The sequence below is a fragment of the Achromobacter marplatensis genome (genome assembly GCF_049060505.1).
GTDB classification, from domain to species: Bacteria; Pseudomonadota; Gammaproteobacteria; order Burkholderiales; family Burkholderiaceae_B; genus Achromobacter; species Achromobacter marplatensis_A.
Window position 1 is genome coordinate 56845 of record NZ_JBMGRB010000003.1, and the last position, 111550, is coordinate 168394.

The window sequence follows — 111550 nt, forward strand, 5'->3', positions numbered from 1 at the left end:
TGACAATCAACGATTCTGGAGACACGCCATGGCTACGCCTGCAACGAAGCCCATCCCCGACGGCATGCACACGCTAACTTCGCACATCGTGTGCGAAGGCGCCTCGGACGCCATCGCTTTCTATAAAAAAGCCTTCAACGCCGAAGAGCTTGCGCGCTTGCCGGGGCCCAACGGAAAGATCATGCATGCCGCCATTCGCATCGGGGATTCCGTGCTGATGCTGATGGACGATTTTCCGGAGTGGGGAAGCCTGGGCCCCAAGGCGCTGAAAGGCACACCGGTAACGCTGCACCTGTACATGAACGACGTAGACGCCGCGATGAAGCAGGCCGTGGCCGCCGGCGCCACCGTGGCGATGCCCGTCGCGGACATGTTCTGGGGCGACCGCTACGGCCAGGTCGTGGATCCGTTCGGGCACCGCTGGTCCATCGCCACGCACAAGTTCGATTATTCGCCCGAGGAAATCCAGCAGAACATGGCCAAGATGGGCGACATGACCGGCTGCGGCGATACGGCGGCAGCCGCGGCCGCTAAGCCCTGAACCAAGCGCCTCGGCGCATGGCAATGTAAAAGCCCGCGGCAGCCGGACCCTCTTGGGCCGGCTGCCGCGGGCTTTTTCGTCTATCCCAGACTTACTGCGGATACGGCCCCAGGAAATCCAGCTTGCCGATTTTCACGCCCGCGTTGCGCAAAATCCCATAGGCGGTCGTGATGTGGAAATAGAAGTTGGGCAGCGCGAACGTCAGCAGATAACCATCGCCCTGGAATTCGGGCTTGAAGTCGCCGAAATTCACGACGATATCGCGGCTTTCGGCGCCTTCCACCTGTTCAGGGGTCACGCTTTGCAAATAGGCGATGGTGTCGGCGATGCGTTGCTGCAACTGCGCGAAGGTCGTTTCCTCGTCCGGAAACTTCGGGGCTTGCCCCTGGGACAGGCGCTGCACCGCGAACTTCGCGGCGTCGCTGGCGCGCTGGACCTGACCAGACAGCGGGTACATGTCGGGCGCCAGGCGCGCATTGACGAGCGCGGCGGGGTCGAGCCCTTCGGCCTGGGCATGGGCGGCCGCCTTTTCAAGCAAATCGGCCAGCACGGTCATGCCGCGAATGAAGACAGGCACGGACGCCTGGTAGATAGAGAGGGACATGGCTAAGATTTCCAAAAAAGGCAGCCTGGGCGAAGCATGCGTTTCGCCAGCATCAGGAATGCGGCGATCTTACCGCCGCGCCGCACGGTTTCCCCGGTAGCCGGCTTCGACAACTGCATTCCCGATTCCCGAACAATCGCGCCTGCGCGACGACGCCTAGGGCTCCGGCTGGCCCGCGCCCGTCCGGCGCAAGCCCTGGAAAAACCGCCATACCAGCGCCGACGCGTCGGGGCCGCCGCGCGCATGGTATTTCACCGACGCGTCGCCGCCGCTCCAGGCATGCTCCAGCCGTGTGATTTCGCACAGCCGTAATATCGTTTTGCGCCCGCGCAACAGGTCCACGCGGCGGTATGCCTTGTCCGTGCCCAACCCCAGCACGCGCTCGACCGGAACGTCTTCTGGACGCAGAGCATTCAAGGCGCGGAACTGTTCGAACAGCTGCTTGGCGTTGCGGGGAGCCACGGCCGGATCCAGTTGCCCTTGCAGGATCAATGCGGGCATACCCAGGCGGAACACGGCGGGGTCCGCCACGCCTTCCAGCAACGGCAGCAACGGCTTGAGGCTGCCGCGCCGCATCGTGCCGATACCGCTGGCGGCGCTATGCGCATCGCCCACGACCGGGCCGGAGTGCATGGCCACGGCGGCGATCAGTGAAGGGTGCCGCAACGCCACCAGCGCCGCCATGCCCGCGCCCGCGGACAACCCCGCGATGTAGACCCGTTCCGGGTCGAGGCCGTGCCGCGCGATTTCCGACCGGATCAGCGCCGCGATCAGATCGGCTTCCGCGCCGCCGTGCAGCGCGTCGGGCTGGAACCAGCGCCAGCATCGCTGCACTTGGCGCGTCATGGACTGCTGCGGATACAGCACCATGAAGCCGCCGGCATCCGCCCATTGGTTCATGCGCGTGCCGCGCGCAAACGCCAGCGACGTCTGCCGGCAACCGTGCAGCATCACAACCACCGGCATGCCGGCGCGTGGCCCGGGCGCCGGCGTATACCGCGCGAAAGTCAATTGGCGCCCTGCGCCATCGGAGAACTGCCGCGACGATTCCCAACGCCCGGTGCCCAAGGACGGCGCAGGCGCCTGACGCGGCGCGGCGGCCGGCGCCGCAAGCTTGGCTGCCGTCTTTCGCGCCGGCGCAGCGCGCTTCTTCGCGGTTGTTGGGGCCGCCATGCGCAACGCCGCGCGCTGGAGCTTGCTTAGTTTCTTTGCGGCTTTGAAAAACAGACTGGTAAAACTGCGCGCCATTGCTGGGCCTCGGCCTGTGAACCTTCTTGACATCGCGCCGGCGCCTTGGCACCGCGGGGCCGCTCGCTGCGGCACGCCGGCCATCGCGCCCGCACGGTCACGGACGCCTGGAATTCAGAATCTGGCTGCCGGACCGGCTCCGCCCGTCAACAATTGCAAACAGGACATCAACGCCACGGCGATCGTCAGCACGGATAACACCCTGACCACTTTACTGGAGTCGGGACGCGTCAACATGGCGGTCATCCGCGTGACGATGTATGCGCCCACCATAAGGCCAATTGCCGGAATCATTGGTGCCTCCCCTAAGAGTATCTGTTGTGCGGACGTGCATGCGCAGCCGCAGATGCGAGCCTGGGAAATTGAATGTGCGCCGCCTCTCCGGGCAGATCTATTCGTGCGTGAAATGTATCACAGAGTAACTTCTTGGCCGCGTCTTTCGTCGCAACCCGCATGGGCCGGATTTGCACAAAATCAAGTCGGGCCGCATCCGTCCCGCCGACGATGCGAGGCCCCTTGAACCCGCAGCGCTAAGCGCCTATGGTGTAAGCCTCGCACCAACAAGACGCATTCATGTTTCCCAACGACAGACCCCAGACGCTGGGCGAAGAAATCGCCAACACCATCAGCCATGGCGTAGGCGCGGCAGGCGCCATGGCCGCCGCCCCCTTCCTGATCATCGCCGCCGTCCGCCAGGGCGACGCGGCCTTCATCGCGGGCGCGGCGGTATTCGCCGCCTCGATGTGCCTGCTGTATCTGGCGTCCACCATTTATCACGCGCTGCCGCTTTGCCGTGCCAAGCAGATCTTCAACGTACTGGACCATTCGGCCATCTACCTGCTGATCGCCGGCACTTATACGCCGTTTGCGCTGGGCGCATTGCGCGGCCCATGGGGCTGGACCCTGTTCGGGCTGGTGTGGGGGATGGCGCTGCTGGGCGTCGGCCTGAAGGCGAGCAAGCGCCTGAACCGCCCGGCCCTCTCCACCGGGTTGTACCTGGCGATGGGCTGGCTGGTCATCATCGCGGTGAATCCACTGATCGAACGCGTCCCGACCGGCGGATTGTGGTGGCTGGTGGCGGGCGGCCTGGCCTACACGGGCGGCGTGGTGTTCTTCGTGTTCGACAACCGCTGGCGCTACAGTCATTTCGTGTGGCACCTGTTCGTGCTTGGCGGCACCGTTTGCCATTTCTTCGCGGTGCTGTGGTATGCCGCCTGACGGCAAGTACTAGTCCCGCCGCAGGTACTCCGTGGGCGGCCGGCCCAGCACCCGGCGGAACATCGTGGAGAACGCCGCGGGGCTTTGATAGCCGAAGTCCAGCGCGATGGCCGTCACGGGTTGCCCGGCGGCCAGTCGGGCCAGCGCCTGCACGACACAAGCGCGCTGCCGCCATGCGGAAAACGGCATGCCCGTCTGCAAGCGAAAATGGCGGCTGAAAGTCCGCAGGCTCATGTGCAGACGGGTGGCCCACGCCTGCGGCGGCACGCGCGCGTCCGGCGCGGCAATGAACGCCCGGCATAACGGCAACAACCGCTTGTCCTGCGGCAAGGGAATATGCAGCGGCAGGACCGGCGCACGATCCACCTCATGCAACAGCAGGGCCGCCAGCGCCCCGTCGCGGCCGGCCGGTGCGTACACGGCGGGCATGTCGACGGCTTCCAGCAGCAGGTGCCGCAGCAACGGCGACACCTCGACCACTTCGCAAACAATGCGGTCCGCCCGCACGGCCCCGGGCTCGATGTAGGCGCTACGCGTGCTGACATCCAGCATGCGCACCCGATGCGTTACGCCGGCGGGGATCCACACGGCGCGCTGCGGCGGCACCACCCAGTTGCCATCGCGCGTCTCTACCTGCATGACGCCCGTGGCGCCGTACAGCAATTGCGCGCGCCGATGCGCGTGAGCGGGCAGCAACTGGCCCGACGGATAGTCGTTGCCAATGGCGACCACGGCGCGGTCGAGGGAGTCGTAGCGGTCGATATGGGTATTGCGCATGAAGAGATGATGCCGTTTTGGGGCCGGTTTGGCTGAAACACGAACATTATTGTCCAATCCTATAAAGCAGGCCAATCCGTCCCGCCGTATCTTGGCGTCTTTGCGGCGTAAGGAGGGACGGCATGCTGTATCTGATATTGGCCTTGTTCGGTGGTGCAAGCGGCGTCACCACGGTTCTGTTCGGTTTTGGCGGCGGCTTTGTCGTGGTGCCGGTGCTGTACGGCGTTCTGACGGCCACCCATGGCGCGGGGGACGCCATTGGCCAATCCGCCATGCACATCGCGGTGGCGACCTCGACTTGCGTCATGATCGTGAATTCGATCGCCGCGACGCGAAAACACCAGCGCACGGGCAATATCGTGCGTGCCTACGTGTGGCCGCTGGCCGCCTTTATCGGGGTGGGCGCACTGCTTGGCGCGTGGGCCGCCACCCGCGCCAGCGGCGACATGGTGCGCTGGGCCTTCATCGCCTATCTGGGCGTGACGATCCTGGACTGCCTGCTGCGGCGGGGCTTCCTGGCGCAGCAAGACGCGCAAGCGCCGCGCCCCTTGGGGGCAGGTGTCGCGGTGGGCGGCGGCGTGGCCATCGGCGCCGTCGCGACCTTCCTGGGCGTCGGCGGCAGCGTGATGACCGTGCCCTTGCTGCGCCGGCGCGGCCTGCCCATGGCCAAGGCCGCGGCGATGGCCAACCCGCTGACGCTGCCGGTCGCCATCGCGGGCACGCTGGGCTACATGGCGGCGGCGAGCGGGCTTCCCGCCAAGCTGGCGCCCTGGATCATCGGTTATGTCGACCTGCTGGCCTTCGGCGCGCTTGCCCTGGGATCGCTGGCGGGGATCCGCCTGGCCGCCCCGTTCATCCCCCGAATCCCCGACCGCCTGCATGCCCGGGTTTACCTCCTGCTGCTTGCGCTGGTGATGCTGAGCATGCTGTTGATCTAAGCGCGCAGCGCGCACCCGGCGCCGCCGCCCGCACACCTAAGGACACATCGCGGCCAGCAGCGACTACGAAACCGCGCAAAACGTTTCCGACGCCCGCCCTGGGACCGCCCTGCCGCAGGCAACCCGGATCCCGTGGCCTGCCGACACAGGAAAACACATCGCGAAACTTGTCCCGCAAGGGGTCCCGTCGTCATCATGGTCGGACTCTTAACCGGAACAAGGAGGTTTCATGCAGCGTTCCACTTACGCATTCCTATCCGCCGCCATTTTGACGACGGCGCTGTCCGGTGCCCCCGCCCTGGCGCAGAACGCCAGCCAGCCGCCGGCTCAACCGCAAATGGCCCCGGCCATCACGCAGCCCACCGACCAGCAACTGCAACGCTTCGCCTCGGCATCGCAGAAGGTTTCCGGCGTGGTCGACGAATACCGTCCCAAGGTCGACGCCGCGAAGTCGGACGACGCCAAGCAGAAGGTCGTCCAGGAAGCGGACGCCAAGATGGTGCAGCTGGTGCGTGCGGACGGACTGACCGTCGAAGAATTCAATGGCATCGGCCAGGCCGTGCAGCAGGACCCGAAGTTGAAGCAGCGGGTCATGAACATGAGCCAGGGCGCGCCGAAGTAACCCAAGGCCGGACCGGGGATTGTCCGGCCTGCGCCACGCGTCCTTCGGGCGCGTGGCGCTTTTTCTTGCGCGCCTGGACGCGGGGAAAGCGTTATCCTGACTGCCGTCCTCTTCCACAGGCATGCCCAAGGAGCACGGTATCTTGAACCCGGATCTGACTCTCTATGACCTGGCCGGCGCCGACGCGTCGCTACGCTTTAGCCCCCACTGCTGGAAAACGCACATGGCGCTGGCCCACAAGGGCCTGGCCGCCAAGACCGTGCCCTGGCGCTTCACCGACAAAGAAGAAATCGGCTTTTCCGGCCAGAAACTGGTGCCGGTGCTGGTGCATGACGCGCATGTCGTCAGTGATTCATGGCAGATCGCCTGCTACCTGGAAGATACCTTTCCCGACCGGCCGTCGCTGTTCGGCGGCCCGGGCGGCCGCGCCGCCACGCTGTTCATAAACGCCTGGGCCGATACGACCTTGGTGCCGGTGCTGGCACGCCTATTGCTGCCCGCCATCCACGGCCTCATCCACGAGAAAGACCAGGACTACTTCCGCGCCTCGCGCGAAAAGCGCTTTGGCAAACTGGAAGACCTGCCCGCAGGCTACGCCGACCAGATCGCCGCGCTGCGGGCGGCATTGCTGCCGCTGCGCCTGACGCTAGGCAAACAGCCCTTCCTGGGGGGCAGCCAACACGGCTATGCCGACTACGCCGTGTTCGGCATGTTCATGTGGGCTCGCTGCACGAGCCCACTGGAGCTGCTGGCCGAAGACGACCCCGTCCACGCCTGGCGCGAACGGTTGCTGGACGCCTTCGACGGGCTGGCGCGCCGCGCGCCCACCGCCGCCGCCTGATCAGGTCTTCAGGCGGTAGCCCGTCTTGAAAATCCAGCGCACGCCGATCAGGCACGCCACGAGGAACACCAGCGTCATGCCGACGCTGACGCCCACGCTGACATCCGACACGCCGTAGAACGCCCACCGAAAGCCGCTGACCAGATAGACCACCGGGTTGAACAAGGTGGCGGTCTGCCAGAACGGGGGCAGCATCTTGATGGAATAGAAGGTGCCGCCCAGGAAGGTCAGCGGCGTGATGATCATCAGGGGGATGATCTGCAGCTTCTCGAAGCCGTCGGCCCAGACGCCGATGATGAAACCGAAAAGGCTGAACGTGACGGCCGTAAGTACCAGGAAGCCCAGCATCCAGACCGGATGCGCGATTTCGAACGACACGAACAGGCGCGCCGTGGCCAGCATGATCAGCCCCAGGATGATGGACTTGCTGGCCGCCGCCCCCACGTAGCCCATGACGATCTCCACATACGAGATGGGCGCCGAGTGGATTTCGTAGATGGTGCCCGAGAACCGTGGCATGTAGATGCCGAAGGACGCGTTGGCGATGCTTTGGGTAAGAAGCGACAGCATGATCATGCCGGGCACGATGAACGCGCCGTAGCTGACTCCGTCGATCTCGACCATGTGCGAACCGATGGCCGAGCCGAACACCACGAAGTACAGCGACGTGGAAATGACCGGCGACAACACGCTTTGCATCAGCGTGCGCCAGGCGCGGGCCATTTCAAACAGGTAGATAGCGCGGATGGCGTAGAAGTTCATGATTGACCGTGTACCAGGCTGACAAAGATATCCTCAAGCGAGCTTTCCGATGAATTCAGGTCCGTGAATTCGATCTCGAGCCGGCTAAGGTCGTGCAGCAGCTGGGACATCTGCCCGCCACCCTGGTTGTCATAGGTATAGACCAGCTTGTAGCCGTCGGCGGACAAGTCCAGCTGATAGGCGTCCAGCGCGGTGGGAATGCCCGGCAATGGCGCTTTCAAGGTCAGGCTCAGCTGGCGTTTTCCCAGCTTGGCCATCAGCGCGTCCTTTTTTTCGACCAGGATGATCTCGCCCTTGCGGATCACCCCAATGCGGTCGGCCATTTCCTGGGCTTCTTCGATGTAGTGCGTGGTCAGGATGATGGTGACGCCGCTTTCACGCAGGCGCCGCACCATTTCCCACATGCCGCGGCGCAGCTCCACGTCCACGCCGGCCGTGGGCTCGTCCAGGAACAGGATGGCAGGCTCGTGCGACAACGCCTTGGCGATCATGACGCGGCGCTTCATGCCCCCCGACAGCGCCATGATGCGGCTGTCCTTCTTGTCCCACAACGACAGGTCGCGCAGCACCTTTTCGATATAGGCGGGATTGGCAGGCTTGCCGAAGAGGCCGCGGCTGAACGTCACGGTGTTCCACACGCTTTCGAACGCGTCCGTGGAAATCTCTTGCGGCACCAGGCCGATCTTGGACCGCGCGGCACGGAAATCCGACACGATATCGTGCCCGTCGGCCAGCACCCGGCCATCGCTGGGATTGACGATGCCGCAGATGATGCTGATCAGCGTCGTCTTGCCCGCGCCGTTCGGCCCGAGCAGGGCGAAGATCTCGCCACGCTGGATTTCCAGGTTGACACGCTTTAGCGCCTGGAACCCCGACGCGTACCGCTTGGATAAATCCTGAACTGATATGACCGGCTGCACTCGAGCCCCCGACGTGATCGACAGCTGGAGATTTTACCTGCCGCGCCGTTACCGCTTATTCGGCGTGGCGGAACGCAGTGTTCAGGGTTTGGCGACTAACGGCCCCAGCGCAGCACCAGGGGATCGAGCCGGCGGGCGGTTTCCAGCAGGCCCTGGCGGACCTCCGGGCGCATCGGCGGGAACGGATGGCGGGGCGCCTCGCAGTCAATCACGCCACCGGCTTTCATCAACGCCTTCGCCGTCAGGATGCCGCCCTGGCGGTTTTCGTAGTTGATCAGGGGAAGCCAGCGCTCGTACAGGCGGTAGGCCTCGTCGCGCCGCCCGGCGCGGTGCGCCTCGATGATGGGGCGGATGCCGTCGGCAAAGCCGCCCCCCGTCATCGAACCGGTGGCGCCGGCATCCAGGTCGGGCAGCAGGGTAATGGCCTCCTCGCCATCCCAGGGCCCTTCCACCGCGGCGCCGCCCAGTGCGATCAGGTCGCGCAGCTTGGAGGCCGCGCCCGCCGTCTCGATCTTGAAATACGACACCTGGGCAATCTCGCGCGCCATCTTTGCCAGCAGCGTGGCCGGCAACGGCGTGCCGGCCACCGGCGCGTCCTGGATCATGATGGGGATGTCCACCGCGTCGGACACCTGCTGGAAAAAGGCCTCGACCTGCGCTTCCGGCACGCGGATCGTCGCCCCATGGTACGGCGGCATGATCATCAGCATGGCCGCGCCCTGCTCCTGCGCCTGCCGGCTGCGCGCCGCGCAGACCCGGGTGCTGAAGTGCGTGGTCGTCACGATGACCGGCACGCGGCCTGCCACGTGTTCCAGGATGGTCCGCGTCAGCACCTCGCGTTCCTCGTCCGACAACACGAATTGTTCGGAGAAGTTCGCCAGGATGCACAGGCCGTCCACGCCGGAGTCGATCATGAAATCCACTGCTCGCTTCTGGCTGGGCAGGTCCAATTCGCCCAACTCGGTGAACGCGGTGGGCACCACCGGGAAGATGCCGCGATAGCGCGGCGCCGGGGTCGTCGGGGTCGGGGTAAAAGTGGAGGTCAAGGTCATTGCGGGCCTATTCGATGATGTTGAAGTCGTTCAGATATTCGGTCTTCAGCGTCAGGCCCAGCCCTGGCTTGTCATCGTCCAGGTCGATGAAACCCCCTTTCGCTACCGGCTCGCCGTCAAAGATGTAGTAGAACAGCTCGTTGCCGACTTCAACGTCGAACATCGGGAAATACTCGCTCATGGGCGAGGCCAGCGTGCTCATCGTCAGATGATAGTTGTGCATCTGCCCGGCATGCGGAATGACCGGCACGCTGTAGGCTTCGCATAGCGCGTTGATCTTGTGCGCCGCCGTGATGCCGCCCACGCGGTTCGTGTCGTACTGCACCACCGACACCGCCTTCTTGTCCAGCAGCTGCTTGAATCCGTACAGCGAAAATTCGTGCTCGCCCCCCGAGATCGGGATGGACGTCAGCTGGTTCAGTTCCGCATAGCCGTCGATATCATCGGCGATGACGGGCTCTTCCAGCCAACGAGGTTCGAATTTCTCCAGCTTGGGCAGGATGCGCTTGGCGTATTCCAGGTTCCAGCCCATATAGCACTCCAGCATCAAGTCGGTGTCGTAACCGATGACTTCGCGCACGGCCTCGACCGACTTCAGGTTTTCTACCACCCCCTTCTGCAGGTGCGCCGGCCCGTAGCCGAAGCGCATTTTGAACGCGGTGAACCCCTGGTCCAGGTAGGTCTGCGCCTCTTCCTGCATGGCCTTCAAATCGGTGCGGTACAGCTTGGAATAGTAGACGGGGATCTTTTCCTTGGTGCGGCCGCCCAGCAGCTTGAAAACGGGTTTGCCCACCGACTTTCCCAGGATGTCCCAAATGGCCAGGTCCACGCCCGATATCGCCGCCATCGTCACACCCTTTCGGCCCCAGGCGTGCGTGGCGCGGTACATGCGCTGCCACAGGTATTCGTAGTCCCAGGGGTCGTGGCCCACGACCAGCGGCGCAAGGTATTGGTCGATGATGGCCTTGGCCACTCGCGGGGCCAGCGCCACATTGCCCAGGCCCACGATGCCGTCGTCCGTTTCCACTTCCACCACGGTCCAGCCGTGGAAGCGGAACGTGCTCATGGTTTCTTGCTTGGAATACAGCAAGTCCATGGCGTTGGAGCAAAAGTTGCCTTGCGGCGGAACGGTCTTGCCAGTCCATTCAAACACGCGAGCGCGGACGGATTTGATCTTCATGTCGGGTTCCTACTTGGAAGACGGGAAACGGTGCGAGACGCCCATGCGGCAGGCGATCCTGAAGGCTTGCCAGGTCGCCTCCACATTGGCGCGGCCCTGGCCGGCGATGTCGTAGGCGGTGCCGTGCGCGGGCGTGGTGATGGGGATGGGCAAACCGCCCTGCACCGTCACGCCGCGCGAAAAGCCCAGCAGCTTGATCGCGATCTGCCCCTGGTCGTGGTACATGGTGACGATCGCCTGGAACTCGCCGGCCTGCGCCCTCAGAAAGATGGTGTCCGCCGGAAACGGCCCCTGCACGGCCAGCCCTTCCTCGTTCAGCTGGCGCACGGCCGGCGCGATGATGTCGACCTCTTCGCGACCGCACGTGCCGCCATCGCCGCCATGCGGGTTGAAGGCGGCAACCGCCACGCGCGGCGCCGCGATACCGTTGGCCTGCAGCGACCGATAGATCAACCGCGTCGCCGCCTTGATGCCGTCGACGCTGAGCGCCGCCGCCGCGTCCTTCAGCGGAATGTGCGAAGACACGCGCGACGTCCACAAATCACCCAGCGTATTGAATTCGCAGAAATAGCCGGTGACGCCCAGGTATTGCGCGAAATGATGCAATTCGTCGTCGTGGGCAAGCCCGCCCAGCTTCATGGCGAACTTGTTCAGCGGCGCAAAGCAGATGGCATCCACATGACCGTCGCGCGCGGCGTCCATGCAAGCGTCCAGCACGCGCAGCACCGAAGCGCCGCCCGCCGCCTGGGGCTGGCCCACCGTCACCTGGTCGGGCCGGATCGTGTCCATTTCCAACCACGCGGGCAGGCGGGTGTCCGGCCGGCCGCGCACCGCCTCGATGCGGTCCACCGGCTGGGTGGCCACCTGCACACCCGCCACGCGTTGGCCCTCGCGCCAGAGCCAGGCGTCGCCCACCAGCACGATGTTGGCCATCTGGCAGGCCTCGGGCTTGGCGAGCAGACGGGCGATCAGTTCGGCGCCGATGCCGGCGGGGTCGCCCAGGGTCAGGGCAATAACGGGTATTGGCTGCGAGTTCATGCTGGAGTCATTCCACGGAAATGTTGTTTTTCTTGATGATGCCGGCGTAGCGCTGGTTCTCGGCGTTGTGGAACTGCGCAAACTGTTCCTGGCTCATCGGGGTGATATCGGCGCCAATCGCTTGCAGGCGGGCCTGCGTGTCGGGCAGCGCCAGGATTCGGTTGACGTCGTCATGGATGCGTTTCTGGATGGCGGCAGTCGTGGCGCTGGGCATGTAGATGCCATACCAGGCGCTCATTTCAACCCCCGGCACGCCGGCTTCGGCCATCGTCGGCACCTCAGGCAGCTGGGCGTTTCGGCGGGCGCTTAATACCGCCAGCGCGCGCACCTTGCCGCTTTTGATATGCGGGATGACGGACGACGCGGTTTCAAAGGCGATCTGCACCTGCCCGCCCATCAGGTCGACCATGGCCGGGCCGCTGCCGCGGTAAGGAATATGCGTTATCTGCACCCCGGTCGCGTCTTTGAAGAGTTCCGCCGCAATGTGCTGGGTGCTGCCCGAGCCGCTGCTGGCGAAGTTGTATTCGCCCGGCTTGCGCTTAAGCAGGGCGACCAGTTCCTGCACCGATTTCGCGGGCACCTCGTTGTTCACGACCAGGATGTTCGGCACCGCCCCCACGAACACCACGGGCGTCAGGTCACGGTCGTTGTCATAGCTTAGTTTCAGCAGGTGGGGCGCAATCGCATGGGCCGTCGATACGCCCATCACCATGGTGTGGCCATCCGCCGACTTCGCGGCCAGGTCGGCGGCCAGCGTGTTCGATGCGCCGGGTTTGTTCTCGACCACGACCGTCTGCTTGAGCATCGGCCCGAGTTTGTCCGCCACGGCACGCGCCATGGCGTCGGTGCCGCCGCCGGGCGCGGATCCCACCAACAGGCGCAGCGGTTTGGCCGGCCAGTCGGCGGCTTGCGCCTGAGCCTGCGCCGCCAGGGGGAACAGCGTGGAAAGGCACACGGCGCCCGCCGCCAACGCGGCCAATACGCGGATCTTCATGGTTGTCTCCTTGATGAGTTCTTTGCCGTTCAGGGGCAATTTGTTGTGAAGCCATCTTATGAAGAAGATCCGTTTCCGTAAAATGAAACTTTTGCGCCAACCGTTCACCCCAGGCGATCAATCATGGAACGCAATCTGAACATCCCGGGCTTGCTGGCCCGGCTGCGCATGCGCCAAGTGGTGCTGCTGCTTGCCATCGACGACCGCGGCACGCTGCGCGCCGCCGCGCAGCAGTTAAACATCACGCAGTCCGCTGCCAGCAAGATGCTGCACGAACTGGAATCGGCGCTAGGGCAAGCGCTGTTTGAACGGGTAGGCCGAGGGCTGGCGTTGACGCCCGCCGGCGAGTGCGTCATGGGGCATTTTCGTGGCATGCGCGGCACGGTGTCGTCGCTAGCGCGCGAGCTGGATGAACTGCGGCTGGGCAGCGCCGGCAAGCTCTTTATCGGCAGCATCATGGCGGCTTCGCCCAGCCACCTGACCGACGCCCTGCTGCGCCTGAAGCAGACCTATCCCCTGCTGGCCGTTGAGATTTCCACCGGCACCAGCGACCTGCTGATCGCGCAGTTGAATGCGGGCAAGCTGGATGTGGTGATTGGCCGCATGCTGACCCTGTCTGACCGCAACTACGTGTTCCGCCCCATCGGCGACGAGGCCCTGTCGGTCATCGCGGCGGTGGACCATCCGCTGGCCCGCAAGCGGCGCATTGGCTTCGAGGCCATGCAGGCATATCCCTGGATCCTGCAGCCGCAGGGCAGCCCGATGCGCGAGGTGATCGAACACGAGTTCCGCTCGCACAATACGGCGCTGCCGCCGGGGCTGATCGAATCCTCGTCCATCCTGACCACCACCAACCTGGCGATGAAGTCGCACATGCTGGGGGTGATCCCGGAATCGGTCGCCAGCCGGTACGCCCGGCATGGCTTGTTGGCGATCCTGCCTTATCAAATCCAGCAGTCGCTGGCGGCGTTCGGCAGCATCGTGCCGCGCGATCGGCCCTTAAGCGCCGCTGGTCAGCGCTTTGTCGACTTACTGCATGAAAATGCGTGAAGATGGATGCACGTTCCGGAAAAAATGGCATATCGAACAGTACAATCGTGCATTGCGCGATTCGCGCGTTTCACCCGAGGTTTCCCCGTGAGTGCATTGCCCGCCTGTCCAAAATGCCAGTCCGAATTCACCTACGAAGATGGCGGCGGCTACGTTTGTCCGGAATGCGCGCATGAATGGTCGGCGCAAGATGCCGCGCCGCCAGACGACGATGCCCGCGTCTACCGCGATTCGGCCGGCAACGTCCTGCAGGACGGCGACACCATCACCGTCATCAAAGACCTGAAGCTCAAGGGGTCGGGCGGGGTGATCAAGATGGGCACGAAGGTCAAGAGCATCCGCCTGGTCGACAGCGACCACGACATCGATTGCAAGATCGACGGCTTCGGCCAGATGAGCCTGAAGTCGGAGTTCGTCAAAAAAGTCTGACGCGATGCCCGCCATCTTGGCGGGCCCTTCCCTATCGCATGGCAACGCGGTGGGTTACAGCGGGTCTTCCTCTGCCGCTTTCGGCATCAGGTATGCCGTCAGCGTGCTGGACAGGCCGGCCATGATCCACAACACGAAGAACGACACCGTGTAAAAGCCCGTGCGCCCGGTCGGAACATGCCCGAATATCGCCACGTCCAACGGGTCGATCAGGGCGAATATCAAAGCGCTTCCCGCCGCGGCCGCCAGGAACGATGGCCACAATATCCACATCAATGAACGTAAGCCCATCTGTGTCCTCCCGTCAGGGGTTGGCGCGCACGGCGCCAGCGCCTTCGCCCGCTTTCGGCGCGGCCTGTTCAATCACCAGGCCGCGTTTGATCACGCCTTCCACGATAGGTTCGTGGGTGAAGTTGGTATAGGCGAAGTAGATCGTGATGAAGCAACCGACCATGGCCGCGAACGGTCCGGCCATGAGAATCCAGGGCCAGGGTTCGTAGTACCAGGGTTTGGATGCCGGAGCGGTTTGTGCAAGGGTCATGAGGTTTGTCCTTTACGTAGTCAATCAGGCACGTAGAAGCTGGCGGGTTCGTCGGTTTCGATCGGCCGGTTTTCACCATCTTGGCCGCGCGCGCGCAACGTGATGGCGTGCGCGCCGGGTTCGACGCCGGCAGGCGCCCGGATCACCATGGGAACCAGCTTGTTGGCAGCCGGTTCCACGTCAACCACGTCGGATCCCTGCCGGCCCATCATCACGGTCAGCCCGGGCATGCCGTCGGCCGACAGGCGCAGGCGCATGGCCGTGTCCGAGGTGTTGATGATCTGCAGCCGGTAGACGTTTTCGATCTGGCCCCCCGCGACTTCCCGGCCCAACGCCCCGCGGTCGCGGATGACGTCCACCCGCAGCGGGTTGCGCATTGCCAGCGACGCCACGAACGCCACCGCCATGATCAGGATCAGCGTGCCGTAGATCAGTACGCGCGGGCGCAGCAGGTGCGAACGCGCGCTTTTTGCCGACAGGCCATCCTGCATGGCGCGGTCCGACGTGTAGCGGATCAGGCCGGGTTCGTATTGCATCTTGTCCATGACCTGCTCGCAGGCGTCGATACAGGCGCCGCACCCGATGCACATGTATTGCAGGCCTTCCCGGATGTCGATGCCGGTGGGACAGACTTGCACGCACAGGCTGCAATCCACGCAATCGCCCAGGCCGGCTGCTTTGTGGTCGACCTTGCGCGAACGGCCGCCGCGCGGATCGCCGCGACGCTTGTCATAGGTGACCACGAAGGTGTCAGGGTCGACCATCACACTCTGGAAACGAGCGTAGGGGCACATGTACTTGCAAACGGATTCGCGCATGAAGCCCGCGTTGCCCCACGTGGCAAAGCCGTAGAACAGCATCCAGAACCATTGCCATGGCCCCAGCTGCAGCGTGAACAGCTCATGGCCCAATTCGCGGATTGGCGCGAAATAGCCGATAAACGTAGACCCCGTCCACCAGGCCAGCGCGATCCACAGAAAATGCTTGGTGATTTTCAGGCGTGCCTTGCGCCACGTCCAGGGAGACTCATCCAGGCGGATGCGCGCAATGCGGTCGCCTTCGACCTTGCGCTCGATCCACATGAAGATCTCGGTGTAGACCGTTTGCGGACAGGCATAGCCGCAGAACAGCCGGCCTGCCACGGCGGTGAACAAGAACAGCGCCAGCGCCGAAATCACCAACAGCACGGCCAGATAGACGACGTCTTGCGGCCACAGCACCAGCCCGAACAGGTAGAACTTGCGCGCGCCCAGGTCGAACAGCACGGCCTGCCGGCCGTTCCATTGCAACCAAGGCAGCCCGTAGAAAATCAGCTGGGTGATAAAGACGAAGGCGATGCGCCAGCGGGCAAAGATGCCGCTGACGGACCGCGGATAGATCTTGCTGCGTACACCCGCCAGGGTCTGCTCCAGCGTTTCCTGCCCGGGACGCGGCGGCCGCGTGTGCGGCCGCCAGGGCGGCGGGTCGCCGTCAGGCGGCTTGCCGACGCTTGCGGTTGACCCATCTTCCATTTGCTGCTCCGTCCTGTAAGTCCAATGATGTGGGGGCCGCGTGACGCGCCCCCCACTTAAGCACTGCTTGCCGCTTTACTGGGCGACGGCATTCACTGCCGCGCTGGCGGCCACATTCGCCGTCGGGTTGGCGACAGCTGGCGCCACGGTATTGGCGGCAACCGGCGTCGTCGTTGCCGCAGCGCCCTGCGCAGCCGCCCCCGGCTTGTTCGACAGGCCCCACACCCAGGCCGTCAGCACTTTGATCTGCTCGGGGTTCAGGATGTGTTCGTGCGCCGGCATGCGGTTGTCGCGGCCGTCCAGAATCGTCTTCACGATCGTGGCTTCCGAACTGCCGTACAGCCACACGTCGTCCGTCAGGTTGGGCGCGCCCAGCAAGGGGTTGCCCTTGCCATCCACACCGTGACAGGCCACGCAATAGTTGGCGAACTCGCGCTTGCCGCGGAAGACACGGATGTCGTCCGAAGTCAGGCCGGACAGCGAACGCACGTACTGGGCGATATCGCCGGCCGTCTTGGCGTCGATGGCCGCCTTCCAGGGCGGCATCACGCCGTGGCGACCCTTGGTGATGGTTTCCATGATGGTTTCGGGTGATCCGCCGTAAAGCCAATCGCCGTCGGTCAGGTTGGGAAAGCTGGGCCCGCCCTTTGCGTCCGAACCGTGGCACTGCGCGCACGTATTCAAGAACAGGCGCTGCCCCATATCCAGGGCGGCCTGGTCCTGCGCCACCTGCGGCACCGTCATGGTTTCGAAGCGCGCGTAGATCGGGCGCACGGCCTCGGCCATCTTGGCCTGGTGCCGCGCGACTTCCTCGGTGCTGCTGTAGCCCAGTTGGCCCTTGTATGAACCCAGGCCCGGCATGAAGAACAGGTAGCCCAGGGCGAACAAGCACGCCAGCAGATACATCCAGGTCCACCAGGTGGGAACCGGATTGTTAAGCTCGGTCAGATCGCCGTCCCAGACATGGCCGGTGTCTTCGACCTGGCCGCTGGCGGGCTTGGTGCTGAGCCAACGGCGCTGCGTATACAGCAGCCACACGCACCAGACCACGCCGCCCACGGCGACGACCGAGATGAAATACCCCCAGAAGCCATTTACGAAATCGCTCATGACCGATTCGCTCCATCTTGTTGTTCCTGGCCGAACTCGTCGGGCAGGGCGAACGGCAGCATGGCCGATTCGCGGTTGGCACCCTGGCGACCGCGCGAGCAGGCCCACCAGACGATGCCGAAAAAGGTTGCCATGGATATGGCGGTGACGATCGCGCTCAGGTAGCCCACCATGATCAGCCTCCCGTTGCCGCTTGCGCGGCGGGTTGCGCCGCCGACTGCGCGGTCGGCTGAGCGGCTTTCTTGGCGTCTTCGGCCTTCTTGGCGTCTTCGGCCAACTTGGCTTGGGCCTTGCGCACGCCTACGCCCAGCGCTTGCAGGTAGGCAACCAGCGCGTCCTCTTCCGTCTTGCCTTCGATGGCCTTGGGTGCGGCCTCGATGTCGGCATCGGTGTAGGGGACGCCCAAGGCGCGCAGCGCCCGCATGCGCTCGGCCACGTTCTGGCCGGTGATGACGGTTTTTTCCAGCCAGGGATAGGCGGGCATGTTCGACTCTGGCACCACCTTGCGCGGATCGCGCAAGTGGATACGGTGCCAGTCGTCGGAGTAGCGCTCTCCGACGCGGGCCAGATCCGGGCCGGTGCGCTTGGAGCCCCACAGGAACGGATGATCGAAGACCGATTCCGCCGCCGTCGAGTACGAGCCGTAGCGCTGCACTTCCGCCGCCAGCACGCGCACCTGCTGCGAGTGGCAGCCGACGCAGCCTTCACGGATGTAGACGTCGCGGCCCATCAGCCGCAAGGGGCTGTAGGGTTCCACGCCGGCGACGGGCTGGGTCGTGCTGTGCTGGAAGAACAGCGGAACGATCTGAACCAAGCCCGCGAAGGACACCACCAGAATGCTGGCGATGATCATCCAGCCGATGTTCTTCTCAAGCGTCTGGTGAGAAAAGAAGCCAGGTTTCTTGTTGGCCATGATGTCCTCGTCAAACAGTAGCCGGCACGGCGGTCGCAGCGACCGACGGGCGAGCGGCATGGGGATCGTCTTGCGGAATGGCGGGGTTGACCGGTTGCGCGCCGCGCACCGTCATCCACACGTTCCAGGCCATGACGAACACGCCGGACAGGAACAACGTGCCACCCAGCAATCGGATCAGGTAGTACGGGACGCGCGTCTTCAGTTCTTCGACGAAGCTGTAGACCAGCGTGCCGTCGGAAGCCGTGTCGCGCCACATCAAGCCCTGCTGCACCCCGGCGATCCACATGGCGGCGATGTACAGCACCACGCCAATGGTCGCGATCCAGAAGTGCAGTTCGATCGCCTTCACGCTGTGCATCTTTTCGCGGCCATACAGGCGCGGGATCAGGTAGTACAGGGAACCGAACGAAATCATGGCAACCCAGCCCAGCGCGCCCGAGTGCACGTGGCCGATAGTCCAGTCCGTGTAGTGCGACAGCGCGTTGACCGTGCGGATCGACATCATCGAGCCTTCGAACGTCGACATGCCGTAGAACGACAGCGCGGTGACCATGAACTTCAGGATCGGATCGGTGCGCAGCTTGTACCAGGCGCCCTGCAGGGTCATGATGCCGTTGATCATGCCGCCCCAGGAAGGCGCCAGCAGAATCAGCGAGAACGTCATGCCCAGCGACTGGGTCCAGTCCGGCAGCGACGTGTACAGCAAGTGGTGCGGGCCCGCCCACATGTACGTGAAGGCCAACGCCCAGAAGTGAACGATGGACAGGCGGTACGAATAGATCGGGCGGCCGGCCTGCTTGGGCACGAAGTAATACATCATGCCCAGGAAGCTGGTGGTCAGGAAGAACCCCACCGCGTTATGGCCGTACCACCACTGGACCATGGCGTCCTGCACGCCGGCGTATGCCGAGTACGATTTCCACAGCGACACCGGCATTTCGATGTTGTTGAAGATGTGCAGGATGGCGATGGTCAGGATGTACGAGCCGAAGAACCAGTTGGCCACGTAGATGTGCTTGGACCGGCGCTTGATGATGGTGCCGAAGAACACGATGGCGTAGGCCACCCAGACCAGCGTGATCAGGATGTCGATCGGCCATTCGAGTTCGGCGTATTCCTTGCTGCTGGTGAATCCCATCGGCAGCGTGATTGCCGCGGCGACGATGACGATCTGCCAGCCCCAGAACGTGAACGCGGCCAAGGGGCCACAGAACAGGCGTGCCTGACAGGTGCGCTGGACGACATAGTACGAAGTCGTGAATAGCGCGCTGCCGCCGAAGGCGAAGATCACCGCGTTGGTGTGCAGCGGGCGCAGGCGGCCGTAGCTCAGCCATGCGATATCAAAGTTCAACTGAGGCCAAATCAGCTGCGCGGCGATAAAAACGCCCACAGCCATGCCGACAATGCCCCAAACCACCGTCATGAGCGCGAACTGCCTCACGATCTTGTAGTTGAAGGTATCGGCCTTGCTTGCGATTGCGGCGCAATCGTTCATCACCCTTCCCCTAAAGTAACAAATAGCTCCAGGCTCAGATGATGGGACTAGTCACACAAGTCGGCGTTGATATGGATCAAGCGCCAGCTGGCCGGGCGGGGAACGCGGCGTGGGCACAACGGAACAGCAACGTTATCAATGAATGTTGCAGACGAAGCGACGCAAAAACGGGCGATGGCCCGTTTATTGGCGCGGCAGCGCGCTGGCGCTTAGCTGCGGCCGGCGGGACCGCTGTCGTCGTCGCGCAGGATGGCCGTTCCGGCATTGTCGGTGTCGTCGTATTGACCGTTGAACACGGCCCACCATAGCGATATGCCGATGGCCAGCACGAATAGCAGGGACAGCGGCAGCAACAGGTACAGGATGGTCATTGCGCGGCTTCCAGCATGCCCGAATGGGCGGCGGCGCCGGACCAGTCGCGGCGGCACAGGCGCCAGGAGTTGTAGGCCACCGCCAGCGACGAGACCAGCATGGTGATCGCGGCCAGCCATGGGGTGACCCACCCTACCAGCGCCAGCGGCGTCATGAGCAGGTGCCAGACCAACGACCCGTACAGGTTCTGGCGGGCCTTGTGGCGCGCCTGCTGCAAAAGCGCGTCCAGCGCGGCATCGGACATGGCGGGATGCGCGGCCAACGCCGAATGCGCCGACGCCATGGCCGTGGGCACTGCCATCGACATGGCGCAGGGGCAGCTCATGACGAGCAGCGCCACCATCACGGGGATGCTATGCGCCGCATCGATATAGGCCCAGCCCGCGGCCGCGGCCAGCGCCAGCGCTACCTGGGCCATGACAAAGCGGGATGCCAGCCGGTCGGCGCGAACGCCCAGGTCCAGGCGCTGCGCCTCGACCCGTTCGTGCCTTCGGCCGCCCGCGGCGCCGCCAAAGGATTGGCGGGCGCAGAGTTCCAAATAGCGCGCAGTCAGCAGGAAAGCCACGAACATCGTGACGGAATCGAAGTAGACCTCGCCGCGGCCCGTCCAGGTGGCGTGGACGCTGGGGATGAAGGCGGCGACGATGCCAAGCGCCACCGGCACGTCCATGCCGGCGCGGCCGTGGCGCAGGTTGTCGCCGGCATGACGCCAGATGGGCCAGGCCGAATACAGCACCACGGGGAGGGTCAGCGCGAAGCTGGCCCAGTTCATCAGGACGATGGCCCAGTCCAGCGTTTCGAGGGCGTCGGCAGGCATGCTGTCGTGCCGCAAGTAGCCGGGCCACGCGAACATCATGACCTGCATCATCGCCAGCCAGGCCAGCGACAGGCGCACCAGCGCGTGACGGCGCTGCTGGCGGTCGGCATCGGACAGGCACGCAGGGACGGCGAAGATCGATTTTGCTCGCATGCGCCGATGGTACCCAGCGCGTCGGAGGGACGCCTTGATCTGGATCAAGGCGCTTTGCGCCCGTGCAAGGGAGCAAAGCGTCGGCCGCGTCAGGGGCGCTGCTGGCGCAGCACGTCCACCACGGCGCGCGTCAAGACGGCCAGGTCGTCGTCGGCGATGGTCAATGCCGGCGTCAGGTAGACCACGTTGCCGAACGGGCGCACCCAGACACCGGCCTCGACCAGCCGGCGCTTCAGGGCCTCGCGGTCGGCGATGCCGTCCAGTTCCACCACGCCAATCGCGCCCAGCACGCGCACGTCGCGCACCCAGGGCAGATCGCGGCAAGGCGCCAGGCCGGCCGCCAGCGCCGTCGACAGCCCCTGCGCCTGCGCCAGTCGGGGTTCCGACTCGAACAGGTCCAGCGATGCGTTGGCCGCCGCGCAGGCCAGCGCATTGCCCATGAACGTGGGGCCGTGCATCAGCGCGTGCGCCGGATCGTCGGACCAGAATGCGTCGAACACCCGGTTGCTGGCCACCGTGGCGGCCAAGGGCAGCGTGCCGCCCGTCAACGCCTTGGATAAGGTGATGATGTCGGGCCGGATGCCGGCCTGTTCGAACGCGAACATCGTGCCCGTGCGCCCGAATCCCGTGAAGATCTCGTCGAAAATCAGCAACAGCCCGTGGCGGTCCGCCAGCCGGCGCAGGCGGCGCAGTACTTCCGGGTCGTGCAGCAACATGCCGCCCGCGCCCTGCACCAGGGGTTCGACCAGAATGCCGGCCAGTTGCGGCGCGCGCGTTTCCAGGAATTGGTCCAACGCCGCCGTGGCGGCCTCGTCCCGGGGCAGGTCAACGATGTCGTGTTCAGCCAGCATGCCGCGGTACAGGCTGTGCATGCCGTCTTCGGGGTCGCACACCGCCATGGTGCCGAACGTGTCGCCGTGGTAGCCGCCGCGAAACGCCAGGAAGCGGCTACGGCCGCGTTCGCCCTGGTTCAGCCAGAACTGCACCGCCATCTTCATGGCGACTTCCACCGCCACCGAGCCGGAATCGGTATAGAAGACGCGGTCCAGCCCCCGCCCCAGCAAGCCGGCCAGCCGGCGCGCCAGCTTCAGGGCGGGTTCGTGGGTGAGCCCGCCGAACATCACGTGCGGCATGGCGTCCAGCTGCGCCCGCACCGCCTGGGCGATGTGGGGATGGTTGTAGCCGTGGCAGGCCGTCCACCAGGATGCCACGCCGTCGATCAGGCTGCGCCCATCGGCCAGTTCCAGCCGGCTGCCGTGGCTACGCACAACCGGCAACGGCGGCGTGGCCGTCTTCATTTGGGCATAGGGAAGCCAGATATGGGGTTGGCCCTGGGCCACCCAGTCGGGCGTGTGCATGATGGGACTCCACAAAAAAAACGGCGGCGGGCCAAGGGTTTCCAAAAGGGGGTACCCCCTGGAAACCGGTGCGCGCGCCTCCACTACAATGGCCCGCATTCTACGGCCTGGTGCGGGCGTCCCCCCTGCCCGGCCGCTGCCGGATCGATTGATGTCAAAGCTGGATTCCCTGTTTTCCTCCGAGTTGGCCGCCGCCGACGACCGCCGCGTGCGCCGCCGCCTGCGCACCGCCTCGGCCGCGCCGCCGGGCCGAATCGTGCTGAACGGCGCCCCCGTGCTGAATTTCTCAAGCAACGACTATCTGGGCCTGTCCAAGCACCCGCTGCTGGTCGAACGCGCCCGGGAATGGGCCGCGCGGCATGGCGCCGGGGCTCAGGCCTCGCGTCTGGTCTGCGGCAACCTGGATCTGCACGAGCAGGTGGAAGCCAAGCTGGCCCGCCTGAAGGGCACCGAGGCCGCGTTGCTGCTGGCTTCGGGCTGGCAGGCCAACGCCGCCGTGCTGCCCGCGCTGCTGCGCGCGGCCGCCGCCCGGGGCGAGGTCGAGTTGTATGCCGACAAGCTGAACCACGCCAGCCTGCACCATGGCTGCCAGGCGGCCGGCGTGAAGCAGATCCGCTTCCGGCACAACGACCTGGGCCACCTGGAGCGCCTGCTGGCGGCTAGAGCCGAAACGGGGTCGGATAAGCCTCCCGTTACCCGATTCATCGTCACGGAAAGCGTGTTCAGCATGGATGGGGACCGGACCGATGTCGCCCGGCTGGCCGCTTTGGCCGACCGTTATCAGGCCTTCGTCTATCTGGACGAGGCCCACGCGACCGGCGTGCTCGGGCCTGGCGGCATGGGGCTGGCCGGGTTGGCGCCTGGCCGCATTGACCTGGCCATGGGCACGTTCAGCAAGGCGCTGGGCGGATTCGGCGCCTATGTGGCGGGATCCCGTGCGCTGTGCGACTACCTGATCAATACGTGCTCGGGGTTCATCTACACCACGGCGTTGCCGCCCGCCGTCCTGGGCGCGATGGATGCCGCGCTGGACCTGGTGCCCACGCTGGACGCCGAGCGCGCGCGGCTGGAGGCGGCGGGCGCCCACTTGCGCGCCGCGCTCCAGGGCCTGGGGTTGGACACTGGCGGGTCGTCCACGCAGATCGTGCCCGCCATCGTGGGTGACGCGGGCCGCGCGTTGGCGATGGCGGCCGATTTGGAGCGCCGGGGCTTGCTGGCCGTGGCGATCCGTCCGCCCACCGTGCCCGCCGGCACCAGCCGGCTGCGGGTCACGCTCAGCGCCGCCCACCGCGACACCGATGTGGAGCAATTGATCGCCGGCTTCGCGGCGGCACTCGCATGACCAAGACCCGCGCCGTACCCGCGGCGCGCCCCACGCTGCTGTTCGTCCACGGTTGGGCCTTCGACGCCTCGGTCTGGGCGCCGCTACGCGCCGAACTGCGCGATTGGCCTCATATAGCCGTCGACGCCGGCTACTTCGGGTCGGCTTCCTTCGCAAAGATCGATGGCCCGGTCATCGCCATCGGGCATTCGATGGGCGTGCTTCGATTGCTGCGGGCGCTGCCCACGGGCTGCATCGGGCTGGTCTCGATCAACGGCTTCCCGCGCTTCAGCGCCGGGCCGGACTTTGACGCCGGCGTGCCGTGCCGCATGCTGGACCGCATGATGAAGCGGTTGTCGGCCGATCCCGCCGCCGTCTTGCAAGAGTTCCGCCAACGCTGCGGCGACGCCTCTGCCTTTGGCGAACCCCAATTGGCGCCCCTGGCACAAGACCTGCAGGCGTTGCGCGACGAAGACCAGCGCGACGCGCTGGCGGCCCTGCCCGCCCCGCTGCTGATCCTGACGGGACAGAATGACCCGATCGTCCCCGCCACGATGACGCAGGCGGCGTTTGCGGCCCGCCCGGACGGCGAGCGGCACGAGCGGGAACAAGGCGGCCATCTGCTGCCGGTGTCGGATGCGCCGTGGTGCGCGCGTCATATCGCCGGATTCATCCGCCGAGTGACCCGGGCGCCACGCGGCCCGCAAATCGCCGCGCGCTTCGGCGCGGCCGCGCCGGGCTATGAAGACCATGCGCCCATCCAGCGTGTCACGGCGGAACGGCTGGCCGCCGATATCGCCCGGCTGCGCCTGCCCCCGCGCCCTCGCATTCTGGAGATCGGCTGCGGCACCGGGCTGCTGACCCGGGCGCTGGCGCGCCGCCTGGGACCGGCCGACTGGACGGTCACCGACATCTCGCCCGCCATGCTGGACACGGTGCGGCGCGGGCCGGGGTTGCCCGGCACGGCCCGTTACCAGGTACTGGACGGCGAACACCCCCATGGGCTGGCGGGCCCGTATGACCTGATCTGCTCCAGCCTGGCCGTGCAGTGGTTCACAGACCTGAACGCGGGCTTGGGCCGCCTGGCCGCGCTACTGGCGCCGGGCGGCCATCTGGCCGTGGCGACCCTGGCCGACGGCACCTTCGACGAATGGCGAGCCGCGCACCACGCCGCGGGCCTCGTGGCCGCCACGCCACGCTATCCCGCCCGCGCCGCCATCCGTCCGGCCATGGGCAATCTGGCCGGTGGCGTGCGTGGCGAACGGCTGATACAAAATCATCCTGACGGCCTGACTTTCCTGAAGGGCCTGAAAGGCATCGGCGCCACCACGCCCGCCCCCGGTCGCGCGCCGCTTGGCCCGACCGCGCTGCGCCGCGTGCTGGCGGCATTTGACGAACAAGGAGCCACGGTGACGTATCACCTGGCCTACGGTATGTGGAAAAAAACGACGCAACGCCCCACGGGGGTTTTCGTGACCGGCACGGACACCGGCATCGGCAAGACGCTGGTGTCAGCGATCCTTGCGCGCGCCTGGAACGCCGACTACTGGAAGCCGGTGCAAACCGGCGTGTCCGAAGAACCCGGCGACACCGACACCGTCGCGCAATTGGCCCGGCTGCCGCCCGAACGCCTGCACCTTCCCGCCTACGTGCTGCAGGCGCCGCTTTCGCCCTGGGCCGCCGCCACGCTGGAAGACACGGTGGTTGACGCCACCACCATCGTGCCGCCGGCGACCCGCGCCCCGTTGATCGTGGAAGGCGCGGGCGGCCTGTACGTACCGATCGACGACACGCACATGATGATCGACCTGATCGCCCGCCTGGACATGCCGGTGGTGCTGGCCGCGCGCAGCGGACTGGGCACGATCAACCACACGCTTTTAAGCCTGGAGGCGCTTAAGCGCCGCGGCATCCCCGTGCTGGGCGTCATCATGAGCGGCCCGCTGTCGGCCGGCAACAAGGAAGCCATCGAACGCTTCGGCGACGTGCGCGTGCTGGCCGAGATTCCGCCGCTGGCCAACGTGGACGCCGCCGCCGTCGACGCGCTGGCGCGCGACATTCCCCCGCTGCAGGAATGCCTGGCGGCATTGGGCGCGGCGCCGGCCGTGGCGGAGTAACCCTGGCGCTTTATCCCAGCGCGCCGCGGTCCCGCAGGGCCGCCACGCGTTCTGGCGATATTCCCGCTTCCGTCAGCACCGCTTCGCTATGTTCCCCGAAGGCGGGCGCGGCGCGCGGGCTGTCGGGCTGACTGCGGCCGAACTTGATGGCCTGGGCGAATCCCCGGTAGCTGCCCACCACGGGATGCGCGAACGTCGCCACCATGTGTTCGGCCTGCACCTGCGGGAAGTCGAACATGTCCTCCACGCCGCGCGCGGCGGCGCAGGGGACTTCTTCGCCGAACCAGGCCTCCCATTCCAGCGCGGTGCGCGCGCGCAGCGCCGCATGCAGGCGCGGCACGATCTCGTCGCGGTGTTCGGCGCGCTTGCGCACCGAATCGTAGCGCTCGTTGGCGGCAAGCTCCGACAGCCCAGTCTTGGCGCACAGCGCCTGCCAGAAATGCGGCGTATTGGCCGAGATGTACAGGTAGCCTTCACCCGTGGGATGGATGCCCGTGATGCCACCCGACCGCATGTCGCGGCCGATCTCGCGCGGTTCGCCTTCGGCCCAGATCAGCCTTGCCGATTGCAGGGCCAGCGCGCTGCGCAACAGCGACACGCCCACGAACTGGCCGCGGCCGCTGCGTTCGCGTTCATAGAGCGCCGACGCCACGCCGGCGGCCACCATGGACGAGGCGTAGTAGTCCACCACCGATCCGTACAGGATTTCGGGCGGACCCTCGGCTTTGCCCTGCAGGGCGCACATACCGGTCATCGTCTGCAGCACCTGGTCGTAGCCCGCCTTATCCTTCAACGGACCCGTTTCGCCATAGCCCGTGACGGCGCAATAGATCAGCCTTGGGTTGATCTGGGCCAGTTGCTCGTATGCGATGCCCAGGCGCGCCGGCACGCTGGGCCGGAAGTTGTGCACCAGTACGTCGGCCTGGCGCGCCAATTCATGCAGCACCGCCAGCGCATCCGAGTTTTTCAGATCTAGGACCAGTCCGCGCTTGCCGCGGTTCACGCCCAGGAAGGCGCGGCTTTCGGCCTCCAGCGTGGACGGGTACTTGCGCAGGTTGTCACCGCTGGGAGGCTCGACCTTGATAACGTCCGCCCCCTGATCCGCCAGCAGCGTGCAGCCATACGGCCCGGCGATATAGGCGCTTAAGTCCAGGACGCGCACGCCTGCCAGCGGACCGCCCGTCGCTTGCATGGCGGGGGCCGTCATTGGGCCTCCGCCGCGTTGGCGGTATTTGAAGGGTCCGTGAGGCCCAGCCCGGCGGCCGCCCGCAACACCGCTTCGGCGCGGCGCAGAAATGGGCCGTCGATCATCCGCCCGTCCACCACGAACGCCGCCGTGCCTTTGGCAGAGGCTTCCCGCGCGGCCTGCACCACCCTGCCCGCATGCGCGATCTCTTCATCGGTAGGACGGAATGCCGCGTTGGCCAGCGGCACCTGACGCGGATGGATGCAGCTTTTGCCGATATAGCCCAGGCTACGGGCCAGTTCCGCCTCGGCGCGGTAGCCGGCTTCGTCTTCGATATTGGCGAAGGCGGAGTCGTAGGCGAACACACCCGCCTCGGCGGCCGCCATGCGCAGCGCGAACATCGCCTGCTGCACCGCCGCCGGTTCGCGGCGGGCGATGCCGGCCGGTTCGAACAGGTCGCCCAGCCCCAGTTGCAGGCCCGCCACGCTGGGATGCGCCGCCGCCAGACTGGCCGCCCGGCGCAATGCGCGCGGCGACTCGATATTCAGCAGCAACCCCACCGGCCCGTCCACGCCATTGGCGCGGCACGCTTGTTCGACCGCGCTGGCTGCCGCCACCACGTCGGCCTCGCGCTCTGCCTTGGGCAGGTTCACCAGATGCAGCCCCGGCCGCACGATGGCCTGCACGTCGGCATGGAACTGCCCGGAATCCAGCGCGTTGACGCGAACGATCAGCGTCTTGCCGGATGCGGCGGCTTCCGGCGCCGCCAGCAAGCGGGCCAGATGAGCGCGCGCTTCATCCTTGCGCGAGGGCGCCACCGCATCCTCCAGGTCGAACGACAAGGCGTCGGCGGCGCCCGCCAGCGCTTTGGCGAACAACTCAGGGCGCGATCCGGGTACGAACAGTTTGCTTCTCATGCTTGGCACTCAGGAAATCAAGGGTTGATGCGAAGAGTTCTACTGGATGGAAATGTTGCGGTCGCGGGCCACCTGCTTCCACTTGGCGGCATCGGCCTTTACCAGCTCGGCGAATTGCGGCACGGTCAGTTCGGCCGGCACGGCGCTTTCTTCCGCGAACATGGCGCGCATCTTCTGGTCGTTGACGATGGCGCGGATCTCGGCGTTCAGCTTGTCCACCAAAGACGCGGGCGTGCCCGCCGGCGCCAGCACGCCCCACCACAGTTCCACCGAATAGCCGGGCTGGCCTTCGCCGATCGTTGGCAGCGCCGGATAGAACTGCGACCGCTCGGGCGAGGTCACGGCCAGCACGCGCAGTTTGCCGCCCTTGAGCAGCGATGCGGTCGACGCGAAGCTGCCGATCACGAAGTCGACCCGGCCGCCGGCCAGATCGTTCAACGCGTGCGACATGCCCTTGTAAGGCACGTGCGTAAACGAGGTCTTTTCGCCGCCGGCCAGGATTTCGCTGGCCATCTGGTTAACCGACCCGAGCCCGGCGCTGCCATACGTCAGCTTGCCGGGCTCCTTGCGGCCCGCCGCCAGCAGGTCGGCCATGGACTGGTAGGGCGAGTCCTTGCCCACCACCAGCGCCATCGGGCTGCGCGCCAGCATCGCCACGGGCGCAAAGCTGCGCACCACGTCGTACTTCAAATTGGTCTGCACCGCGGCATTGGTCGTCAGCGTGGAAGACGAGAGCATCAGCACGGAACCGTCCTTGGGCGCGCGGGCCACATACTCGGCGCCGATCGCGCCGCCCGCGCCCGGCCGGTTTTCCACGATGACGGTGGTCGACAGGCGGGCCCCCAGCTTTTCCGCCAGCACGCGGGCGAATACATCGTTGCTGCCCCCCGGCGGGAACGGCACGACCATCGTGATGGTCGCGGGAACGGCGGGCGCAGCCTGTGCCGCGGCCACGCCCGGCGCGCTCAGCGCCAGGGTTAGCGCCAGCGCGGGCAATAAGGCGGCACGCAGGCCGGCAAGGGTCTTGGTCATGGAAGTCTCCTCGGTTGCAGTCTGTCCGCAGGGCGTCGTCCGCCAGCGTTCCAGCCGCTTGTCGTTTTGTCTGAAACGAATACTAGGACGCCCGCCTGGTGATATAAAGCGAGGATTCTTAAAACACTACGTGAGGATTTCTGATGAAGATCGAGTCTTTCCGTACCCTGAACGCCGTGCTGCGGGGCGGCAGCTTCGCGGCGGGCGCGGCGGACATGAGCCTGTCGCCCAGCGCGGTCAGCCTGCAGATGAAGCAGATGGAGGCGTATTTCGGACAGCCTCTGTTCGATCGGTCGGCGTTGCAAGTGCGGCCCAACGCCTTTGCGGCAGAAGTCGATGCGGTGCTGCAGGACGCGCTGGCGCGGCTGGACGAACTGCGGCGGCGCAGCACGCCTGCCGTGGAAGGCCGGGTCCGCCTGGGCACGATCGAACCGTTGCAAGTGACGCTGTTGCCGCCGTTGCTGCGCACATTGCGCGAACGCTATCCGTTGCTGGACGTGCGGCTGGTGCGGGGACGCGCCACGGAGCTTACCGAGAAGCTGAAAAAAGGCGAGATCGACGCCGCCATCATCACGCAACCCGAAACGGGTGGCTCCAGCCGCCTGGCCTGGACCCCGCTGTTCCGCGAGACGCTGGTCCTGATCGCGCCGCCCGATTCGCACGGCACGCGCATCGCCGAGTTATTCCAACAGTACGAATGGATCCGTTTCGACAAGACCACGATCGGCGGCCGGCTTGCCGCACGCTACGTCGCGCAGCATGCGCCGCATGCGCGCTGCCGCATCGAGATGCAATCGCTGGCGGCGTTGACGGCTTTGGTGTCGGCCGGCCTGGGGGTGTGCGTGTTGCCCGAGCCCGGCCCGAACCTGCTGAACGTGCATCCGGTACGCGTGCTGCCGCTGGGCAAACAGGCGCCCTACCGCCAGATTTCGTTCGTGTGCCGCCTGACGGACCAAGACAACCGGCTGGTGCAGGCCCTGTTGGAAGGCGCGCGGCCACGTCCGTAGCCCATCCCACCCGTAGCCTCCCGCAGCGCCGGCTGAAAGCACGGCGGTACTCAGGCGCCGCCTTCCCGCTTGGCCATGTCGATGAACGCCCGCAACGCCGACGATACCCGCCGCTGCCGTGGGTAATACAGCATGAAACCCCGTATCGGCGGGCACCAGTCCTCCAGCAGCCGCACCAGGCGGCCCGTTGCCAGCAGATCGTTCACGTAGTATTCCGGCACGGCGCCAATGCCGATGCCGTCGACGGCGGCGCGCACCTCGGCATGCACGTCGCTTAACGAGATGCGGCCGGGCACGTCCACTTCCAGCGCCACGCCGTCTTTCTCGAATTCCCATTTGTAGTAGCGGCCGCTGTTAAAGCGGTAGCGCACACACTCATGCCGCATCAAGTCGTTGGGATGCAAGGGAATCTCGCGGCCTGCCAGATAGGCGGGCGACGCGACGACCGCCACGCGCAGGCTGGGGCCGATCGGCACGGCGACCATGTCTTCAGGCACGGCCTCCAGCAGACGCACGCCCGCATCGAAACCGGACCCGACGATATCGACAAAGCTGTCGTCTTCCGCGATATCCAGCCGGATATCCGGGTAGGCCGCCAGGAAGCGCGCGGCAAAGGGCATCAGCAGCATGTAGGAAGCCGCGCGCGACGTGTTGATGCGCAATGTGCCGGAGGCCGCCCCGCGGAAGTGGTTCATTTCCTCGAGCGCGTCGCCCAGATCGTGCAGCACCGGCAGCAGGCGCTCGGCCAGCCGCTGGCCTGCGTCGGTCAGCGCCACGCTGCGCGTGGTCCGGTTGAACAGGTTTACCCCCAGCCTTTCTTCCAGGTTGCGGATGGCATAGCTGACCGCCGACGTGGACAGGCTGAGCTCTTCTCCGGCGCGGCGAAAGCTGCTGTGTCGGGCTACCGCTGAAAAAGCGGCCAGGTGGGACAGGTTATCGGGCAGCATGATTATGCAAATTCTTTGAATAAAACATGCGGAAATTCTTGCTTGATACCCGGAGCGCCCCAGGAATATTGTGAACGCCTGCTTAACAACATTCCTTTGAAGCCATCATGATCCAAGCCCGAGGCTACGCCGTCCACAGTACCGACACCCCGCTGGTCCCGTTCAGTTTCACCCGACGCGACCCCGGCGACGACGACGTGCTGATCGAGATTATGTACAGCGGCATCTGCCACTCCGATCTGCACCAGGCACGCGGTGATTGGGGCAATTCCGTCTACCCGATGGTGCCGGGCCACGAAATCGTGGGCCGCGTCACCCAGGTCGGCAAGAACGTCACCAAGTTCAAGGCGGGCGATTACGCCGGCGTGGGCTGCATGGTGGATTCCTGCCTGCACTGCAAGGCCTGCCGCCTGAACCTGGAGCAATACTGCGAGGAAGGCGCCACGCTGACCTATAACGACCGCGAGCGTGGCAGCGACCAGCTGACCTTTGGCGGCTATTCCGACCGCATCGTCGTGCGTGAGCACTTCGTCGTGAAAGTGTCCGACACGCTTGACCTGAAGGCCGTCGCGCCGCTGCTGTGCGCCGGTATCACCACCTATTCCCCGCTGCGCCACTGGAAAGTCGGCCCCGGCCAGAAAGTGGGCGTCATCGGCCTGGGCGGACTGGGTCACATGGGGGTGAAGTTCGCCCGCGCGCTGGGCGCGCATGTGGTGATGATCACGACGTCGGCCGATAAAGGGCGCGACGCCAAGCGTCTGGGGGCCGACGAAGTCCTGGTCTCACGCGATCCCGAAGCGATGGCGGCCCATGCCGGCACGTTCGACTTCCTGCTGAATACGGTGCCCGTCAGCCATGATGTGAACCCGTACATGGCGCTGCTGGGCTTGAACGGCACCATGGCGCTGGTGGGCGCGCTGACGCCGCTGGACCCGATCCCGGGCGCGAACTTGATCCTGGGCCGCAAGACGCTGGCAGGATCCGCCATCGGCGGCATGGAAGAAACCCAGGAGATGATGGATTTCTGCGCCAAGCATGGCATTGTCAGCGACGTGGAAATCGTGCCGATCCAATCGGTCAACGAGGCCTACGAACGCCTGTCGAACAACGACGTGAAGTACCGCTTCGTGATCGACATGGCATCGCTGGCGACGGAACCGGCCGCCGCGTAGCACGCGACCGCTAGGGGGGATATGAAAAAAAAGGGTGCCCGAAGGCACCCTGAATCCACCCTACAACAGCACCTACAACTGCAACTTCAACTGCGTAATTCCCTACAGGCGATCAGGCCACCTTCTGCGCCTTGCCGTGTTCGAACTGGGCCTCTTCCGTCGAGCCGGTCAGCGCGGTCGTCGACGACTGGCCGCCTTCGATCGTCTGCGTGACCGCGTCGAAATAACCGGTGCCCACTTCGCGCTGGTGCTTCACGGCAGTGAAGCCCATTTCGGCGGCGGCGAATTCCTTTTGCTGCAGTTCCACGAACGCGCTCATCTGGCGGCGGGCGTAGCCATGGGCCAGCTCGAACATGCCGTAGTTCAGCGAATGGAAGCCGGCCAGCGTGATGAACTGGAACTTGTAGCCCATGGCGCCCAATTCACGCTGGAACTTGGCGATCGTGCCGTCGTCCAGGTTCTTCTTCCAGTTGAACGACGGCGAGCAGTTGTACGCCAACAGCTTGCCCGGGAATTGGCGATGGATGGCGTCCGCGAACTTGCGGGCGTATTCCAGGTTGGGCGTGGACGTCTCGCACCAGATCAGATCCGCATAAGGCGCATAGGCCAAACCGCGCGAAATCGCCTGGTCGATGCCGGCCTTGGTGCGGAAGAAGCCTTCCACCGTGCGTTCGCCGGTGATGAACGGGCGGTCGTTGTCGTCCACATCGCTGGTCACCAAGTCCGCCGCATCGGCGTCGGTGCGGGCCAGCAGCAGCGTGGGCGTACCCATCGTGTCTGCCGCCAGACGGGCCGACACCAGCTTGGCCACGGCCTCGCGGGTGGGCACCAACACCTTGCCGCCCATGTGGCCGCACTTCTTCACCGATGCCAGCTGGTCTTCAAAGTGGACGCCCGACGCGCCGGCGTCGATCATCGCCTTCATCAGTTCAAAGGCATTCAGCACGCCGCCGAAGCCGGCTTCGGCATCCGCCACGATGGGGGCGAAATAGTCGATGTAGCCTTCGTCGCCGGGGTTCTTGCCTTCCATCCACTGAATCTGGTCGCAGCGGGCAAGCGAATTATTGATGCGGCGAACCACCTGCGGCACCGAGTTGGCGGGGTACAGCGACTGGTCGGGGTACATTTCGCCGGCCAGGTTCGCGTCGCCGGCAACCTGCCAGCCCGACAGGTAGATCGCCTTCAGGCCGGCCTTGACCTGCTGCATGGCCTGGTTGCCGGTCAAGGCGCCCAGCGAATTCACGAAAGGCTCGCTATGCAGTTGTTCCCACAGACGGGTGGCGCCGCGTTGGGCCAGCGTGTGCTGCACGCTGATCGATCCGCGCAGGCGGATGACGTCCTCGGCGCTGTAGTCGCGCTTGATGCCCTGCCAGCGGGGGTTCTCGGCCCAGTCTTTCTGCAAATTGCGGATTTCGGTTTCGCGAGTGGTCATAGTGATGCTCCTGGTCAGTGATGGGAAGACTTCAAAAGATTCGCGTCTTGCATTGCGTGAATCGTTGGACAAAGTCTATGCCTCTGCTGCGGAGCAATGCGGGCTTATGTCTTATAGAAGATGAAAAATGTTTTTCTATAAAATCAATGGCTTATAAACGACGTTTCGCATTATGGAACGATATCGCCATCTGTGAAATGCGCGCTCGTTGCAGAGCAGCAGGGACTTTCACATGACGAGACTTACATTTCACAATATGAAAAAACGCCCCTTTTCTGACCGCCTACAATGCCTCCATTACCGCTGATTCCTTGATTCCGCCATGACCTTGTCTCACGGCCCGTTGGGCCAAAGCGTCGCCTACGCCTCGCAATACGACCCTTCGCTGCTTTTTCCTATCGCGCGTTCGCACAACCGCGCGGCGCTGAACCTTACCGCCGGCAACCTGCCCTTCACGGGCGTGGACTTGTGGAACGCCTACGAGCTCTCGTGGCTGGATGCCAAAGGCAAGCCGCGCGTGGCCATGGCCACGTTTTCCGTGCCGGCCGACAGCCCCAACATCATCGAATCCAAGTCATTCAAGCTGTACCTGAATTCGTTCAACCAGACACGGCTGGTCAATTCGGCCGCCTTGCGCGGCCGCCTGGAACGCGACCTTAGCGCCGCCGCCGGCGCGCCGGTGGGCCTGGACTTCTTCCTGCCGCAGCGCTTTTCCGAATTGCGCATGGGCGAAATGGACGGCATCTATATCGACAAGCTGGATATCGAGATCGATACCTACGAGCCCGCGCCCGAGGTGCTGCGCACGCGGCCCGGCGATGTCGTTGAAGAAACGCTGGCCTCGCGCCTATTGAAATCGAACTGCCCGGTCACCGGCCAGCCCGATTGGGCCAGCGTGCAGATCCGCTACCGCGGCGCCCCCATCGACCGCGAATCGCTGCTGCGCTATGTCGTGTCGTTCCGCCAGCACGCGGAATTCCACGAACACTGCGTCGAACGCATCTTCAGCGACATCATGCAGGCCTGCGCCCCTGAGCGATTGACGGTCTACGCGCGCTACACACGCCGCGGCGGGCTGGACATCAACCCGTGGCGCAGCAATGTGGAAACCGCGCCCCCGGCGGACATGCGCACCGTCCGCCAGTAAAATCGCCCTGCCCGTCCTATTTCGGGAAGGGCTCGGGCCGCGGCGTGCCGTCTTCGGACGGCGGCAGCACCGGGTACTGAATCACCGGCTGGTCCCCCGTCAGCGTCTTCAGGAACGCGACGATGTCCGCGTTCTCTTGCGGCGTGAATTTGCGGCCCAATTGCAGGCGGCCCATCACGTCCACGGCTTGGGTCAGCGTGGCGGCCTCGCCGTCATGGAAGTACGGATAGGTCAGTGCCACGTTGCGCAACGTCGGCACCTTGAAATTGAACCGATCGGCGTCCTTGCCCGTCACTGCGGCTCGGCCTTCGGCCTTGTTATCGGTTTTATAGGGCTCGACCAACCCCATCTTCTGGAACGAATTGCCGCCCACGGCCACGCCGTTATGGCAGGCGACACAGCCGCTGTTCTTGAACAGCGTGTAGCCTGCCAATTCCTTCACGGTCAACGCGCGGTCGTCGCCTTTCAGCCATTGGTCGAAACGCGAATTCGGTGTCACCAGCGTTTCCTCGAAGGCGGCCAGCGCGCCCGTCACTTCGTCGATCGTGATGCCGTCCTTGCCGAAAACCTGCTTGAATTCCGCACGATAGCCCGGGATGGAGTTCAACACCTGCACCGCAAGCTCGTGCGAAGACGCCATCTCCATCGGGTTGGCGATGGGGCCACCCGCCTGCTCGCGCAGATCCTTCGCGCGGCCATCCCAGAACTGCGCAATGTTCAAGCTTGAATTCAACACGGTGGGCGAATTGATCGAGCCTTGCTGCCACTTGTGGCCGATGGAGGCCTTCAGGTTGTCGGACCCGCCCATGGCCAGGTTGTGACAGGAATTGCAGGAAATCGCGCCCGAGCGCGACAGGCGCGGGTCAAAGAACAGCTTCTTGCCCAGTTCGGCCTTGGCCGGGTCCTTGACCGCCGCCGCTTCGATGGGCTGGATCGGTTCCTGCCTGGGGTTGCCCGCGGCGTGACCCCCCCATAGCCCAAGGATGACGCCTGCCGCCAGCAACGCATGCTGCTTTCTCATGTGCTCTCTCCTGTTGAATAACCACCAAATATTTATGGTTATTACATCGGGAGGGATTGAGCACGACCTTGCGACGCGTCAATCCGCGCCGCAGCCCCGCGATGGACTCCACGTCGGTTTGATATGCCGCAACAGGCGGATCAGCGGGCGATCAGGACCGGGCGGCCACGCCGCCCGCGATGGCGGGATCGGCACGGCGTGCCTGCACCGCGATCCATTGCGCCAGCAACGCTGCCACGGCGAAGGCCACGCCAGCGCCCACCCAGGGGCCTTGGCGCAATCCTGCGTCCAGCAGCAGGCCGAAGGCCAACGGCCCCAGCGCCGATCCGACGTCCATGCCGGAATACACCAGGCCGTAGACCGATCCCGTCGAGCCCTTCGGCGTCACGCGGCGGATGAGCATGTCGCGCGACGGCGCGGCCACGCCCGAGCAGAAGCCGGCCAGCCCGACCACGGGCGCCGCCAGCGCGGCAGGCACCAGGCCCAGCGCCAGCACGACCAGCGTCAGGCCTGCCAGCAGTAGCGCCACCATCACCGTGCGCTCGGTGCGCGGATTGGCAGAGACCAGGAAGCCGCCGGCGGCCATCCCTACCGCGGAGGCCACCATGTAGCCCGACAGCGCCGAGCTGGCCAGCACTTCGGACAGGCCGTACAACTGGTCCAGCAACGGGATCGTGTAGTTCTGCACCGAGGACAGCGCCACGGACGTGCAGGCGAAAAACAGGAACGCGCCCCACAGCGCCGGCTTGGACAGCAGCGTCGCCAGCGTGGTCAGCACGCTTTCTTGCGGCCTGGCTGCCGGCTTGGCGGCCTTCGCGTCGCCCAGGCTATCCGTTTCCAGGCCGGTGGGGCCGCCCAGCAGATCGCGGCCCAGGATGGTCAGCAACAGCACGGCGGCCACCAGGCCGGCGGCGCTATACGCCGCCACGCGCCAGTCGGACAGCAAGGTGATCGTGGTCATGAAGACCGGCGTCAACGCCCAGCCCAGGTTGCCCGTCAGCCCGTGCGCCGAGAACGCGTGGCCCAGTCGGGATGCCGTGATGCGATGGTTGATGATGGAGTAGTCGGCCGGGTGGAATACCGAATTGCCAATGCCGCCCACGACCGCCGCCGCCATCAACATGGGGTAGCCGTTGGCCGAGCCGATCAGCAGGCCGGACAGGACGAAGCACGCCAAGCCGAACCAGAGCACGGGGCGCGCGCCGATGCGATCGACGACGAAGCCCGACGATGCCTGGCCAATGCCCGAGACCACGTAGAACGTCGCCACCAGCGCGCCGACCCGGGCGAAATCCAGCCCGAACGCGTTGGCAAGCGACACGTTCAGCAAGGGCAGCACCAGTTGGAAAAAGTGCGAGGCGGCGTGCGCAACGCCGATCAGCAGGATGGTCTTCCAATCGCGCCGGCGGACATCGGCGTCCGAGGGCAAGGTATTCGCAGCGGTGTTCATTGCAAAAGGCCGCGGCAGCGGCAAGTAGCGCGCGCCATGGGGCGGCGCGCGGGTTGTCTCCGGCAACGTCCAGGCGGCCCGGGCGTTGTGTTCTTGGCGAATGCGGCGGTCAAGCCGGGCCGGATCGTGCCGGCCATCGCTCTTGGACTGTCACGGCGGCCGCCTTTTGCGCGAGCCGCGCCGCCGTGTGGAAATCAGGGTGGCGCCAGACGCCTTACAGCGCCTTTTCGCGGATGGCGGGCCAGGCGCGCTGCAGGTAGTACAGCATCGACCAGACCGTCAGCACCGCCGCGACGATGATCAGCACGTCGCCCAGCAGCTTGGTGCTGACGCCATAGACGGGCTGGTTATACAGCAGGCAGGGAATCGCCACCATCTGGGCCGCCGTCTTGAACTTGCCCAGGCGGTGCACGGCCACGCTGGCGCTGGCGCCGATCTTGGCCATCCATTCGCGCAACGCCGAAATGGTGATTTCACGGCCAATGATGATTAGCGAAATGAACGCATCGACGCGGCTCAAGTCCAGCAGGACGATCAGCGCGGCGCAGACCATCAGCTTGTCGGCCACGGGATCCAGGAACGCACCGAAAGCCGACGTCTGGTTCCAGCGGCGGGCCAGCCATCCGTCGAACCAGTCGGTTAGCGCCGCAATGATGAACGCCCACGCGGCGAACGTGTCGCGCGTGGGGACCGACATCCAGCTTTCGGGCAGGTAGAACAGCCCGACCACCAGCGGAATCATGGCGATGCGCAGCCATGTCAGGATAATGGGAACGTTAATTGGCATAGTGTCCGTATGCTACATCAGCCGGATGACGCTGGCTGTATCGGCGCGCCGCGGCGGCCGGGCGCCGGCCGTCGCCCGGCAAAGATATGGGCCGGGCTGGGGGTTATCCACGCAAGGCCTCATAGATGCGTTCCGCCAGATCCTGGGAAATGCCGTCCACCGACGCCAGATCTTCGATGCTGGCCGAAGCCACTCCCGAAAACCCGCCAAACCGGGCCAGCAGCCGCTGGCGCCGCCGGGCGCCCACGCCCTCGATCTCTTCCAGCCGCGACACGTTGCGCGTCTTGGCGCGCCGGGCGCGCATGCCGGTGATGGCGAAACGGTGCGCTTCGTCGCGCACCTGGGCAATCAGCATCAGCGCGGCGGACTCGCCCCCCAGCGCGACGGGCGGCCGTTCGTCGGCGAACACCAGCGTTTCCAGGCCGACCTTGCGCCCTTCTCCTTTGGCCACGCCCACCAGCGTCTGGATATCCAGGCCCAATTCCGCGAACACCTTGCGGGCAACTTCCACTTGCCCCTTGCCGCCGTCGATCAGCACCAGGCCGGGCATTTGCGCGTCGCCGTCCGCCACCTTGGCAAAGCGGCGCGTCAGCACCTGACGCATCGCGGCGTAATCGTCGCCCGGCGTGATGCCCGCGATGTTGTAACGGCGGTACAGCGATGGCTGCATGTCATGATGCTCGAACACCACGCAGGACGCCTGGGTCGCTTCGCCGGCGGTATGGCTGATGTCGAAGCACTCGATGCGCAGCGCGTCCAGGGCGGCTTCGTCCGTGTCCAGGTCCAGCGCTTCGGCCAGCGCCAGGGTACGGCCCGCGCGGGCGCCCGATTCGGTCAACGCCCTGGCCAGCGCCATCTCGGCGTTTTTCAGGGCTTGCTCCAGCCACGAACGGCGGGCGCCCTGCGGACGCGTCAGCATCCTGGACGGCCGACCGCCCGCCTGCTCGACCAGCAGGCCGATCAGGTCCGGGTCGGGCAAGGCGTGGGAACCGACCAGCACGGGCGGCATCGCGTTGTCGGTGTAGTGCTGGGCGACGAACGCTTCCAGCACCTGGGGCGCGGCTTCGCCTTCGGCGTGCGACGGGAAGAACGGCTTGTCACCCAAGTGGCGGCCGCCACGCACCATCGCCAGGTTCACACAGACCTTGCCGCCAGCCACGGCCACCGCAATGATGTCGGTATCTTCGCCGCTGGTGTTCTCCATGGTCTGCTGGTGCAACACGCGCGCCAGCGAGCCCATCTGGTCGCGCAGCGCCGCGGCTTCCTCGAAGCGCAGTTCGCCCGCCGCCTGCTGCATGCGGGCCTCGATCTCGCCCATCACGTCCTTGGCTTCGCCGTTCAGGAAGCGCACCGCGCGCTGCACGTCGCGTTCGTACTCCGAGGCCTCGATCGCGCCCACACAGGGAGCCGAACAACGCCCGATCTGGTGCAGCAGACAGGGCCGCGAGCGATTGGCGAAAACCGTGTCTTCACAGGTCCGCAGGCGGAAGACCTTTTGCAGGATCTGGATGGTCTCGCGCACGGCCCAGGCATTCGGGAACGGTCCGAAATACTGGCCGCGCTTGTTCGTCGCGCCACGGTAGTAGGCGATGCGCGGCCATTGATGGCCCGTGATCAGCAGGTAAGGATAAGACTTGTCGTCGCGGAACAGGATGTTGTAGCGCGGCTTCAGGCTCTTGATGAGGTTGTTTTCCAGGATCAGCGCTTCGGCTTCCGAACGCGTGACCGTAACCTCAAGCCGGGCCACCTTCGACACCATCTGGGCGATGCGGGGGCTGGCGAGGTTCTTCTGGAAATACGACGAGACGCGCTTCTTCAGGTCGCGCGCCTTGCCGACATACATGACTTCCCCCGCTGCATCCAGGTGCCGGTAGACACCCGGAAGATGCGGCAGGTCAGCCAGGAACGATTTGAGATTGAAGTCGTCGGGCATTCTGATAACGGCGTTCTGCCTGCAAGGTATCCCAGTCGGGCGCATCGAAACGCGGCATCAGGCGGCGGATGCGTTCGACCGATTCGGGCGCGTGGTCGAACTTCAGGCGCGACAGCAGTTCGTCGGCCAGATCCGGCCGGTTGCATACCAGCACCATGTCGCAGCCGGCGCGCAACGCGGCGTTGGCCCGATCCAGGATGTCGCCGGCCACCGACGCGCCTTCCATCGTCAGGTCGTCCGAGAACACCACGCCGTCATAGCCCAGGCGTTTGCGCAGGATGTCCTGCACCCAGCGCTTGGAAAAACCGGCCGGATGCTTGTCGACCTTGGGGTAGATCACGTGCGCAGGCATCACGGAAGGCAGCACGGCATCACCCAGCCAGGCGTAAGGCGCAGCGTCGTCCTTGAGGATCTCGTCCAGCCCGCGCGGGTCCACGGGGATCTCGTGGTGGGAATCCGCGCCCACGAATCCATGGCCCGGGAAGTGCTTGCCGCAGGCCGACATGCCGGCCAGGGCCAGCCCCTGGACCAGCGCGCGCGACAGCATGGCCACGACGCGGGGATCGGCATGGAAGGCGCGGTTGCCGATCACCTTGCTGACGCCGTAATCCAGGTCCAGCACCGGCGTGAAGCTCATGTCCACACCGCAAGCGCGCAGCTCGGCAGCCAGCACATAGCCGGCTTCCGTCGCCAGCCGCATGGCCTGGAGGGGGTCGCGGTCCCATAGCGTGCCCAAATCCCGCATGGCGGGCAAGGCGGTGAAACCGTCTTCGCGGAAGCGCTGCACGCGGCCGCCTTCGTGGTCCACCAGGATCAGCAACGGCTCCTTGCGGGCCTTGTGGATCTGGCGCGTCAGCTTGGTCAGCTGCTTGCGGCTTTCGAAATTACGGGCGAAGAGAATCACGCCGCCCACCAGCGGGTGGCGCAGGCGGACCTTTTCTTCCTTGGTCAGCGCGTATCCCGCCACATCGACCATCACGGGGCCGGGGGGCAGGACCGCCTTGGATTTTTTCTTGGCCATGGGGCTGTCCTTGTGTCTAAGTCAGGCAAGCCTGCGCCGGGAGTCCCTCAACCGGGGCCCGCGCTCAGGGCTTGCGTTCGACCACCACGTATGCGGCGGCCATGTCGGATTCGTCGGTGATGGAAACATGCGCGGCGCCGAAGCGCTGGCCGTACCAGTCCAGGAGCTCGGGGGCAATCACCAGCACCGGCCGCCCGCCAGGGGCATTCAGGGTCTGGACGCGCCGCCACGTCATGGGCATGCGCATGCCCAGGCCGATGGCTTTGGAGAACGCTTCCTTGGCGGCAAAGCGGGTGGCCAGAAAACGCACGCCACGCACTGGATCCCGCGCCCGACGGGCATGGAACTTCTGCAATTCTTCCACGCCCAGGATCTTTTCCGCAAAGCGGTCGCCGTGGCGCGCCAGCGCGCGCTCGATACGGTCGATGCGCAGCAGGTCCATGCCAATGCCGGCGATGGCGCCTGCGGGCGAGGGAGTCTTGGGCGTGTCAGACATGGGTATCTTGCCCCAACGGCATCATCACCGGCCGCGCAGCGCTTGCAGACGGGCCTGCACCATCAGCGCCTTCATGTCGCGCACCGCCTTTTCCCAGCCGTCGAACACGGCTTGCGCCACGATGGCGTGACCGATGTTCAGTTCGGAAATGCCGTCGATGGCGGCCACCGACGACACGTTGCCCACATGCAGGCCATGCCCCGCATTCACGCGCAGGCCATGCCGCAGGCCTTCGGTGACGGCCAAACGGATGCGCTGCAGTTCCGCCTGGGCGGCGTCGCCCTCGGCTTCGGCATACGCGCCCGTATGCAGTTCAATGACCGTCGCGCCGGCCTTGGCCGCCGCGGCGATCTGCACCGGGTCCGGATCGATGAACAACGACACGCGGATGCCGGCTTCGGCCAGCAACCCCACGGCGTCCGACACCGGTCCCATCGCGCCGGCGACTTCCAGTCCGCCTTCGGTCGTGAGTTCGGTGCGCTTTTCGGGCACCAGGCAGACATCGCTGGGCTTGACCGCGCACGCGATCTCCAGCATTTCGGCGGTGATCGCGCATTCCAGGTTCATGCGCGTGCGCAGCAGCGGGCGGATGGCATAGACATCCGCATCCTGGATGTGACGCCGGTCTTCACGCAGATGCAGGGTGATCAAATCGGCCCCGGCGTCTTCCGCACGCAACGCGGCAGCCACCGGATCCGGGTACGCCGTATGGCGCTGTTGCCGAAGCGTGGCAACGTGATCGATATTTACACCAAGTTCTATCATTGGACAGTCGTCGTGACTTTGGTCGGTTCTTTCGTGGTTTCTTCCCAGCCGCCGCCCAACGCCTTGTAGAGCTCCACACGGTTGATCAGCGCGGCCAGGCCCGTTTGCACCAGCGAAAGCTGGGCGTTGAAGAAGTCCACCTGCGCGGTCTGCACCTGCAGATAACTGTCGATGCCATTGGTATAACGCAGGTTCGAGAGTTCCAGCGTGCGGGCGGACGACTCCTGCAACGCGCGTTGGGCATCAAGCTGCGCGCCATACGTGGCTTCGCCCGCCAACGCGTCCGACACTTCCCGGAACGCCTGCTGAATGGACTGCTCGTACTGCGCCACGGCGATGTTGTCGCGCGCCTTTGCCAGGTTCAGCCCTTCGCGGATGCTGCCGCCGGCAAACAGCGGGGTCGTGATTGACGGCGAGAAACTCCAGTAGCCCTGCCCCCCCTTGAACAGGTCGCCCAACGACGGGCTGGCCACGCCCAGCAGGCCGGTCAGCGAAATGGTCGGGAAGAACGCCGCGCGCGCCGCGCCGATGTTGGCGTTGGCTGCCTTCAACTGGTTCTCGGCCGCGACGATGTCGGGGCGGCGCTCCAGCAGGTCGGACGGCAGGCCCGACGGCACCGTGGCCAGCAATTGGTCTCGGCCAAACGTAGCCGGCGCCGGCAAGTCTTCGGGCAGCGGCGCGCCCACCAGCAGCACCAGCGCGTTCAACGCTTGCGCGCGGGCACGGGCCAGTTGCGCCAGGTCGGATGATGCCGTATCCAGCAAGGTCTTGGACTGGTTCAGGTCCAGTTCGGACGCCACGCCACCGTCGAAACGGCGCTTGACCAGGTTGTACGATTCCTGGCGCGAGGCCAGCGTGCGCTGCGTCAGCTCTAGTTGGACTTCCGCGGCGCGCAGGTTGAAGTACGACTGCGCCACCGAACCGACCAACGTGATCTGCACGCTTTTCTGCGCCTGCTCGGTCGACAAATACTGCTGGTACGCCGCCTCGGACAGGTTGCGCAACCGGCCGAACAGATCGATCTCGAACGTGGTCAAGCCAATGCCGGCCTGGTAGGAACTGCTGATCGAGCTGGAATCAGGGCCGCCCGCGCGCATGTTGGCCGGCAAGTGCTGACGCTGGCCCTGGATGCCGGCGCCGATGCTGGGCCACTGCGCGCCGCGCTGCACGCCGTACTGGGCGCGCGCTTCTTCGACGCGCTGCACGGCCACGCGCAGGTCGCGGTTATTGACCAGCGACAGCGAGATCAGGCTTTGCAAGCGCGGATCGCGGAAGAACTCGCGCCAGCCCAGGTCGGCGGCGGGCGTGCCTTCCTGCGGCATCACCGCCGACGAGGGCTGCGAGCCTAGCGACGTGGGGTTGGCATAACCGCCGTACTGGACCTTGGGCTGGTCGGGCCACGCGCCCGTTACCGGGGCGTCGGGACGCTTGTAGTCAGGAGCCAGCGAGCAGCCGGCCAACGCCACCGCCACGAAAGCGGACATGGCGGTCTGTTTGAACATCAGGGCTTTCATACCTTGCCCTCCGGGCCACCGTTGGGTTGTGCGGGAGTGTGGGGCGTGCCAGACGCGTCGGAGGTCGGTTCGCCAGCAGCCTTCTTGGCCGCCTGCTCTTCTTCCCAGGCGCGAAGTTCCGCGCCCAGCAGGCGTGGACGAGTCTTGAACAGGCCCAGCACCACGACGAAGAACGTCGGCACGAAGATCACGGCGAACGGCGTAGCGGCCAACATGCCGCCCAGCACGCCCAAGCCGACCGCGCGCTGGCTGGCTGCGCCAGCGCCCGTGGCCATCGCCAACGGCACCACGCCCAGAATAAACGCCAGCGACGTCATCAGAATCGGCCGGAACCGCAAGCGCGCGGCTTCCACCGCGGATTCGTGCAGGCCCATGCCCTTGGCGTACTGGTCCTTGGCGAATTCCACGATCAGGATGGCGTTTTTGGCCGCCAGCCCGATCACCGTCACCATCCCCACCTGGAAGTACACGTCATTCGACATGCCCAGCGCGCTGATCAGCGCCACGGCGCCCAGCATGCCCAGCGGCACCACCAGCATCACCGAGATCGGGATGGCCCAGCTTTCATACAGGGCGGCCAGCACCAGGAACACCACCAGCAGCGACAGGCCCATCAGGATGGGGGCCTGGTTGCCGGCCTGGCGTTCCTGGTAGGACAGGCCGTTCCATTCGTAGCCGAAGCCCTGCGGCAATTGCCCGACCAGGCGTTCCATCTCGGCCATCGCTTCGCCGGTGGTGTAGCCGGCCGCGGCATCGCCGCTGATACGCATGGATTCGTAGCTGTTGTAGCGCACCACCTGCACCGGGCCCTGCTTCCATTCGGCCTTGACGAAGGTAGACAGCGGCACCATCCCGCCCTGGTTGTTGCGCGCATTGAGCTGCAGCACGTCATTGAGCTGCATGCGGTATGGCGCGTCGGCCTGCACCCAGATGTTCTGCATCCGGCCCAGGTTGGGGAACTTGCTCAGGTAGGCGGAACCGACGGCCGTGGAAATCAGCGAGGCAGCCTCGTTGAAGTCCACGCCCAGCGCGGCCGCCTTGTCGCGGTCGATCGTCAGGCTAAGCTGCGCGCCCGGCGCAAGGCCGGTGATCCGCACCTGCGACAGCACCGGGCTCTTCATGACCAGGCCCATCAGTTGCCCCGTAGCCGCCGCCAGGCCGGCGGAACCCGCCGCGCCGCGATCCTGCAGGCGGAAGTCGAAGCCGGTGGCGTTACCCAGGGACGAAATGGCGGGAGGCACCAGGGTGAACACCTGTGCGTCATGGATGCCCATCAGCTGCTTTTCGAAAGCCTGGAAGGCAATCGCGCCGGCGGAGTCCTTGTGGTCCTTGCGTTCGCTGAAGTCCTTCAGCGTGACGAAGGCGATAGCGGCGTTCAGGCCGTTGCCGTTGAAGCTGTAGCCCTGCACGGCGATGATGTTCTCGACCGCCGGCACGTCGGAGAAGTATTTCTCGACCTGCTCGATGACCTCGACCGTGCGGTTGGCGGTGGCGCCGGTGGGCAGCTCGATGTTGCTGACCACGTAGCCCTGGTCTTCCTCGGGCAGGAACGACGACGGCAGGCGCAGGTACAGCCAGCCCAGCAGCAAGACCAGCACCAGGAAGGCCAGCATCATGCGGCCGCCCTTGTGCAGCATGCGGGCCACCCAGTTCTGGTAGCCGTGGGTGGTGGCGTCGAACTTGCGGTTGAACCAGCCGAAGAACCCCTTCTTGTCCTCGTGGTGTCCCTTGGGCACCGGCTTGAGGATGGTGGCGCACAGCGCCGGGGTGAAGGTCAGCGCCAGCAGCGCCGAGAAGAAGATGGACACCGCCATCGCGATCGAGAACTGGCGATAAATAACGCCCACCGAACCGCTCATGAAGGCCAGGGGCAGGAACACCGTCACCAGCACCAGCGTGATGCCGATGATGGCGCCGCTGATCTGCGGCATGGCTTTCTTGGTGGCCTCTTTAGGTGGCAGGCCTTCCGTGGACATGATCCGCTCGACGTTTTCCACCACCACGATGGCGTCGTCCACCAGAATCCCGATGGCCAGCACCATCGCGAACATGGTCAGCACGTTGATCGAGAAGCCCAGCGCCAGCATCACCGCGAACGCCCCCAGCATGGCCACCGGCACCACCAGCGCCGGGATCAAGGTATAGCGGACGTTCTGCAGGAACAGGTACATCACCAGGAACACCAGCACCATGGCTTCGACCAGGGTATGCACCACCTGCTCGATGGACACCTTCACGTAGGGCGCGGTGTCGTAGGGGATGGAGTACGTGATGTTGCCGGGGAAGTACTTGGACAACTCTTCCATCTGATCGCGCACGCCCTGCGCGGTGGCCAACGCGTTTGCGTTCGGCGACAACACGATGGCGAAAGCCGCCGTCGGCTTGCCGTTCAGGCGGGCGCCGAACTGGTAGTTGTCGGCGCCGACCTCGATGCGGGCGACGTCGCGCAGCATTACAGAGGAACCGTCGGTGTTGGCGCGCAGGACGATCTTGCCGAAGCCCTCGACCGTGCTCAGTTGGCCGTTGGCCGTGACGGTGGCGGTAATGCGCTGCGAGTCCGGGTTGGGAGGCGCGCCGACGCTGCCGCCCGAGATCACCACGTTCTGGTTGGCGATCGCCTGGTTGACCTCGGACATGCTCAGGTTGAAGCCCACCAGCTTGGCGGGATCCACCCAGATGCGCATGGCGCGCGGCGCGGCGAACAGCTGGAACTGGCCCACGCCGGGCACGCGCGACACCGGGTTCTTGATGTTGCGGGTGATGTAGTCGGCCAGCGCGGTCTGGTCCAGCGTCCCGTCGGTGGACGACACCGCCGCCACCATCAGGAAGCCGGTACTGGTCTGCTCATATTGCAGGCCCTGCTGCTGCACGGCGGTAGGCAACTGCGCAACCACGTTGGATACGCGGTTCTGCACGTCCACCTGCGCAAGGTCCGGGTTGGTCCCGGGCGCGAAGGTCGCGGTGATCGTCGAGGTGCCGTAGGAATCGCTGACCGACTCGTAGTAGATCAGGCCCTTGGCGCCGTTCAACTGGTCTTCGATGATACTGGTGACCTGCTCGGCCACTTCGTTGGCCGAGGCGCCAGGGTAGGTAGCCGTGATCGTGATCGCGGGCGGCGCCACGTCCGGGTACTGCGAGATCGGCATGTTCGGGATCGCCAGCACCCCGGCCAGCAGGATGAACAGGGCGACTACCCAGGCGAAAATCGGTCTATCAATAAAAAATTGCGGCATGTGGGCTGACTCTGAAAGCGATGCTCACCAAAGAGGAACGCGGCGTTTGCGCCGCGTGCCGCTCAAGATTTCTGGCCTGCGGCCTTGTCCTGTTGTGCAGGTTCGGCCGGTTTGGCGCCAGGTTGCGGGGCGGATTCCGCCGGCTTGGCGCCCGGTTGCGCGGGAGCCTGGCCGCCCGGCGCGGGCGTGCCATTCTTTTTCCACTCGCTGGCCTGCACCGGCGCGCCCGGACGAACCTTCTGGAACCCTTCCACCACGACCACGTCGCCCGCCTTCAAGCCGCTGGTGACAAGCCAATTGCTCTTGATGGCGCCGCCGGTGGTGACCGGAATCTGTTCGATCTTGTTGTCCTTGACCAGCATCAGGCTCTGCAAGCCGTCCGCCGTGCGCTGCAGCGCCTGCTGCGGCACCATCAGGGCCTTGTCGTCCACGCCCTGCTCCAGGCGCACGCGCACGTACATGCCGGGCAGCAGGACGCCGTCGGGGTTGGGCACTTCGGCGCGCAGGTTCACCTGGCCGGTGGACGGGTCCACGGTGATGCCGGTGAACAGCAGCTTGCCGGGCTGGCTGTATTCGGAGCCGTCCTCGAGGACGATGGTTGCGCGCGCCGCGTCCTTGCCCAACTGCTGCAGCTGGCCGCTGGCGAACGCGCGGCGCAGGGCCGCCAGTTCGGCGGTGGACTGGGTGAAGTCCACGTAGATCGGGTCCAGCTGCTGCACCGTGGCCATTTGCGTGGCGGAAGTGGCTTCGACCAGTGCGCCTTCGGTCACCAGCGGTTTGCCGATACGGCCCGTGATGGGCGATGTGACGTCGGTGTAGCCCAGGTTGATGGCGGCGTTGTCCTGCGTGGCCTTGGCGGCAGCAACGGCGGCATCGGCCTGGCGGAACGAGGCCACGGCGTTGTCGTATTCCTGCTTGCTGACGGCGTTGGCCTTGACCAGCGGCGCATAGCGGTCCGCCAGCAGCTTGGCGCTGAACAGATTCGCCTGCGCCTGCTTCAGCTGCGCCGTCGCCTGATCATAGGCGGCCTTGTAGGGCGCCGGATCGATCTTGAACAGCAACTGGTTTTCCTTGACGTCGCCACCTTGCTCGAAGGTGATTTTCTGGACGATGCCGGTCACGCGTGAACGGATCTGCGCGTCGCGCACTGCATCCACGCGCCCCGGCAATTCAGAGACGATGGGAGCACGCTCGGGTTGCACGGTAATGACGCTGACCTGAGGCATGCCGGGGTTCATCTGTGGCTTTTCGCCGCATCCCGCCAATATCAGCGCGAGGACGCCGCCGGAAAAAGCCAGACCTGAAACACGTTTAGGCGAAAACCGCATTGAAACCCCCGCGTAGCGTAGTTAACCGCTTTAATTGACCGCGTCCAGCCAGCGCAACGTCAATCGCGGCAATAAAGCGCGATCGGAATAAGCCGTGCGTCGATCCTGACACGTGAATAGCCCGATAATGTAACTCAGTTATTGGGGAAATTACGTACTTTCGGGCCTTGACGCGATGCACGAAGGAGACAAATAAGTAACAGGCTTAACGGCCGGAAAGGTTCCGAAGATTACCCAGGAATACATAGCCCACGCCGTGCACGGTATGCAAAGGCAGGCGCGTGCCCGTCTGCAGGACTTTGTGGCGCAGCCGGCAGATGGCCACATTCAGGGTGCGCATGCTGGTGCGACTGCGCAAAGCCATTAGCTCATCGCGCACCAGCTCGCGGTCAGGATTGCCAAGCAGGCAGAGAAAGCAGGCGCGTTCCATGCCGGTCAGATCGATGCGGGCGCCGCCGGGCGCCATCAGCGTCCATCCGTGATAGAGCAGGCTCCACCAGCCGTCGATGCGGTCGGACACGGGGGAAACAGGTAGGCGGGCATTCATGGCGTATCTCCACCAGGGCCGCCGCGCCTGGCAGGCGTGACGGGCTCCGGGAACAAGGTTGCTGGTTGTCCCGAAAGCCTACCGGGGTGTCCGGCGTCTGGCGGCGTAATGCGGCAACTATCAGACCGGTCCTACCCCAAGCCCTAACTGCCCTTGCCGTGTCCGTTGCGATGGATATCGTGCGTTACGAAGCAGCTGTTCTCGGTCGGGCGGGCCAGGATGCCTGGCTTGGCCAGGGTGCGGCGGATATCGGACAAGCCCGACTCCCAGTGCTCGCGCATGGCCTCGGTGCCGAATTCGTAGTCCTTGGAGTAGCGCTCGCGGTGCTTGGACTCGTAGATGAGGTTGACGATATTGGTGGCGGGCGTATGCGACAACTTGCGGATTTCAGCCAGGTCTGCCGCCCCGCGCTCGGCTTCGGGCAGGCGCTCCAGCAGTTGCTGCAGGCCATGCCGCAATTTCAGTACGCGCCGCAACTGGTCCGTGACCAGGCGTGTCCGGCTGGAATACTGGATGTCTTTCTGGCGTTCAGCCACTTCTTCCAGGGTGGTCGGCAAGCCGCCCCGCGCCGGCCACAAGTCCACCTGGAAGGCCAGCGTGTCGCGCATGTTGTCGGTGGTCAGTACTTGCGCTAGCGGCGTGTTCGACACCACGCCGCCATCCCAATAGTGTTCGCCGTCGATCTCCACGGACGGAAAGCCGGGCGGCAAGGCGCCGGACGCCATGACGTGTTCGGGGCCCAGCGTGTCTTTCAGGCTATCGAAATAGGCGAAGTTGCCCGTGCGCACGTTCACCACGCCAAAGCTGGCGCGCACCGCACCGCTATTGAGCAGGTCGAAATCCACGAATTGGCGCAAGGTGGCGGCCAACGGGGTGGTGTCGTAGAAGCTGGTGGAGCCCGCGCCGCGGCCGTGCGCCCAGTACGGCGGCGGAAAGCGCGGCTTGAAAAAGCCCGGCTGGCCGGAGAACAGCGCCTGGAACGCCGACAACTGGCCGTTCATGGCCGGCGAACCGAAGCCGAAGGGAATGCCCTCGAACATGCCCGCCAGGGTATCGCCCCAGGGCACCGAGGCGAACCCCGCAGGACGGCAGATGCTTTCCCAGAACCCCCTCAGCCGGTCAACGCGTTCGTCTTCGCGGGAACCCGCGATGATGGCCGCGTTGATCGACCCGATGGAGATGCCTGATATCCAGTTGGGCCGAATGCCCGCTTCGTGCAGCCCCTGGTACACCCCGGCCTGGTAAGACCCCAGGGCGCCTCCGCCTTGCAGCACGAGAGCGACGGTTTCGTAGGGAGGCGTATCGCCGGTGTCTTTGGACTGGGACTTGCGGCGAGCGGTCATTCAGCTACCTCGGGCTAACGTTTGCTTTTATCCGGCACTTGCGGGGCGGCAACGCCCGCGCGGAACGGATACTTGGCGAAGATCTCGGCAACGGCCTTGTCCACGCTTTGCGGCGAGCCGACGGTTTCCGGGTTTTGGACTTCGCCTACGGCGACGCCCTCCCATACCAGTTGCTTGCGGCGCGTGTCGACAAGGTCGATGTTGAGCGTGCCTTCAGTGTACTGGTAGACGTCGTCGCCCCAGCCGTAACCGGGCCAGCCGCCGTAGAAGCCCGAACGGTAGCCGTAGTAAGGCCCCATGGGCGGCGGCGCAGGCGTGACCTGAGTCTTTTGCTGAAGCTTGGCGCTGAAATTGACAAGCAGGTCGGGATTGGTGGCGCTATAGGCGTAGCCGCGCATTTCCATCTGGCCGCGCGTCGCATCCTTGAGGCGTTCGGTCAACAGGCTGCTGTAGCCGGCTTTGTCCGTGCCCAACGGGTTCATGTAGCCGAACGTCCGGTACTGCGCGAAGTTGGCCTGATGGTCGTAATCGCCTTTCACCGTCGGGCCCGATGCGCAGGCCGCAAGCAATGCCGTCATGGAACCCGCCGTTACCCATTTCAACGCTGTAAACGCTTTCATGTCGTTCTCTCCAAGAGCCCAGGGCCTGATCATAGTGCCGTGAACCCTATAAAGTTTCAACAGAATCTCATTCGCATCCTGCGATTTCGGCCCGCCGAAGCGCGGATCGGCCCGCGTCTGTCCATTACACTCCGGCATGACTCCTGACCCGATACAGACCTGACCATGTTGGAACTAGATGGCTCGATCTGGTTTCGTTCCGGCGCCCAGACGTGGGGCGGAAAAAACCGCATAGACCTGCTGGCGCAGATTGACGCCACCGGTTCGATCACGGCTGCCGCCCGCGCGGTCGGCATGAGCTACAAGGGGGCTTGGGACGCCATCGACGCCATGAACAACCTGGCAGGCGAACCGCTCGTCGTGCGGGCCGCCGGCGGCAAGGGAGGCGGCGGCACACAGTTGACCGATCGCGCGCGTCGCCTCATCACGACGTTCCGGGCGCTGGAAGGCGAACACCGGAAGTTCATGGACAACCTGACGCGCGCCGGCCTGGACGCCAACGGCGACATCGACCTGATGAGGCGTTTCATGCTGAAGACCAGCGCACGCAATAAATTCCTGGGCACCGTCATCGAGGTCCGCACGGGCGCCGTCAACGACGAAATCCTGCTGCGCATCGCTGGCGGCCACACCGTCACGGCCACCATCACCCGCGAAAGCACGGCTGAACTGGGGCTGGCGCCCGGCAAGGAAGCGATTGCGCTGGTGAAGGCGTCCAGCGTCATCATCGGCGCGCCCGGCCCGGGTCTGCGCTTGTCGGCCCGCAACCAGTTGCAGGGCAAGATCAGCGATATCCGTCCCGGCGCCGTCAACAGCGAAATCCTGATCGACATGGACGGCGGCGCCACGCTCGCGGCCATCGTCACCAATGAAAGCGCCACGGAGCTGGGCCTGGCCGTGGGCGCGCCGGCGGTGGCGATCTTCAAGGCCTCCAGCGTGATCCTGGGCGTGCTGGACTAGACCGCCGCGTTCAGACGCCCACGTCCTCGTCGCGGCGGCGCACCTTGCCGTCGCGCACTTCAAAGACTTCATCGGCCAAGGCGTCGACATCCGCCGGATCATGCGTGATCAGCAGCATCGGCACGTCCAGTTGGCGCTGCAGTGTGCTCAGTTCGTGGCGCATCTTGCCGCGCAACTGGGAATCCAGCGCGGAAAACGGCTCGTCCAGCAACAGGATGTCGGGTTGCAGCATCAGCGCGCGCGCCAAGGCCACGCGCTGCTTCTGTCCGCCGGAGATCTCGTTCGGATAGCTGCCCACGATAGCGCCCAGTTCAAACGCATCGACCCAGCGCCGGGCTTGCGGCCCGACACCGCGCTTGGGCGGATTGAGCCACCCGCGCCGCAAACCGAACGCGATATTCTGCGCCACCGTCAAATGGGGGAACAACGCGTAATCCTGGAACAGGTACGCCACCCGGCGGGATTGCGACGGCAGGCAGACACCCGCCTGCGCATCAAACAACACTCGCCCGTTGATCTCGATGCGCCCGGCGTCCGGCCGCAGCAAGCCCGCCACCGCGCGCAGCGTCAGGCTCTTGCCCGCGCCGGACGGCCCGAACAAAGCGATGCGCTTGGACGACGATGCGAAGGCGATGTCCAGATTGAATTGCCGGTCGCCCGAGACCATGCGCTTGTTGACCTGGATGCTGATGCTCATCGCCCGCCTCCGTTGCGCTGGCCCGCGCCGATGGGCACCAGCTTGCCCGCCACCAGCAAGACGACGACACAGGTCACTGACGTCACCAGCACCAGTAGATTGGCGGTGCGGTCGTCCCCGGCCTGCACGGCTTCATAGATGGCGACCGATAACGTCTGGGTCCGGCCTGGCAGGTTGCCGGCGATCATCAACGTTGCGCCGAATTCACCCAAGGCCCGCGCAAACGCCAGCAGCACGCCCGCCGCGATGCCGCGGGCGGCCAGCGGCAAGGTCACGCGGAAGAACACGCCGGCTTCTCCAACACCCAGCACGCGCGCCGCGTTTTCCAGTTGGCTGTCCACGTTTTCGAAGGCGGCGCGCGCCGATTTGAACACCAGGGGAAACGCCACGACGGACGCCGCGATCACCGCGCCCTGCCAGGTGAAGACCAGTTCGATGCCCCACCCCGCCAGCGCTTCGCCGATGATGCCGCGCCGCCCCAGCAGAACCAGCAGGTAATAGCCCAGCACGGTGGGAGGCAGCACCAGCGGCAGGGTCAGGATGGCGTCCAGCAGGTCGCGGCCGGGCCATCGCCACCGCGACAAGGCGAAGGCCGCGGCGGTCCCGGCCACGGTGGCCAGAAGCGTTGCCCAGCCTGCCACTTTCAGCGACAGCAGCAGCGGCACCCAAACCGGATCAGTCATCAATTTCCGCGATTTTCAACAGGGCTCAGGGCTTCTGAAAGCCGTAGCGCGACAGGATAGCCTGACCCGCGGGCGACAGCACGTAGGCCACGAAGCTGGCAGCTTCCTTGGCGGCGGCTTCGCGCGCCGTCACGGCGATGGGATAGGTAACCGGCGTTTGCGACGGCACCCGCACCGCGACCTTGACCTTGTCCGGCATGACGGCGGCGTCGGTCGCGAACACGAAGCCCGCGTCCACTTCGCCGCGCGACACGTAATCCAGGCTTTGGCGCACGTTCTGGGCCAACACGCTCTTGGCCTGCACGGCGCTCCACAGCCCGGCGGCCTCCAGCGCGCCTTGCGTGTAGCGGCCCACCGGCACGGACGCCGGATTGCCGTAAGCGATGCGTTTAACGTCGTCGCGCGCCAGGTCCTTAAGCGCCGTGATGTTGGCCTTGCTGTCGGTCGGGACGATCAGCACGATCTGGTTGGCCGCGAAGTCCACGCGGGACGCGGGCTTCACGGCCTTTTCCGCGACCGCCTTGTCCATCGCCTTCTGGTCGGCCGAAGCGAACACGTCGGCGGGCGCGCCCTTCACGATCTGCTGTAGCAGCACGTCGGATGCGCCGAAATTCAAAAGGACCTGGGTGCCAGGGTTTTCCGCCTCGTAGCCCCGGGCCACTTCCTTGAACGCGTTGGTCAGGCTGGCGGCTGCGGACACGACCAGATCGCCGGCGTGGGCGGTGGCGCCCCAACCCGCGCAAAGCGCCAGGGAAAGGGCCAGCAAAGGGCGTTGGCGGGACATGATCTTCTCCTTGAGCATCGCGATGCGGTAACGCAATATATATAGGTATATAACGCCAGTCAATTTGCCGCCAAACCGAAAATTGCGCCATATCAAACGGCGGGAAAAGCGGAGTTAGCCGCGCGCGATCGTGGTGACGTGCACCGATTCGGGCGCCAACGCGTCCTGCAGACGGGCCAGCGCCAGTTCGGGCTGCGCCTCGCCGCACATGAAGATGTCCAGGGCCGCGAACCGGTGTTCGGGCCAGGAATGGATGCTGATGTGGGATTCGCTCAGCAGGACCACGCCGGTCACCCCGGCGCCTTCGCCGAAATGATGGAAATGCGCGCTGAGGACCTGGGCGCCCGCGGCGTGAGCAGCCGCGATCATCTGCGCTTCCAGCGTGGCGGGGTCCGTCAGCCGTTCTGCCGCGACGCCGCGGAAATCCGCCAGCACGTGACGCCCCGGAGTGGCATGCACCGTCACTTGTGCGAGCCGCCCGAGGACCAGCCCGAACTGCCGGACGAACTGCTGCCCCAACTGCTACTGCTGCTTCCACCGGCCATGCGGACGCCGGGCGAGCTGGCGCCGGTAGCTGCCATCACCACGACCAGGGCATAAATGGCATACAGAAACTTGCCCATCGTCCTATTCGTCCTTTCCGGAGAGCTTGTCCGCCAGCTTGGCGGGGAACCACAGGAACGCCAGCCCGATCAATATCGGAACAAAGCGACCGCTGAAGATATTGCCCATGTTCAAAAAGAGCATCCCGATCGTCGCGAACCACGCCCATTTACCGTAGCCGCCCCGCTTGCCGCCCAGGGGCAGGGACTTCTGCTTGGCCAGTTCGGCGTTGCCGAACCATTCCGCCAGCTGCGCGGGGGCCACGGGCGCCGCGGCCGACCAGCCGAGTTCGGCGTCGCCCAGTTCGCGCGTCAGCTTCAGCGTGCCGGCCTTGTAGTCGGTGATCTTCGTGGTGTCGCCCGCCTTGACGCGCCAGTTGAACGCGCCTAACGGCACTTCTACCCGCGAGGTGTAGTCGTACAGTTTCTGGTACAGCTTTGAACGCCAACGCACGCTGGTCGCGTTGTTGTAGCTGGGCCAGGTGTCGCATACCTGCACGCGCTCCCAGCCCTCGTCCGTTTCCACCAGCCAGATGAAGCCCTTGAGCGGATTGAACAGCAAGTATTCGATCCAGTCCGACGGCTCTTCGGGGTCGGGATCGGCGCATTTCATCAGGCCGATCAACGTGAAGCTGGCGCCGTCGATCTTGGCCACCGCGCCGAGCGCCAGCGTGGTCTTGATGGCCTGGACCTTGCGGGCCTTTTCAATGACTTCGGCCGTGGGGCCCGAACAATCCACCGTCGCCGCGCACGATGGGCAGACCACCTGGGTCGCCATGGCGGCCACGAAGCTGATCGGGCCGCCGCAATTCGGGCAATCCAGCGCCTTGATCTGGCCGCGGAACCGGCCGGCCGTTTCCTCGACCTGCTCGTTGGTGCGCAACGAGCCCGCCTGCATGGCCGACAAGTCGAACGCCTTTCCAATATAGAGCTCGGGTTCCGGGCCGTCGGAAAAGTCCAGCGTCAGGAAGGCATCCAGGCTGCGGAAGTCCGCCACCTTGGCCTCCCAGCCGTCGCCGGGCACAAACGGCAGTTCGCCCTGCGCCCCGCCCGCCTTGCAGGCCCGCACGTCGGCGGCGATGAAGCGCTGGCCGTCCAGCTTCAATTCGTCGCCGGGCGCGATGTCGGCAAACGCCGGCATGCCTTGCGTGGATTTGACCTTGCGCCGGCGCGTCAGCGCATACTGGCCCGACGCATCCGACAGCCAGCCGTCGGTGCCGTCTTCGAACCAGACGTACCATTCGTTCCAGAAGCCTTCGTCGAAACGCAGCTGGATGCGGCCGACCACGTCAAAGCGCTTGCTGTCGTATTGGCCAGCCGCTCCCAGGCATAAGGGCGAATAGTCTTCCAGCACATCGGCCATTTCGCCGATGCGCCTGACCGAATCTGCATCCTTGAGCAAGGTGCTGCGGCAAGCGCCGCACACCGCCATGACCGAGGCCGTGGACGTGAACTTGACCGGAGCGCCGCACTGCGGACACAGAACCTGCTGCATAGGGCCTTAGCTGGTGAGTTTTTTCAGGACTTCCGCCTTGGCCGTGTCGTAGTCGGCGGCGGTGATCAAGCCCTTGTCCAGCAAGTCCTGTAACTGCTGCAGGCGCGCGACGGGGTCGACGGGTGCGGCCGCGGGCGCCGCCGGCTGGGCCGGCTGCGCTTGCTGCGCGGGTTGCCCCTGGCCAACGCCCAATCCCGCCGCCATGGTCTGCCCCAGCGCGGCGCCGGCCGCCAGGCCCGCGCCGATACCGGCGATGCCGCCTTCGTTCTGCGCCGCCAGCGGGATCGAGGTGGCCGTCTGGTACTGGGTGAACTTGCCCAGGTCGCCCGCCATGCCCATCGAAATCCGCGTATCCAGCGCCTTTTGCAGCTCTTCGGGCAACGACACGTTTTCAACCGTGAAGTTGTCCAGCTTGACGCCATAGCGATCGAACACCGGCGCCAGTTGTTCGCTGATGCTCTGCGACATCAGGCCCTGATTGCCGGCGATGTCCAGGAACGGCACCTTGGAGCCGCCCAACGCCGTCGTCATCGCCGCGACCACCATGTTGCGCAGTTGCGCCTCCAGGTCGTCCACCGTGTATTCGTCGCGCGTGCCGCTGATTTCGCGGTAGAACTTGGCCGGGTCCGAGATCTGATACGAATACACGCCGAACGCCCGCAGCCGCACCATGCCGAATTCGCTGTCGCGCAGGGTCACCGGCTGCGCCGTGCCCCAACGGCGGCCCAATTGCAGGCGCGTGCTGAAGAAGATCACGTCCGACTTGAAGGGCGACTCGAACAATTTGTCCCAGTTCTTCAAGTAGGTCAGGATCGGCAGTGTCTGCGTGGTCAGCTTGTACATGCCGGGGCCGAACACGTCGGCCACCTTGCCTTCATTGACGAACACCGCCATCTGCGACTCGCGCACGGTCAGGCTGGCGCCGTACTGGATTTCGAAATCCTGCATCGGATGGCGCCAGGCGAGCACGCCGTCGCGATCCTCGTTCCATTGCAGGATGTCAATGAACTGCTTGCGAATAAATGAACCGAGACTCATGGAAGTCCTCCCGTGTCAGATCGGATGCGGCGCGCCTGCCTCAGGTCAGGCAGGCGGCGTTGACGACGCCGGCGGACAGCGAGATCGCGCCGATCAGGCCGCCCATGGCGATATTGTTTTGTTCGATGGCTTCGTTCATGCCGCGGATGGTCCGGGCGACCACGACGTACACGACGATCTGCACCACCATGGCGGCGATGCCCCACACCAGGAACATCACGAAGCTGGCGTGGACGGCAATACTGGAGCACAGCGTGAAGCTGAAACCCACCAGCGCGCCGCCATAAGACAGCACGGCGGCGATATTGCCTTCGCGGATCAGTTCGAATTCCCTGTAGCGCGTCACGGCGGTGTAAACCGCGGTGAAAATGCCCAGCATGACAAGCGCCGAGACGATATAGATCAGATAGGTCACCGCCGGATGCATCGCTTCTCCCATTGCCACCCTCCCAATTGCGCGCAGTATATACGCGGCGTTCGATATACTGCGAACGCATTTTTCGTGTCGGACACCTCATGCGCGACCGCGTTCTCATCCTATCGGTATTGATCGTTGCTTCCTGCGGTTTGGGCTATGAGCTCATCAGCAGCGCGCTGGCCAGCTATTTACTGGGCGATTCGATACTTCAGTTCTCTTCCGTCATCGGCTGCTACCTGTTCGCCATGGGCATCGGCTCGTGGTTGTCAAAATATGTAAGAGACGAAGACGTTTTGAATCGATTTATCGACGTCGAACTGCTGGTCGCGTTGTTGGGCGGTGTGTCCGCGGCGGTCCTTTTCCTGGTGTTCGCCTGGCTGTCGGCCCCCTTTCGTGCCGCCCTGTACGTGGGCGTCTTCGTCATCGGCCTGATGGTGGGCATGGAAATCCCGCTGGTGATGCGTGTCTTCAACCAGCGCAAAGCGGAATTCCGAGAAATCGTCAGCCGCGTGCTGACGTTCGACTACCTGGGCGCGCTGGCCGTATCCCTGATCTTTCCATTGCTGCTGGCGCCCAAGCTGGGCCTGCTGCGCACCAGCTTCCTGTTCGGCATCATGAACGCCAGCGTGGCGCTATGGACCACCTGGCTGTTCCGCGCCGAGATCCGCCGCCCCGGCGAAAAAGCCATCCGCGCGTGCGTGGTGATCGGCTTCCTGGCGCTGGGCTTCATGTATTCCACCGCCATGACGGCCTGGGCCGAGAAAGGGCTGTACGGCGACGACGTCGTGCACGCCGAAACCACGCCCTACCAGCGCCTGGTGGTCACCCGCTGGCACGACGACTTGCGCCTGTACATCAACAACAATCTGCAGTTCTCGTCGCGCGATGAACACCGCTATCACGAATCGCTGGTGCATCCCGGACTGCAAACGCTGCCCTCGGCGCGCAATGTGCTGGTGCTGGGCGGCGGCGACGGCCTGGCCGTGCGCGAAATTCTTAAGTACAAGAACATCGAGCGCGTCACGCTGGTGGATCTGGATCCCGCCATGACCGGGCTGTTCTCGCGTTCCGAACCGCTGGTCAAGCTGAACCAGGGGTCGTTGAAGGATCCGCGCGTCACCGTCATCAACGACGACGCCGGCCGTTGGCTGGAAACCCATGCCGAAGTCTACGACTTCATCGTGGTGGACTTCCCGGATCCCTCCAACTTCGGGCTGGGCCGGCTGTACTCGGTGCCCGTCTATCACCTGATGGCGCGCCACCTGGCCGAAAATGGCTACATGGTGGTCCAGTCGACTTCGCCCTACTTCGCGCCGCGCTCGTTCTGGAGCGTGGACGCCACCTTGAAAGAGGCGGGGCTGAACACGTGGCCGTACCACGCCTACGTGCCGTCATTCGGCGACTGGGGGTTCATCCTGGCCAGCAAGCGGCGCGACTACACGCCGCCCGACAAAATCACCGTGCCCACCCGCTACCTGGATGCTGCGACCACCCGCGAACTGTTCCACTTCCCGGCCGACATGCCGGCCTTGGCGATGCCGCCGAATCGCTTGAATGAGCAGTCGCTCGTGCGCTATTTCGACGAGGACTGGCGCAAGGTCATCCGCTGATGCAGCGTCGCACCTTCCTGCTGGGCGCGGCGACCGCGGCGGCGGCGGGCACGGCTGGCTACTACCGGTCGCGCATCGTCGAGACCACGCCGCACATCCACTACCCCGGCATGCAGGCCGGCCACGCCTTGCGCGATGGCGCGGCGCTGCCCGTCCCGTCCGCCAGCTACCGGCATGACGTGGCCATCCTGGGCGCCGGCGTGGCCGGCCTGTCCTGCGCCTGGAAGCTGGCGCGGGAGGGGCATACGAACTTCGTCGTCGTCCAAGGCCCTGAATTCGCCGGCAACGCGGCGGCCGGCCAGCAAGACGAGCTGGACTATCCGTTGGGCGCGCACTATCTGCCGCTGCCGTCCATGGCGTCGACCCACGTGCGCGAGATGCTGGCCGACTTCGGCATCATCGAACGCGGCGCGGCCGAACTGCGCCCGTACTACGACGAATCCACCCTGGTGCACTCGCCGCAAGAACGCCTGCTGCGCAACGGGCGTTGGGAAGACGCCCTGCTGCCCATGACCGGATTGCCCGACGCCGACGTGGCGCAGCATCGCCGGTTCCTGGCGTTGATTGACCGGCTCCACACGCAGACCGGAAGCGACGGCCGCAAGGTCTTCAGCATTCCGATCGTGCTGTCGTCGCAAGACGCCGCGTGGCGCGCGCTGGACACGATCACGTTCAAGCAATGGCTGGACCGCGAAGGCTACACGTCGCCAGCCCTGCACTGGTACCTGAACTATTGCTGCCGCGATGACTATGGCGCGCAGTACGACGTGGTGTCGGCCTGGGCCGGCCTGCATTACTTCGCCAGCCGCGACGGCCACGCGGCCAATGCGGGCGAAGGCGCGGTACTGACCTGGCCCGGCGGATTGGCCGCGCTGACGGACCGCATGCGCGACGCAATCACCCAAAAACTCGGGCATGCGCGATGGCTGCTGCCCGGCACGGCGGTGCGCGTGAACGAAACGCCGGGCGGCACGCTGACGACTTGCGTGACCGCGGGCGTTTCCTCCGGGGCCTACACGCTGCAATCGCGCCGCACAGTCTGCGCCATGCCGCTGTTCGTGGCCCAGCGCATCCTGCCGGACATCCGCGCCTACGGCTACGACCCGGCGGCGCACGCTTCGTCGCATGCGCCGTGGCTGGTATCGAACTTCGTGCTGGAAGGCTATCCGCTGGAAGCGCCCGGTGAACCGCTGTCGTGGGACAACGTGGTTTACCAGGGCCAGGCGTTGGGCTACGTCGTGTCCACGCACCAGCTGCTGCGCGTTGCGCGATCACCGCGCACGGTGTTCACCGCGTACCACGCGCTAAGCGGCCAGACGCCGAACGCCGCGCGCCAATGGCTGGCCACGGCCCGCCCGCAAGACCTGCGCGACGAAGCCGCCGCCGATCTTGTAGCCGCCTATGGCCGCGAATTCTGGCGCAATGCGCGCCGGCTCGAGATCACGGTGCGCGGCCACGCCATGGCCACGCCCCGGTGCGGCTACCTGTCCAATCCGGGGCTCGCGGCCTTGCGCGAGGTGGACGGACCGATCCTGTTTGCGCATGCGGACTTATCGGGCTATTCCGTCTTCGAAGAGGCCTCGTGGTGGGGCGTGGTGGCGGCCGGCCGAATCCTTGGTCAATCGCCACCGCAAGCTTGATGCCGCCGGCGTGACGGATTCCCTCCTGCGCCGCCATCCGCTGCAATACAATTCCCGGCCTCGACGCTTCGAATAAAAACTCATGGGAAAGCACGTCATCGTCTTGGGCGCGGGCATTGTTGGGGTCTGCTGCGCGCTGGAGTTGCTGCGCCGCGGCGCGACGGTCACCTTGGTCGACAAGCAAGAACCCGGCATGGAAACGTCGATGGGCAACGCCGGCGTGCTGGCGCGCAGCTCGCTGATGCCGTTCAACCATCCCGGCTTATGGCGGCAACTGCCGCGCCTGCTGAAAAACGATACGGTCCAGTTCCGCTACCGCGCGCGATACCTGGCACGCAACCTGGGCTGGGCGGCGCGTTTCCTGATGCATGCGCGGCCTGCGGTCTTCCGCGAAACCGTCGAAGCCCTGGACGGCTTGATCCGGCTGTCCGCGCCCGAACACCTGAAACTGCTGGACGCCGCCGGCGCACGCCATCGTTTGCGCGACACGGGATGGGTGTTTCTGTATCGCAGCGAGGCGGCCTGGGACGGTAGTGCGCTAGCCCGCGAGACCTTTGCCCGGCATGACGTTCCGACGCAGATCCTTAGCCCCGCCGAACTGGCGGCAATGGAGCCTGCGCTTAGCCCCCTCTTCCATCGAGCGCTGTGGATCCAGGGATCGTATTCGGTCGACGACCCGCATGAGGTCGTTGCCGCCTATGCGGATCTGTTCTTGCGAATGGGCGGCACGTTCAAACGCGCCGCCGCTACCGCCATCCGCCGCGATGGCCAGCGCTGGACGGTGCAGGGGTCCCAGGATTCCGAATCGCTGTCGGCGGATCAGCTTGTCGTGGCGTTGGGCCCCTGGTCCAAAGGCCTGTTGAAGACGACGGGCATCAACCTGCCCATGGCCTTCGAACGCGGGTATCACATGCACTACGGCGGCGAGGATGGCGCCCGCGTGAGCCGGCCCGTCTACGACACAGGCGGCGGCTACGTGCTGTCACCTATGGCGCGCGGCCTGCGGCTGACCACCGGCGTCCAGCTGGATGATTGCGACGCGCCCGCCCGGCCAGACCAACTGGCGCTGGCAGAGGCGCGGGCGCGTGAAGCGTTTCCGTTAGGCGAACGCCTGGACCCCGCCGCCTGGTTGGGACGCCGCCCCACCCTGTCCGACAGCCGCCCGATGATCGGCGAAGCGCCACGCCACCCAGGACTATGGCTGGCGGTGGGGCATCAGCACATCGGGTTCAGCACGGCGCCGGGCACGGCGAAGATTTTGGGCGAACTGATGTTCGACGAGGCAGCGGAATCCCGCTACCGGGCCTTCCGGCCTGGCCGCTTCCTATGACGCCCAACGCAGGCCGCCGCCTCGTAGGGTGAGTGCGCTGCCTCGTAGGATGGGTGAAGCGCGAGAGAAAGCCGGTAAAAGCGCCGGTATCCAGCGCGCGCAACCCATCAAGCAGCGCTGATGTTGTGGCCGAACCCGATAAGAAGCGAGGCGCTGCTTGATGGGTTGCGCGCGCTGAAGGCCAGTGTTCTTGCTTCATGACTCTCGCGCTTCACCCATCCTACGGCCGCGCGGCTTCGAAAGGCCGCGCGGCCCCGAAAGGCCGCGCGACTGTCTTCAGGGCAAAGCCGGAATCAGCCCAGCAGCAAGGCGTCGTCCGACAGCTTTTCGCCGCGCACGCGTTCGAACATGGCCAGCAGGTCCGGCACGTCCATGCCGCGGCGTTCGTCGCCGGACACGTCCAGCACCACCTGGCCTTGATGCAGCATCACCGTGCGGTCGCCCACGTCCAGCGCCTGGCGCATGCTGTGCGTAACCATCATCGTGGTCAGCTGATTCTCGGCCACGATGCGGGCCGTCAACTGCAGCACGAAGTCAGCCGTGCGCGGGTCCAGCGCCGCGGTGTGCTCATCCAGCAGAAGAATGCGCGAAGGCTGCAAGGCCGCCATCAACAGGCTGACCGCCTGGCGCTGACCGCCAGACAACAAGCCGATGCGATCGGTCAGCCGGTTTTCCAACCCCAGGCCCAACGTGGACAGGCGTTCGCGGAAACCGTCCTTCATCGATGCCTTGACCGCCCGGCTGTAGCCGCGACGCGCGCCGCGCATTTGCGCCAGCGCCATGTTCTCTTCGATGGTCAGGTCTTCGCAGGTGCCCGCCATCGGGTCCTGGAACACCCGGGCCACGCGGCCGGCGCGCGCCCAGACGGGCTGGCGCGTGACGTCCACGCCGTTGATATCGATGCGGCCGGAATCCACGGGCAAGTCGCCCGACACGGCGTTCAAAAACGTAGATTTGCCAGCGCCGTTGGAGCCGATGACGGTCACGAACTGGCCCGACGGGATTTCCAGCGACATGCCGCGCAAGGCGCGGGTTTCGATGGGCGTGCCGGCGTTGAAAGTAATCTTGAGATCTTTAGCGGACAACATTTCAGTACTCCATTGTGCAGTCGCAGCACCCGCGCCGCTTGAAACCGGCGCAGCGAGACCGGGGCCGCCGCGAAGCCGGTTTTACCGGTCCGCCGACGGCGCCCCCTTGATGGGGAAGCGCCACAGACGCTTCGGGGGTGGACATCATCCTTTCTTGCCGACCAGGCGGCGCTTGAGCATCGGGATGACCAGGGCGACCGTGACCAGCACTGCGGTGACGAGGTTCAAGTCCTGCGCCTTCAAGCCGATGAAATCGCTGTTCAGTGCCAGGGCGATGAAAAAGCGATAGACGATGGCGCCGATGATGACGGCAAGGGTCGCCAGCATCAGTTTGCGCGACGGCAAAATGCTCTCGCCGACGATCACCGCGGCCAGGCCGATCACGATGGTGCCGATGCCCATCGAGATGTCCGAGCCGCCTTGCGTCTGCGCGAACAGCGCGCCGGCCAAGGCGACCAGCGCGTTCGACAGCGCCATGCCGCCCAGGATCATGCGGCCGGTGTTGACGCCTTGCGCGCGGGCCATGCGGCCGTTGGAGCCGGTGGCGCGCACGGCCAGGCCGGTCTGCGTGGCGAAGAACCAGTCCAGCGCCAGCTTGGCTAGGATCACGATCACGATCAGGATCAGCGGCCGGGCGACGTAGTCGGAAATCCAGCCCGGCTGCAAGATCGTGAAAACAGTGGGTTCGGTGATCAGCGGCACGTTGGGCTTGCCCATGATGCGCAGGTTGACCGAATACAGCGCGATCATCATCAAGATGCTGGCCAGCAAATCCATGATCTTCAGCTTCACGTTCAGCCAACCGGTGACCAGGCCCGCGGCCGCGCCGGCGAACGTGGCGATGATGGTGGCCGAAAACGGATCCGTACCCGAGGCGATCAGCGTGGCACAGACGGCGCCGCCCAGCGGAAAGCTGCCGTCAACGGTCAGGTCGGGGAAGCGCAGCAGGCGAAAGGAGATAAACACGCCCAAGGCCACCAGGCTGAAGATCAACCCGATCTCCAACGCGCCTAACAACGAGAACAATGACATGGGTCAAATCCAATCAGGGTAAGGAAGGTGCATATTAAAGACTTGAAACGTCGGATTTCTTGCGTTTGAGGGTCAGTTTTACCCGAGCTTTCGCAATAAACGTTTCCCGGGCCGCCATTTTCGCTTGTTTCCTGCCAAAGCGTCTCCACGCGTGTCGGCAATGCCGCAAGCGGAGTCGTACAAGACCGTTCAGGGAGCAAAAACGCAGACGATGGGGGGTAAGGCCAGACACGAAAAAACTTAACAAAAACCCCGCGCACGCCGGGCAGGCGTGGCGGGGCGCCTGCGGAACCGCTTTACTTCACGACCACCGCGGCCGACTTGATGATGGCATCCGACAGGGTCACGCCTTGCTTGGCGGCGGCGCCCGGATTCACGTACAGCTCAAGCTTCGAGATGGTTTCCGAGGGGATCGCACCGGGTTTTTCGCCCTTCAGGATGCGCACCACCACCTTGCCCGTCTGCACGCCCAGATCGCGGTAGTTGATGCCCAGCGCGGCAATGCCGCCGCGCTTGACGCTGTCGGTATCGGACGCGATCAGCGGGATCTTGGCGTCGTTGCCGACCTTCACCAGCGATTCATAGGCCGACACGACGTTGTTGTCGGTGTTGGTGTAGATAACGTCGACCTTGCCGATCAGGCTGCGCGCGGCCGAGGCCACGTCGACCGAACGCGGGGCGGCGGCTTCGACGAGGCTCATGCCGTACTTGGGCAGGATTTCCTGGAGCTTCTTCACGACCACGACCGAGTTGGCTTCGCCCGGGTTGTAGACCATGCCCACGCGCTTGGCGTTCGGAACGATCTTCTTGATCAGGTCGACTTGCTTGTCCAGCGCCAACAGGTCCGACACGCCGGTCACGTTGGTGCCCGAAGCATCCATGCTGGCAACGAGCTGGGCGGCGACGGGGTCGGTCACGGCGGAATACACCACCGGCACGTCCTTGGTGGCGGCCACGACCGCTTGTGCCGACGGCGTGGCAATGGCGACGATGGCGTCGGGCCGGTCGCCCACGAACTTGCGCGCGATCTGCGCGGCGGTGCCGTTATTGCCCTGCGCGCTTTGGTATTGCCACTTCAGGTTCTTGCCCGCTTCATAGCCGGCTTGCTTGAGCGCGTCTTGCACGCCGTCACGCACGGCGTCCAGCGCCGGGTGCTCGACGATGGCGGTGATCGCCACCGACTTCTGCTGCGCGGCCACAGGCGCGGCGATAGCCATCGCCAGCGCCATGGCGCCAACCGTCAGAAAATGTTTTTTTCCGATCAGCATACTAAGCTCCTTGAACCCTTGGTCGTTGTTCGTTGGGGGTTGTCGTGGGGGTTTCGTGGGGTTTCTTCGTTATGGCCGCGTCGGCGGCTTCCCGCCCATCTGGCTGACCATAAAGCCGTATAGTCTAACTTGCCGCCGAGCAAAATAACTTGGGGGGAATCCCTGAAATGGTGCATGCGACAAACAGCGTGCTCCATACCGGGGCACGCGGCGCCAATATACTAAACCGGCGCGGCCGCCTTTCCCCGCAGCCCGCCGCCGCTTCCAAAGGCCACACCATGATCAAACGCGCTTTGGGCCGTTCCGGCCTGCAAATTCCCCCACTTACTTTCGGCGGCAACGTCTTCGGCTGGACCGTCGACGAGGCCGGCACGTATTCACTGCTGGACGCCCTGGTCGACGCGGGCCTGAACTTCATCGACACGGCCGACGTCTATTCGCGCTGGGCCCCCGGCAATCAGGGCGGCGAATCCGAAACGCTGATCGGCAAATGGCTCAAGCGTTCCGGCAAACGCGATCGCGTGCTGATCGCGACCAAAGTCGGCATGGAGATGGGACCCGACGCGCAGGGCCTGGCGCCGGCGTATATCCGCCGCGCGCTGGACGCGTCGTTGGCCCGCCTGCAAACGGATCACATCGACCTGTATCAGTCCCACAAGGATGATCCCAACACGCCGCTGACCGACACGCTGGCTGAATACGCCAAGCACATCGAAGCCGGCAAAGTGCGCGCGATCGGGGCGTCGAACTACACGGCCGTGCGCTTGTCCGAAGCGCTGATCACGGCGGAACGCCACGACCTGCCCCGCTACGAGAGCATCCAGCCCGAATACAACCTGTATCGCCGCGAGACCTTCGAATCGGGCCTGCAGAGCCTGGTCAAGACGCAGCAGATGGGCACGATCAACTACTACGCGCTGGCCAGCGGATTCCTTAGCGGCAAGTACCGCAGCCCCGCCGATGCCGGCAAAAGCACGCGCGGACAGAAAATTGTCGACAATTACTTGAACGAGCGCGGCTTGCGCATCTTGAAAGCGCTGGACGAGGTAGCCGAAGACGCAGGCTGCACGCCTGCCCAGGCCGCGTTGGCCTGGCAGATCGCGCAGCCTGGCATCACCTCGCCCATCGTCAGCGCCACGTCCGTCGCCCAATTGGACGAACTGGTCAAGGCCGCCAGCCTGGTGCTGACGCATGACCAGCTGGCCCGGCTCAGCCAGGCCAGCGAGTGGCGTTAGGCGCGGAAAACATCAATCCAGCTTGACGCCGGAATCCTTCACGACTTTGGCCCAACGATCCACCTCGCTATCGACGAACTTGCCGAAATCGGCACCCGTCAGCGTGGGGATCGACGATCCGTTACCGGCCCAGGTTTCCTTGAGCTTCGGCGTATTCAAGGCCTTGGTGATTTCGACGGCCATCTTGTCGACCGCCTCTTTGGGCGTGCCGGCCGGCGCCCAGATGGCGTACCACGTCGACACGACGTAGTTGGGCACGCCTGCCTGGGCGGCGGTCGGTACGTCGGGCAACGAGGCCGACCGCTCGGTGGCAGCCACCGCCAGCGGTTTGATGGCGCCGGCGCGGATGTGGCCCGACGACGATCCCAAGCCATCGAACGCCAGATCGACTTGGCCGCCGATCAGTGCCGACAGCATCGGGCCCGCGCCCTGGTACGGCACATCCACCAGTTTGATGCCGGTCTGCATGGCGAAAAGCTCGCCGGCCAAGTGATGCGTGCTGCCCTTTCCGGCCGTGCCGTAGTTGATCTCGCCAGGGTGCTTCTTGGCGTAATCGATGAATTCCTGCAGGGTCTTCACCGGCAGCTTGGTGGCATTGATGACGACCACCTGCGGCGGCTGCGCCACCAGCGCGACGGGCACGAAGTCCTTTTGAATGTTGTAGTTCAGGCTTTTATAGAGCGATGGGGCCAACGCATGGTGCGCGCCGCCCATGAAGAAGGTGTAGCCGTCCGGCCGGGCCTTGGCGGCCACGCCCGCGCCCACCGTGCCGCCCGCGCCGCCTTTGTTGTCGATGACCACCGCCTGACCCAGCTGCGTGGTCAGTTGCTGGGCCAACGGACGGGCGAACGTATCCGTGCCGCCGCCAGCGGGGAACGGAACGATCAGCGTGATGGGGCGCTCTGGCCATTGCGCGGCGGCCACACCGCCGAAACTCAGGGCTGCCACGGCGAATACGGCCGCGGCGGTCGTGCGAACTTTCATGTTGTCTCCTCTTGCTGCATCATGGGGACGGCGCGGTTTTGTGCGTCTCGTCTCTTGAATTTCTTATGGAATGAAGCTGCCAGGACGGCGTAGCGATATATGGGGATGGGCCTCCTTGGAAAAAAAATGCCGGCCCCTGGGGGCCGGCATCCCGGTCGGCGTCAAAGCGCCTTGTAGGTTTCGCGCAGCACGTTCTTCTGCACCTTGCCCATGGTGTTGCGTGGCAGTTGGTCGATGATGTGCACGCGCTTGGGCACTTTGAAGTTCGCGATGCGCGACTTCAGTTCAAGCTGCATGGCGGCCCCGTCCAGCGACACGCCGTCCTTGGGCACGACAACCGCCACCACGGCCTCGCCAAAGTCCGCGTGCGGCACGCCGATAACCGCCGATTCCGCCACGCCGGGCATGTCGTCGATCAAGGTCTCGATCTCTTTCGGGTAGACGTTGAAGCCCCCGGAAATAATCAGGTCCTTGCTGCGGCCCACGATGGAAAGGTAGTCGGCCGGCACGTCGCGTCCGGCGGATTCCCCGCCCCAACGGCCCACGTCGCCCGTCTTGAACCAACCGTCTTCGGTGAATTCCTCGCGGGTCTTTTCCGGCATGCGCCAGTAGCCCGAGAACACGTTGGGTCCGCGCACCTGCACGTTGCCGATTTCGCCCGGCGCCAGCGCGATGCCGGCATCGTCCACCACGCGCACCTGCACGCCGGGCAGCGCGCGGCCGACCGTGCCGGCCAGGCGCTCGCCCTGCTTGGCATCGTAGGGGTTGGACGTCAGCATGACGGTCTCGCTCATGCCATAACGTTCCAGGATGGCGTGGCCGCTGCGCGTCTGAAAATCGGAAAACGTTTCGGCCAGCAACGGCGCGGACCCCGAAATGAACAGACGCATGTTCGCGCACACCGCGCGGTCGAAGCGCGGGTCCGCCAACAGGCGGACGTAGTACGTCGGCACGCCCATCATCACCGTGCTTCGCGGCAGGTAATGCAGCGCCTGGTCGGCGTCCAGCTTCGGCAGCCAGATCATCTTGGCGCCGGCCAGAAGCGCGCCGTGCGACGCCACGAACAGGCCGTGCACGTGGAAAATGGGCAGCATGTGTAGCAGCACGTCGTCTTCGCGCCACCCCCAATATTCGTGCAGCACCCGGGCGTTGGCGGCCAGGTTGCCGTGCGACAGCATTGCCCCCTTGCTGCGGCCGGTCGTGCCGGACGTGTACAGGATGGCGGCCAGGTCATCGGGCTGGCGGACGACGGTCTTGAAGGTTTGCGGCAAGCCGCCCGCGGCGTCCAGCAGCGTGCCGGTGCGGTCTTCGTCCAGGGTGTAGACATGCGCGCAACCGGCCTTGTCGGCGGCGCGCTGCACCCAATCGCGGTTCTTGCCGGCGCAGACCACCACGGCCGGCTCGGCGTTGCCCAGGAAGTACTCGATCTCGGCTTCGCGATAAGCCGTGTTCAACGGCAGATACACCAGCCCCGCGCGCAGCGTGGCCAGGTACAACAGCAGCGCTTCCGGCGATTTTTCGACTTGCACCGCCACGCGCGACCCGTCGGGCAGGTTCAGCGACGTCAGCAGGTTGGCCAGGCACGCCGTGGCGCGATCGATGTCGTCCCAGGTGTATTCAAGGTCGGGCGTTTCCAGCGCGACTTTGCTGCGGTCTTTGGGAAAGCCGCCTTGCAGGACAGCATAGAGGTTGGCGTTGCTCACCTTGGTCAGTCTCCGGAAAAGGAAGGGTCTACACCGGCCAGGAAGGCGCGCACGCCCTCCTTGTGGTCCCGGCTTTCGGCATAGGAGAAATAATCTTGATACTCGTCCTCGGTCAAGGCGCCGCCTTGGGCCAGCCGTGCGGACAAGCGTTTATTGATGCGGGCGGCCAACGGCGCGCCTTGGGCGATGCGGCCAGCGCTGCGGCGCGCGGCATCCGCCACCTGATCATCGGGGACGATGCGGGTCAGCAGGCCCAGGCCAAGCGCTTCTTCAGCGCCGAACACGCGGCCTTCAAGCAGGATGGCCAACGTCGCCGCGCGGCCGGCCAGCGCAAGCAGGCCGCGCATTTCATCCGGCGCCATGGGGAAACCCAGGCGGTTGATCGGCACGCCGAAACGCGCCGATGCCCCCGCGATGCGCAGGTCGCATTGGCTGGCGATTTCCAGCCCGCCGCCCACGCACACGCCGTCGATCTGCGCGATGACGGGATGCGGGCATTGCGCCACGGCCTGCAGCGCGGGCGCCAGGATTTCACGGTGATAGCGCTGCACGCCTGCCAAGTCGGCCCGCTGGACGGGAAACTCGCGGATGTCCGCGCCCGCCGCGAAGTTGCCGCCCTCGCCGCGCACGATCACGCAGCGCAGGGTGTCATCCGCGGCCAACTGCGTGAACACGTCCTGAAGTCCGCGCCACATGCCCACGGTTATCGCGTTCAGGCGGCCGGGATGCGCCAGCGTCACCCAGGCCAGCGCCTCTTCGCGTTCCAGCCGCACGCGGCCAGTCACGTCTTGCGTCATGTCCCCTGCCCTTTTTTATTAATGGATGGCGCCGTGTCTCCGGCGATCAGGCCACGCGGCCCACGCTCCGGCTGACCTGCGGTTTGCCTTCGCCCAGCTTGGCCAGATTCGTGTCCAGCTCATCGAGGTCGTACAGATAGTTGACCATCAGCCCGCAAGACTGCTTCAGGCCTTTCTGCGACGTATCCGCCGCCCAGTTCAGGCGTTCGATGCGCGCGCCGTTGCCCAGGTGAAAGCGCGCCACCGCATCCAGCGGCAAGCTGTTCTTCATGGACTGCAAATAGCAGGCGGCCAGGCGAAAACCCGCGCGCTTGACCACGTCGGGCGCGCGGCCCTGGGCGGCCTTGGCCAGGCGCGACACCCAGCGCTGGCCGTCCGGCACGCCTTCGCGCTTGCGGTCTTTGGCGCGCGCCTTGTCTTCGCGCACGATGTCCTCGACGGCCTGGGCGTCCAGCTTGCCCAGCCAGTCCGAAAACCCGGGAATCGGTGACAGGGTGGCGAAGGACTTCAGCTTGGGCAATTCGTCCAGCAACTGTTCGACCACGCGCTTGAGCAGGAAATTGCCGAAGCTGATGCCCTTCAAGCCCGGTTGCGTATTGGAAATGGAATAGAAGATCGCCCAGCGGGCCTTGTCCAGGTCTTGGGGCGGCAGGGTGCTGTCCAGCAGCACCTGCACGTTGTCGGCCATCTGGCTGGCAAAGGCCACTTCCACGAAGATCAGCGGCACGCCGGGCATCTGCGGATGGAAGTAGGCGTAGCAGCGGCGGTCCGGCGATACCCGGCGGCGAAGATCGTCCCAGGACGTGATTTCATGCACGGCTTCGTACAGGATGAGCTTTTCCAGCAACGACGCCGGCGAATCCCAGGTCAGCGGGCGCAGTTCCAGCAACCCCACATCGAACCAGGCCGACAGCAGGCCTTCCAGTTCTTTGTCCAGGCTTTGGATACCCGCGACCTGTTTGCGCCAGCGCAGCATGTCGGCGCGCAATTCCACCAAAAAATGCAGGCCCTTTGCCTGGGCATTGAAGCGTTTGAACAAGCGCGTCCCTTCGCCGCCGTCGCCCGCGTAGGTGGCGCGGACCTGCGCCAACGCGGCCAGCATCAACCGGCGATCCTTGCCGTCAGCGGCGCTGTATTGCTCGCACCAGCGGCGCGCCAGCTTGTTCGCGGCGACGTCGGTCAAGCGCGCTTCGAACAGGCGCCGCACTTCGGATTCGCTGGGCAGGCGCCCGCGCTCCCATAGCCGGCCCAACCGCGTGATCAGGCTGGCCCCTTCGGCGGCCGACGCGGCGTCGATCGCTTCGGCCTCGGGCTCAGGCGTGCGTGCGCCCCGCGCGGGCGCGAGATTGGCGGGTACGGACATGGGCGGGCTCCTGGATGACGATGGGATCGGATAACGCCGGATCGGCGGCGTCTTCATGGGCTAATGCGCGCAGCGCTTCCAGCTGCCGCATCAAATGGGTATGCGCCAGCGCCTGCGCGGCGTCGCTGTCGTGCGCCTTCAGGGCGGCGAAGATGGCCAAGTGTTCGGCGCAGGATTGTTCAATTCGGCCTGGCCGCGCCAAGCTGCGGTGCCGCGACAGGCTCAGCACCTTGCGTAGATTGCCGACCATGTCGTTCAGCCACTGATTGCCGGACAGGGCCTGCACGGCCTCGTGAATCAGGTAGTTGGTTTGGTAGTACGCGTCGATGCGGCCAGCTTTGGCGTGGCCCGCCAGTTCGGTATGCAGCGGCTCAAGCGCGGCCAGTTCCGCGTCGGTGGCCTTGCGCGCGGCCTCGAAGGCGCAGCGCCCTTCCAGCATGGCCATCAACGGGAAGATGTCTTCCAGGTCTTGCGTGGACAGTTCGTTGACGAAGCAGCCGCGCCGCGGCTCCAGCCGCACCAGCCCTTCGGTGGCCAGCACTTTCAAGGCTTCGCGCAGGGGCGTGCGAGAGATGCCCAGCTCGCCCGCCAGCCGCAGCTCGTCGATCCATTCGCCGTTGGTCAACGCGCGCGCATGAATCATGGCGCGCAGCCGATCGGCGACTTCCAGGTACAGGGCTTGACGGACGATGGGTTGGCTCATATGGGGCGGTTGGGACTACACCGTAATTCATAATTATGAATAAACCCATGATAGATCCCGCCCGGGGAAAAGGTAAACCCCCTTCCCGCCCCGTGACTACCCTAATAGAACCCCGGGGCCGCCCCCGGAATAGATGCCCCCATGGACGAACCCGGATAGATTCGCCCGCGGACGTCGCGAATGGCCAGCCCCGGCGGCTGGCCGCCCTGCGCTTTAAAAGTGCAGCACGCCGTCGACGGCGTGGCGAGTCAGCGCGCGGGCCCAGCGGCGCGCCGGCAGGCCGTACTTCGATTCCACCACCTCGGCCCGCTCCAGCAGCTCGGCCGGCGTGATCGCCAGGCTTGGCCCTGAAAACGCCAGCACGATCTGGTTGCCGGCGTCGACTTCAGGCAACAGCACCACACGGTCGTCGAACGCTTTGGACAAATTGTCGATGTTCTTGCCGAAACTGTCGTGGCGGCCGAACAGGTTCACCGCCAGCACGCCCACATCCCCCAGTACCCGGCGGCAATCGCGGTAGAACTTCACGCTGTCGCGCACCGGGCCTTCAGCCGCGGCGTCGTACAGGTCGACCATCAGGACCGGGCAGCGCCCCGCGTTCAACGGATCAGCCACCCAGGCCCCCGCGTCCGCGTGTTCAACCTGAAGCCGGTTTTCTCCCGGCAGGCGGAAGAACATATGGCAAGCCGCCGTCACCCGGGGGTTCCATTCCACCGCCAGCAAGGGGCTGCGCGTGTGCTTCACGCAGAAGCGCACGAGCGATCCCGCGCCCAGGCCCAGCATGCCGATGGCCTCTTCCTTGGGCGGTTCCAGGAACAGCAGCCACGCCATCATCTGGCCGGTGTATTCCAGCACCAGTTCCGATGGGTTCTTGATGCGCATGGCGCCCTGTACCCATTCGGTGTTGAAGTGCAGATAGCGGACGCCGTCCACTTCGGACAGCGTAGGTTGGTCCAGCTCGGAAGGAAAGTTCGATTTATTCATGGCGGGATTGTAGGGCCGACGACGCCAGGCGTCAGACCCGCGTGGCGCCGGCGCCCGCCGGCCCGGTCTCCCGCCGCATCAGGCCGCGGACAGGGCCGCCGCGTCGGCCGCGCCCTCCCAGATGCGCTCCAGCAGCTCCGTGCAGGACGCTTGCGCATGCAAGCTGGCCGACAGGCGCAGCACGCGTTTCAGGTACAGGTGCGCGTCGCACTCCCAGGTCACGCCCATTGCCCCGTGCACCTGGATGGCGTTCTGGACAGCGCGTCGCCCGCCCTCCACCGCCAGCAAAGGCACGTACAAGCTGTCGCGGTCCGCCGACGCAGCGGCGGTATCGTGCGCCGACGCCGCCGCCATGCCGGCGAGCCGCGCGTCGTCCAGCGCCATCCAGTCGTCGGCCAGGCGATGCTTGATCGCCTGATTGGCGCCGATGGCTCGGTCGAATTGGCGGCGCTCACGCGCATAGGCGGCCGCCATGTCCAACGCGGCGGACGCGGCCCCCAGCAGTTCGGCGCAACGCAGCAGGCACAGCCGGGTCCGCAGCCGACGCCATGTGCCAGGCTCGACAGGCAGATCGATACGGTCCAGTAATTCGGGCCGCGTCGCTTGCGCCACCGGCATCGTCGGGTCCAGGCCCGCCGCGCCCGGCACCGGCGCGTACCGGTCCAGCCGCACCGTTCGCGGGCCGACATTGCGCACGGCCAACGCCGGCACGCCCTCGCCCGCGCCTTCGAAAAAGGCCGACCCATCCGGGCGCAAGGCAGCGTCGGCGAAATAGGCGCCGCCGTCCATCATCGTCCGCGCCCATTGCGCAGCCGGGCCGTCGATACCCGCCTCGCACAAGGTGGGCAACACGACCATGTTGGCCACCAGCGGCAGGCTCAACAGGTGCCGCCCCGCGGCTTCGGCCACGATCCAGGCCTCGCGCAGGCCCAGCGCCAAACCACCGGCAGCGTCAGGCGCCAGCAGTGCCGGCCAGCCCTGCCCGGCGATCTCGCCCCACAGCGCCAGGCGGGCGCCGGGCGGCCGCAAGGCCGCGCCGCGCGCCGCCGACGGAGGATGGCGTTCAGCCAGGAAGCGCTGGGCCGCGTCTTGCAGCATGCGCTGGTCTTCGGTCAAAGGCAGAGTCATAGCGATCGAAATCAATGAAGGGGTCAAGATGCGGCCCGCCATGCAATCGGGCGTCAGGCCTTGGGCAGGCCCAGCATCTGCTCGGCGATGATGTTGCGCTGGATCTCGGACGTGCCGGCCAGGATGGTTTCCGCGCGCGACCACAGATAGGCATGCGTGAGCGTCGCCGCTTGCGCGTCGGCGCCTTCGGCCAGGCAAGCCGTTTCACCCAGCAATTGCATCGACAGTTCAAGCAGCCGCTGGTGCGCTTCGCTCCAGTGAATCTTGGTGGATGATCCTTCCGGGCCGGGCGGGTCGCCCCGCATGGCGCCGGTCAGCGCGCGCTGCGACTTCAGCGCCAGCACATGGCTGTCGGCCGCCAACCGCGCCCACTTGTGCCGCACGGCGGCCGACGAGGCCGGCACGTGCCCGTATGCGTCTGGGCGTAGCGCCAGGCGGCGCACCTGCTCCAGTTCCTGCGCGAAACGCACCAGGCGCGGGATGAAGTAGGTGCCGCGTTCGAAACTGGCGGCGGCCATCGCCACTTTCCACCCTTGGTTCGGTTCGCCCAGCAATAGGTCCCGCGGCACGAAGACGTCTTCAAAAAACACTTCGCAAAATTCGGCTTCGCCCGTGATCTGGCGAATGGGCTCGACCCGCACGCCCGGGCTGCCCATGTCCACCAGCAGGAAACTCAGGCCACGGTGCTTGGGCGCCTGCGGATCGGTGCGCGCCAGCACGAAGCACCACTGCGCCCGGTCGGCGAACGACGTCCAGATCTTGTGGCCGTTCAGCCGATAGCCGCCCGGCGCGGGTTCGGCGCGCGTGCGCACCGACGCCAGGTCGGATCCGGCGCCCGGTTCCGAATAGCCCTGGCACCAGACCTCGCGGTTGGCCAGGATGCCGGGCAGAAAACGGCGTTTCTGCGCCTCGGTGCCGAAGTGCAGCAACGTCGGCGCCAGAATGCCGTGGCCGATCAGGTTCACGCCAAGCGGCGCGCCACAGCGCGCATGCTCTTCGTGGAACACGGCCTGCCGCGACAACGGCAGGTTCTTTCCGCCATACGCTTCGGGCCAGCCCAGACCGGACCAGCCATTCGCGCACAAGGTGTCTTCCCAGGCGCGCCTGAAATCCAGGTCGCGCGGGGCGGCCCCGCCCGGCCAATCCCGGGCGAAGGCCGCATAGGCCGAGGCCAGCCAGCCTCGCAGTTCCTGGCGAAAGGCGGCGTCATCCCGCGCCGCGTTCTCCCATCGGCTCATGCGTACTACTCCAGGCGAATGTTGGAATCGCGCGCCACCTTGGCCCAGGTGGTCACGTCTTGCCGGATGAAGGCCGAGAACGCCTTGGGATCACTGCCGATGATATCCAGCCCCAGCCCCACGAACTGCGCCTTCACATCGGGTTGCTGCAGGATTTGCGCGAGATTCTGGTAGAGCTTGTCGATCACCGTCTGCGGCGTGCGCGCCGGCGCCACCAACCCCAGCCACGGCATCGCCGAATAGCCCGGCAAGCCGGACGACGCCACCGTCGGCAGGTCTGGCACGGACGCCGACGGGCGTGTCGTGGTCACGGCCAGCGCGCGCAACTTGCCGTCCTTGACGAAGGGCCCCGACGAGGCCCACGCGTCGAACATCACCTGGATGCGGCCAGCCACCAGGTCGTTCAGCGCAGGCGCGCTGCCTTTGTACGGAATGTGCGCCATCTGCACGCCCGCCATGCTGTTGAAGAGTTCGGCTTCCAGGTGCGTCGAACTGCCGGTGCCGACCGAACCGTAGCTGACCTTGCCCGGATTGGCTTTCAAGTAGGCGATCAGTTCGCCCACGTTCTTGGCGGGAATCGACGGATGCACCTCCAGCACGTGCACGACGGACGCCACCTGGCTGACCGGCGCGAAATCCTTGATGGGGTCGTAGTTGACCTTGGCGTAGATGCTGGGCGCGATGCCCAGCGAGGACGCGGCCATCAGCAGGGTGTAGCCGTCCGGCTCCGCGCGCGACACGTAGTCCGACGCGATCATCGTCCCGCCTCCCGGCTTGTTCTCGACGATGACGGGCTGCCCCAGCTTTGCGGTCAAACGCTCGGCCAGCAGCCGGCTCATGATGTCCGCCGCGCCCCCGGGCGAGAACGGCACCACGATGCGCACGGGCCGGCTGGGAAACGCATCCTGGGCAAGCGCCGGATTCGCGACGCCGATGCAGGCCAGCGCAACGCTGGCCAATAGTCTCTTCATCATGCTTGTCTCCTCCTGGGGATACGCGGCGCGCGGTCGCGTGATTGCGGGTGCGCGCTACGGGGTTGCGGGCAGGATCAGCGCGTCCAGTACCGCAACGCCTTGTCCCGCCTCTTTGATCAGCAATGGATTGACTTCAATTTCCGCCACTTCCGCAGGCGCCGCAAGCAGGGCGTTGCCCACGGCGACGATGCTCCGGCAGGCCGCCGCCAGGTCCGCGCGAGGCTTGCCGCGATAGCCGTCCAGAAGCGGAAACGCCTTAAGCTCCCGCAGCATCTGCAAGGCGATATCTTCATCGACGGGCAGCAGGCGATGGCTCGTGTCCTGGTACAACTCGGTCAGCACGCCGCCCAGGCCCACCGTCAGGACGGGACCGAATACCGGATCGCGCGAGGCGCCCACGATGATCTCGGCCACGCCCCGCTCCATCTTCTGCACCATCACGCCGTCGATGCGCGCATCGGGTTGCGCTTGCCTGGCGGCCTGGATCACCCGGCTGCAAGCGGCCTTCACCGCCTCGTCGTCGGCCAGTCCCAGCGCCACGCCGCCGGCTTCCGTCTTATGCGCGATGTCGCCGCTAAGGATCTTCAGCGCCACGGGATACCCCGCCGCGCGCGCATCGGCCATTGCCTGGCCGGCGTCGCGCGCGGCATGCGCCCGCGCCTGCGGCAGCCCGAAAGCCGCGACGTACTCGCGCGCATCGACTTCGTTGCAAGGCAACGCCGGCACAGACGCCGCCTGCAGACGCGGCATCGGCGCAATGCGCTTGGCGGCGCGCGCGTCGCACCACAGCAGATACGGCGCCAGAGCGGACACGGCCTGGCCCAGGTCTTCAAACACGGCCACCTCGGCGGCGCGTAGCGCAGCCCTGCTTTGCGCCAAGCCGGTATCGATCGCCACGAACAGGCGCGGATGCTGGCGCGAAGCCTCGGCCAGCGCATCCGCCATGCGGTCCAGCATGTAGCCCGGGGCATAGACCACCACCGCGTCGATCGCGTCCGTCGTCGCCAGCGCCTGCAGCACCGTGCGCACAAAGTCCGGATCGTTGACCACATTGCCGGTCACGTCCACGGGATTGCCGACCATGCCGTAATCGGGAATGCCGCCGCGCAGCACGGCCTGCAAGGAATCCGGCAGATCGGGCAGGTCCAGTCCCGCGCCGATGAACTTGTCGGCCAGGATCGCGCCCAGCGCGCCCGACATCGTCAACACGGCCACCCGCTTGCCGGCACTGCGGTGGCGCAACGTCGCCAGGCTGGCCAGATGCGCCATCTGCGCGAAGTCCGTGGCCTCGATGACGTTCAACTGCCGGAAGGCCGCGGCGTACACACGCCGGTCTCCGGCCAACGCCGACGTGTGGGACCGCACGGCCTGCGCGCCCTTGTCCGTGCTGCCCGCCTTCAGCGCGATCAACAGCTTGCCCTGGCGTTCAAGCTCGCGGCAAGCGTGTGCGAAACGGCTGCCGTCGCGCAGTTGCTCGATATAGCCCAGCACGATTTCCGTCCGCGGATCGGCGGCCAGGTATTCCAGGTATTGCGAAAAATCCAGGCACGCTTCGTTGCCGGTATTGATGAAGTGCGAAAACGGTAGATCCAGCCTGCGCGCGATGGCGTACACGGCCGCGCAGACATTGCCGCTTTGCGTCAGCAAGCTGACGACGCCCGGTCCGGTTTGGGCCGACGCGGTCTTGAAGACCGAGGCGAACGCAGTATGCGCCTGCGTATTCAGATTGGCGAAGCCCATGCAGTTCGGCCCCGCCACGGCCATGCCGCTTTCGGCCACGAACGCTTCCAGCTCGTCCTGCAGGCGCACGCCGTCGCCGCCCGCCTCGGCAAACCCGGCGGCGTACACGATGGCGGCGCGCACGCCCCGGGCGTGACAGCGGCGCAGCATGGGCGTGACCTCGGCCGCGGCGATCGCCAGCACCGCCAGATCCACCGGTTCGGGCACCGTCTCGATATCGGGCCAGCAGCGCCTGCCGAACACTTCCCGGTACTTCGGATTCACCGGATAGATACCGCCCGCGTAGCCGAAGCGGGTCAAGAGTTCCAAGGGCATGCCACCGATACGCCCGGCGTTCGTGCTGGCGCCGATCATGGCGATCGACCCCGGATTCAGCAGGCAATCCAAGGCCGTCTTCATGCCGTTTCGCCCTTCTTGTTGCGCTGGATGGCCTGGGCCAGCCCGCGCTCGCGCACCGCCTGGAATTCTTCGCTCAGATGCGACAGCTGATGCGTATCGAAGTGCGCCGACAGCGCGGTGCGGAATCCCTGGGCGTCGGCGGTGCGGTTCAGCGACCGTTTGATCAGACGCAGGCCGAACGGCGGCGCCTGGGCGATCCGCCGCGCCAGCGCCAGCGTCGCCTCATCCAGTTCGGCCTCGGGCACGACGCGGTTCACCATGCCGATGCGCAGCGCCTCCTGTGCGTCGACCTTCTCGCCGGTGTAGAGCATTTCCTTGGCTTTGCGCAGGCCCATCACCCACGGATGGATCAGCACCTCGGTCGCGGCGGCCGCCAACGTGTGGCCCACCGGATCCGAAAAATATGCCGTGTCGGCGCACACCACCAGATCGCACATGTTGGCGATCATGAATCCGCCGGCGACGCAGGCGCCCTGCACTTGCGCCACGGTCGGCTTCGGAAAGTCCCAGATGCGCAGGCAATACCCGTAGTAGCGGCGCGACTCGTAATCCCAGCGCTCTTCCACGGTGAAGTCGGCGCGCTTGGCCTGCGCTTCTTTCAAGTCGTGCCCGGCCGAGAAATGCGCGCCGCGACCCGCCAGCACGACCACCCGCACGGAATCGTCTTGCTCGGCGCGCGTCAGGGCGTCATCCAATTCGTCCAGCATCTGTTGGCTTTGCGCATTGCGCGCGGATTCGCGCGCCAGGCTGATGCGGCATATCGAGTCAAGCCGTTCGACGGCCAGGGTGGCGTATTCCATAGTCTCCTCGTCTTTTGCTATGTCCGCGCTCGACACCGGCGCGGATCGACTGGATTGAATTAACGCACCCTAAATCCTAGAATACAAAATATTCAATCAATATTTCCCACAATATGAACAAATCAACGGCCACTGGCGGCACGCAAAGCATGCGCCGCGCCTTAGGGCTGCTGCGCGTGCTGGCGCAGCACCAGGAAGACGGCATCGACCTGCAGGGCGTGATGAACGCCACCGGGCTGGAACGCTCCACCGCGCACCGCCTGCTAAGCTGCCTGCTGGAAGAACAGTTCGCCGAACGCGACCACGGCAACCGGCGTTACCGCCTGGGCGTGGATTCCATGCAATTGGGGTTTGCCGCGCTGCGGCGCACGCCCTTGCTGGACGCGCTACGGCCCTTCGCGCAAAAGCTCGCGCGCCTGTCCGGCGACACCGTTTTCCTGGTGATCCGTCAGGGCGACTACGCCCTGTGCCTGTTGCGGGAAGCCGGGTCGTTCCCGGTGAAGGTGTTCACCATCGACCAGGGCGAACGCCGCCTGCTGGGGGTGGGCGCGGGCGGATTGGCGCTGATGGCCAGCCTGCCTGACGAGGACATCGCGTCGCTCTATGCCCGTCACGCGGCAAACTATGCGCAGATTGGCGTTACCAGCATTGGCCTGATGAAGGCCGTGAAGCAGACGCGCGCAGCGGGGTATTCCGAGATCGTGGACACGATCACACCGGGCGTGTCGGGCGTGGGGGTGGCGTTTCCGGTGTCGGAACTAACCTGGGTGGCGTTCAGCTTCGGGGCGATCAGCAGCCGGCTGGATGGCCCGCGCCGCCTGCAGATGGGCGCGCTGCTGCGCGCGGAATGCCTGGCGTGGGCCCAGGACTACCTGGGCCACGCCTGAGGCGGTGCGTTCCGACGCTGGCAACCGAAGCGGTCCGGGCAAGGCGCCCAAACCGTTCGGACTTTCCGGGCGGGATTCAGGTCGGCCTTGCGGACAGCCTTAAATGCGCTCGAAAATGGCGGCGATGCCTTGGCCGCCCCCAATGCACATCGTCACCAGCGCGTAGCGGCCGCCCACGCGCTGCAACTCGTGCAGCGCCTTGACGGTGATGATCGCGCCGGTGGCGCCGATGGGGTGCCCCAGGCCGATGCCGCTGCCGTTCGGGTTGACCTTGGCCGGGTCCAGCTTCAGCTCGCGCGACACGGCGCAAGCCTGCGCGGCGAAGGCTTCGTTGGCTTCAATGACATCCAACTGGTCCACGGTCAGGCCCGCGCGCTTAAGCGCCGCCTGCGTGGCCGGCACCGGGCCGATGCCCATGATGTCGGGATCGACGCCCGCATGCGCGTAGGCCACCAGACGGGCCAAGGGCTTGATGCCGCGCTTGGCGGCCACCGAGGCGTTCATCAGCACCACGGCGCCCGCGCCGTCGTTCAGGCCCGAGGCGTTACCCGCCGTGACCGTACCGTTTTCTTTCTGGAAGACCGGCTTGAGCGTGGCCATGGTGGCGGCCGAGACATCGCGGCGCACGTGCTCGTCGGTGTCGAATACCACTTCGCCCTTGCGCGTCTTCTGCACCACCGGCACGATCTGGTCGCGGAAATAGCCGGCGTCGATAGCGGCTGCCGCGCGGCGATGCGATTCGGCGGCCAACGCGTCCTGGTCCTGGCGGCTGATGCCGAACTTGGCCGCCACGTTCTCGGCAGTGACGCCCATGTGCATGCGGCCGAACGGATCCGACAAGGCGCCGGTCATCATGTCCAGCATGACGCTGTCGCCCATGCGGGCGCCCCAGCGCTGCGACGGCACGATGTAGGGCGCGCGGCTCATGCTTTCGGCGCCTGCGCCGATCGCGATTTCGGCGTCGCCCAGCAAGATGGTCTGGGCCGCCGACACGATGGCTTGCAGGCCCGAACCGCACAGCCGGTTAACGTTGAAGGCGGGCGTTTCCTTGGCGATGCCGGCGTTCATGGCGGCTACGCGCGACAGATACATGTCGCGCGGTTCGGTATTGATGACGTGGCCAACCGCAACATGGCCGACCTCGTCGCCCTTGACGCCGGCGCGTTCCAGCGCGGCGCGGATGACGGTGGCGCCCAGGTCGCACGGCGGCACGTCTTTCAGCGCGCCCCCGAAGTCGCCGATGGCGGTGCGGACAGCCGAAGCGACGATGACTTCATTCATGGTGTTTCCTCCTTGTAATGCGTTCCATCATACCGCCGGCCCGCCAGCCCCGGAACCGCCCAGGCCTCAAGCGCGTGGCTTGCGCGCGGCCCGCTGCGCGATGAAGGCGTCCACCGCCTGCGCATGCGCCGGGGTCTTGTGCGCCAGCGCCTGATACGCCGCCGACAACTCCAACAAGGTATCCAGCCGCACATGCTGGCTTTCGCGCAGCAGGCGCTTGGTCAGCCGCACCGCGTCGGGGGAATTCGCCGCCATGCGAGCGGCCAGCGCCCGCGCCGCGGACAGCAGTTCGACGGCCGGCACGACGCGCGACACGAGTCCCCATTCGCGCGCGGTACCCGCGTCGATGGCGTCCCCGGTGAACGACATCTCGGCCGCCCGCGCCGAGCCGATCAGCCGTGGCAGGAACCAGGCGCCCCCGTCCCCGGGGACGATCCCCAGTTTGACGAAACTCTCCGCGAACGTCGCCCCTTCCGCGGCGATGCGCACATCACACATGCAGGCCAGGTCGCAGCCCGCGCCGACGGCGGGGCCATTGACGGCGGCGATCGTGGGCACTTCCAGCGCATGCAGGGCCAGCGGCAGGCGCTGGATGCCGTGGCGGTATTCCTGGCGCAAGGCGGCGCTGCCGACCTCGGGGCCAATCTGCCGCTGCATGTCGTTGATGTTGCCGCCCGACGAGAACACATTGCCCGCCGCCGTCAGGATCAGCACGCGCACCGCGGGATCCCGTTCGATCCGCGCAAACGCGGCCAGCAACTGATCCACGATGCCGCTGCCCGTCAACGCGTTGCGCGTGGCCGGATCGTCCAGCGTCAGCGTCACGATGCCCTCCGGGCTCTGCTCGTAATGCACGAGTTCCGTCATGTCTTTCTCCTGATGTGCGCGTTATTGTTTCGGGATGCCGGCACGCTGGGCGGCCTGGTCCCATTTGCGGATTTCGTCGCGCTGGAACACACCGAGTTCCTTCGGCCCCACGGGAAACACTTCCCAGTTCGTGCGCGCCAGGAATTCGGCCGCGTCCGCGGTGCCGAATATTCCCAGCAGCACGCCGGCCAGCTTATCGATAATGGCCGCCGGCGTGCGGGCCGGCGCGAACGCCGCGGTCCAGTTCACCATGTAATAGCCTGGAAATCCCGATTCCTGCAACGTCGGCGTATCAGGTGCGCTCTTTAGCCGCGTATCTCCCGTAACCGCCAACAGCCGCATGCGGCCGCTCTGAACGAAAGGAATGACGGCGCCATAATCGGCGAACACGAAGTCCACCTGCCCGCCCGCAAGATCCGTCAACGCGGGGGCCGCGCCGCGATACGGCACGTGGTTGGCCTTGATGCCGCCCATGGCCAGAAACAACTCGGTGGCGATTTGATAGGACGCGCTGCCGCTGCCGAAATTCAGTTCTCCCGGCCGCTGACGCGCCGCGTTCACCAGATCCGCCACCGTCTTGTAGGGCGCATCGGCCTTGACCACCAGCGCCATTGCGCCGTAACCCAGGCGCGCCACCGGCGCGAAGTCGTTGACCGGGTCATAGGGCAGGTGCTTGAACATGGCCGCATTGGTCGCCACGGGCGAATTGCTGGCCAGCAACAGGGTGTAGCCATCGGGAGGCGCCACGGCGACGGCCTGCGCGGCGATGAAACTGTTGCCGCCGGGCCGGTTTTCCACCGTCACGGCCACGCCAAGCTTTTCTTCCATTTTCTTTGCAACATAGCGCGCATTGCTGTCGGTGCCGCTGCCCGGAGGAAACGACACAATCAGCCGAATGGGCTTGTCGGGGTAAGCGGCCTGGGCGGACGCCGCGGGCAGCGCCAGCCATGCGGCGCCCGCCAGCGCCAATAGGCGCATCAGCTTGATCATTGCTTGTCTCCTGTTGTTGTCGTCGCCGGGCGCGTTGGACGCGGCACGGCGCAGCAAGCAGCGTAGGCACACGGACAGGTGACGTCTAATATTAGTTTTTGAGCAAGCGATACCAACCTCGTATCAGTCGACGGCCGGCTGCCGATATGAGATTCGTATCAACTATCCAATAAATAATATTGGACGGCTGTCAGCGCGCGGCCTGATAGTGGCCGTGGACGCCCCGCTGCGGGGCCCCCGTTCGCTTCGGAGCGCCCATGATTGATACGCTGGAACTTACCGCCATCCCGCCCGAGGATGAAGCCTTGCGCACCGAGGTGCGCACCTTCCTGGCCGATGCCCTGGATGGGCTGGAACCCGACGAACGCGCGCGCTCATGGATGGGGTTCGACGCGGGGTTCAGCCGCCAGTTGGCCGAACGCGGCTGGCTGGGCCTGACCCTGCCGCGCGAGGTCGGCGGCGCGGCGCGCGGCCACTTCGCGCGTTTCGTGCTGTCGGAAGAACTGCTGGGCGCGGGCGCGCCGGTGTCGGCGCACTGGATCGCCGACCGCCAGAGCGCGCCGTTAATCCACAAGTACGGCACGGCCGCTCAGCAGGCGTTCTACCTGCCCCGAATCTGCCGCGCCGAGGCCTTCTTCTGCATCGGCATGAGCGAGCCGGGATCCGGCTCCGACCTGGCCAGCATCCGCTCGCGCGCGGAACCGTCGGCTGGCGGCTGGCGCCTGAACGGCAGCAAGATCTGGACGACCAACGCGCACCGTTCGCACTACATGATTGCGCTGGTGCGCACCTCCGGCACGGCCGACGACCGCCACCAAGGGCTGTCTCAACTGATCGTGGACCTGTCGTTGCCGGGCGTGTCCATCCGCCCCATCGAAGACCTGGCGGGCGATGCCCATTTTTCGGAGGTGTTCTTCGACAACGTCGAGCTGACGGCCGATGCGCTGATCGGCGAAGCGGGCGCAGGCTGGGCGCAAGTGAATGCCGAACTCGCGTTCGAACGCAGCGGCCCCGAACGCCTTTATTCCAGCATCGCGCTCTTGGAGTGCTGGCTGACGCATTGCCGGGCCCTGAGCGACGACGCCAGCAGCCGCGCAGCCCTGGGCAGCATCCTGTCGCAGATGGCGGTGCTGCGCGCCATGTCGCTGGCGGTGGCGGGCAAGCTGGCGGCCGGCGGCAGCCCCGCGACCGAGGCCGCGCTGGTCAAAGACCTGGGCACGGAACTGGAACAACTTATCCCCCGCCTGATCGGCGATGCGCTGGGCCGTCGTCCCGAGGTGCCGCCGCCGTTGCCGCTACTGCGCACGCTGGCGTACCTGGAACAGGTCAGCCCCACGTTTTCCTTGCGCGGCGGCACGCGCGAGATCCTGCGCGGCATCATCGCCCGCGGCCTTGGACTTCGATAAGGACGATCACCATGGATTCTCTGCTTGGCGACGCCGCCGAACGCCTGTTCGCGCAAACCTGCACGCCCGCGGTGGTTCGCGGCATCGAGCAAGGCCAACCGGCAGCCGCGGCCTGGCAGGCCTGCGAAGACGCCGGCTTTGCCGACGCGCTGGTGCCTGAAACGCAGGGCGGCGCCGGGCTGGACCTGCCCGAAGCGCTGCCGGTGGTCTTGGCGGCCGGCCGTCATCTTTGCCCCTATCCTATCGCCCACACCATGTTGGCCCGCGCCTGGCTTGCCCGCATGGGGCGGCCCCGGCCGGCGGGCGCTATCGCCCTCGCGCCGCACGGCCTTGCGATCCAGGGCAAGCGGGTGACAGGCGCCAGCGTTCCCTGGATCCGCGCCGCCGACCACATACTGGCACAGGTCAATGGGCAGGTCTGGCTGTTGGCCACATCCGCCGGCCACGCGCAGCCGAACGGCGTGCACGGCAGCCTGGACGGCGATGCGGGGTGGGCGTTGGCGGACGCGCAATGCCTGGGCAACGGCAGCCCGCTGGACGAGCTCGCGGCCGCCGCCTATGCCGGCCTCATGGCTGGCGCCATGGAGCGCGTCCTGACGCTGACGCTGGATTACGCCAACACGCGCGCGCAGTTCGGCAAACCCATCGGCCGCTTCCAGGCCGTGCAGCAACAGATCAGCGTGATGGCCGAGCAGGTCTGGGCCGCACGCATGGCCGCGCAGTTGGCGTTCCAGGGCCAGGGCGGATTGCCGCAAGCGATGCTGGCCGCCTTGGGCAAAGCGCGCGCCAGCCAGGCCGCGCCGATGGTCGCGGATATCGCACACGCGGTGCATGGCGCCATCGGCGTCACCGCGGAATACGACTTGCAGCTGTACACCCGGCGCCTGCGCGAGTGGCGGCTGGCGGGCGGATCGGAATCCCATTGGCACGAACGCATTGGCGCCCACGCGCTGGGCAGTGGCGCAGACGCGCTGACCTACCTGCGCACGACGCTGTGCGGGGCGGCATGACGCGCTGATACCGAAGGGATAGCACGGATGCCGCCGCCGATACGCGCACCGTATCATCCAGGGCAATCTTCACCCCGGGTCGCCCTCATGGATTTCCGTCATCTACAGCAGTTCCTGGTTCTTGCCGAGACGCTGAACTTCCACCGCGCGGCGGAAAAGCTGCATATGTCGCAGCCCCCGCTGTCGGTCTCGATCCGCAAGCTTGAAGACATGGTGGGCGTGCCGCTGTTCGTGCGCGGACGCCAGGGCGTGCAACTGACCGAAGCCGGCTTGGCCGCCCTGGACGAAGCGCGCCGCGCGCTGTTCCATGCCGAGCAGTTCAAGCTGGCCGCGCGCGCCGGCGCGGCAGGCGAAGGCGGCACGGTGCGCATCGGCTTCGTCGGGTCGGCCACGCACGGCATCCTGCCGCGCATCCTGCCCTTGTTCCGCCAGCGCTATCCTGGCGTGACCGTCCTGCTGCGCGAAGCAACGTCGATCCGCATCATGCAGGACCTGGCGGACGAGGCATTCATCATGTACACCGCGACCGAGGCGGCCGGATTGCGCATGGCGGCGATCAACGCTTGCCAACTACGCGGCTTCACGCCTCGCATCACGCAGGAAGCGGTGCAAGTGCAGACACTGCTCAGTCTGGTGGAAAGCGGTTTAGGCGTGGCGCTGGTGCCCGCCGGCAGCCGGCGCCATCCGGGGCCCAACGTCGTCTATAAAACGCTGGCCGACTTTCCCGCCGATGCGTCCATCGGCATATCGCTGGCATGGAATCCCGACACGGAACGCAGCGCGGCGCGCAACCTGCGCGAGATGGCCAGCCAGGCATTCCGCGACAAGCCTGCCAAATATCCGGCGCCGCGCTTGCGGCAAGGTGGCCGGCAGGCTTAGGATGGAGCATGGTCGCGCCATGACGCCCCGCGGGGCTGGGGTGGCGGCGCGCGGCCCACGTTTGAACCTTGCAAGCGATTCGGGAGCACATCGTGAAGACAGTTGCTGAGATTCTCAGGGAAAAGCCGAACCCCTCCGTCGTGACGGTTTCACCGGATTCATCGGTGTACGACGCCATCAAGACCATGGCCGAACGCAGTATCGGCGCGGTCGTCGTCGTCCAGGGCGATACCGTGCTGGGCATGCTGTCCGAGCGCGACTACGCCCGCAAGGTCGTCTTGCAGGACCGATCATCGCGCAGCACGAAGGTGCGCGACATCATGACGGACTCGGTCTATTACGTGGGGCCTGGCGATACGCGGGAACACTGTATGGCCATGATGACGGAACGGCACTTTCGCCATCTTCCGGTCATCGACAACGAAAAACTGATTGGCCTGCTGTCCATTGGCGATCTGGTCAAGGACGTCATGAGCGAGCAGAAGTTCATCATTCACGAACTGGAACGCTACATCAGCGGCGGCCACGCCTGACCTTCGTTGGCCACGAACCTGGCAGGCGCGGGCTAGCCCGCCGCCAGGATCCGCGCCGCCGGCACGATCAGCCCCAAGCCAGCGGCCAGCAGCAGCAAGAACACCATGCGCTTGATGGTCTTCATCGAGCCCGCCGTGCCGTACCGGCGCGCCACCCAGGTCACGCCGATCACGACCGGAAACGCCTGCACGCTCAGCCAGAACGACGACGCCATGAACGCCCCCTGCCCGGTCACCAGGCCCAGGCGCACCACGGCGTTCAGCGAAAACAGCACTAGCAGGCTGTTGCGAATGGACGCCAGCGGCAAGGGCTGGCGATACAAGTGATAAACCATCGGCGGCCCGGCACTTGAGAACAAACCGCCCAGCACGCCCGATATCCCGCCGAAGAACACGAAAGACGCCTTGGACGACAGCCGCTCCAGCGGCTTGGCGCGCGCCACCAGCAACACGGCGCAAGCCAGGATCGTGACGCCCAGCAGTAATTGCAAGAGCACGGTCGTCGACCCGCTGATCCAGGTCAGCACGGCCACGCCCACGCCCACGCCGACCAGGCTGGCGATCATGGCCGGGCCCATCAGCGACCAGTTCACCTGCGGTTTGGCGCGCGCCAGGGTCACCGCGGCGTTAACCAACGACAGCACGCTGACCACGTTCGCGACTTCCGACACCGACGCCAGCTGAAACACGCCAGACAGCCCCAACAGCACAAGCCCGAACGCGAAGCCGGTCATGGTCTGGGCATACGTGGCAAGTGCCACGCAGGCCAGGAAAAGGAGATGTTCAGTGAGGCTCATGCGTTGAGAATTCGGGGGCAGCGGCACGCATGGCGTTCGCTGCGCGGGGGCTGTCCAAGGCGGCGATGATATCACCGGGGTACATGCCCTTCCGGTCGCCGCAGCCCGCGTCTGACCACATATCTTGTCACAAATGGAAGCGTCCCCGAACCTGTCCCCTTCGGACTGCCGCTATCCTTGCCGCCCTGTCAGTCCTAGCCGGTAAGCCCTTGCCTGAATGACGCCTAAACAGACCACGATCAATACCGTGACCCTGACCTGCTCCACGTGCGGCAGCGCTCAGTTCACCAAATTGGCCTCCAATGAATACCGATGCAATCACTGCCACGCCTTGACGCTGGTGGAGGATGATGTCGCCCAGCGCCTCGAGAAGATCCTGCGGGGCATGCAACAGCCTCAGCAGCCGCCTCAGGTCAAGCCCGGCGTCCTGACGGCCATCGGGCTGGCGGTGGCTGCGGTGATCGCCATCCCCCTGGTGGCCGCTTTATTGAGCCCAGGCCGTTCCTCGCCGCCGCCGCGCTTGGTTCAGGAACCGCCGATCGATGCCTCATTGGTCAAGCTGACCGATGTGCGCGAAACGCAGGTCCACGGCCGCAAGCAACTGGTCATGCTGATGCGCAACGAGTCCGGCAAGAAGATCGACACGCCCCGCGTGAACGCCACGTTCTTTCAGGGTGAAATGACGCTGTCGTCGTCGATGGTCTCGCCGTCGACGCACACCTTGCAGCCCGGCGAATATGCCCCCGTGCTGATCTCGGTGCCGGACAAGGCCTATAGCCGCTACGCGCTGGAGGTCGCCACGCCGTCGCCCGCGCGCGGCAAGACCAATGATGTCGTGTCCAGCAAGGTGCAGTTGGTGCGCAACGACGGCGCATACCGGCTGGTCGGGCTGCTGAAGAACCAGGGCGCGAGGGAGGCCAACAGCACCCAGATCACCGTCATTCTGTACGGCGACGACGGCGCGATGATCGGCACCGGCATCGGCTACGCCACGGCCAGCCCGCTGGCGCCCGGCGCGTTGACGTCGTTCGACGCGCGCTGCGAAATGTTCGGCGACGGCAACGTCGCGTCCTACGATTACATGGTGCAAAGTGAAAGCTGACCGCCTCGAAGGCAAACCCCTCTCCTGGCCAGCCAAGGCCGGGCTGGTGCTGATCATCCTGGCCGCGATCGGTTTCGCCCTGTACCAGCACACCGCGCTGGGCCCCTGGGCCGCGCAGAAGTTCGCCCAGAAAGCCGCGCCGCCAACCACGCCCCCGGCCAAAGAAGCCCCGCCCAAAGAAGTGGGCCCCGCCAGCCGCATCGTGCGGGTCAGCCCGGCCAATATCCGGGTCATCGACCAGGTTCGTTTGACCACCGAAGAGTTGCTGGACCCGGATTTCGCCCTGTTCGACCCCAAGGCGTTCAGCCTGTCGGCGCCGCGCCGGCTGCTGGACGAGATTGAGCGCCCCGTCCTGTATGCCGAAGTCGTCAACACCAGCGACCGTTACGTCGCCTTGTCGCCACGGGTGAAGATCGCCGTGTTCGAGGGATCGCGAGCGGTGGACCTGCGCCAGGACTGGCCGCTGCCCACCCATCTGTACCCGGGCGAAAGGGTGACGGTGGCGCTGCCCGGCGGCCGCTATGAACGCGTGACCGAGATCAAGCCGGACTGGTTGCCCGCCAAACGCGCCGCCCTGCCTGGCCCGCGACCGAAGCTGGCTGTCTCCGTCGAGAACACCGAAGCCAACGTCGGCACCGGCACCCTTAATTTCACCTACCGGTACCGTTACAAATACGTCACCGTCCAGGGCCGGGTACGCAATGACGACCAGGCAGAGGTTGACAACGTGCGTGTCTGGATCACCCTGTACGACGCCCAAAACCAGGTGTCCGGCGCCACGTTCAAGGAACTGCGGCTGCCCAAGTTGAAGCCGGGCGAAAGCGCCCCGTTCGAAGTCCAGGTCAAGCAACATGGGGGCAATTTCGCCCGGGTGGGCCTGGTCTACGACGCCACGGCTCGCTAAGCCAGGCAAGGCGCGGCCTGCGGGCGCGCCCGACGAGAAAGGCGGCTCGCAAGGCCGCCTTTTGCTTGCCCGCCCCGCACCCAGGCCCTACCCGCCGTCTCTCGTAAGCAACAGCTATCAACCCAAGTCTTATATAAGATATAAGACATTTGCTTGCCTCCCCGTCTTCCCTCTACAATTCCGTCAACAACCCTTCTTCCAACCCGACTTTGAGCAGGCCTCACATGCTGGATAACTACCGCCAACACGTTGCCGAACGCGCGGCTCTGGGGATCCCCCCGCTGCCCCTTACGGCTAAACAAACCGCTGAACTGATCGAACTGCTGAAGAACCCGCCCGCTGGCGAGGAGCAGAACCTAGTCGAACTGCTGACCTTCCGTGTGCCGGCCGGCGTGGACGACGCCGCCAAGGTCAAGGCGTCCTACCTGGCCGCCGTAGCGCTGGGCAAGGAAGCTTGTGCGCTGATCAGCCGTGCCAAGGCGACGCAACTGCTGGGCACGATGCTCGGCGGCTACAACATTGGCCCGCTGGTCGATCTGCTGGATGACGCGGAAATCGGCACCATCGCCGCCGATGCGCTGAAAAAGACCCTGCTGATGTTCGACGCCTTCCACGACGTGAAGGAAAAGGCCGACCGCGGCAACGCCAACGCCAAGTCCGTGCTGCAAAGCTGGGCCGACGCCGAATGGTTCACCAGCCGTCCGGAACTGCCGGAAAGCCTGACCATCACCGTCTTCAAGGTGCCTGGCGAAACCAACACCGACGACCTGTCGCCGGCGCCCGACGCCACGACCCGCCCCGACATCCCGATGCACGCCCTGGCGATGCTGAAGAACAAGCGCGACGGCGCGGCGTTCGAACCGGAAGAAGACGGCAAGCGCGGCCCGGTCAAGTTCATTGAATCGCTGAAGGAAAAGGGCCACCTGGTCGCCTATGTGGGCGACGTGGTCGGTACGGGTTCGTCGCGCAAGTCCGCCACCAACTCGGTGCTGTGGTTCACGGGCGAAGACATCCCGTTTGTGCCGAACAAGCGCTTTGGCGGCGTTTGCCTGGGCAACAAGATCGCTCCGATTTTCTACAACACGATGGAAGACGCCGGCGCCCTGCCGATCGAACTCGACGTGTCGAAGATGGAAATGGGCGACGTGGTCGAACTGCGCCCCTACGATGGCAAGGCGTTGAAGAACGGCGAAGTCATCGCCGAATTCGAAGTGAAGTCCGACGTGCTGTTCGACGAAGTGCGCGCCGGCGGCCGCATTCCGCTGATCATCGGCCGTGGCCTGACCAGCAAGGCGCGTGAAGCGCTGGGCCTGGCGCCGTCGACGCTGTTCCGCCTGCCGAAGAATCCGGTCGATACCGGCCGCGGCTACACGCTGGCCCAGAAGATGGTCGGCCGCGCCTGCGGCCTGCCGGAAGGCACGGGCATCCGCCCGGGCACCTACTGCGAACCGAAGATGACCTCGGTCGGCAGCCAGGACACCACCGGCCCGATGACCCGCGACGAACTGAAAGACCTGGCTTGCCTGGGCTTCTCGGCCGACCTGGTGATGCAGTCGTTCTGCCACACCGCCGCCTACCCGAAGCCCGTGGACGTCAAGACGCACCACACGCTGCCGGAATTCATCAGCACCCGCGGCGGCATCTCGCTGCGCCCGGGCGATGGCGTGATCCACTCGTGGCTGAACCGCATGCTGTTGCCCGACACCGTCGGCACCGGCGGCGACTCGCACACCCGCTTCCCCATCGGCATCTCGTTCCCCGCCGGTTCGGGCCTGGTGGCCTTTGCCGCCGCCACGGGCGTGATGCCCCTGGACATGCCGGAATCGGTGCTGGTCCGCTTCAAGGGCAAGCTGCAGCCTGGCGTCACCCTGCGCGACCTGGTCAACGCCATCCCGCTGTACGCCATCAAGCAAGGCCTGCTGACGGTCGCCAAACAAGGCAAGAAGAACATCTTCTCGGGCCGCATCCTTGAAATCGAGGGCCTGCCCGACCTGAAGGTCGAACAAGCCTTCGAACTGTCGGACGCCTCCGCGGAACGTTCGGCCGCTGGCTGCTCGGTGCACCTGAACAAGGAACCGATCATCGAATACATCAACAGCAACATCGTGATGTTGAAGTGGATGATCGCCAACGGCTACGAAGACGAGCGCACGCTGGGCCGCCGCATCAAGGCCATGGAAGCCTGGCTGGCGGATCCCCAGCTGCTGGCTCCGGACACCGACGCCGAATACGCCGCCGTCATCGACATCGACCTGGCCGACGTGCATGAGCCCATCGTGGCCTGCCCGAACGACCCGGACGACGTCAAGACGCTGTCGGAAGTCGCCGGCGCCAAGATCGACGAAGTGTTCATCGGCAGCTGCATGACCAACATCGGCCACTTCCGCGCAGCGTCCAAGCTGCTGGAAGGCAAGCGCGACATCCCGGTCAAGCTGTGGGTGGCCCCGCCGACCAAGATGGATGCCACGCAGTTGACCGAAGAAGGCCACTACGGCGTCTTCGGCACGGCCGGCGCGCGCACTGAAATGCCGGGCTGCTCGCTGTGCATGGGCAACCAGGCACAAGTGCGCGAAGGCGCGACCGTAATGTCGACCAGCACCCGCAACTTCCCGAACCGCCTGGGCAAGAACACGAACGTGTACCTGGGCTCGGCCGAACTGGCCGCCATCTGCTCGAAGCTGGGCCGGATTCCCACCAAGGACGAATACATGGCCGATATGGGCGTCATCAACAAGAGCGGCGACCAGATCTACCAGTACCTGAACTTCGACAAGATCGCCGACTACAAAGACGTGGCGGACGTGATCGAGGTCTAAGCCTCGAACGCCAGCCAGGCCTTGTTGCCTGCACGACGGCCCCGGAGCAATCCGGGGCCGTTTTTCTTTGGACTACGCGGCGGGTTCGGACGTCATGGGTCCGGGCGCGCGGATTTGGGCGTGGTGGATTCGGGCGCCACGAGTTCAACCCGCTTGCAGAAATTTCGGGGCCGGAACTTTTTCAACGATACGTTTTCATACAATCGCGCTACCTTGTGACACTTTGCCTAACCGGCGCGGCTGGCCGCCTGCGCCCCTTTTCTGGAGGACGCCTGCCAATGACCCGGCTTTTGCTGCCGCCGCTGCTACTGCTGGCGCTTGCCGGTTGCGCCACGGCGCCGCCATCCAACCCCGAGAACATTTGCGCGATCTTCCGCGAAAAGCCGGATTGGCACGATGCCGCCCTGAAAGTACAGAAGAAATGGGGCGCCCCCGTGCCGGTGCCGATGGCCATGATGTACCAGGAGTCCTCGTTCAAGCAGGACGCCGTGCCGCCCCGCTACTACTTTCTGGGCATCATTCCGTGGGGCCGCGTCAGCTCCGCCTACGGCTATGCGCAGGCCAAGGACGAGACCTGGGCCGACTATAAGAACGACGCCGGCGGCTGGGGCGCCAGCCGCGACAACTTCGCGGACGCGCTGGATTTCATGGGCTGGTACATGAGCAAGTCGCAGCGCATCAATGGCGTGTCCAAGTGGGACGCCTACGGCCAGTACCTGAACTACCACGAAGGTTGGACGGGCTACCGCAACCGTAGCTTCGACCGCAAGGCATGGCTGAAGACGGTATCGCAGAAAGTGCAGGCTCGCGCGGACAAGTTCACGTCGCAATACAAGAGCTGCGAGGCCGACCTGACCAGGGGGGGATGGTTCTGGTAGGACCGGGTCGTTCCCAGCAAAAACCCCGGCGCCAGGCCGGGGTTTTTCATCATGCCGCTTATAAGCCGGACGGGATCAGAAATCCATGCTGGCCGACAGCAGGAACGTGCGCGGGCCGCCCAGCACCAGGTAGCCGTTGCCGGGGTATCCGCCCACCGACGACCAGTAGTTGCGGTTGGCGATGTTCTCGACGCGAGCGCGCAAGGTCACGACATGGCCGTCGATGTCCGTCATGTAGCGCAGGCCGGCATCGAAACGGGTCCAGCCCGGCACCTTGAGGGTGTTGGCATCGTTCGCGTAGGACGAACCGGTGTAGACGACGCGGCCGTCCACGGCCAGGCCCTGCACGCCGGGAATATCCCATTCCACGCCCATGTTGGCCTGGAAGCGCGGCACGCCGATCACGCGGTTGCCGTCCAGCGAAGCCGTGCCGGTCGAGCGCTGCTCGGCATCCAGCCACGTCAAGCCGCCCAGCACGCGCACGCTCTTGATCGGTTCACCATACACGGTCAGTTCCGCGCCCTGGTGCCGGTCCTTGCCCGAGGTGGTCAGCTCGTTGCTGGCGTTGTACATGGCGCGCGGCTTGTCGGTGGAGAAGAGCGCCAACCCGGCGCCCAGGCCATCGCCTTCGTACTTCACGCCGATTTCCTTCTGCTTGGAAACATACGGCTGCAGGCTCTGGCCCGCGTTCGGTACTGGAAGGCCCCCTGCCATGCCAGGCGCCGTGGGACCAGCCACCAGAGCCTCAATGTAGTTTGCATATAACGATACGCTCGGCGCAACCTTGAAGACGATGCCAGCCGCGGGGGAATTTCGGCTAGCGTCATAAGCGCCCGTTTCAGCGCCAGTGGTGTAAGAATAATCACGCTGCGATAAACGCTGATGCCGAATCCCTAAGGTCAGGAGCACCTTGCCGTCTAACACAGACATGGTGTCACCAAAGGCAAAACTACTCATTTTTGTTCTGCCCTGCAGTAACGGGTTATCAAGCTCCCCGCCCGGGTTTCCTACCGGATTAATGTACGGCTTGTCATACGAAATCGGGTCATAGATGTTGGTCGGATTCGCAGAACCGACCAAGTAGGCGTTTTTCTTCTTCAATTGGAAGAACGACGCCGAAGTGACAAATTCGTGGCTAATTGGCCCCGTACGCAATTTAGCCCGCAACCCGAACTCTCCCGTATCCACAGAGTCTTCGCGCGTATTGTCAAAACGAGAAAATGTGCCCGCGCCCGTGCTGCCGTTGGTAAGCGTCACATTGCCGAGCGAATTTGCCTCGTCGCTGCGGCGGAAGCCATAGGCTGCCCAACCGGTCAGCTTTTCACTGAAATCATGCTCGGCGCGCAACGTACCAAATACATCGCGTTCGTTTGAGTATGACCACGGTTGCGCATAGTTCGAACTGGCGTCCGGAGCATCGGGAACGGTTGTTACAGGAGCGCGTGTGGTACCGAGCGTCACGTTCGGACGCGCCCGCTTCAGTTTGTTTTCCTGCCAACCAATATCACCGGACAGCCGCGTATCGGCCGAACGCCAATCCAGGCCCAATGACACCAGGCTGGTGCGCGAGTGCTCGTCATCGATGCCCGTATCGCCGCTGCGCTGTGCGGCGTTCAGGCGAATGCCGGTGCTGTCGTCCGGACCAAAGCGGCGGGCGATGTCGGTCGACAGCTGAAACTGGCCGCCGCTTGCAATACCCGTGGTCACGCGGGTCAACGGCTCGTTCGGGGCGCGCTTGGGCACCAGGTTGATCACGCCGCCGATGCCGCCGCCGCTTGGCGTGGCGCCGGTGAGAAACGCCGATGCGCCGCGCAGCACTTCCACGCGCTCGAACAGTTCGGTGGCGATGTACTGGCGGGGCAGCAAGCTGTACAGGCCGTTGTAGGCCACGTCGTCGGAACTCAGGATAAAGCCGCGGATGAAGTACGACTCCTGGAAGTTGCCGAAGCCACGCGCCACGCGCACGCCGGCATCGTTCTGCAACACATCACCCACGCTGCGGGCCTGCTTGTCCTGGATCAGCTCGTTCGTATAGCTGGTGATGCTGAACGGCGTGCTCAGGTTGTCTTGCGTGCCCAGCACGCCGACGCGGCCGCCGCTGGCCACCTGCCCGCCCGCGAAAGGAGCGGCAAGGCCGCCGGCCGACGCATCGGCGCTGGCTTCGACCTTGATGGCTTCCATCGATACGACGGAGCCGTTGGCGGCGGCGGGTGGGGTTTCGGGGGAGGTTTGACCGTAGGCAACGCCCAGGCACGGCAGCGTAGCAGCCATGCAGGCAAGAGTTCTGATTTTCATATCGGGATACGAGAGGCAAGAGAAGCGCGTCGTTGCGCAAAGAAACGCAAAATCCCGGTGAGTTCACGCACGGAATCTTGTGGTCTTACGCAGGAAATGGTATCAAACAGAGAATCATTCTCATTCCGTCCCCAATATAGAAAGCCAGATTGTTGCTTGTACGCAACAGAATCCCATCCGGGCTGCCAGTCAGGCCGCCTGGCCCTGCGGCATCTGCCCGAACTCCCCGGCTTCATAGGCGGCCAGCGCACGGGTCAGGGCGCGTTGGCTGGCCATCACGACCGCACCGTGGCGAAAAACAGGTTCGTCCACGGCCGGACCCGCGGTCAACACGTAGTGAACCGGTGCCTTCCCCGCCATCAGCAGCAACACGCCCTCGTCGTCGGCCAACGGCGCGGATGCCGCCAACGCGGCGCCGGCAGGCAGCACGGCAAAGTCGGGATCCCCGCCTTGCCGCTTCGGCAAAGGCGGCGCCCCACTCAAGCGGTGCCGGGCGCGCACGCCCAATTCCCCTTGCACCGAGTAGACCCAGGCGTTCCAGCCGGGCGGCAACGGCAACAGTTGCGTCGCGCCCGGGCGTAGCCAGCCATCCAGAATCATCAGGGCCTCGGGGGTGGCCAGCGGCGACTGCCAGCCGCCATGGTTGCCCGCCACGACGCGGACGCGGCCGGCGTCCGTTTGAATGACTGGCATCTCCCAGGCGCGAAGCAGCGAGACCGCCGGAGACAGCGACTTCAGCCTATCCGGCAGATTCAGGCCGATGCGCAGGCCGTTCAAGTGTCCCGGCCCCACGAGCTGCTGCGTCGTCAGGATGCCTGCGCCCGCCACGGTCCAGTGCAGGTCGCCTGCCCGCGCCTCGAGCACGCTGCCTGGGCTGTCCTTGCATCGCATGACGCCGTTGGCGTCTTCCAGCAACAGCGTGGCCATGCACAGGCCCGCATGCGGCTGCGGCGGCGCGGCCATCGTCCTGTTCATGATGAAGTGCTCCACCATGACGACGGGCGACGGGCTATGGGAAAAATCGGTGTGCAGAAACGCGCGCAGCGTGCAGGCGTCGCCCGCCGATTGGGGCTGGCTGGCCACGACGTTACTGAGATGGATAGTCAAAAAATGCTGCCTGATGAGGGAGTGGCACCAGGGCCAGCATGTGCGGAATGGTAGCGTCTTTCCGCACATGCAGGCCTTAGCTGACGCGAAGCTTATGGGTTCGGCGCACCCCGCGCAATCTCCGTTTTCCGCCCTTGCTCCGACTGTGGCGCCGTCGCCTCAGTCCTGCCTCCTTGGTAAAACCGCGGGGTCTTGCGGGCTTGGCCCATGTCCGCCAAAGTAGGGGTTTTGCAGTTCCGGATGCCGTTTACCGGAACAGGGGCGGAACTTTGACGCGCGGACCAAGTCTTATATAAGATATAAGACATACCCCCGCACACGGGTTTGTCTCCCCTACAATGACGAACGCGCAAAAACGCCAAAAAAATGCCGCCTGCGCTTGGGCAGATTAAGCCAGGCAAAACCACGGAGTCCATCATGCCGCACAACACCTTAGATACTCTCAAGAATTTCAAGATCGGCAATAAATCCTGTCAGTACTATTCGCTGCCGGCGCTGGGTAAATCCCTTGGCATTGATGTGCAGCGGCTGCCGGTTTCGGTCCGCATCGTGCTGGAATCCGTGCTGCGCAACTGTGACGGCAAGAAGGTCACCGAAGAACACGTCAAACAGCTTGCCAACTGGCAAGCCAACGCCCGCCGCGAAGATGAAATCCCCTTCGTCGTCGCCCGCGTGGTGCTGCAGGACTTCACCGGCGTGCCGCTGCTGGCCGACATCGCCGCCATGCGTTCGGTAGCCGACAAGATGGGCAAGAGCCCCAAGAGCATCGAACCGCTGGTGCCCGTGGACCTGGTGGTGGACCACTCGGTCATGATTGACTACTTCGGCACCAAGGACGCGCTGGACCTGAACATGAAGCTGGAATTCAAGCGCAACCAAGAGCGCTACCAGTTCATGAAGTGGGGCATGCAGGCGTTCGACACCTTCGGCGTCGTGCCCCCGGGCTTCGGCATCGTCCACCAGGTCAACCTGGAATACCTGGCGCGCGGCGTGCACCAGGACAAAAAGAACAATGTCTACTACCCCGATTCGCTGGTGGGCACCGACAGCCACACCACGATGATCAACGGCATCGGCGTGGTGGGCTGGGGCGTGGGCGGCATCGAAGCCGAGGCCGGCATGCTGGGCCAGCCCGTGTACTTCCTGACGCCTGACGTCGTTGGCGTCGAACTCAAGGGCCAGTTGCGCGGCGGCGTCACCGCCACCGACCTGGTGCTGACCATCACCGAAATGCTGCGCCGTGAAAAAGTGGTGGGCAAGTTCGTCGAATTCTGCGGCGAAGGCACCGCCAGCCTGACCGTGGCCGAACGCGCCACCATCGGCAACATGGCGCCTGAATACGGCGCCACCATGGGCTTCTTCCCGGTCGACGAACGCACCATCGACTACTTCCGCGGCACCGGACGCACGGAAGACGAGATCGCCGCCTTCGAAGCCTATTTCAAGGCACAGAAGATGTTCGGCATCCCGGCCGCCCAGGACATCAACTTCACCAAGCTGCTGACGCTGGACCTGTCCACCGTGGCCCCGTCGCTGGCCGGCCCGAAGCGCCCCCAGGACCGCATCGAAATCGGCAACGTCAAGAACACGTTCATTGACCTGTTCTCCAAGCCGGTTGCCGAAAACGGCTTCAACCAGCCGGCCGAAAAGCTGAACCAGACCTTCACCACCAGCACCGGCACGCAGATCAAGAACGGCGACATCCTGATCGCCGCCATTACGTCCTGCACCAACACGTCCAACCCCAATGTGCTGCTGGCCGCCGGCCTGCTGGCCAAGAAGGCCGTGGAAGCCGGGCTGAAAGTGCCCAAGCACATCAAGACCTCGCTGGCTCCTGGATCGCGCGTCGTCACCGACTACCTGACCAAGACCGGCCTGCTGCCCTACCTGGAAAAGCTGGGCTTCGACGTGGCGGCCTACGGCTGCACCACCTGCATCGGCAACGCGGGCGACCTGACGCCGGACCTGAACGAAGCCATCACCGGCAATGACCTGGTGTGTTCGGCCGTGCTGTCGGGCAACCGCAACTTCGAAGCGCGCATCCACCCGAACATCAAAGCCAACTTCCTGGCCTCGCCTCCGCTGGTCGTGGCCTATGCGCTGGCCGGCACCGTCACGCGCGACCTGATGACGGAACCCGTGGGCCGCGGCAAGAACGGCGACGTCTGGCTGGGCGACATCTGGCCGACCTCCGCCGAGGTCGAAGCGCTGATGAAGCATGCGCTGGACCCGAAGGTCTTCGAGGCCAACTACGGCCAGGTCAAAAGCAACCCGGGCAAGCTCTGGGAGAACATCAAGGGCGTCAGCGGCGACACCTATAACTGGCCGGATTCGACCTACATCGCCGAACCGCCCTTCTTCGAAGGCTTCGGCATGACGCCGGCCGCGATGCCCGCCGTCAAGGGCGCCCGCGCGCTGGGCGTGTTCGGCGACTCGGTCACGACCGACCACATCTCGCCCGCGGGCTCCATCAAGGAAACGTCGCCGGCCGGCAAGTGGCTGAAGGAAAACGGCGTGATGAAGGCCGATTTCAACAGCTACGGTTCGCGCCGCGGCAACCATGAAATCATGATGCGCGGCACCTTCGCCAACGTGCGCATCAAGAACCTGATGATCCCGTCGTTGCCGGACGGCAGCCGCTTCGAAGGCGGCGAAACCCTGTTCCAGCCCACTGGCGAACAGATGTCCATCTATGACGCGGCCATGAAGTACGTGGCGCAGGGCACCCCAACCGTCGTGTTCGGTGGCGAGGAGTACGGCACGGGCTCGTCGCGCGACTGGGCGGCCAAGGGCACGCAGTTGCTGGGCGTGAAGGCCGTGATCACCCGCAGCTTCGAACGCATCCACCGCAGCAACCTGGTGGGCATGGGTGTGCTGCCGCTGCAGTTCAAGGGCACCGACAGCGTGCAGTCGCTGGGCATCACCGGCGAAGAGACCTACGACATCTCGGGCCTGGAAAACGGCATCAAGCCGATGCAGGACGTGACGCTGACGATCACCCGCAAGGATGGTTCGAAGCAGGACGTGACGGTGCTGCTGCGTATCGACACGCCGATCGAGGTGGACTACTACCAGCACGGCGGCATTCTGCCCTTCGTGCTGCGCCAGTTGCTGGCGGCCTGAGCCCCTCGCGGCCTTCCAGGTTGAACAAAGCCCCGGAACCTTGCGGTTCCGGGGCTTTTTTTCATGCGCGCGGCGGCGGAGTCAGTCGTCGAACTGATACGCGTCCATCGCCAGCGCGCCGTAAGAGATCTCGTCGTTCAACCGCTTGGCGGACGCCCCGCCCGCCCCCAACGCCACGTACAGCGGCATCAGGTGGTCGTCATGCGGATGCGCTTGCATCGCGCCGGGCGCCTGTGCCTGCCAATCCAGCAGAGCCGGCACGTCGTGCTCGGCAAGCCGGCGCGCATACCAGTCCTGGAACGCCGGCACGTAAGGCAAGGCGGGCGCATTCTGCGGCATCCGGACGTGGCGCAGGTTGTGCGTCAAGGACCCCGACCCGATGATCAGGATGCCCTCGTCCCGCAGCGGCGCCAACGCGCGGCCCAGGGCCATCTGCCCGGCGGCGTCACGCCCCATGTCCAGCGACAACTGCACCACCGGCACGTCGACCTCGGGGTAAAGATAACGCAACGGCACCCAGGCGCCATGGTCCAGCGGCCGGCGCGGATCGCGGTCGGCGGTGATGCCGGATTGGGCCAGCAACGCCTGCACGCGAGCCGCCAGTTCGGGCGAGCCGGGCGCGGCGTACTGCAGCGTGTAGAGCTCGGGCGGAAAGCCGCCGAAGTCATGCCAGGCCACCTGCTGGTCACGCGTGGATAGCGCCAGCCCTTCGCCCATCCAGTGGGGCGACACCACCAGGATGCCGCGCGGCTTCTGGCCTTGCGCCAAGCTCCACGCCGTCAGCGCGGGGCCGGTCAGACCGGGTTCAACGGCCAGCATCGGCGAGCCGTGGGAAATAAAAAGCGTGGGCCACCGCATGACGGCGTCTCCAAAATAATGTCGATGGAAGCATTTTCGAACGTTTCGAATCAGCAATAAAGCCCCGCTCCAGGGATGATCTGTTGCCATATACGCATCAATAAACCGGCCCACCCGGATGAGCGGGCCCGCGGGACCAAGCCGCCGCGCCCCTGCCGGCCCGCGGGTCCGCCCCGAATGCCGACGCGCCGCGCGGGCGTTAAACTACGTCGTTACACACTTACTGGACGTCCCCCGAAGTTATGGCCCGATCCCGCAGCCAATCCGCTCCCCGCATGACCCGTGACGCGACCCGCCTGGTTGCGCTGGCCCAGGCGCTTAACCGCTCGGGCAGCCGCGTCGAAGACGTGTTCTGGGAGAACCAGCTTGGCGAAGCGATTCCCAAGCTGCTGAAGGCTGGGCAGGACGCCCCGCTGGAAGCGGCCCTGGACCACCTGGCGCAAAGCGACATAGGCGCCTACGAAGTCTTGATCGAACAGGCCGAAACCCTGTCCGAATCGATGAAGATCGAAAAGAACGGCGTTCGGTACGACGTGCTGCTGATCGTCGCGCCCATCGTCGCCTGGACCCGTTACGCGATCCCGACCGGTCCGGTCTCTGCCTCGGCCCAGCAGGCGCTGCTGGCGCAATTGCATGGCCATGTGCTGGCCAGCCAGACACGCACCGCGCTGATGCCCATGCTGGTCAGCGTCGACCAGATGCCGCGCACCTTCGGTGAAACCTGGCAATGGCTGCATCGGCTGGGTTCGCAGGCGCTGGGCGCGGAAACCACCAAGCCGGTCCTGAACACCGAGGCCGAAACCGCCAACATGCTGGCCGACACGCGCTACATCATCGGCGCCGTGGCCGTGCCGGAAAACGCGCCGATCTTCCGCTGGCAGGAACAAATGAGCGACGCCGAGGCCTCGCGCGACGCCTGCCAGCAACAATGGGCCGCGCAGGCGCAACCCACCCTGGCCGCGCTGCTGCCGGGTTGCGGCTTTGAAGCGCTGCTGCCTGACGCCTATTACGTCAGCAACCGCGAAGCCGACCGGCGCGTGCGGCCCTTGTCCCTGCGCGCGGCCGTCAGCTGGCTGGAAGGCGCGGTCAGCCTGGAAGCCTCGCAGTTGCGCGCGGTGGTCGCCGGCTGTGGCGAAAGCCGCATCGACGAATACCGCATCGGCTTCACGGCACGCAGCAGCAACGACGTCTACTACGGTTGCGTGTGGCCGTTGTACGGACGCGAAGAAGAACTGCCGTCCGACGAAGGCCAGCCCGACGTGGTCGACGACATCACGGCGTTGCTGAAGGAATACGGCGTCACCGAAGTGCGCCGTATCCCCGGCGTGCTGCCTGCCGAATACTGCGAAGACTGCGGCGCGCCCTACTTCCCGAATCCGCTGGGCGAACTGGTCCACGCCGAACTGCCCGAAGACGCCGAAGCGGCCCCCGCCAAGTTCCATTAAGCCGCCATGCAAGCAGACATCTTTTGCCGAGTCGTCGATAACTACGGCGACATCGGCGTCTGCTGGCGGCTGGCGCGCCGGCTGGCGCAAGGCCGCGGCTGGGATATCCGCCTGTGGGTGGATGACCTGGCCAGCTTTGCGCGCATCCAGCCCGGCATCGACGCCCAGGCGTCGCGGCAGCTGCTGGGCGCCGTGGACATCGTGCATTGGTCCGATACGCCCGACCCCGCCCTGACCGCGCGCGATGTCGTCATAGAAGCCTTTGCCTGCGATCCTCCACCGGCGTTCGTGGACAGCATGCGCCGCGTGCATCCCGCCTGGATCAACCTGGAATACCTAAGCGCCGAAGCCTGGGTGGAAAGCTGCCACGGCCTGCCCTCGCAGCGCCCCGACGGCCTGGTTAAGCACTTTTTCTTTCCCGGCTTCACAGCGGCCACGGGCGGCCTGCTGCGCGAACCCGGCTTGAGCGCCGAACGCGACGCCTGGCAGGCGTCGATAGACCTTCAAAACGGCTTCCTACAATCGCTGGGCGTGGACCCGGCCGTATTGTTGCGCCGCCGCGACGGCGCTCGCACGGTGTCCCTGTTTTGCTACCCCTCGGCGCCCACCGCTGCGCTTGTCCAGGCGCTGACCGCCGATGCCCGGCCCAGCGTGCTGCTCGTCCCCGAAGGCGTCGCGCCTGGGCTGGAAGTGGCCTGCGCCGGGCCCCAGGCCCCGCTTGTGGCGCGCCTGCCTTTCGTGGCGCAGCCGGATTTCGACCGCCTGCTGTGGTGCGCGGACCTGAACGTCGTGCGCGGCGAAGATTCCTTCATCCGCGCGGCCTGGGCGGGTAGACCGCTGGTCTGGCAGATATACCCGCAAGACGAAAACATCCATCTTGAAAAACTGGAAGCCTGGCTGGCCCGCTATCCGGCCCCGGAACCCGCGCAGGCGTTGATCCGCGCGTGGAACCAGCCGCAAACGGGCCAGACGGCCACGGCCGTCGCCCAAGCGCTGGCGCCTGCCGCCTGGCAGGCTTGGTCGGCCGCCGCCCGGGACTGGGATGCCAGCCAGGCGGTCCGACCGGATCTGGCCGAAAATCTGGCGGACTTTTGCGCAGACTTGGCCAAGAAACGTTAGAATAGAGAGTTTTCTGAGTCGCCCTGAATTTGTCGGGCCTCAACTATGACGCCTCCCGGGGTGTGCATGAAACCGCTGTCAGGGACTTTTGCCCCGGACCTTTCGCTCGTGATTTTTCGCGAAGGCGGCTTTTTGCAAGCACGGCGAGTGCACCCATCCCCCCGGAGTTTTATCGATGAAAACCGCTCAGGAATTGCGAGTCGGCAACGTGGTCATGGTCGGCAAGGATCCCCTCGTGGTCCAGAAAGCCGAATACAACAAGTCTGGCCGTAACGCTGCTGTTGTGAAGCTGAAGTTCAAGAACCTGTTGACCGCCTCGGCCAGCGAATCGGTCTACAAGGCCGACGAAAAGTTCGAAGTCGTCCAACTGGATCGCAAGGAGTGCACCTACTCCTACTTCGGCGACCCGATGTACGTCTTCATGGACGAAGAGTACAACCAGTACGAAATCGAAGCCGAAAGCATGGGCGACGCCCTGAACTACCTGGAAGAAGCGATGCCCGTGGAAGTGGTCTTCTACGACGGCCGCGCCATCTCGGTTGAACTGCCCACCACGCTCGTCCGCGAAATCACCTACACCGAACCCGCCGTCCGTGGCGATACGTCGGGCAAGGTCACGAAGCCGGCCAAGATCAACACCGGCTACGAACTGAACGTGCCGCTGTTCTGCGCTATCGGCGACAAGATCGAAATCGACACCCGCACGAACGAATACCGCAGCCGCGTCAACAACTGATCCGGCAAGGGCGCCCACGCCACGCGCGCCTCAGCCCCCACGGGGGCAATCCGTTGTCTTGGGACCGCCCTGCGCGACAAAAAAAGCCAGACCTTCCGGTCTGGCTTTTTTATGCCCAGCGTGTTGATGGCAACCCTTATTGCAGACGCTCGTCGTCCAGGAAGTCGGGCACGGCCATGACTTCGATGCCGTCATCCGCCAGCGCTTCGCGCTCTTCGGGCGTAGCCGTGCCGCGAATGGGGCGCTCGTCGGCATCGCCCTCGTGAATGCGGCGCGCCTCTTCCGCGAAACGCGGCCCCACGTTTTCGGTACTGCGCAGCAAGGCGCGCACCTGCTTCATCACCACGGCCTGCAAGGCGGCCATTTTCTCGGCGTCGGACGCGCCTGCCGGCACGGCGGGCGGCTGGGCCGGCGCATGCAGATGGGATACGTTCAGCCGCGGCGCGGACAGACGCTTGGTAATGCTGGCCGACCCGCAAACCGGGCACGTGACCAGGCCACGCGCCTGCTGCGCGTCATAGTCGTCGTGCGATCCGAACCAGCCTTCAAAAACGTGGCTGTGCTCGCACTGGAGGTCGAAAACTTTGAGAGCCATGGTTGCTATATGGGGTCCAGCAGCCAGAATACAAGAATCCGCGCACAAGGTGCGCCATCCCACCGCGTCAAGCGGGGATAAGGCGGCAGCCAATAAAAACGGGCCCGTAGGCCCGTCCTGGCGATCGGCGCCGGCTTACTTGCCGCGCTTGGCCGCCGGGCTGCCGTCGATTTGCGCCTGCTGAGCCTGCAACGAATCGATCTGGCGTTGCAGATCGCGCAGTTGCTGACGCACGTCCTTTTGCTGATCGGCCAATGCCGTGGCTTCCTGGCGCGATTGCTCCTGGCGTGCCGCAACCTGCTCTTCCTGCTGCATGCGCAGCGTGCGGTCGGCCTGCAAGGTGCTGAGCTGGGCGCTGCGGCTGGCCAGCAGCTTCTCGGCGTTCGCGTATTCGGCTTGCAGCTTGATCCGCTTGATGTCCACTTCGGCCAGGTCGGCCGATTGCGCGGCGAACGCGCGATACGTGGATTCAGCCTGCTTTTCCGACAGGGTCTTGAGCACGCGCCAGAAGTCCTTTTGTTGGAACAAGGCGACGTAATAGGTCAGATCGTCGGGCTTGAACAGCAGGCTGGCGCCATACGTGCCGTTATAAGCCGTGCGCAGTTCCGAGACTTGGCGGCTCTGGATCAGGCCCTGCAATTCCGCCACGGTGGACGACGGACGCGCGGCGGCGGCCGGCGCAGCCGCGGGCGGCGGGGTGACGGGCGTGGACGCGGCGGGCTTGTCCTCGACCTGCTTAACCGTGGGCCGCGGCGCTTCGGATTGCGCGCTGGCGCAAGCCGCCAGGCCGGACAGTGCCGTACCTAACAGCGCCATGCGAGTGGCGGCACGGATAAATTGGACGTTCATGCCTTCCCCAAAAAAATCGTTGCGGAACTATAGCAATTTATTTCGCTCGCGGCAGACTCACTTACATTCGTCGCAAGCAAACTTGTGGCCCCCTACGGGCCTTTCCCTATTGCACGATCAGGATGCCTCGACAATCCCCTCCGCCGTTTCGCCCTGGCCGCCCCCCAGATGCAGTTTTCGCATTTTTTCCCAGAGCACCTTGCGGCTGATGCCCAAGGTATTGGCGGTGTCCTGGCGACGCCAGCCATTGACGTCCAGCGCAGCCAGAATACGGGCGCGCTCGGCGCGCTCGGCATCGGTGAAGACGGGCGGTTCGCACAGCGTGCTGGCCCCGCCCAGGGAACCCGCGGCGCGCAGCGGCTCGCCGATCTGATCGAATATGCGTTCAATGCGCGCCTGGTCCCAACTCTTGAACTGCCGCCGCATGATCGCCACGCGTTCCGCCACATTGGACAGTTCGCGCACGTTTCCCGCGTAGCGGGTGCGCGCCATGCGATCCAGCAGCCAGTCCGGCAGGTCGCCCTCGACGCCCAGCCGCTCCAGCAACGCGCGGAAAATGGCGATTTTCTCTTCCGGCCCGCGCTGCTCCAGGTTCGGAATGCGTAGCTCGATCACCGCCAGGCGGTAGTACAAGTCTGCCCGGAACTCGTCCTGGCCCACCAGCATCCGCAGATCCTTGTTGGTGGCCGCCACCAGCCGGAAATCCACCGGGATCTCCACGCTGGAGCCCAGGCGCGTGACGGCGCTTTGCTCCAGCACCCGCAGCAGCTTGACTTGCTGATACAGCGGCAAATCGCCGATTTCGTCCAGGAACAGCGTGCCGCCGTTCGCCTGTTCGAAATAGCCCTTGTGCGCGCCGACCGCGCCGGTGAAGGCGCCCTTCGCGTGGCCAAAGAAATGCGCTTCGAACAGGCCCTCCGGAATGGCGCCGCAATTGACGGCCACGAAAGGCCCGTCCGACCATTGCGCCCGGTCGTGCAACAGCCGGGCGATACGTTCCTTGCCCACGCCCGTTTCGCCGTGGATCAGCGCATTGCTGCGGCAGTCTGCGAACATCTCGGCTTCCGCCAGCAACGCGCGCATCGGCTCGGACACGGCGATCAAGGGCTGTTCGCGTTTGGGCGCGGTGCGGTTGAAGTGATCCAGCGTGCCCAGTAATTCGAATAGCAGCTTGCGCAGGTCTGCTGTCGTGAAGGCCAGCGGCAGGGTGTAGGAATATTCAGGAGGGTAGTAGCGCGAATCGCGCCCGCGGGCCTCTGCCGCCACCCAGATCACCGGCATGGCCTGCACCGCCAGCCAGTCGTAGCCGCTGAAGCGGTTGTCGCCCATGACCGATACGGAGACCAAGGCCACGGCGGGGCGCGTCGGGTCTCGCGGCGGGGGAAACGCGGTGCCCGCGTCCGCACGCACCAGCGACACGTCCATGCCGGCCAGGCAACGCTCTGCCCGGGAGGCAATATCGGAGGTGCCCTCCCACACATACACGTCGAACTCGTCGCGGGCGAATTTCTGGGTCATGGCTGGTACGCCAAGGAAACGGCGAAAATCACGGGCATCATCATCAGTACACCAAACGGGGCTGGCCGCAATCCACTGACAGCAGCGAGACATCGGTCTGGCCGACGCTCAGGCCAAGCAGGTTGAGCAATTGCTGCAGCAGACCCGACAGCGGCGCCAAGACAGGCTGCAACAGGTTCACGACAATAGAAAGTACGCCGCTGACCTGTGAACCGCCGCTAAGCGCCATCGCGGCCACCGAGTTGATGCGGCACTGCCGGACAGCGCTTGGGGTAATGCCCAAGGCGCACGCGACGTCATTCAAGGGGGCCACCAGCAATGAATTCAGGACATTGCCGACCAGTTGCAGCGTGCCGCCGAGCACGCCGGTCAGGCCTCCCGTCGACAGACGGGCGCTTAACTGGTTCAGCGCGGTCGTCGACCACTGCAGATTGTTGACCACCTGAGAAATGGAATTGCCGGCGCTGTTACCGCCGCCCCCGACCAGATTCGTCGCCAACGCCGTGCGTTCGGCCGTCGTCAGGGGCGTGCCGTTGTCGAACAGGTTACCCAGGATGCCGCCAATCAGCGCATCCGACAGATTGGATGCCAGCGCGCCCAGGTTGACGGATGTGGCGTTGACGGTTTGTGTCGACGGGCTACCGGGAGGTTCGGTCAGCGTCACCGACACCGGCGCGGCCGAATTGAAAATCGGCAACGTGACTTTGGCCGTCAGCGGCAGAATGCCCAGCACATTCAACACCTGATGGCGCTGGATGGCAGCAAACGCGTCGGGTCTGCAGCTGTTGGTCAGCGACTGAAAGTGGGCGGCCAACTGATCCGCATTGTTCGCCATGCCCGGAAACGTCCCCAAGCATATGTTTGCCACCGACGACGTCACGGCGATCGTAGCCTGCGACTCCGTCAAGGGGGCCTGGCACAGATTCGTCAACGTGCCGGTCGATTGGGCCAGGTCGATGATGATGGGCAAGTCCACCCTGGTGCCCAGCGTATTGGCCAAAAGCGGCCCAACCAGCGGGATATTGCTGGTATTCACGCGCAGATACACGCGGATGCCGGCGCTGGTCGCCTGGGTGCCGATGCCGCCGACGGCCAGCGTGGGCGGATCCACCACGCGTACCCGGGCGTCCACGCCCAGCAGCGGCACGCTGAGGCCCAAATTAATGAGGTTCTCTCCGTTAGCGATGACAAGCGCCGTCTCAAGCAGATTCAACGCATTGACGTTCGCCGCCAAGGCGCCCGTGGCGTCTGCACCCACGACCGACAGATTCAGCACCCCGCCATCTCCGAACAGTTTGACGGGCAGGTTCAGCGGCATCACGGCCAGCACCGTATTGATGGCGTTGTTGAGCAGGCCGACGCCGGCCTCGGCGGTACCGCTCTGATTGACCACCGTCAACGTGGCGTTCAACAATTGGCCCAGCGTCAGGTTGTTGACCGCAGCCAGTTCCGCAGGGGTGCCCACGCCCGTCGCCACGGACAGGGGCAGTCCCAGCGCTTTCAACAACCCCGAAGGCGTGATGTTGACGGTGGCCAGGCCTGCCGCATCCAGCACATCCAATTGCGCCGGCGTCGCCCCGGCGGAGGCCAACAGTTGCGACAGCAGCCCACCCCGCTCCAGGCGCAGCAGGCGCGACCCCACCATGAACGCCGCGACCGGCTGGGTGTTGGCGGCCACGGCGGTGGTCGTGACCAGCGTGCCGCTGTCCGCGCCGCCCGAAAAGCTGGGGACAATGCGGGTCAGCCGTTTGCGCACGGTTACGCGCACGGCGTTGAATGGCTGCCCGCCGACGGCATCGAAGACATGCATCCCGGAGGCGTCGGCCCGGCTTGAGTCCCATACTTTGCATTCGACGGTGACGTCGGCGGCCGTGAAGGCCTGAAAAAAGCCGGGCAGGTTCGCCAGTGCCGACGTCCGGCCGGCAGTGCCCGCTCGCGCGCAGTCCGCCGCGGCGCCCATGCCCAGCACCTGCACCGCCGACAACGCCGCCAAGTCCGCCCCCTTCTGCATTTCGCGCTTCATGTAGAAGCTGTAGGACAAGTGCGCGACCCCGAGCAGCACCAGCCCCACCAGCACCGCGAACACGACAGCCACGGTGATGCTGCCGCGCTGGCGCGGCAAGGAACGGGAGCGTAAGGGGACGGCTGGCATCGTCTGGCGGCTGCGGATCGTGTCCGCGCCTTAGTTGGTGTTCTTGGTTTCCACCCGCTTCTGGAACCATTCCGGAATGGGATGCCGGAAGCTGTCCACGTAACGGGTCCAGGCAGCGGACGAGACCGGCCCCAGTATCGGCAGCGCGCCACCGGCGCGTCGGCCGTCGGCCTGGGCCGCCAGCAAGCCCCGCGTCACGTCGCCTACGCCTTCCTGTACCGGGGCGGCGGCAGGTTGCACCGCCGCGGGCGCGCCCGTTTGCGCGGCCACGGGCGCGGGCGTCGCGGCATCCGCCTGCGGCATCGACGTCTGTACCTGCTGCACCACGGGTCGGTTCGGCAAAGCCGCTGCCGCCGGCGGCGCGGATTGCGGCGCGCCCCCCGCTGCCCCGCTGCCCGACATGTTTCCGGTCAGCGGCGCGTTCGACTGGGCCTGGACGGCCAGGGGGGCAAGCGCGGCCAACGCCAGCGCCATGGTGAACGAACGGATCAATCGAGGCTGAGACATAACAGGCTTCCTGAACACGGAGTTAACGCACGATGGGCCCATTGCCCAGGCCTTCCATCAACGGACTCATCATTGGCGCTACCGCGCCGTCGCCGCTGGACACACGTGTGGGCGCGCCGCCAGCCGCCGCTGCCGGCAGGGAAGCCGGCACGCGATGCCCGCGTATTTCGGAGGCCAGACGCAGCACCTGGCCGCGCGCCTCCTCGCCAAGCTGCGCCCGGTCCATCAATTGCTGGGCCTTGGCCGCGTCGCCCTCCACCAGCAGCAGCACCGCCATATTGGCCAGCACCTTGCCGTTCTCCGGCGCCAGCTCGGCCGCCTGGCCCAGCGGCACCCGCGCGCCATCCACATCGCCGGCGCGCAACCGCGCGTAGCCAAGATCGCCAAGGAACCGCGCGTTCATAGGCGCCAGCTTGGCCGCGCGAGAAAAATAATCCACCGCTTGATCGAATTGACCGCGGCCGCCCGCGATAAGGCCCAGGCCATGCCACCCGTCAGCCGCCTGGCCGCCGCCGGTCAACGCACGATAGGCTTGTTCGCTTAGCGCGGTCTGGCCCGTTTGGCGCAGGGCATCCGCTCGCATCACGGCCAGCCGGCTGTCGTTGCCGAATTTCTGCTGGTAGGCCTCGATATACGCCAGCGAAGCGAAATAACGGTCCTGGCGCTGCGCCTCGGCAATCAGAGAGAGCATCATCTCTGGTTCCTTGGGCCGCCCGCGGGCCGCCGCCTCGTCCTCTTTCTGACGGGCAAGCGCCTGATCCTGTTGCTGTTGCTGCATCAACTGCCAGGCAGTTTCCGCACTGTTGGTCTTGCATCCGCTCAAGCCCGCGGCCGTGGACAACACCGCGGCGAAAACGGTCCAGTGCAATGCGCCCTGCCGACTTCCCATAGCGCCCGCCATCACGTCCCCCCCATGCGCGACATCGCGCGTATCACCGCTATAAATCCCGATCCGCCGGTGACAATCAACAGCGCGGGCAGCAAGGTCACGATCATGACGCCCGTCATCTTGACGGTGGTCTTGCCGACTTTTTCTTTCAATTCAAGGCGCCGCGAATCTCGCAGCCTTTCGCCGAAGCGGTTCAGCGGCTCTTGCACCGCGCCGCCGTGCTGGTCAACCTGCGCGATCAGGCGGCAGATGGCGGACAGATCATCGTTGTCGAACCCAGCGGCCAGCCGCGCCAGCGATTGCTCACGGGTGCGGCCACGCACGTACAGTTCGGAAGCCAGGCGCAATTCCTGCGCCAGCACCGGCAGCACCTGCCCAAACTCGGTCACCAGCACCTGCATGCTCTGATCGATCGACAGGCCAACGCCCTGCAGCAAACGCAGCAAGTCGATCAACAGCGGCAGTTCGTCCGCGGCCATCCGGCGGCGTTT

General features: G+C 65.3%; 103 protein-coding genes (1 of these 103 cut by a window edge). 31 read left to right on the top strand and 72 right to left on the bottom strand.

Going from position 1 to position 111550, the window contains the following annotated elements; all coding sequences use genetic code 11:
* Nucleotides 1-28 precede the first annotated feature (28 nt).
* Entirely contained in the window at nucleotides 29-541 is a 513-nt protein-coding gene (locus ACI0FO_RS08460) for a VOC family protein (protein WP_416025797.1), read from the top strand.
* A 91-nt stretch (nucleotides 542-632) separates the two neighbouring features.
* Here the strand turns inward: ACI0FO_RS08460 and ACI0FO_RS08465 are convergent, their stop codons facing one another.
* A complete protein-coding gene (locus ACI0FO_RS08465) occupies nucleotides 633-1145 on the bottom strand; it encodes a DUF1993 domain-containing protein (protein WP_416025798.1) in 513 nt (170 codons plus the stop codon).
* A gap of 156 nt (nucleotides 1146-1301) precedes the next feature.
* Nucleotides 1302-2318, bottom strand: a complete 1017-nt coding sequence (locus tag ACI0FO_RS08470) for an alpha/beta hydrolase family esterase (RefSeq protein ID WP_416025800.1) — start codon at nucleotides 2316-2318, stop codon at nucleotides 1302-1304.
* 648 nt (nucleotides 2319-2966) lie between these two features.
* Between ACI0FO_RS08470 and trhA the strand changes: the two genes are divergently transcribed.
* A complete protein-coding gene (gene trhA / locus ACI0FO_RS08475) occupies nucleotides 2967-3611 on the top strand; it encodes a PAQR family membrane homeostasis protein TrhA (RefSeq protein WP_416025802.1) in 645 nt (214 codons plus the stop codon).
* 9 nt (nucleotides 3612-3620) lie between these two features.
* Here the strand turns inward: trhA and ACI0FO_RS08480 are convergent, their stop codons facing one another.
* Entirely contained in the window at nucleotides 3621-4388 is a 768-nt protein-coding gene (locus tag ACI0FO_RS08480) for an AraC family transcriptional regulator (RefSeq protein WP_416025804.1), read from the bottom strand.
* A 122-nt stretch (nucleotides 4389-4510) separates the two neighbouring features.
* Here ACI0FO_RS08480 and ACI0FO_RS08485 point away from each other — a divergent pair, with 122 nt between their 5' ends.
* The 3 genes from ACI0FO_RS08485 to ACI0FO_RS08495 all read left to right on the top strand — a co-directional run bounded on the left by ACI0FO_RS08485 (nucleotide 4511) and on the right by ACI0FO_RS08495 (nucleotide 6789).
* Nucleotides 4511-5326, top strand: coding sequence for a sulfite exporter TauE/SafE family protein (locus ACI0FO_RS08485; RefSeq protein WP_416025806.1), 816 nt, complete (start codon nucleotides 4511-4513; stop codon nucleotides 5324-5326).
* Between the two features lie 229 nt (nucleotides 5327-5555).
* On the top strand, nucleotides 5556-5948 hold the full coding sequence (locus tag ACI0FO_RS08490; protein WP_416025808.1) for a DUF4168 domain-containing protein: 393 nt from the start codon (nucleotides 5556-5558) through the stop codon (nucleotides 5946-5948).
* Nucleotides 5949-6090: 142 nt separating this feature from the next.
* A complete protein-coding gene (locus ACI0FO_RS08495; protein WP_416025810.1) occupies nucleotides 6091-6789 on the top strand; it encodes a glutathione S-transferase family protein in 699 nt (232 codons plus the stop codon).
* On the opposite strand, the gene ACI0FO_RS08500 is transcribed toward ACI0FO_RS08495, so the two are convergent.
* The 6 genes from ACI0FO_RS08500 to ACI0FO_RS08525 all read right to left on the bottom strand — a co-directional run bounded on the left by ACI0FO_RS08500 (nucleotide 6790) and on the right by ACI0FO_RS08525 (nucleotide 12735).
* The gene (locus ACI0FO_RS08500) at nucleotides 6790-7551 is read right to left on the bottom strand and encodes an ABC transporter permease (protein WP_416025812.1); all 762 of its coding nucleotides are present in this window, start codon (nucleotides 7549-7551) and stop codon (nucleotides 6790-6792) included.
* Nucleotides 7548-8471, bottom strand: coding sequence for an ABC transporter ATP-binding protein (locus ACI0FO_RS08505; protein ID WP_416025814.1), 924 nt, complete (start codon nucleotides 8469-8471; stop codon nucleotides 7548-7550). Before ACI0FO_RS08505 ends, ACI0FO_RS08500 begins: the two co-directional genes overlap by 4 nt.
* Nucleotides 8472-8566: 95 nt before the next feature.
* On the bottom strand, nucleotides 8567-9523 hold the full coding sequence (locus tag ACI0FO_RS08510; protein WP_416025815.1) for a dihydrodipicolinate synthase family protein: 957 nt from the start codon (nucleotides 9521-9523) through the stop codon (nucleotides 8567-8569).
* Nucleotides 9524-9530: 7 nt separating this feature from the next.
* Complete coding sequence (locus tag ACI0FO_RS08515) at nucleotides 9531-10703, bottom strand: L-rhamnonate dehydratase (protein WP_416025817.1); 1173 nt, start codon at nucleotides 10701-10703, stop codon at nucleotides 9531-9533.
* A 9-nt stretch (nucleotides 10704-10712) separates the two neighbouring features.
* A complete protein-coding gene (locus ACI0FO_RS08520) occupies nucleotides 10713-11741 on the bottom strand; it encodes a 4-hydroxythreonine-4-phosphate dehydrogenase PdxA (RefSeq protein ID WP_416025818.1) in 1029 nt (342 codons plus the stop codon).
* A gap of 7 nt (nucleotides 11742-11748) precedes the next feature.
* A complete protein-coding gene (locus tag ACI0FO_RS08525; RefSeq protein WP_416025819.1) occupies nucleotides 11749-12735 on the bottom strand; it encodes a Bug family tripartite tricarboxylate transporter substrate binding protein in 987 nt (328 codons plus the stop codon).
* A 123-nt stretch (nucleotides 12736-12858) separates the two neighbouring features.
* Here ACI0FO_RS08525 and ACI0FO_RS08530 point away from each other — a divergent pair, with 123 nt between their 5' ends.
* Both ACI0FO_RS08530 and ACI0FO_RS08535 read left to right on the top strand, forming a co-directional pair.
* The gene (locus tag ACI0FO_RS08530; protein WP_416025820.1) at nucleotides 12859-13785 is read left to right on the top strand and encodes a LysR family transcriptional regulator; all 927 of its coding nucleotides are present in this window, start codon (nucleotides 12859-12861) and stop codon (nucleotides 13783-13785) included.
* An 87-nt stretch (nucleotides 13786-13872) separates the two neighbouring features.
* Nucleotides 13873-14214: a zinc ribbon domain-containing protein YjdM gene (locus ACI0FO_RS08535; RefSeq protein ID WP_416025821.1), complete on the top strand. Its 342-nt coding sequence runs from the start codon at nucleotides 13873-13875 to the stop codon at nucleotides 14212-14214.
* Nucleotides 14215-14268: 54 nt separating this feature from the next.
* On the opposite strand, the gene ACI0FO_RS08540 is transcribed toward ACI0FO_RS08535, so the two are convergent.
* The 10 genes from ACI0FO_RS08540 to ACI0FO_RS08585 all read right to left on the bottom strand — a co-directional run bounded on the left by ACI0FO_RS08540 (nucleotide 14269) and on the right by ACI0FO_RS08585 (nucleotide 22487).
* Complete coding sequence (locus ACI0FO_RS08540) at nucleotides 14269-14505, bottom strand: hypothetical protein (protein ID WP_416025822.1); 237 nt, start codon at nucleotides 14503-14505, stop codon at nucleotides 14269-14271.
* Nucleotides 14506-14518: 13 nt separating this feature from the next.
* On the bottom strand, nucleotides 14519-14755 hold the full coding sequence (locus ACI0FO_RS08545; protein WP_416025823.1) for a nitrogen fixation protein FixH: 237 nt from the start codon (nucleotides 14753-14755) through the stop codon (nucleotides 14519-14521).
* A 20-nt stretch (nucleotides 14756-14775) separates the two neighbouring features.
* Nucleotides 14776-16266, bottom strand: a complete 1491-nt coding sequence (gene ccoG, locus ACI0FO_RS08550; RefSeq protein WP_416025824.1) for a cytochrome c oxidase accessory protein CcoG — start codon at nucleotides 16264-16266, stop codon at nucleotides 14776-14778.
* A gap of 75 nt (nucleotides 16267-16341) precedes the next feature.
* Complete coding sequence (gene ccoP / locus ACI0FO_RS08555) at nucleotides 16342-17376, bottom strand: cytochrome-c oxidase, cbb3-type subunit III (RefSeq protein WP_416025825.1); 1035 nt, start codon at nucleotides 17374-17376, stop codon at nucleotides 16342-16344.
* Nucleotides 17373-17549 carry a cbb3-type cytochrome oxidase subunit 3 gene (locus ACI0FO_RS08560; protein ID WP_105556505.1) on the bottom strand — a complete coding sequence of 59 codons (177 nt, stop codon included), beginning with the start codon at nucleotides 17547-17549 and terminating at the stop codon, nucleotides 17373-17375. The genes ccoP and ACI0FO_RS08560 overlap by 4 nt, the downstream gene beginning before the upstream one ends.
* A 2-nt stretch (nucleotides 17550-17551) precedes the next feature.
* The gene (ccoO, locus tag ACI0FO_RS08565) at nucleotides 17552-18289 is read right to left on the bottom strand and encodes a cytochrome-c oxidase, cbb3-type subunit II (protein ID WP_310029932.1); all 738 of its coding nucleotides are present in this window, start codon (nucleotides 18287-18289) and stop codon (nucleotides 17552-17554) included.
* A gap of 10 nt (nucleotides 18290-18299) precedes the next feature.
* Nucleotides 18300-19787: a cytochrome-c oxidase, cbb3-type subunit I gene (gene ccoN, locus ACI0FO_RS08570; protein ID WP_416025827.1), complete on the bottom strand. Its 1488-nt coding sequence runs from the start codon at nucleotides 19785-19787 to the stop codon at nucleotides 18300-18302.
* Between the two features lie 209 nt (nucleotides 19788-19996).
* A complete protein-coding gene (ccoS, locus tag ACI0FO_RS08575; RefSeq protein WP_416025829.1) occupies nucleotides 19997-20158 on the bottom strand; it encodes a cbb3-type cytochrome oxidase assembly protein CcoS in 162 nt (53 codons plus the stop codon).
* The gene (locus ACI0FO_RS08580; protein ID WP_416025831.1) at nucleotides 20155-21129 is read right to left on the bottom strand and encodes a hypothetical protein; all 975 of its coding nucleotides are present in this window, start codon (nucleotides 21127-21129) and stop codon (nucleotides 20155-20157) included. Before ACI0FO_RS08580 ends, ccoS begins: the two co-directional genes overlap by 4 nt.
* An 89-nt stretch (nucleotides 21130-21218) precedes the next feature.
* Nucleotides 21219-22487 carry an adenosylmethionine--8-amino-7-oxononanoate transaminase gene (locus tag ACI0FO_RS08585; protein WP_416025832.1) on the bottom strand — a complete coding sequence of 423 codons (1269 nt, stop codon included), beginning with the start codon at nucleotides 22485-22487 and terminating at the stop codon, nucleotides 21219-21221.
* A gap of 151 nt (nucleotides 22488-22638) precedes the next feature.
* On the opposite strand from ACI0FO_RS08585, the gene ACI0FO_RS08590 reads away from it, so the two are divergent.
* Together ACI0FO_RS08590 and bioD are read left to right on the top strand one after the other, a co-directional pair.
* Nucleotides 22639-23829 (top strand): aminotransferase class I/II-fold pyridoxal phosphate-dependent enzyme, encoded by a 1191-nt coding sequence (locus ACI0FO_RS08590; RefSeq protein ID WP_416025833.1) that lies wholly within the window; start codon nucleotides 22639-22641, stop codon nucleotides 23827-23829.
* A gap of 659 nt (nucleotides 23830-24488) precedes the next feature.
* Nucleotides 24489-25925, top strand: a complete 1437-nt coding sequence (bioD, locus tag ACI0FO_RS08595; protein WP_416026591.1) for a dethiobiotin synthase — start codon at nucleotides 24489-24491, stop codon at nucleotides 25923-25925.
* Nucleotides 25926-25935: 10 nt separating this feature from the next.
* Here bioD and ACI0FO_RS08600 read toward each other — a convergent pair whose 3' ends face one another.
* From ACI0FO_RS08600 to ACI0FO_RS08610, 3 genes are read right to left on the bottom strand one after another with little or no spacing between them, the layout of a single operon-like run.
* A complete protein-coding gene (locus ACI0FO_RS08600) occupies nucleotides 25936-27132 on the bottom strand; it encodes a CaiB/BaiF CoA transferase family protein (protein ID WP_416025835.1) in 1197 nt (398 codons plus the stop codon).
* Entirely contained in the window at nucleotides 27129-28028 is a 900-nt protein-coding gene (locus ACI0FO_RS08605) for an HpcH/HpaI aldolase/citrate lyase family protein (RefSeq protein ID WP_416025836.1), read from the bottom strand. The genes ACI0FO_RS08600 and ACI0FO_RS08605 overlap by 4 nt, the downstream gene beginning before the upstream one ends.
* A gap of 39 nt (nucleotides 28029-28067) precedes the next feature.
* Entirely contained in the window at nucleotides 28068-29060 is a 993-nt protein-coding gene (locus ACI0FO_RS08610; RefSeq protein WP_416025837.1) for a tripartite tricarboxylate transporter substrate binding protein, read from the bottom strand.
* Nucleotides 29061-29203: 143 nt separating this feature from the next.
* On the opposite strand from ACI0FO_RS08610, the gene ACI0FO_RS08615 reads away from it, so the two are divergent.
* Nucleotides 29204-30067, top strand: coding sequence for a LysR family transcriptional regulator (locus ACI0FO_RS08615; RefSeq protein ID WP_416025838.1), 864 nt, complete (start codon nucleotides 29204-29206; stop codon nucleotides 30065-30067).
* A gap of 50 nt (nucleotides 30068-30117) precedes the next feature.
* On the opposite strand, the gene ACI0FO_RS08620 is transcribed toward ACI0FO_RS08615, so the two are convergent.
* Nucleotides 30118-31014 carry a LysR family transcriptional regulator gene (locus ACI0FO_RS08620; protein ID WP_416025839.1) on the bottom strand — a complete coding sequence of 299 codons (897 nt, stop codon included), beginning with the start codon at nucleotides 31012-31014 and terminating at the stop codon, nucleotides 30118-30120.
* 107 nt (nucleotides 31015-31121) lie between these two features.
* Between ACI0FO_RS08620 and ACI0FO_RS08625 the strand changes: the two genes are divergently transcribed.
* Nucleotides 31122-32186: an NAD(P)-dependent alcohol dehydrogenase gene (locus ACI0FO_RS08625; protein ID WP_416025840.1), complete on the top strand. Its 1065-nt coding sequence runs from the start codon at nucleotides 31122-31124 to the stop codon at nucleotides 32184-32186.
* A 112-nt stretch (nucleotides 32187-32298) separates the two neighbouring features.
* Here ACI0FO_RS08625 and aceA read toward each other — a convergent pair whose 3' ends face one another.
* Nucleotides 32299-33618 carry an isocitrate lyase gene (aceA, locus tag ACI0FO_RS08630; RefSeq protein WP_416025841.1) on the bottom strand — a complete coding sequence of 440 codons (1320 nt, stop codon included), beginning with the start codon at nucleotides 33616-33618 and terminating at the stop codon, nucleotides 32299-32301.
* A 322-nt stretch (nucleotides 33619-33940) separates the two neighbouring features.
* Between aceA and queF the strand changes: the two genes are divergently transcribed.
* Nucleotides 33941-34765: an NADPH-dependent 7-cyano-7-deazaguanine reductase QueF gene (gene queF / locus ACI0FO_RS08635; RefSeq protein ID WP_416025842.1), complete on the top strand. Its 825-nt coding sequence runs from the start codon at nucleotides 33941-33943 to the stop codon at nucleotides 34763-34765.
* Nucleotides 34766-34781: 16 nt separating this feature from the next.
* On the opposite strand, the gene ACI0FO_RS08640 is transcribed toward queF, so the two are convergent.
* From ACI0FO_RS08640 to ACI0FO_RS08700, 13 genes are all read right to left on the bottom strand, one after another.
* Nucleotides 34782-35786 carry a cytochrome-c peroxidase gene (locus tag ACI0FO_RS08640; RefSeq protein ID WP_416025843.1) on the bottom strand — a complete coding sequence of 335 codons (1005 nt, stop codon included), beginning with the start codon at nucleotides 35784-35786 and terminating at the stop codon, nucleotides 34782-34784.
* A 151-nt stretch (nucleotides 35787-35937) separates the two neighbouring features.
* Nucleotides 35938-37236: an MFS transporter gene (locus ACI0FO_RS08645; RefSeq protein WP_416025845.1), complete on the bottom strand. Its 1299-nt coding sequence runs from the start codon at nucleotides 37234-37236 to the stop codon at nucleotides 35938-35940.
* A 214-nt stretch (nucleotides 37237-37450) separates the two neighbouring features.
* Complete coding sequence (gene pgsA, locus ACI0FO_RS08650) at nucleotides 37451-38023, bottom strand: CDP-diacylglycerol--glycerol-3-phosphate 3-phosphatidyltransferase (protein WP_169270955.1); 573 nt, start codon at nucleotides 38021-38023, stop codon at nucleotides 37451-37453.
* 103 nt (nucleotides 38024-38126) lie between these two features.
* Nucleotides 38127-39956: an excinuclease ABC subunit UvrC gene (gene uvrC, locus ACI0FO_RS08655; protein ID WP_416025847.1), complete on the bottom strand. Its 1830-nt coding sequence runs from the start codon at nucleotides 39954-39956 to the stop codon at nucleotides 38127-38129.
* Complete coding sequence (nagZ, locus tag ACI0FO_RS08660; protein WP_416025849.1) at nucleotides 39919-40977, bottom strand: beta-N-acetylhexosaminidase; 1059 nt, start codon at nucleotides 40975-40977, stop codon at nucleotides 39919-39921. The genes uvrC and nagZ overlap by 38 nt, the downstream gene beginning before the upstream one ends.
* 64 nt (nucleotides 40978-41041) lie before the next feature.
* Nucleotides 41042-41473 carry a holo-ACP synthase gene (acpS, locus tag ACI0FO_RS08665; protein WP_416025851.1) on the bottom strand — a complete coding sequence of 144 codons (432 nt, stop codon included), beginning with the start codon at nucleotides 41471-41473 and terminating at the stop codon, nucleotides 41042-41044.
* Nucleotides 41474-41497: 24 nt separating this feature from the next.
* Nucleotides 41498-42238 (bottom strand): pyridoxine 5'-phosphate synthase, encoded by a 741-nt coding sequence (locus ACI0FO_RS08670; RefSeq protein WP_416025852.1) that lies wholly within the window; start codon nucleotides 42236-42238, stop codon nucleotides 41498-41500.
* Nucleotides 42235-43752, bottom strand: a complete 1518-nt coding sequence (locus ACI0FO_RS08675) for an efflux transporter outer membrane subunit (RefSeq protein WP_416025854.1) — start codon at nucleotides 43750-43752, stop codon at nucleotides 42235-42237. Before ACI0FO_RS08675 ends, ACI0FO_RS08670 begins: the two co-directional genes overlap by 4 nt.
* On the bottom strand, nucleotides 43749-46985 hold the full coding sequence (locus tag ACI0FO_RS08680) for a multidrug efflux RND transporter permease subunit (RefSeq protein WP_416025855.1): 3237 nt from the start codon (nucleotides 46983-46985) through the stop codon (nucleotides 43749-43751). The genes ACI0FO_RS08675 and ACI0FO_RS08680 overlap by 4 nt, the downstream gene beginning before the upstream one ends.
* Before the next feature lie 62 nt (nucleotides 46986-47047).
* Nucleotides 47048-48313: an efflux RND transporter periplasmic adaptor subunit gene (locus tag ACI0FO_RS08685; RefSeq protein WP_416025857.1), complete on the bottom strand. Its 1266-nt coding sequence runs from the start codon at nucleotides 48311-48313 to the stop codon at nucleotides 47048-47050.
* A gap of 205 nt (nucleotides 48314-48518) precedes the next feature.
* Entirely contained in the window at nucleotides 48519-48860 is a 342-nt protein-coding gene (locus ACI0FO_RS08690) for a helix-turn-helix domain-containing protein (protein WP_416025858.1), read from the bottom strand.
* A 143-nt stretch (nucleotides 48861-49003) separates the two neighbouring features.
* Nucleotides 49004-50203, bottom strand: a complete 1200-nt coding sequence (locus tag ACI0FO_RS08695; RefSeq protein ID WP_416025859.1) for a DUF3734 domain-containing protein — start codon at nucleotides 50201-50203, stop codon at nucleotides 49004-49006.
* Between the two features lie 14 nt (nucleotides 50204-50217).
* Nucleotides 50218-50823, bottom strand: coding sequence for a DUF4136 domain-containing protein (locus tag ACI0FO_RS08700; protein ID WP_416025860.1), 606 nt, complete (start codon nucleotides 50821-50823; stop codon nucleotides 50218-50220).
* Between the two features lie 165 nt (nucleotides 50824-50988).
* On the opposite strand from ACI0FO_RS08700, the gene ACI0FO_RS08705 reads away from it, so the two are divergent.
* The gene (locus ACI0FO_RS08705; protein WP_416025861.1) at nucleotides 50989-51783 is read left to right on the top strand and encodes a TOBE domain-containing protein; all 795 of its coding nucleotides are present in this window, start codon (nucleotides 50989-50991) and stop codon (nucleotides 51781-51783) included.
* A 10-nt stretch (nucleotides 51784-51793) separates the two neighbouring features.
* Here the strand turns inward: ACI0FO_RS08705 and ACI0FO_RS08710 are convergent, their stop codons facing one another.
* The 4 genes from ACI0FO_RS08710 to speD all read right to left on the bottom strand — a co-directional run bounded on the left by ACI0FO_RS08710 (nucleotide 51794) and on the right by speD (nucleotide 54412).
* Nucleotides 51794-52480 (bottom strand): ATP-binding cassette domain-containing protein, encoded by a 687-nt coding sequence (locus ACI0FO_RS08710; protein ID WP_416025863.1) that lies wholly within the window; start codon nucleotides 52478-52480, stop codon nucleotides 51794-51796.
* Nucleotides 52477-53163: a molybdate ABC transporter permease subunit gene (gene modB / locus ACI0FO_RS08715; protein WP_416025865.1), complete on the bottom strand. Its 687-nt coding sequence runs from the start codon at nucleotides 53161-53163 to the stop codon at nucleotides 52477-52479. The genes ACI0FO_RS08710 and modB overlap by 4 nt, the downstream gene beginning before the upstream one ends.
* Nucleotides 53164-53188: 25 nt before the next feature.
* On the bottom strand, nucleotides 53189-53947 hold the full coding sequence (gene modA, locus ACI0FO_RS08720) for a molybdate ABC transporter substrate-binding protein (protein WP_416025867.1): 759 nt from the start codon (nucleotides 53945-53947) through the stop codon (nucleotides 53189-53191).
* A 114-nt stretch (nucleotides 53948-54061) separates the two neighbouring features.
* Nucleotides 54062-54412: an adenosylmethionine decarboxylase gene (speD, locus tag ACI0FO_RS08725; RefSeq protein ID WP_416025869.1), complete on the bottom strand. Its 351-nt coding sequence runs from the start codon at nucleotides 54410-54412 to the stop codon at nucleotides 54062-54064.
* On the opposite strand from speD, the gene ACI0FO_RS08730 reads away from it, so the two are divergent.
* A complete protein-coding gene (locus ACI0FO_RS08730) occupies nucleotides 54401-54547 on the top strand; it encodes a hypothetical protein (protein ID WP_416025871.1) in 147 nt (48 codons plus the stop codon). The two genes, speD and ACI0FO_RS08730, sit on opposite strands and share 12 nt — an antisense overlap.
* A 27-nt stretch (nucleotides 54548-54574) precedes the next feature.
* Here ACI0FO_RS08730 and ACI0FO_RS08735 read toward each other — a convergent pair whose 3' ends face one another.
* The 3 genes from ACI0FO_RS08735 to ACI0FO_RS08745 are packed head-to-tail and all read right to left on the bottom strand — an operon-like array spanning nucleotide 54575 to nucleotide 57509.
* A complete protein-coding gene (locus ACI0FO_RS08735) occupies nucleotides 54575-56044 on the bottom strand; it encodes a DUF4178 domain-containing protein (RefSeq protein ID WP_416025873.1) in 1470 nt (489 codons plus the stop codon).
* A gap of 6 nt (nucleotides 56045-56050) precedes the next feature.
* Nucleotides 56051-57082, bottom strand: a complete 1032-nt coding sequence (locus ACI0FO_RS08740) for an SPFH domain-containing protein (protein ID WP_416025875.1) — start codon at nucleotides 57080-57082, stop codon at nucleotides 56051-56053.
* Nucleotides 57083-57122: 40 nt separating this feature from the next.
* A complete protein-coding gene (locus ACI0FO_RS08745; RefSeq protein WP_313464424.1) occupies nucleotides 57123-57509 on the bottom strand; it encodes a DUF350 domain-containing protein in 387 nt (128 codons plus the stop codon).
* A gap of 89 nt (nucleotides 57510-57598) precedes the next feature.
* Here ACI0FO_RS08745 and ACI0FO_RS08750 point away from each other — a divergent pair, with 89 nt between their 5' ends.
* From ACI0FO_RS08750 to ACI0FO_RS08760, 3 genes are all read left to right on the top strand, one after another.
* Nucleotides 57599-59110, top strand: coding sequence for a polyamine aminopropyltransferase (locus ACI0FO_RS08750; protein WP_416025877.1), 1512 nt, complete (start codon nucleotides 57599-57601; stop codon nucleotides 59108-59110).
* On the top strand, nucleotides 59110-60750 hold the full coding sequence (locus tag ACI0FO_RS08755) for an NAD(P)-binding protein (protein ID WP_416025879.1): 1641 nt from the start codon (nucleotides 59110-59112) through the stop codon (nucleotides 60748-60750). Before ACI0FO_RS08750 ends, ACI0FO_RS08755 begins: the two co-directional genes overlap by 1 nt.
* Nucleotides 60751-60832: 82 nt before the next feature.
* The gene (locus ACI0FO_RS08760; RefSeq protein ID WP_416025880.1) at nucleotides 60833-62080 is read left to right on the top strand and encodes an NAD(P)/FAD-dependent oxidoreductase; all 1248 of its coding nucleotides are present in this window, start codon (nucleotides 60833-60835) and stop codon (nucleotides 62078-62080) included.
* A 293-nt stretch (nucleotides 62081-62373) separates the two neighbouring features.
* Here ACI0FO_RS08760 and ACI0FO_RS08765 read toward each other — a convergent pair whose 3' ends face one another.
* The 3 genes from ACI0FO_RS08765 to ACI0FO_RS08775 form a co-directional block, all read right to left on the bottom strand.
* Nucleotides 62374-63168, bottom strand: a complete 795-nt coding sequence (locus ACI0FO_RS08765; RefSeq protein WP_183012996.1) for an ABC transporter ATP-binding protein — start codon at nucleotides 63166-63168, stop codon at nucleotides 62374-62376.
* Nucleotides 63169-63312: 144 nt separating this feature from the next.
* Nucleotides 63313-64200 (bottom strand): ABC transporter permease, encoded by an 888-nt coding sequence (locus tag ACI0FO_RS08770; RefSeq protein ID WP_105556539.1) that lies wholly within the window; start codon nucleotides 64198-64200, stop codon nucleotides 63313-63315.
* 296 nt (nucleotides 64201-64496) lie between these two features.
* Nucleotides 64497-65468 carry an ABC transporter substrate-binding protein gene (locus ACI0FO_RS08775; protein WP_416025882.1) on the bottom strand — a complete coding sequence of 324 codons (972 nt, stop codon included), beginning with the start codon at nucleotides 65466-65468 and terminating at the stop codon, nucleotides 64497-64499.
* Nucleotides 65469-65746: 278 nt separating this feature from the next.
* Here ACI0FO_RS08775 and ACI0FO_RS08780 point away from each other — a divergent pair, with 278 nt between their 5' ends.
* A complete protein-coding gene (locus ACI0FO_RS08780; protein WP_416025884.1) occupies nucleotides 65747-66703 on the top strand; it encodes an aldo/keto reductase in 957 nt (318 codons plus the stop codon).
* Nucleotides 66704-66715: 12 nt separating this feature from the next.
* Here the strand turns inward: ACI0FO_RS08780 and ACI0FO_RS08785 are convergent, their stop codons facing one another.
* From ACI0FO_RS08785 to ACI0FO_RS08835, 11 genes are all read right to left on the bottom strand, one after another.
* Complete coding sequence (locus ACI0FO_RS08785; protein ID WP_416025885.1) at nucleotides 66716-67687, bottom strand: Bug family tripartite tricarboxylate transporter substrate binding protein; 972 nt, start codon at nucleotides 67685-67687, stop codon at nucleotides 66716-66718.
* Between the two features lie 161 nt (nucleotides 67688-67848).
* Nucleotides 67849-69390 (bottom strand): malonate--CoA ligase, encoded by a 1542-nt coding sequence (locus ACI0FO_RS08790; protein WP_416025887.1) that lies wholly within the window; start codon nucleotides 69388-69390, stop codon nucleotides 67849-67851.
* A 5-nt stretch (nucleotides 69391-69395) separates the two neighbouring features.
* The gene (locus tag ACI0FO_RS08795) at nucleotides 69396-70187 is read right to left on the bottom strand and encodes an enoyl-CoA hydratase/isomerase family protein (protein WP_416025891.1); all 792 of its coding nucleotides are present in this window, start codon (nucleotides 70185-70187) and stop codon (nucleotides 69396-69398) included.
* Nucleotides 70188-70233: 46 nt separating this feature from the next.
* The gene (locus ACI0FO_RS08800; RefSeq protein WP_416025893.1) at nucleotides 70234-71550 is read right to left on the bottom strand and encodes a malonyl-CoA decarboxylase domain-containing protein; all 1317 of its coding nucleotides are present in this window, start codon (nucleotides 71548-71550) and stop codon (nucleotides 70234-70236) included.
* Complete coding sequence (locus tag ACI0FO_RS08805; protein WP_416025894.1) at nucleotides 71501-72253, bottom strand: GntR family transcriptional regulator; 753 nt, start codon at nucleotides 72251-72253, stop codon at nucleotides 71501-71503. Before ACI0FO_RS08805 ends, ACI0FO_RS08800 begins: the two co-directional genes overlap by 50 nt.
* Before the next feature lie 213 nt (nucleotides 72254-72466).
* A complete protein-coding gene (locus ACI0FO_RS08810; protein WP_416025896.1) occupies nucleotides 72467-73237 on the bottom strand; it encodes a spermidine synthase in 771 nt (256 codons plus the stop codon).
* A 78-nt stretch (nucleotides 73238-73315) separates the two neighbouring features.
* Entirely contained in the window at nucleotides 73316-74365 is a 1050-nt protein-coding gene (locus ACI0FO_RS08815; protein WP_416025897.1) for an acyl-CoA dehydrogenase family protein, read from the bottom strand.
* 53 nt (nucleotides 74366-74418) lie between these two features.
* The gene (locus ACI0FO_RS08820) at nucleotides 74419-75603 is read right to left on the bottom strand and encodes an acyl-CoA dehydrogenase family protein (RefSeq protein WP_416025899.1); all 1185 of its coding nucleotides are present in this window, start codon (nucleotides 75601-75603) and stop codon (nucleotides 74419-74421) included.
* Between the two features lie 5 nt (nucleotides 75604-75608).
* The gene (locus ACI0FO_RS08825) at nucleotides 75609-76577 is read right to left on the bottom strand and encodes a Bug family tripartite tricarboxylate transporter substrate binding protein (RefSeq protein ID WP_416025900.1); all 969 of its coding nucleotides are present in this window, start codon (nucleotides 76575-76577) and stop codon (nucleotides 75609-75611) included.
* Nucleotides 76578-76631: 54 nt separating this feature from the next.
* On the bottom strand, nucleotides 76632-78716 hold the full coding sequence (locus ACI0FO_RS08830) for an acetate--CoA ligase family protein (protein WP_416025901.1): 2085 nt from the start codon (nucleotides 78714-78716) through the stop codon (nucleotides 76632-76634).
* Nucleotides 78713-79516 carry an enoyl-CoA hydratase gene (locus ACI0FO_RS08835; RefSeq protein WP_416025902.1) on the bottom strand — a complete coding sequence of 268 codons (804 nt, stop codon included), beginning with the start codon at nucleotides 79514-79516 and terminating at the stop codon, nucleotides 78713-78715. Before ACI0FO_RS08835 ends, ACI0FO_RS08830 begins: the two co-directional genes overlap by 4 nt.
* A gap of 113 nt (nucleotides 79517-79629) precedes the next feature.
* Between ACI0FO_RS08835 and ACI0FO_RS08840 the strand changes: the two genes are divergently transcribed.
* Nucleotides 79630-80403: an IclR family transcriptional regulator gene (locus tag ACI0FO_RS08840; RefSeq protein ID WP_416025904.1), complete on the top strand. Its 774-nt coding sequence runs from the start codon at nucleotides 79630-79632 to the stop codon at nucleotides 80401-80403.
* Nucleotides 80404-80502: 99 nt separating this feature from the next.
* Here the strand turns inward: ACI0FO_RS08840 and bktB are convergent, their stop codons facing one another.
* The 3 genes from bktB to ACI0FO_RS08855 all read right to left on the bottom strand — a co-directional run bounded on the left by bktB (nucleotide 80503) and on the right by ACI0FO_RS08855 (nucleotide 83541).
* Nucleotides 80503-81684: a beta-ketothiolase BktB gene (gene bktB, locus ACI0FO_RS08845; protein ID WP_105556551.1), complete on the bottom strand. Its 1182-nt coding sequence runs from the start codon at nucleotides 81682-81684 to the stop codon at nucleotides 80503-80505.
* 66 nt (nucleotides 81685-81750) lie between these two features.
* Nucleotides 81751-82551: a crotonase/enoyl-CoA hydratase family protein gene (locus ACI0FO_RS08850; RefSeq protein ID WP_416025906.1), complete on the bottom strand. Its 801-nt coding sequence runs from the start codon at nucleotides 82549-82551 to the stop codon at nucleotides 81751-81753.
* 21 nt (nucleotides 82552-82572) lie between these two features.
* Nucleotides 82573-83541, bottom strand: a complete 969-nt coding sequence (locus ACI0FO_RS08855; RefSeq protein ID WP_416025907.1) for a Bug family tripartite tricarboxylate transporter substrate binding protein — start codon at nucleotides 83539-83541, stop codon at nucleotides 82573-82575.
* A 257-nt stretch (nucleotides 83542-83798) separates the two neighbouring features.
* Between ACI0FO_RS08855 and ACI0FO_RS08860 the strand changes: the two genes are divergently transcribed.
* The 4 genes from ACI0FO_RS08860 to ACI0FO_RS08875 all read left to right on the top strand — a co-directional run bounded on the left by ACI0FO_RS08860 (nucleotide 83799) and on the right by ACI0FO_RS08875 (nucleotide 87369).
* Nucleotides 83799-84947, top strand: a complete 1149-nt coding sequence (locus tag ACI0FO_RS08860; RefSeq protein ID WP_416025909.1) for an acyl-CoA dehydrogenase family protein — start codon at nucleotides 83799-83801, stop codon at nucleotides 84945-84947.
* A gap of 11 nt (nucleotides 84948-84958) precedes the next feature.
* A complete protein-coding gene (locus ACI0FO_RS08865) occupies nucleotides 84959-85957 on the top strand; it encodes an acyl-CoA dehydrogenase family protein (RefSeq protein ID WP_416025910.1) in 999 nt (332 codons plus the stop codon).
* 87 nt (nucleotides 85958-86044) lie between these two features.
* Nucleotides 86045-86836, top strand: coding sequence for a LysR family transcriptional regulator (locus ACI0FO_RS08870; protein WP_416025912.1), 792 nt, complete (start codon nucleotides 86045-86047; stop codon nucleotides 86834-86836).
* Between the two features lie 92 nt (nucleotides 86837-86928).
* The gene (locus ACI0FO_RS08875) at nucleotides 86929-87369 is read left to right on the top strand and encodes a CBS domain-containing protein (RefSeq protein ID WP_105556557.1); all 441 of its coding nucleotides are present in this window, start codon (nucleotides 86929-86931) and stop codon (nucleotides 87367-87369) included.
* 32 nt (nucleotides 87370-87401) lie between these two features.
* On the opposite strand, the gene ACI0FO_RS08880 is transcribed toward ACI0FO_RS08875, so the two are convergent.
* On the bottom strand, nucleotides 87402-88166 hold the full coding sequence (locus ACI0FO_RS08880; RefSeq protein WP_416025915.1) for a TSUP family transporter: 765 nt from the start codon (nucleotides 88164-88166) through the stop codon (nucleotides 87402-87404).
* A 217-nt stretch (nucleotides 88167-88383) separates the two neighbouring features.
* On the opposite strand from ACI0FO_RS08880, the gene ACI0FO_RS08885 reads away from it, so the two are divergent.
* The 4 genes from ACI0FO_RS08885 to ACI0FO_RS08900 all read left to right on the top strand — a co-directional run bounded on the left by ACI0FO_RS08885 (nucleotide 88384) and on the right by ACI0FO_RS08900 (nucleotide 93866).
* The gene (locus ACI0FO_RS08885; protein ID WP_416025916.1) at nucleotides 88384-89268 is read left to right on the top strand and encodes an FxLYD domain-containing protein; all 885 of its coding nucleotides are present in this window, start codon (nucleotides 88384-88386) and stop codon (nucleotides 89266-89268) included.
* Nucleotides 89258-90172 (top strand): FxLYD domain-containing protein, encoded by a 915-nt coding sequence (locus tag ACI0FO_RS08890; RefSeq protein ID WP_416025918.1) that lies wholly within the window; start codon nucleotides 89258-89260, stop codon nucleotides 90170-90172. Before ACI0FO_RS08885 ends, ACI0FO_RS08890 begins: the two co-directional genes overlap by 11 nt.
* A gap of 224 nt (nucleotides 90173-90396) precedes the next feature.
* Nucleotides 90397-92988, top strand: coding sequence for a bifunctional aconitate hydratase 2/2-methylisocitrate dehydratase (acnB, locus tag ACI0FO_RS08895; protein ID WP_416025920.1), 2592 nt, complete (start codon nucleotides 90397-90399; stop codon nucleotides 92986-92988).
* Nucleotides 92989-93266: 278 nt separating this feature from the next.
* Nucleotides 93267-93866, top strand: coding sequence for a hypothetical protein (locus tag ACI0FO_RS08900; RefSeq protein ID WP_105556562.1), 600 nt, complete (start codon nucleotides 93267-93269; stop codon nucleotides 93864-93866).
* 75 nt (nucleotides 93867-93941) lie between these two features.
* On the opposite strand, the gene ACI0FO_RS08905 is transcribed toward ACI0FO_RS08900, so the two are convergent.
* Nucleotides 93942-96161 carry a TonB-dependent receptor gene (locus tag ACI0FO_RS08905; protein WP_416025922.1) on the bottom strand — a complete coding sequence of 740 codons (2220 nt, stop codon included), beginning with the start codon at nucleotides 96159-96161 and terminating at the stop codon, nucleotides 93942-93944.
* 189 nt (nucleotides 96162-96350) lie between these two features.
* The gene (locus tag ACI0FO_RS08910; RefSeq protein WP_416025924.1) at nucleotides 96351-97268 is read right to left on the bottom strand and encodes a pirin-like C-terminal cupin domain-containing protein; all 918 of its coding nucleotides are present in this window, start codon (nucleotides 97266-97268) and stop codon (nucleotides 96351-96353) included.
* A 417-nt stretch (nucleotides 97269-97685) separates the two neighbouring features.
* Between ACI0FO_RS08910 and acnA the strand changes: the two genes are divergently transcribed.
* Entirely contained in the window at nucleotides 97686-100391 is a 2706-nt protein-coding gene (gene acnA / locus ACI0FO_RS08915) for an aconitate hydratase AcnA (protein ID WP_416025925.1), read from the top strand.
* A gap of 81 nt (nucleotides 100392-100472) precedes the next feature.
* Here acnA and ACI0FO_RS08920 read toward each other — a convergent pair whose 3' ends face one another.
* Entirely contained in the window at nucleotides 100473-101249 is a 777-nt protein-coding gene (locus tag ACI0FO_RS08920) for a DODA-type extradiol aromatic ring-opening family dioxygenase (RefSeq protein WP_416025927.1), read from the bottom strand.
* Nucleotides 101250-101491: 242 nt separating this feature from the next.
* Between ACI0FO_RS08920 and ACI0FO_RS08925 the strand changes: the two genes are divergently transcribed.
* The 3 genes from ACI0FO_RS08925 (at nucleotide 101492) to efp (ending at nucleotide 104549) form a co-directional block, all read left to right on the top strand.
* Complete coding sequence (locus ACI0FO_RS08925; RefSeq protein ID WP_416025929.1) at nucleotides 101492-102694, top strand: DUF2863 family protein; 1203 nt, start codon at nucleotides 101492-101494, stop codon at nucleotides 102692-102694.
* A 6-nt stretch (nucleotides 102695-102700) separates the two neighbouring features.
* Nucleotides 102701-103813: an elongation factor P maturation arginine rhamnosyltransferase EarP gene (earP, locus tag ACI0FO_RS08930; protein WP_416025930.1), complete on the top strand. Its 1113-nt coding sequence runs from the start codon at nucleotides 102701-102703 to the stop codon at nucleotides 103811-103813.
* 175 nt (nucleotides 103814-103988) lie between these two features.
* Nucleotides 103989-104549 (top strand): elongation factor P, encoded by a 561-nt coding sequence (gene efp / locus ACI0FO_RS08935; RefSeq protein WP_006225610.1) that lies wholly within the window; start codon nucleotides 103989-103991, stop codon nucleotides 104547-104549.
* A 136-nt stretch (nucleotides 104550-104685) separates the two neighbouring features.
* Here efp and ACI0FO_RS08940 read toward each other — a convergent pair whose 3' ends face one another.
* The 7 genes from ACI0FO_RS08940 to ACI0FO_RS08970 form a co-directional block, all read right to left on the bottom strand.
* Nucleotides 104686-105144, bottom strand: coding sequence for a DUF1178 family protein (locus ACI0FO_RS08940; RefSeq protein ID WP_416025933.1), 459 nt, complete (start codon nucleotides 105142-105144; stop codon nucleotides 104686-104688).
* Nucleotides 105145-105279: 135 nt separating this feature from the next.
* On the bottom strand, nucleotides 105280-105993 hold the full coding sequence (locus tag ACI0FO_RS08945) for a DUF2968 domain-containing protein (protein ID WP_416025934.1): 714 nt from the start codon (nucleotides 105991-105993) through the stop codon (nucleotides 105280-105282).
* Nucleotides 105994-106110: 117 nt separating this feature from the next.
* Nucleotides 106111-107511 (bottom strand): sigma 54-interacting transcriptional regulator, encoded by a 1401-nt coding sequence (locus ACI0FO_RS08950; RefSeq protein WP_416025935.1) that lies wholly within the window; start codon nucleotides 107509-107511, stop codon nucleotides 106111-106113.
* A gap of 43 nt (nucleotides 107512-107554) precedes the next feature.
* Nucleotides 107555-109663, bottom strand: coding sequence for a pilus assembly protein TadG-related protein (locus ACI0FO_RS08955; protein ID WP_416025936.1), 2109 nt, complete (start codon nucleotides 109661-109663; stop codon nucleotides 107555-107557).
* 30 nt (nucleotides 109664-109693) lie between these two features.
* On the bottom strand, nucleotides 109694-110170 hold the full coding sequence (locus tag ACI0FO_RS08960; RefSeq protein WP_416025938.1) for a DUF3613 domain-containing protein: 477 nt from the start codon (nucleotides 110168-110170) through the stop codon (nucleotides 109694-109696).
* A gap of 22 nt (nucleotides 110171-110192) precedes the next feature.
* Nucleotides 110193-111071, bottom strand: a complete 879-nt coding sequence (locus ACI0FO_RS08965) for a tetratricopeptide repeat protein (RefSeq protein ID WP_416026593.1) — start codon at nucleotides 111069-111071, stop codon at nucleotides 110193-110195.
* Nucleotides 111071-111550 carry the final stretch of a type II secretion system F family protein gene (locus ACI0FO_RS08970; RefSeq protein WP_416025940.1) on the bottom strand. The gene runs 519 nt beyond the window's last position, so the window shows 480 of its 999 coding nt (coding positions 520-999); its start codon lies off the right edge, out of view; it ends in the stop codon at nucleotides 111071-111073. The genes ACI0FO_RS08965 and ACI0FO_RS08970 overlap by 1 nt, the downstream gene beginning before the upstream one ends.

What these genes read in the sequence shown, in the direction of transcription:
- ACI0FO_RS08460 (WP_416025797.1), top strand. Translation starts at nt 29, where the DNA reads ATGGCTACGCCTGCAACGAAGCCCATCCCCGACGGCATGCACACGCTA.
- ACI0FO_RS08465 (WP_416025798.1), bottom strand. Translation starts at nt 1,145, where the DNA reads ATGTCCCTCTCTATCTACCAGGCGTCCGTGCCTGTCTTCATTCGCGGC.
- ACI0FO_RS08470 (WP_416025800.1), bottom strand. Translation starts at nt 2,318, where the DNA reads ATGGCGGCCCCAACAACCGCGAAGAAGCGCGCTGCGCCGGCGCGAAAG.
- trhA (WP_416025802.1), top strand. Translation starts at nt 2,967, where the DNA reads ATGTTTCCCAACGACAGACCCCAGACGCTGGGCGAAGAAATCGCCAAC.
- ACI0FO_RS08480 (WP_416025804.1), bottom strand. Translation starts at nt 4,388, where the DNA reads ATGCGCAATACCCATATCGACCGCTACGACTCCCTCGACCGCGCCGTG.
- ACI0FO_RS08485 (WP_416025806.1), top strand. Translation starts at nt 4,511, where the DNA reads ATGCTGTATCTGATATTGGCCTTGTTCGGTGGTGCAAGCGGCGTCACC.
- ACI0FO_RS08490 (WP_416025808.1), top strand. Translation starts at nt 5,556, where the DNA reads ATGCAGCGTTCCACTTACGCATTCCTATCCGCCGCCATTTTGACGACG.
- ACI0FO_RS08500 (WP_416025812.1), bottom strand. Translation starts at nt 7,551, where the DNA reads ATGAACTTCTACGCCATCCGCGCTATCTACCTGTTTGAAATGGCCCGC.
- ACI0FO_RS08510 (WP_416025815.1), bottom strand. Translation starts at nt 9,523, where the DNA reads ATGACCTTGACCTCCACTTTTACCCCGACCCCGACGACCCCGGCGCCG.
- ACI0FO_RS08515 (WP_416025817.1), bottom strand. Translation starts at nt 10,703, where the DNA reads ATGAAGATCAAATCCGTCCGCGCTCGCGTGTTTGAATGGACTGGCAAG.
- ACI0FO_RS08520 (WP_416025818.1), bottom strand. Translation starts at nt 11,741, where the DNA reads ATGAACTCGCAGCCAATACCCGTTATTGCCCTGACCCTGGGCGACCCC.
- ACI0FO_RS08525 (WP_416025819.1), bottom strand. Translation starts at nt 12,735, where the DNA reads ATGAAGATCCGCGTATTGGCCGCGTTGGCGGCGGGCGCCGTGTGCCTT.
- ACI0FO_RS08530 (WP_416025820.1), top strand. Translation starts at nt 12,859, where the DNA reads ATGGAACGCAATCTGAACATCCCGGGCTTGCTGGCCCGGCTGCGCATG.
- ACI0FO_RS08540 (WP_416025822.1), bottom strand. Translation starts at nt 14,505, where the DNA reads ATGGGCTTACGTTCATTGATGTGGATATTGTGGCCATCGTTCCTGGCG.
- ACI0FO_RS08545 (WP_416025823.1), bottom strand. Translation starts at nt 14,755, where the DNA reads ATGACCCTTGCACAAACCGCTCCGGCATCCAAACCCTGGTACTACGAA.
- ccoG (WP_416025824.1), bottom strand. Translation starts at nt 16,266, where the DNA reads ATGGAAGATGGGTCAACCGCAAGCGTCGGCAAGCCGCCTGACGGCGAC.
- ccoP (WP_416025825.1), bottom strand. Translation starts at nt 17,376, where the DNA reads ATGAGCGATTTCGTAAATGGCTTCTGGGGGTATTTCATCTCGGTCGTC.
- ACI0FO_RS08560 (WP_105556505.1), bottom strand. Translation starts at nt 17,549, where the DNA reads ATGGTGGGCTACCTGAGCGCGATCGTCACCGCCATATCCATGGCAACC.
- ccoO (WP_310029932.1), bottom strand. Translation starts at nt 18,289, where the DNA reads ATGGCCAACAAGAAACCTGGCTTCTTTTCTCACCAGACGCTTGAGAAG.
- ccoN (WP_416025827.1), bottom strand. Translation starts at nt 19,787, where the DNA reads ATGAACGATTGCGCCGCAATCGCAAGCAAGGCCGATACCTTCAACTAC.
- ccoS (WP_416025829.1), bottom strand. Translation starts at nt 20,158, where the DNA reads ATGACCATCCTGTACCTGTTGCTGCCGCTGTCCCTGCTATTCGTGCTG.
- ACI0FO_RS08580 (WP_416025831.1), bottom strand. Translation starts at nt 21,129, where the DNA reads ATGCGAGCAAAATCGATCTTCGCCGTCCCTGCGTGCCTGTCCGATGCC.
- ACI0FO_RS08585 (WP_416025832.1), bottom strand. Translation starts at nt 22,487, where the DNA reads ATGCACACGCCCGACTGGGTGGCCCAGGGCCAACCCCATATCTGGCTT.
- ACI0FO_RS08590 (WP_416025833.1), top strand. Translation starts at nt 22,639, where the DNA reads ATGTCAAAGCTGGATTCCCTGTTTTCCTCCGAGTTGGCCGCCGCCGAC.
- ACI0FO_RS08600 (WP_416025835.1), bottom strand. Translation starts at nt 27,132, where the DNA reads ATGACGGCCCCCGCCATGCAAGCGACGGGCGGTCCGCTGGCAGGCGTG.
- ACI0FO_RS08605 (WP_416025836.1), bottom strand. Translation starts at nt 28,028, where the DNA reads ATGAGAAGCAAACTGTTCGTACCCGGATCGCGCCCTGAGTTGTTCGCC.
- ACI0FO_RS08610 (WP_416025837.1), bottom strand. Translation starts at nt 29,060, where the DNA reads ATGACCAAGACCCTTGCCGGCCTGCGTGCCGCCTTATTGCCCGCGCTG.
- ACI0FO_RS08615 (WP_416025838.1), top strand. Translation starts at nt 29,204, where the DNA reads ATGAAGATCGAGTCTTTCCGTACCCTGAACGCCGTGCTGCGGGGCGGC.
- ACI0FO_RS08620 (WP_416025839.1), bottom strand. Translation starts at nt 31,014, where the DNA reads ATGCTGCCCGATAACCTGTCCCACCTGGCCGCTTTTTCAGCGGTAGCC.
- ACI0FO_RS08625 (WP_416025840.1), top strand. Translation starts at nt 31,122, where the DNA reads ATGATCCAAGCCCGAGGCTACGCCGTCCACAGTACCGACACCCCGCTG.
- aceA (WP_416025841.1), bottom strand. Translation starts at nt 33,618, where the DNA reads ATGACCACTCGCGAAACCGAAATCCGCAATTTGCAGAAAGACTGGGCC.
- queF (WP_416025842.1), top strand. Translation starts at nt 33,941, where the DNA reads ATGACCTTGTCTCACGGCCCGTTGGGCCAAAGCGTCGCCTACGCCTCG.
- ACI0FO_RS08640 (WP_416025843.1), bottom strand. Translation starts at nt 35,786, where the DNA reads ATGAGAAAGCAGCATGCGTTGCTGGCGGCAGGCGTCATCCTTGGGCTA.
- ACI0FO_RS08645 (WP_416025845.1), bottom strand. Translation starts at nt 37,236, where the DNA reads ATGAACACCGCTGCGAATACCTTGCCCTCGGACGCCGATGTCCGCCGG.
- pgsA (WP_169270955.1), bottom strand. Translation starts at nt 38,023, where the DNA reads ATGCCAATTAACGTTCCCATTATCCTGACATGGCTGCGCATCGCCATG.
- uvrC (WP_416025847.1), bottom strand. Translation starts at nt 39,956, where the DNA reads ATGCCCGACGACTTCAATCTCAAATCGTTCCTGGCTGACCTGCCGCAT.
- nagZ (WP_416025849.1), bottom strand. Translation starts at nt 40,977, where the DNA reads ATGGCCAAGAAAAAATCCAAGGCGGTCCTGCCCCCCGGCCCCGTGATG.
- acpS (WP_416025851.1), bottom strand. Translation starts at nt 41,473, where the DNA reads ATGTCTGACACGCCCAAGACTCCCTCGCCCGCAGGCGCCATCGCCGGC.
- ACI0FO_RS08670 (WP_416025852.1), bottom strand. Translation starts at nt 42,238, where the DNA reads ATGATAGAACTTGGTGTAAATATCGATCACGTTGCCACGCTTCGGCAA.
- ACI0FO_RS08675 (WP_416025854.1), bottom strand. Translation starts at nt 43,752, where the DNA reads ATGAAAGCCCTGATGTTCAAACAGACCGCCATGTCCGCTTTCGTGGCG.
- ACI0FO_RS08680 (WP_416025855.1), bottom strand. Translation starts at nt 46,985, where the DNA reads ATGCCGCAATTTTTTATTGATAGACCGATTTTCGCCTGGGTAGTCGCC.
- ACI0FO_RS08685 (WP_416025857.1), bottom strand. Translation starts at nt 48,313, where the DNA reads ATGCGGTTTTCGCCTAAACGTGTTTCAGGTCTGGCTTTTTCCGGCGGC.
- ACI0FO_RS08690 (WP_416025858.1), bottom strand. Translation starts at nt 48,860, where the DNA reads ATGAATGCCCGCCTACCTGTTTCCCCCGTGTCCGACCGCATCGACGGC.
- ACI0FO_RS08695 (WP_416025859.1), bottom strand. Translation starts at nt 50,203, where the DNA reads ATGACCGCTCGCCGCAAGTCCCAGTCCAAAGACACCGGCGATACGCCT.
- ACI0FO_RS08700 (WP_416025860.1), bottom strand. Translation starts at nt 50,823, where the DNA reads ATGAAAGCGTTTACAGCGTTGAAATGGGTAACGGCGGGTTCCATGACG.
- ACI0FO_RS08705 (WP_416025861.1), top strand. Translation starts at nt 50,989, where the DNA reads ATGTTGGAACTAGATGGCTCGATCTGGTTTCGTTCCGGCGCCCAGACG.
- ACI0FO_RS08710 (WP_416025863.1), bottom strand. Translation starts at nt 52,480, where the DNA reads ATGAGCATCAGCATCCAGGTCAACAAGCGCATGGTCTCGGGCGACCGG.
- modB (WP_416025865.1), bottom strand. Translation starts at nt 53,163, where the DNA reads ATGACTGATCCGGTTTGGGTGCCGCTGCTGCTGTCGCTGAAAGTGGCA.
- modA (WP_416025867.1), bottom strand. Translation starts at nt 53,947, where the DNA reads ATGTCCCGCCAACGCCCTTTGCTGGCCCTTTCCCTGGCGCTTTGCGCG.
- ACI0FO_RS08730 (WP_416025871.1), top strand. Translation starts at nt 54,401, where the DNA reads ATGCACCGTCACTTGTGCGAGCCGCCCGAGGACCAGCCCGAACTGCCG.
- ACI0FO_RS08735 (WP_416025873.1), bottom strand. Translation starts at nt 56,044, where the DNA reads ATGCAGCAGGTTCTGTGTCCGCAGTGCGGCGCTCCGGTCAAGTTCACG.
- ACI0FO_RS08740 (WP_416025875.1), bottom strand. Translation starts at nt 57,082, where the DNA reads ATGAGTCTCGGTTCATTTATTCGCAAGCAGTTCATTGACATCCTGCAA.
- ACI0FO_RS08745 (WP_313464424.1), bottom strand. Translation starts at nt 57,509, where the DNA reads ATGCATCCGGCGGTGACCTATCTGATCTATATCGTCTCGGCGCTTGTC.
- ACI0FO_RS08750 (WP_416025877.1), top strand. Translation starts at nt 57,599, where the DNA reads ATGCGCGACCGCGTTCTCATCCTATCGGTATTGATCGTTGCTTCCTGC.
- ACI0FO_RS08755 (WP_416025879.1), top strand. Translation starts at nt 59,110, where the DNA reads ATGCAGCGTCGCACCTTCCTGCTGGGCGCGGCGACCGCGGCGGCGGCG.
- ACI0FO_RS08760 (WP_416025880.1), top strand. Translation starts at nt 60,833, where the DNA reads ATGGGAAAGCACGTCATCGTCTTGGGCGCGGGCATTGTTGGGGTCTGC.
- ACI0FO_RS08765 (WP_183012996.1), bottom strand. Translation starts at nt 63,168, where the DNA reads ATGTTGTCCGCTAAAGATCTCAAGATTACTTTCAACGCCGGCACGCCC.
- ACI0FO_RS08770 (WP_105556539.1), bottom strand. Translation starts at nt 64,200, where the DNA reads ATGTCATTGTTCTCGTTGTTAGGCGCGTTGGAGATCGGGTTGATCTTC.
- ACI0FO_RS08775 (WP_416025882.1), bottom strand. Translation starts at nt 65,468, where the DNA reads ATGCTGATCGGAAAAAAACATTTTCTGACGGTTGGCGCCATGGCGCTG.
- ACI0FO_RS08780 (WP_416025884.1), top strand. Translation starts at nt 65,747, where the DNA reads ATGATCAAACGCGCTTTGGGCCGTTCCGGCCTGCAAATTCCCCCACTT.
- ACI0FO_RS08785 (WP_416025885.1), bottom strand. Translation starts at nt 67,687, where the DNA reads ATGAAAGTTCGCACGACCGCCGCGGCCGTATTCGCCGTGGCAGCCCTG.
- ACI0FO_RS08795 (WP_416025891.1), bottom strand. Translation starts at nt 70,187, where the DNA reads ATGACGCAAGACGTGACTGGCCGCGTGCGGCTGGAACGCGAAGAGGCG.
- ACI0FO_RS08800 (WP_416025893.1), bottom strand. Translation starts at nt 71,550, where the DNA reads ATGTCCGTACCCGCCAATCTCGCGCCCGCGCGGGGCGCACGCACGCCT.
- ACI0FO_RS08805 (WP_416025894.1), bottom strand. Translation starts at nt 72,253, where the DNA reads ATGAGCCAACCCATCGTCCGTCAAGCCCTGTACCTGGAAGTCGCCGAT.
- ACI0FO_RS08810 (WP_416025896.1), bottom strand. Translation starts at nt 73,237, where the DNA reads ATGAATAAATCGAACTTTCCTTCCGAGCTGGACCAACCTACGCTGTCC.
- ACI0FO_RS08815 (WP_416025897.1), bottom strand. Translation starts at nt 74,365, where the DNA reads ATGACTCTGCCTTTGACCGAAGACCAGCGCATGCTGCAAGACGCGGCC.
- ACI0FO_RS08820 (WP_416025899.1), bottom strand. Translation starts at nt 75,603, where the DNA reads ATGAGCCGATGGGAGAACGCGGCGCGGGATGACGCCGCCTTTCGCCAG.
- ACI0FO_RS08825 (WP_416025900.1), bottom strand. Translation starts at nt 76,577, where the DNA reads ATGATGAAGAGACTATTGGCCAGCGTTGCGCTGGCCTGCATCGGCGTC.
- ACI0FO_RS08830 (WP_416025901.1), bottom strand. Translation starts at nt 78,716, where the DNA reads ATGAAGACGGCCTTGGATTGCCTGCTGAATCCGGGGTCGATCGCCATG.
- ACI0FO_RS08835 (WP_416025902.1), bottom strand. Translation starts at nt 79,516, where the DNA reads ATGGAATACGCCACCCTGGCCGTCGAACGGCTTGACTCGATATGCCGC.
- ACI0FO_RS08840 (WP_416025904.1), top strand. Translation starts at nt 79,630, where the DNA reads ATGAACAAATCAACGGCCACTGGCGGCACGCAAAGCATGCGCCGCGCC.
- bktB (WP_105556551.1), bottom strand. Translation starts at nt 81,684, where the DNA reads ATGAATGAAGTCATCGTCGCTTCGGCTGTCCGCACCGCCATCGGCGAC.
- ACI0FO_RS08850 (WP_416025906.1), bottom strand. Translation starts at nt 82,551, where the DNA reads ATGACGGAACTCGTGCATTACGAGCAGAGCCCGGAGGGCATCGTGACG.
- ACI0FO_RS08855 (WP_416025907.1), bottom strand. Translation starts at nt 83,541, where the DNA reads ATGATCAAGCTGATGCGCCTATTGGCGCTGGCGGGCGCCGCATGGCTG.
- ACI0FO_RS08860 (WP_416025909.1), top strand. Translation starts at nt 83,799, where the DNA reads ATGATTGATACGCTGGAACTTACCGCCATCCCGCCCGAGGATGAAGCC.
- ACI0FO_RS08865 (WP_416025910.1), top strand. Translation starts at nt 84,959, where the DNA reads ATGGATTCTCTGCTTGGCGACGCCGCCGAACGCCTGTTCGCGCAAACC.
- ACI0FO_RS08870 (WP_416025912.1), top strand. Translation starts at nt 86,045, where the DNA reads ATGGATTTCCGTCATCTACAGCAGTTCCTGGTTCTTGCCGAGACGCTG.
- ACI0FO_RS08880 (WP_416025915.1), bottom strand. Translation starts at nt 88,166, where the DNA reads ATGAGCCTCACTGAACATCTCCTTTTCCTGGCCTGCGTGGCACTTGCC.
- ACI0FO_RS08885 (WP_416025916.1), top strand. Translation starts at nt 88,384, where the DNA reads ATGACGCCTAAACAGACCACGATCAATACCGTGACCCTGACCTGCTCC.
- acnB (WP_416025920.1), top strand. Translation starts at nt 90,397, where the DNA reads ATGCTGGATAACTACCGCCAACACGTTGCCGAACGCGCGGCTCTGGGG.
- ACI0FO_RS08900 (WP_105556562.1), top strand. Translation starts at nt 93,267, where the DNA reads ATGACCCGGCTTTTGCTGCCGCCGCTGCTACTGCTGGCGCTTGCCGGT.
- ACI0FO_RS08905 (WP_416025922.1), bottom strand. Translation starts at nt 96,161, where the DNA reads ATGAAAATCAGAACTCTTGCCTGCATGGCTGCTACGCTGCCGTGCCTG.
- acnA (WP_416025925.1), top strand. Translation starts at nt 97,686, where the DNA reads ATGCCGCACAACACCTTAGATACTCTCAAGAATTTCAAGATCGGCAAT.
- ACI0FO_RS08920 (WP_416025927.1), bottom strand. Translation starts at nt 101,249, where the DNA reads ATGCGGTGGCCCACGCTTTTTATTTCCCACGGCTCGCCGATGCTGGCC.
- ACI0FO_RS08925 (WP_416025929.1), top strand. Translation starts at nt 101,492, where the DNA reads ATGGCCCGATCCCGCAGCCAATCCGCTCCCCGCATGACCCGTGACGCG.
- earP (WP_416025930.1), top strand. Translation starts at nt 102,701, where the DNA reads ATGCAAGCAGACATCTTTTGCCGAGTCGTCGATAACTACGGCGACATC.
- efp (WP_006225610.1), top strand. Translation starts at nt 103,989, where the DNA reads ATGAAAACCGCTCAGGAATTGCGAGTCGGCAACGTGGTCATGGTCGGC.
- ACI0FO_RS08940 (WP_416025933.1), bottom strand. Translation starts at nt 105,144, where the DNA reads ATGGCTCTCAAAGTTTTCGACCTCCAGTGCGAGCACAGCCACGTTTTT.
- ACI0FO_RS08945 (WP_416025934.1), bottom strand. Translation starts at nt 105,993, where the DNA reads ATGAACGTCCAATTTATCCGTGCCGCCACTCGCATGGCGCTGTTAGGT.
- ACI0FO_RS08950 (WP_416025935.1), bottom strand. Translation starts at nt 107,511, where the DNA reads ATGACCCAGAAATTCGCCCGCGACGAGTTCGACGTGTATGTGTGGGAG.
- ACI0FO_RS08955 (WP_416025936.1), bottom strand. Translation starts at nt 109,663, where the DNA reads ATGCCAGCCGTCCCCTTACGCTCCCGTTCCTTGCCGCGCCAGCGCGGC.
- ACI0FO_RS08960 (WP_416025938.1), bottom strand. Translation starts at nt 110,170, where the DNA reads ATGTCTCAGCCTCGATTGATCCGTTCGTTCACCATGGCGCTGGCGTTG.
- ACI0FO_RS08965 (WP_416026593.1), bottom strand. Translation starts at nt 111,071, where the DNA reads ATGGCGGGCGCTATGGGAAGTCGGCAGGGCGCATTGCACTGGACCGTT.